This window comes from Paraburkholderia phosphatilytica (genome assembly GCF_003443895.1).
Lineage (GTDB): Bacteria > Pseudomonadota > Gammaproteobacteria > Burkholderiales > Burkholderiaceae > Paraburkholderia > Paraburkholderia phosphatilytica.
The window spans coordinates 1-115,343 of the sequence record NZ_QQOA01000008.1; the positions used below are offsets into that span (position 1 = coordinate 1).

Annotated in this window: 102 protein-coding genes and 1 pseudogene (1 of these 103 running past the window's edge); 60 read left to right on the forward strand and 43 right to left on the reverse strand. The window is 64.6% G+C overall.

Annotation, left to right across the window (positions count from 1 at the left end):
* Positions 1–89: 89 nt before the first annotated feature.
* A complete protein-coding gene (locus tag DVS29_RS10345; protein ID WP_118180371.1) occupies positions 90–1,217 on the reverse strand; it encodes a porin in 1,128 nt (375 codons plus the stop codon).
* Positions 1,218–1,471: 254 nt separating this feature from the next.
* Here DVS29_RS10345 and araD (DVS29_RS10350) point away from each other — a divergent pair, with 254 nt between their 5' ends.
* The 6 genes from araD (DVS29_RS10350) to DVS29_RS10375 all read left to right on the forward strand — a co-directional run bounded on the left by araD (DVS29_RS10350) (position 1,472) and on the right by DVS29_RS10375 (position 8,753).
* Complete coding sequence (gene araD, locus DVS29_RS10350; protein ID WP_118180372.1) at positions 1,472–3,280, forward strand: L-arabinonate dehydratase; 1,809 nt, start codon at positions 1,472–1,474, stop codon at positions 3,278–3,280.
* Between the two features lie 27 nt (positions 3,281–3,307).
* Positions 3,308–4,045 (forward strand): ribonuclease activity regulator RraA, encoded by a 738-nt coding sequence (locus DVS29_RS10355; RefSeq protein WP_118180373.1) that lies wholly within the window; start codon positions 3,308–3,310, stop codon positions 4,043–4,045.
* Positions 4,046–4,103: 58 nt separating this feature from the next.
* Positions 4,104–5,459 (forward strand): MFS transporter, encoded by a 1,356-nt coding sequence (locus tag DVS29_RS10360; protein WP_118180374.1) that lies wholly within the window; start codon positions 4,104–4,106, stop codon positions 5,457–5,459.
* Between the two features lie 45 nt (positions 5,460–5,504).
* On the forward strand, positions 5,505–6,581 hold the full coding sequence (locus tag DVS29_RS10365; protein ID WP_118180375.1) for a LacI family DNA-binding transcriptional regulator: 1,077 nt from the start codon (positions 5,505–5,507) through the stop codon (positions 6,579–6,581).
* A 142-nt stretch (positions 6,582–6,723) separates the two neighbouring features.
* Positions 6,724–8,316, forward strand: a complete 1,593-nt coding sequence (locus tag DVS29_RS10370; protein WP_118180376.1) for an MFS transporter — start codon at positions 6,724–6,726, stop codon at positions 8,314–8,316.
* A 5-nt stretch (positions 8,317–8,321) separates the two neighbouring features.
* The gene (locus tag DVS29_RS10375) at positions 8,322–8,753 is read left to right on the forward strand and encodes a hypothetical protein (RefSeq protein WP_118180569.1); all 432 of its coding nucleotides are present in this window, start codon (positions 8,322–8,324) and stop codon (positions 8,751–8,753) included.
* A gap of 84 nt (positions 8,754–8,837) precedes the next feature.
* Here DVS29_RS10375 and DVS29_RS10380 read toward each other — a convergent pair whose 3' ends face one another.
* The gene (locus DVS29_RS10380; protein WP_118180377.1) at positions 8,838–9,170 is read right to left on the reverse strand and encodes a DUF4148 domain-containing protein; all 333 of its coding nucleotides are present in this window, start codon (positions 9,168–9,170) and stop codon (positions 8,838–8,840) included.
* Between the two features lie 232 nt (positions 9,171–9,402).
* Between DVS29_RS10380 and DVS29_RS10385 the strand changes: the two genes are divergently transcribed.
* The 3 genes from DVS29_RS10385 to DVS29_RS10395 all read left to right on the forward strand — a co-directional run bounded on the left by DVS29_RS10385 (position 9,403) and on the right by DVS29_RS10395 (position 13,323).
* Positions 9,403–11,316, forward strand: coding sequence for an FAD-binding monooxygenase (locus tag DVS29_RS10385; protein WP_118180570.1), 1,914 nt, complete (start codon positions 9,403–9,405; stop codon positions 11,314–11,316).
* 3 nt (positions 11,317–11,319) lie between these two features.
* Positions 11,320–11,760: a MarR family winged helix-turn-helix transcriptional regulator gene (locus tag DVS29_RS10390; RefSeq protein ID WP_118180378.1), complete on the forward strand. Its 441-nt coding sequence runs from the start codon at positions 11,320–11,322 to the stop codon at positions 11,758–11,760.
* Between the two features lie 333 nt (positions 11,761–12,093).
* Positions 12,094–13,323, forward strand: a complete 1,230-nt coding sequence (locus DVS29_RS10395) for a YeeE/YedE family protein (protein WP_118180379.1) — start codon at positions 12,094–12,096, stop codon at positions 13,321–13,323.
* Between the two features lie 46 nt (positions 13,324–13,369).
* Here DVS29_RS10395 and DVS29_RS10400 read toward each other — a convergent pair whose 3' ends face one another.
* The 5 genes from DVS29_RS10400 to DVS29_RS10420 are packed head-to-tail and all read right to left on the reverse strand — an operon-like array spanning position 13,370 to position 19,086.
* A complete protein-coding gene (locus DVS29_RS10400) occupies positions 13,370–14,701 on the reverse strand; it encodes a 2-hydroxycarboxylate transporter family protein (protein ID WP_164707889.1) in 1,332 nt (443 codons plus the stop codon).
* Between the two features lie 29 nt (positions 14,702–14,730).
* On the reverse strand, positions 14,731–16,107 hold the full coding sequence (locus tag DVS29_RS10405; RefSeq protein ID WP_118180381.1) for a short-chain fatty acid transporter: 1,377 nt from the start codon (positions 16,105–16,107) through the stop codon (positions 14,731–14,733).
* Positions 16,108–16,137: 30 nt separating this feature from the next.
* Positions 16,138–16,947, reverse strand: a complete 810-nt coding sequence (locus DVS29_RS10410; protein ID WP_118180382.1) for an amidohydrolase family protein — start codon at positions 16,945–16,947, stop codon at positions 16,138–16,140.
* A gap of 39 nt (positions 16,948–16,986) precedes the next feature.
* Complete coding sequence (locus DVS29_RS10415; protein WP_118180383.1) at positions 16,987–18,177, reverse strand: CaiB/BaiF CoA transferase family protein; 1,191 nt, start codon at positions 18,175–18,177, stop codon at positions 16,987–16,989.
* A gap of 15 nt (positions 18,178–18,192) precedes the next feature.
* On the reverse strand, positions 18,193–19,086 hold the full coding sequence (locus tag DVS29_RS10420) for an HpcH/HpaI aldolase/citrate lyase family protein (RefSeq protein WP_118180384.1): 894 nt from the start codon (positions 19,084–19,086) through the stop codon (positions 18,193–18,195).
* 98 nt (positions 19,087–19,184) lie between these two features.
* On the opposite strand from DVS29_RS10420, the gene DVS29_RS10425 reads away from it, so the two are divergent.
* On the forward strand, positions 19,185–20,078 hold the full coding sequence (locus tag DVS29_RS10425) for a LysR family transcriptional regulator (protein WP_118180385.1): 894 nt from the start codon (positions 19,185–19,187) through the stop codon (positions 20,076–20,078).
* A 42-nt stretch (positions 20,079–20,120) separates the two neighbouring features.
* On the opposite strand, the gene DVS29_RS10430 is transcribed toward DVS29_RS10425, so the two are convergent.
* Complete coding sequence (locus DVS29_RS10430) at positions 20,121–20,528, reverse strand: GFA family protein (RefSeq protein WP_118180386.1); 408 nt, start codon at positions 20,526–20,528, stop codon at positions 20,121–20,123.
* A 165-nt stretch (positions 20,529–20,693) separates the two neighbouring features.
* Here DVS29_RS10430 and DVS29_RS10435 point away from each other — a divergent pair, with 165 nt between their 5' ends.
* The gene (locus DVS29_RS10435) at positions 20,694–21,134 is read left to right on the forward strand and encodes a cupin domain-containing protein (RefSeq protein WP_118180387.1); all 441 of its coding nucleotides are present in this window, start codon (positions 20,694–20,696) and stop codon (positions 21,132–21,134) included.
* Between the two features lie 4 nt (positions 21,135–21,138).
* On the opposite strand, the gene DVS29_RS10440 is transcribed toward DVS29_RS10435, so the two are convergent.
* Positions 21,139–22,449 carry an MFS transporter gene (locus DVS29_RS10440; RefSeq protein WP_118180388.1) on the reverse strand — a complete coding sequence of 437 codons (1,311 nt, stop codon included), beginning with the start codon at positions 22,447–22,449 and terminating at the stop codon, positions 21,139–21,141.
* Between the two features lie 154 nt (positions 22,450–22,603).
* Positions 22,604–23,698: a tartrate dehydrogenase gene (locus DVS29_RS10445; RefSeq protein WP_118180389.1), complete on the reverse strand. Its 1,095-nt coding sequence runs from the start codon at positions 23,696–23,698 to the stop codon at positions 22,604–22,606.
* 107 nt (positions 23,699–23,805) lie between these two features.
* Between DVS29_RS10445 and DVS29_RS10450 the strand changes: the two genes are divergently transcribed.
* From DVS29_RS10450 to DVS29_RS10465, 4 genes are all read left to right on the forward strand, one after another.
* Positions 23,806–24,714 carry a LysR substrate-binding domain-containing protein gene (locus tag DVS29_RS10450; RefSeq protein ID WP_118180571.1) on the forward strand — a complete coding sequence of 303 codons (909 nt, stop codon included), beginning with the start codon at positions 23,806–23,808 and terminating at the stop codon, positions 24,712–24,714.
* A 160-nt stretch (positions 24,715–24,874) separates the two neighbouring features.
* Entirely contained in the window at positions 24,875–25,231 is a 357-nt protein-coding gene (locus DVS29_RS10455; RefSeq protein WP_240655532.1) for a DUF805 domain-containing protein, read from the forward strand.
* Positions 25,232–25,239: 8 nt separating this feature from the next.
* Positions 25,240–27,480: an FAD-binding protein gene (locus DVS29_RS10460; RefSeq protein ID WP_118180391.1), complete on the forward strand. Its 2,241-nt coding sequence runs from the start codon at positions 25,240–25,242 to the stop codon at positions 27,478–27,480.
* Between the two features lie 128 nt (positions 27,481–27,608).
* Complete coding sequence (locus DVS29_RS10465; RefSeq protein ID WP_240655533.1) at positions 27,609–28,535, forward strand: hypothetical protein; 927 nt, start codon at positions 27,609–27,611, stop codon at positions 28,533–28,535.
* Here the strand turns inward: DVS29_RS10465 and DVS29_RS10470 are convergent.
* Positions 28,529–29,170: a TetR/AcrR family transcriptional regulator gene (locus DVS29_RS10470; RefSeq protein ID WP_118180393.1), complete on the reverse strand. Its 642-nt coding sequence runs from the start codon at positions 29,168–29,170 to the stop codon at positions 28,529–28,531. The genes DVS29_RS10465 and DVS29_RS10470 overlap by 7 nt on opposite strands.
* Positions 29,171–29,300: 130 nt before the next feature.
* On the opposite strand from DVS29_RS10470, the gene DVS29_RS10475 reads away from it, so the two are divergent.
* The gene (locus DVS29_RS10475; protein ID WP_118180394.1) at positions 29,301–30,224 is read left to right on the forward strand and encodes an NAD-dependent epimerase/dehydratase family protein; all 924 of its coding nucleotides are present in this window, start codon (positions 29,301–29,303) and stop codon (positions 30,222–30,224) included.
* 2 nt (positions 30,225–30,226) lie between these two features.
* Positions 30,227–30,571, forward strand: coding sequence for a DoxX family protein (locus DVS29_RS10480; protein ID WP_118180572.1), 345 nt, complete (start codon positions 30,227–30,229; stop codon positions 30,569–30,571).
* Between the two features lie 52 nt (positions 30,572–30,623).
* Here DVS29_RS10480 and DVS29_RS10485 read toward each other — a convergent pair whose 3' ends face one another.
* On the reverse strand, positions 30,624–31,361 hold the full coding sequence (locus DVS29_RS10485) for a GntR family transcriptional regulator (RefSeq protein ID WP_118180395.1): 738 nt from the start codon (positions 31,359–31,361) through the stop codon (positions 30,624–30,626).
* A gap of 42 nt (positions 31,362–31,403) precedes the next feature.
* On the opposite strand from DVS29_RS10485, the gene DVS29_RS10490 reads away from it, so the two are divergent.
* The 8 genes from DVS29_RS10490 to DVS29_RS10525 all read left to right on the forward strand — a co-directional run bounded on the left by DVS29_RS10490 (position 31,404) and on the right by DVS29_RS10525 (position 40,829).
* Positions 31,404–32,753: a mandelate racemase/muconate lactonizing enzyme family protein gene (locus DVS29_RS10490; RefSeq protein ID WP_240655534.1), complete on the forward strand. Its 1,350-nt coding sequence runs from the start codon at positions 31,404–31,406 to the stop codon at positions 32,751–32,753.
* Between the two features lie 63 nt (positions 32,754–32,816).
* Positions 32,817–34,031, forward strand: a complete 1,215-nt coding sequence (locus DVS29_RS10495; protein ID WP_205962434.1) for a porin — start codon at positions 32,817–32,819, stop codon at positions 34,029–34,031.
* Positions 34,032–34,132: 101 nt separating this feature from the next.
* Entirely contained in the window at positions 34,133–34,939 is an 807-nt protein-coding gene (locus DVS29_RS10500) for an HpcH/HpaI aldolase family protein (protein ID WP_118180397.1), read from the forward strand.
* 46 nt (positions 34,940–34,985) lie between these two features.
* A complete protein-coding gene (locus DVS29_RS10505) occupies positions 34,986–35,762 on the forward strand; it encodes an SDR family NAD(P)-dependent oxidoreductase (RefSeq protein ID WP_118180398.1) in 777 nt (258 codons plus the stop codon).
* 123 nt (positions 35,763–35,885) lie between these two features.
* A complete protein-coding gene (locus tag DVS29_RS10510; RefSeq protein ID WP_118180399.1) occupies positions 35,886–37,613 on the forward strand; it encodes a solute:sodium symporter family transporter in 1,728 nt (575 codons plus the stop codon).
* A 99-nt stretch (positions 37,614–37,712) separates the two neighbouring features.
* Positions 37,713–39,455: an L-arabinonate dehydratase gene (araD, locus tag DVS29_RS10515; protein WP_118180400.1), complete on the forward strand. Its 1,743-nt coding sequence runs from the start codon at positions 37,713–37,715 to the stop codon at positions 39,453–39,455.
* Between the two features lie 198 nt (positions 39,456–39,653).
* Complete coding sequence (locus DVS29_RS10520) at positions 39,654–39,854, forward strand: hypothetical protein (RefSeq protein WP_118180401.1); 201 nt, start codon at positions 39,654–39,656, stop codon at positions 39,852–39,854.
* 150 nt (positions 39,855–40,004) lie between these two features.
* Complete coding sequence (locus tag DVS29_RS10525) at positions 40,005–40,829, forward strand: FkbM family methyltransferase (protein WP_205962428.1); 825 nt, start codon at positions 40,005–40,007, stop codon at positions 40,827–40,829.
* A 352-nt stretch (positions 40,830–41,181) separates the two neighbouring features.
* On the opposite strand, the gene DVS29_RS36855 is transcribed toward DVS29_RS10525, so the two are convergent.
* Complete coding sequence (locus DVS29_RS36855; protein ID WP_124800623.1) at positions 41,182–41,658, reverse strand: hypothetical protein; 477 nt, start codon at positions 41,656–41,658, stop codon at positions 41,182–41,184.
* On the opposite strand from DVS29_RS36855, the gene DVS29_RS10530 reads away from it, so the two are divergent.
* The 4 genes from DVS29_RS10530 (at position 41,612) to DVS29_RS10545 (ending at position 48,509) form a co-directional block, all read left to right on the forward strand.
* Positions 41,612–44,170 (forward strand): autotransporter outer membrane beta-barrel domain-containing protein, encoded by a 2,559-nt coding sequence (locus DVS29_RS10530; protein ID WP_124800624.1) that lies wholly within the window; start codon positions 41,612–41,614, stop codon positions 44,168–44,170. The genes DVS29_RS36855 and DVS29_RS10530 overlap by 47 nt on opposite strands.
* A 201-nt stretch (positions 44,171–44,371) precedes the next feature.
* Positions 44,372–46,447, forward strand: a complete 2,076-nt coding sequence (locus DVS29_RS10535) for a tetratricopeptide repeat-containing sulfotransferase family protein (protein WP_240655535.1) — start codon at positions 44,372–44,374, stop codon at positions 46,445–46,447.
* Positions 46,447–47,610, forward strand: a complete 1,164-nt coding sequence (locus DVS29_RS10540; RefSeq protein WP_240655536.1) for a glycosyl transferase family 8 — start codon at positions 46,447–46,449, stop codon at positions 47,608–47,610. The genes DVS29_RS10535 and DVS29_RS10540 overlap by 1 nt, the downstream gene beginning before the upstream one ends.
* Positions 47,607–48,509 carry an alpha/beta hydrolase family protein gene (locus tag DVS29_RS10545; RefSeq protein ID WP_420816096.1) on the forward strand — a complete coding sequence of 301 codons (903 nt, stop codon included), beginning with the start codon at positions 47,607–47,609 and terminating at the stop codon, positions 48,507–48,509. The genes DVS29_RS10540 and DVS29_RS10545 overlap by 4 nt, the downstream gene beginning before the upstream one ends.
* A 70-nt stretch (positions 48,510–48,579) precedes the next feature.
* Here DVS29_RS10545 and DVS29_RS10550 read toward each other — a convergent pair whose 3' ends face one another.
* Complete coding sequence (locus tag DVS29_RS10550) at positions 48,580–51,249, reverse strand: autotransporter domain-containing protein (protein WP_118180406.1); 2,670 nt, start codon at positions 51,247–51,249, stop codon at positions 48,580–48,582.
* A gap of 501 nt (positions 51,250–51,750) precedes the next feature.
* Here DVS29_RS10550 and DVS29_RS10555 point away from each other — a divergent pair.
* From DVS29_RS10555 to DVS29_RS37620, 5 genes and pseudogenes are all read left to right on the forward strand, one after another.
* Entirely contained in the window at positions 51,751–52,830 is a 1,080-nt protein-coding gene (locus tag DVS29_RS10555) for a branched-chain amino acid ABC transporter substrate-binding protein (protein WP_276314299.1), read from the forward strand.
* A gap of 82 nt (positions 52,831–52,912) precedes the next feature.
* The gene (locus DVS29_RS10560; protein ID WP_118180408.1) at positions 52,913–53,830 is read left to right on the forward strand and encodes a branched-chain amino acid ABC transporter permease; all 918 of its coding nucleotides are present in this window, start codon (positions 52,913–52,915) and stop codon (positions 53,828–53,830) included.
* Positions 53,830–55,128 (forward strand): high-affinity branched-chain amino acid ABC transporter permease LivM, encoded by a 1,299-nt coding sequence (livM, locus tag DVS29_RS10565; protein WP_118180409.1) that lies wholly within the window; start codon positions 53,830–53,832, stop codon positions 55,126–55,128. Before DVS29_RS10560 ends, livM begins: the two co-directional genes overlap by 1 nt.
* Positions 55,129–55,205: 77 nt before the next feature.
* Positions 55,206–55,688 (forward strand): annotated as a pseudogene (locus DVS29_RS37615) (ATP-binding cassette domain-containing protein); the annotation flags it as partial.
* Between the two features lie 108 nt (positions 55,689–55,796).
* Positions 55,797–56,714, forward strand: coding sequence for an electron transfer flavoprotein subunit alpha/FixB family protein (locus DVS29_RS37620; RefSeq protein ID WP_420816097.1), 918 nt, complete (start codon positions 55,797–55,799; stop codon positions 56,712–56,714).
* A gap of 362 nt (positions 56,715–57,076) precedes the next feature.
* On the opposite strand, the gene catC is transcribed toward DVS29_RS37620, so the two are convergent.
* From catC to DVS29_RS10590, 3 genes are all read right to left on the reverse strand, one after another.
* A complete protein-coding gene (catC, locus tag DVS29_RS10580) occupies positions 57,077–57,355 on the reverse strand; it encodes a muconolactone Delta-isomerase (RefSeq protein WP_118180411.1) in 279 nt (92 codons plus the stop codon).
* Positions 57,356–57,385: 30 nt separating this feature from the next.
* Entirely contained in the window at positions 57,386–58,513 is a 1,128-nt protein-coding gene (locus DVS29_RS10585; protein ID WP_118180412.1) for a muconate/chloromuconate family cycloisomerase, read from the reverse strand.
* Positions 58,514–58,629: 116 nt separating this feature from the next.
* Positions 58,630–59,553 (reverse strand): LysR family transcriptional regulator, encoded by a 924-nt coding sequence (locus DVS29_RS10590; protein ID WP_118180413.1) that lies wholly within the window; start codon positions 59,551–59,553, stop codon positions 58,630–58,632.
* Positions 59,554–59,725: 172 nt separating this feature from the next.
* Here DVS29_RS10590 and catA point away from each other — a divergent pair, with 172 nt between their 5' ends.
* From catA to benD, 5 genes are all read left to right on the forward strand, one after another.
* A complete protein-coding gene (gene catA, locus DVS29_RS10595) occupies positions 59,726–60,661 on the forward strand; it encodes a catechol 1,2-dioxygenase (RefSeq protein WP_118180414.1) in 936 nt (311 codons plus the stop codon).
* Positions 60,662–60,778: 117 nt separating this feature from the next.
* On the forward strand, positions 60,779–62,137 hold the full coding sequence (locus tag DVS29_RS10600) for a Rieske 2Fe-2S domain-containing protein (protein ID WP_118180415.1): 1,359 nt from the start codon (positions 60,779–60,781) through the stop codon (positions 62,135–62,137).
* Complete coding sequence (benB, locus tag DVS29_RS10605) at positions 62,134–62,622, forward strand: benzoate 1,2-dioxygenase small subunit (protein ID WP_118180416.1); 489 nt, start codon at positions 62,134–62,136, stop codon at positions 62,620–62,622. Before DVS29_RS10600 ends, benB begins: the two co-directional genes overlap by 4 nt.
* 38 nt (positions 62,623–62,660) lie before the next feature.
* Complete coding sequence (gene benC, locus DVS29_RS10610) at positions 62,661–63,683, forward strand: benzoate 1,2-dioxygenase electron transfer component BenC (RefSeq protein ID WP_118180417.1); 1,023 nt, start codon at positions 62,661–62,663, stop codon at positions 63,681–63,683.
* The gene (gene benD, locus DVS29_RS10615) at positions 63,680–64,456 is read left to right on the forward strand and encodes a benzoate diol dehydrogenase BenD (protein WP_118180418.1); all 777 of its coding nucleotides are present in this window, start codon (positions 63,680–63,682) and stop codon (positions 64,454–64,456) included. The genes benC and benD overlap by 4 nt, the downstream gene beginning before the upstream one ends.
* 42 nt (positions 64,457–64,498) lie before the next feature.
* Here benD and DVS29_RS10620 read toward each other — a convergent pair whose 3' ends face one another.
* The 3 genes from DVS29_RS10620 to DVS29_RS10630 form a co-directional block, all read right to left on the reverse strand.
* Positions 64,499–65,140 (reverse strand): DJ-1/PfpI family protein, encoded by a 642-nt coding sequence (locus DVS29_RS10620; protein WP_118180575.1) that lies wholly within the window; start codon positions 65,138–65,140, stop codon positions 64,499–64,501.
* 116 nt (positions 65,141–65,256) lie between these two features.
* On the reverse strand, positions 65,257–65,928 hold the full coding sequence (locus tag DVS29_RS10625; protein WP_164707890.1) for a helix-turn-helix domain-containing protein: 672 nt from the start codon (positions 65,926–65,928) through the stop codon (positions 65,257–65,259).
* A gap of 131 nt (positions 65,929–66,059) precedes the next feature.
* Positions 66,060–66,500, reverse strand: a complete 441-nt coding sequence (locus DVS29_RS10630) for a cupin domain-containing protein (protein WP_118180420.1) — start codon at positions 66,498–66,500, stop codon at positions 66,060–66,062.
* Between the two features lie 215 nt (positions 66,501–66,715).
* Here DVS29_RS10630 and DVS29_RS10635 point away from each other — a divergent pair, with 215 nt between their 5' ends.
* Together DVS29_RS10635 and DVS29_RS10640 are read left to right on the forward strand one after the other, a co-directional pair.
* On the forward strand, positions 66,716–68,059 hold the full coding sequence (locus DVS29_RS10635; protein ID WP_205962429.1) for an MFS transporter: 1,344 nt from the start codon (positions 66,716–66,718) through the stop codon (positions 68,057–68,059).
* 75 nt (positions 68,060–68,134) lie between these two features.
* A complete protein-coding gene (locus DVS29_RS10640) occupies positions 68,135–68,443 on the forward strand; it encodes a ferredoxin family protein (RefSeq protein WP_240655538.1) in 309 nt (102 codons plus the stop codon).
* Positions 68,444–68,520: 77 nt separating this feature from the next.
* Here the strand turns inward: DVS29_RS10640 and DVS29_RS10645 are convergent, their stop codons facing one another.
* Both DVS29_RS10645 and DVS29_RS10650 read right to left on the reverse strand, forming a co-directional pair.
* On the reverse strand, positions 68,521–69,813 hold the full coding sequence (locus tag DVS29_RS10645; protein WP_118180423.1) for an MFS transporter: 1,293 nt from the start codon (positions 69,811–69,813) through the stop codon (positions 68,521–68,523).
* A 125-nt stretch (positions 69,814–69,938) separates the two neighbouring features.
* Entirely contained in the window at positions 69,939–70,946 is a 1,008-nt protein-coding gene (locus tag DVS29_RS10650) for a GntR family transcriptional regulator (protein WP_240655539.1), read from the reverse strand.
* A gap of 144 nt (positions 70,947–71,090) precedes the next feature.
* Between DVS29_RS10650 and acnA the strand changes: the two genes are divergently transcribed.
* Genes acnA through DVS29_RS10675 form a run of 5 tightly spaced genes read left to right on the forward strand, consistent with a single transcriptional unit; the run spans position 71,091 to position 78,091 of the window.
* Positions 71,091–73,688, forward strand: a complete 2,598-nt coding sequence (gene acnA, locus DVS29_RS10655; RefSeq protein WP_118180425.1) for an aconitate hydratase AcnA — start codon at positions 71,091–71,093, stop codon at positions 73,686–73,688.
* Positions 73,689–73,690: 2 nt separating this feature from the next.
* Positions 73,691–74,764: a lactonase family protein gene (locus tag DVS29_RS10660; protein ID WP_118180426.1), complete on the forward strand. Its 1,074-nt coding sequence runs from the start codon at positions 73,691–73,693 to the stop codon at positions 74,762–74,764.
* Positions 74,765–74,767: 3 nt separating this feature from the next.
* On the forward strand, positions 74,768–75,955 hold the full coding sequence (gene prpF / locus DVS29_RS10665; RefSeq protein WP_118180427.1) for a 2-methylaconitate cis-trans isomerase PrpF: 1,188 nt from the start codon (positions 74,768–74,770) through the stop codon (positions 75,953–75,955).
* Between the two features lie 14 nt (positions 75,956–75,969).
* Positions 75,970–77,319 carry a 2-hydroxycarboxylate transporter family protein gene (locus DVS29_RS10670; protein ID WP_118180428.1) on the forward strand — a complete coding sequence of 450 codons (1,350 nt, stop codon included), beginning with the start codon at positions 75,970–75,972 and terminating at the stop codon, positions 77,317–77,319.
* A 22-nt stretch (positions 77,320–77,341) separates the two neighbouring features.
* Complete coding sequence (locus tag DVS29_RS10675; RefSeq protein WP_118180429.1) at positions 77,342–78,091, forward strand: transporter substrate-binding domain-containing protein; 750 nt, start codon at positions 77,342–77,344, stop codon at positions 78,089–78,091.
* Here the strand turns inward: DVS29_RS10675 and DVS29_RS10680 are convergent.
* From DVS29_RS10680 to DVS29_RS10695, 4 genes are all read right to left on the reverse strand, one after another.
* Positions 78,088–79,194 carry a cupin domain-containing protein gene (locus DVS29_RS10680; protein ID WP_118180430.1) on the reverse strand — a complete coding sequence of 369 codons (1,107 nt, stop codon included), beginning with the start codon at positions 79,192–79,194 and terminating at the stop codon, positions 78,088–78,090. The two genes, DVS29_RS10675 and DVS29_RS10680, sit on opposite strands and share 4 nt — an antisense overlap.
* 142 nt (positions 79,195–79,336) lie before the next feature.
* Positions 79,337–80,482, reverse strand: coding sequence for an aminotransferase class V-fold PLP-dependent enzyme (locus DVS29_RS10685; RefSeq protein ID WP_118180431.1), 1,146 nt, complete (start codon positions 80,480–80,482; stop codon positions 79,337–79,339).
* A gap of 34 nt (positions 80,483–80,516) precedes the next feature.
* Entirely contained in the window at positions 80,517–81,803 is a 1,287-nt protein-coding gene (locus DVS29_RS10690; protein ID WP_118180432.1) for an MFS transporter, read from the reverse strand.
* A 50-nt stretch (positions 81,804–81,853) separates the two neighbouring features.
* On the reverse strand, positions 81,854–83,266 hold the full coding sequence (locus DVS29_RS10695) for a M20 family metallopeptidase (RefSeq protein ID WP_118180576.1): 1,413 nt from the start codon (positions 83,264–83,266) through the stop codon (positions 81,854–81,856).
* A gap of 113 nt (positions 83,267–83,379) precedes the next feature.
* Here DVS29_RS10695 and DVS29_RS10700 point away from each other — a divergent pair, with 113 nt between their 5' ends.
* The 11 genes from DVS29_RS10700 (at position 83,380) to DVS29_RS10750 (ending at position 97,233) form a co-directional block, all read left to right on the forward strand.
* A complete protein-coding gene (locus DVS29_RS10700) occupies positions 83,380–84,309 on the forward strand; it encodes a LysR family transcriptional regulator (protein WP_118180433.1) in 930 nt (309 codons plus the stop codon).
* A 163-nt stretch (positions 84,310–84,472) separates the two neighbouring features.
* A complete protein-coding gene (locus DVS29_RS10705; protein WP_118180434.1) occupies positions 84,473–85,630 on the forward strand; it encodes a porin in 1,158 nt (385 codons plus the stop codon).
* 126 nt (positions 85,631–85,756) lie between these two features.
* Positions 85,757–87,394 carry an ATP-dependent acyl-CoA ligase gene (locus DVS29_RS10710; protein WP_118180435.1) on the forward strand — a complete coding sequence of 546 codons (1,638 nt, stop codon included), beginning with the start codon at positions 85,757–85,759 and terminating at the stop codon, positions 87,392–87,394.
* Between the two features lie 75 nt (positions 87,395–87,469).
* Positions 87,470–88,795, forward strand: coding sequence for an MFS transporter (locus DVS29_RS10715; RefSeq protein WP_118180436.1), 1,326 nt, complete (start codon positions 87,470–87,472; stop codon positions 88,793–88,795).
* Positions 88,796–88,817: 22 nt separating this feature from the next.
* A complete protein-coding gene (locus tag DVS29_RS10720; RefSeq protein WP_118180577.1) occupies positions 88,818–89,990 on the forward strand; it encodes a thiolase family protein in 1,173 nt (390 codons plus the stop codon).
* Positions 89,987–90,307, forward strand: a complete 321-nt coding sequence (locus tag DVS29_RS10725) for a Zn-ribbon domain-containing OB-fold protein (RefSeq protein WP_118180437.1) — start codon at positions 89,987–89,989, stop codon at positions 90,305–90,307. Before DVS29_RS10720 ends, DVS29_RS10725 begins: the two co-directional genes overlap by 4 nt.
* Before the next feature lie 39 nt (positions 90,308–90,346).
* Positions 90,347–91,465 carry a porin gene (locus tag DVS29_RS10730; RefSeq protein ID WP_240655540.1) on the forward strand — a complete coding sequence of 373 codons (1,119 nt, stop codon included), beginning with the start codon at positions 90,347–90,349 and terminating at the stop codon, positions 91,463–91,465.
* A 67-nt stretch (positions 91,466–91,532) separates the two neighbouring features.
* Complete coding sequence (locus DVS29_RS10735; RefSeq protein WP_118180438.1) at positions 91,533–92,441, forward strand: LysR family transcriptional regulator; 909 nt, start codon at positions 91,533–91,535, stop codon at positions 92,439–92,441.
* Positions 92,442–92,602: 161 nt separating this feature from the next.
* Complete coding sequence (locus tag DVS29_RS10740; RefSeq protein WP_118180439.1) at positions 92,603–94,810, forward strand: thiamine pyrophosphate-dependent enzyme; 2,208 nt, start codon at positions 92,603–92,605, stop codon at positions 94,808–94,810.
* Between the two features lie 20 nt (positions 94,811–94,830).
* Positions 94,831–96,414 carry an indolepyruvate oxidoreductase subunit beta family protein gene (locus DVS29_RS10745; protein ID WP_118180440.1) on the forward strand — a complete coding sequence of 528 codons (1,584 nt, stop codon included), beginning with the start codon at positions 94,831–94,833 and terminating at the stop codon, positions 96,412–96,414.
* 39 nt (positions 96,415–96,453) lie between these two features.
* The gene (locus DVS29_RS10750) at positions 96,454–97,233 is read left to right on the forward strand and encodes a cyclase family protein (protein ID WP_118180441.1); all 780 of its coding nucleotides are present in this window, start codon (positions 96,454–96,456) and stop codon (positions 97,231–97,233) included.
* A gap of 30 nt (positions 97,234–97,263) precedes the next feature.
* Here the strand turns inward: DVS29_RS10750 and DVS29_RS10755 are convergent, their stop codons facing one another.
* From DVS29_RS10755 to DVS29_RS10825, 15 genes are all read right to left on the reverse strand, one after another.
* Positions 97,264–97,911 (reverse strand): GntR family transcriptional regulator, encoded by a 648-nt coding sequence (locus DVS29_RS10755; RefSeq protein ID WP_164707891.1) that lies wholly within the window; start codon positions 97,909–97,911, stop codon positions 97,264–97,266.
* A gap of 108 nt (positions 97,912–98,019) precedes the next feature.
* Positions 98,020–98,379: a BON domain-containing protein gene (locus tag DVS29_RS10760; RefSeq protein WP_118180443.1), complete on the reverse strand. Its 360-nt coding sequence runs from the start codon at positions 98,377–98,379 to the stop codon at positions 98,020–98,022.
* A gap of 27 nt (positions 98,380–98,406) precedes the next feature.
* Complete coding sequence (locus DVS29_RS10765) at positions 98,407–99,450, reverse strand: porin (RefSeq protein ID WP_124800626.1); 1,044 nt, start codon at positions 99,448–99,450, stop codon at positions 98,407–98,409.
* A 143-nt stretch (positions 99,451–99,593) separates the two neighbouring features.
* The gene (locus DVS29_RS10770) at positions 99,594–100,958 is read right to left on the reverse strand and encodes an MFS transporter (RefSeq protein WP_118180445.1); all 1,365 of its coding nucleotides are present in this window, start codon (positions 100,956–100,958) and stop codon (positions 99,594–99,596) included.
* A gap of 31 nt (positions 100,959–100,989) precedes the next feature.
* Entirely contained in the window at positions 100,990–102,696 is a 1,707-nt protein-coding gene (locus DVS29_RS10775; RefSeq protein ID WP_118180446.1) for a GMC family oxidoreductase, read from the reverse strand.
* Entirely contained in the window at positions 102,693–103,106 is a 414-nt protein-coding gene (locus tag DVS29_RS10780) for a metal-sulfur cluster assembly factor (protein WP_118180447.1), read from the reverse strand. The genes DVS29_RS10775 and DVS29_RS10780 overlap by 4 nt, the downstream gene beginning before the upstream one ends.
* A complete protein-coding gene (locus DVS29_RS10785) occupies positions 103,103–104,215 on the reverse strand; it encodes an amidohydrolase family protein (RefSeq protein WP_118180448.1) in 1,113 nt (370 codons plus the stop codon). The genes DVS29_RS10780 and DVS29_RS10785 overlap by 4 nt, the downstream gene beginning before the upstream one ends.
* Before the next feature lies 1 nt (position 104,216).
* Positions 104,217–105,275 (reverse strand): fumarylacetoacetate hydrolase family protein, encoded by a 1,059-nt coding sequence (locus DVS29_RS10790; RefSeq protein ID WP_118180449.1) that lies wholly within the window; start codon positions 105,273–105,275, stop codon positions 104,217–104,219.
* Complete coding sequence (locus DVS29_RS10795; RefSeq protein WP_240655541.1) at positions 105,272–105,652, reverse strand: NifU family protein; 381 nt, start codon at positions 105,650–105,652, stop codon at positions 105,272–105,274. Before DVS29_RS10795 ends, DVS29_RS10790 begins: the two co-directional genes overlap by 4 nt.
* Positions 105,652–106,701 carry an amidohydrolase family protein gene (locus tag DVS29_RS10800; RefSeq protein ID WP_118180451.1) on the reverse strand — a complete coding sequence of 350 codons (1,050 nt, stop codon included), beginning with the start codon at positions 106,699–106,701 and terminating at the stop codon, positions 105,652–105,654. Before DVS29_RS10800 ends, DVS29_RS10795 begins: the two co-directional genes overlap by 1 nt.
* Complete coding sequence (locus DVS29_RS10805; RefSeq protein ID WP_118180452.1) at positions 106,698–107,057, reverse strand: NIPSNAP family protein; 360 nt, start codon at positions 107,055–107,057, stop codon at positions 106,698–106,700. Before DVS29_RS10805 ends, DVS29_RS10800 begins: the two co-directional genes overlap by 4 nt.
* Positions 107,047–107,955, reverse strand: a complete 909-nt coding sequence (locus DVS29_RS10810; protein ID WP_118180453.1) for an NAD(P)-dependent oxidoreductase — start codon at positions 107,953–107,955, stop codon at positions 107,047–107,049. Before DVS29_RS10810 ends, DVS29_RS10805 begins: the two co-directional genes overlap by 11 nt.
* Positions 107,956–108,052: 97 nt before the next feature.
* The gene (locus DVS29_RS10815; RefSeq protein ID WP_164707892.1) at positions 108,053–108,814 is read right to left on the reverse strand and encodes an alpha/beta hydrolase family protein; all 762 of its coding nucleotides are present in this window, start codon (positions 108,812–108,814) and stop codon (positions 108,053–108,055) included.
* Positions 108,815–108,925: 111 nt separating this feature from the next.
* Entirely contained in the window at positions 108,926–109,705 is a 780-nt protein-coding gene (locus DVS29_RS10820; protein WP_118180455.1) for an SDR family oxidoreductase, read from the reverse strand.
* The gene (locus DVS29_RS10825) at positions 109,702–110,334 is read right to left on the reverse strand and encodes an SDR family oxidoreductase (RefSeq protein WP_118180456.1); all 633 of its coding nucleotides are present in this window, start codon (positions 110,332–110,334) and stop codon (positions 109,702–109,704) included. Before DVS29_RS10825 ends, DVS29_RS10820 begins: the two co-directional genes overlap by 4 nt.
* 257 nt (positions 110,335–110,591) lie before the next feature.
* Here DVS29_RS10825 and DVS29_RS10830 point away from each other — a divergent pair, with 257 nt between their 5' ends.
* A complete protein-coding gene (locus DVS29_RS10830; protein ID WP_118180457.1) occupies positions 110,592–111,329 on the forward strand; it encodes a class II aldolase/adducin family protein in 738 nt (245 codons plus the stop codon).
* A gap of 30 nt (positions 111,330–111,359) precedes the next feature.
* Here DVS29_RS10830 and DVS29_RS10835 read toward each other — a convergent pair whose 3' ends face one another.
* Together DVS29_RS10835 and DVS29_RS10840 are read right to left on the reverse strand one after the other, a co-directional pair.
* Positions 111,360–112,007: a GntR family transcriptional regulator gene (locus DVS29_RS10835; RefSeq protein WP_118180458.1), complete on the reverse strand. Its 648-nt coding sequence runs from the start codon at positions 112,005–112,007 to the stop codon at positions 111,360–111,362.
* Between the two features lie 90 nt (positions 112,008–112,097).
* Entirely contained in the window at positions 112,098–113,222 is a 1,125-nt protein-coding gene (locus DVS29_RS10840) for a mandelate racemase/muconate lactonizing enzyme family protein (protein ID WP_118180459.1), read from the reverse strand.
* Between the two features lie 124 nt (positions 113,223–113,346).
* Between DVS29_RS10840 and DVS29_RS10845 the strand changes: the two genes are divergently transcribed.
* Complete coding sequence (locus tag DVS29_RS10845) at positions 113,347–114,231, forward strand: LysR family transcriptional regulator (protein WP_118180460.1); 885 nt, start codon at positions 113,347–113,349, stop codon at positions 114,229–114,231.
* A gap of 138 nt (positions 114,232–114,369) precedes the next feature.
* On the forward strand, positions 114,370–115,343 hold the 5' portion of the coding sequence (locus DVS29_RS10850; RefSeq protein WP_118180461.1) for a dihydrodipicolinate synthase family protein. The gene runs 31 nt beyond the window's last position; the window shows 974 of its 1,005 coding nt (coding positions 1–974); the start codon lies at positions 114,370–114,372; its stop codon lies off the right edge, out of view.

The window sequence follows — 115,343 nt, forward strand, 5'->3', positions numbered from 1 at the left end:
TCCATCTTGGCCATGAACCGTTCCTCCGATCAAGGTACTGACCTTATAACGCGCGAACTGAAGGTCGGTTGTCATGGATTAAGTAAACCTCAATAGAACACGTGCCGGATGCCCGCGATGACGGAAAGCTGCGAGGCGCCAGGCGGAGGCGTGGGAACCGGCGAGATGGTGGTCGCCGCAAGCGCGAGATTGCCGTAGTTATGGATGTGCTCGGCCGTCACGTAAAGAAATGTCCGCTTGGACAGCAGATATTTTCCGCGCAATACGAACACCAGCGCCTTGCTGGACGAATGATCGTATTTCAGCTGCGCCACCATGCCGTCGATATAGACGAATGGCGTGACGGGAACCGTGCCCGTTACCCACAACAAGTTGCTCTTCGGCGTCTTGATCCCTTCGTCGTCGCGTCTGATCCAGCCTGCGCCGATCTTGGCCCGGCTGATCTTGACGTAGCCGCCTAGCGTGAACCGGCTGTCGGTGAGCTTGGGCGAGGTCAGGCCGCCATACGTTGCCGACGTGCCGCCGTATTGACGCTCGTAAGAACTGGCCAGGCCCCAGGTGGGTCCTTTGTACTTGACCATGGCCGAATATTCGCGGCATTCGTTCGAGGGTGTCGTCTCGCCGGGGCAATTCGTGGCGACATTGCTTTTGCCCGCGACGGCATCGCGCCCGAAACTATAGTTCACGCCACCTTCGAAATTGCCAAGAAAGTAGCGATAGCTGACCGAGTTGTCGGCCCGAGCGTTGGCAATGCCGTTGTCCAGCGTGGTGAGGCCTTGCGCGCCGGTGCCGAACGGATTCGCGAGCTGGGTCGCAAAGAACCGCATGGTGTATTGCCGGCCGAACGTCAGGCGTCCGTATTTGGAATCGTCGATACCGACGTACGACTGTCGCCCGAACAGCCGGCCCCCTTGCCGCGAGGTTCCGTTGCCCGGCATGAAGCCGCCTTGCAGATCGAAAATGGCCCGCGTGCCGCCGCCGAGGTTTTCGCTACCCTGAATGCCGAAATAGGACGTCGCGGTCCCGTCCCCCGTGCGATACGCGTTGCTCGTCGCGTTTTTCCCCGTCGCCACGTTGTTGACGAGTTCCACGCCCTGATCGATCAAGCCGTAGATCGTGACCGAACTGACGCCCGTGCCTCCATCAATGCCCTGTGCCCATGCCGGCGCGATGCTCATCATCGTCGCGCAGGCACATACCGCGGTCCTGTATTTCATTGTCAGCGCTGTCTCCGTACGTTGGCCGCGATCTCCGGTCGTGGCCACCTGTCGTCAGTCGCCATCGCCGTGCGGGCCTGGATTTATCGTATGTATGTAACGCACTGTAATTTTGCCGATGCGTAGCGGCAGGTACATTGAGAAAATCTGCCGCCGATTTGACCGATCGGTTAAGGCGATCGTGGAGGGGCGGTCGCGGACCGCCAGGTATTTGCCCCAGGTTCCTGCTCGAAATGATAACGCTATCATCGGTCATGATAACGCTACCATCGGAAGGAACGCCCGTGTCCCCAGTTCGCAAAAAGCCCGAAGATCTGCGCAGTTACCGCTGGTATGGCGTCAACGATCTCCGCTCGTTCGGCCACCGCTCGCGCACCGCGCAGATGGGCTACCACTCGTCCGAATACATGGGCAAGCCGGTCATCGCCGTGGTCAACACGTGGAGCGAGATCAACTCGTGCCACACGCACTTCAAGCAGCGCGTCGAGGAAGTGAAGCGCGGCATCTGGCAGGCGGGCGGCTTTCCCGTCGAAATGCCGGTGTCCACGCTCGCCGAGCCGTTCCAGAAGCCGACCACGATGCTCTACCGCAACCTGCTCGCCATGGAAACGGAGGAGGTGCTGAAGTCGTATCCGTTCGACGGCTGCGTGCTGATGGGCGGCTGCGACAAGACCACGCCAGGTCTTCTGATGGGCGCGATCAGCATGAATCTGCCGGCCATCTATCTGCCGGCCGGCCCGATGCTGCGCGGCAACTGGAACGGCCGCACGCTCGGCAGCGGCTCGGACACATGGAAATACTGGGCCGAACTGCGCGCGGGCAAGATCACCGAAGACGAGTGGAAGGGCATCGAGAGCGGCATCGCGCGTTCGCCGGGCCACTGCATGACGATGGGCACGGCTTCGACGATGACGAGCGCGACCGAAGCGCTTGGCCTCACGCTGCCCGGTTTCTCGTCAATTCCCGCCGCGGATTCGCGTCACGCGCAGTTCGCGGCGCTGACGGGCCAGCGGATCGTCGAGATGGTGTGGACCGACCAGAAGCCGTCGGACCTCCTCACCACGAAGGCGTTCGACAACGCGGTAACCACCGTGCTCGCGATGTCCGGTTCGACCAATGCGATCGTGCACCTCGTGGCCGTCGCGCGGCGCGCGGGCATCGATCTGACCACCGCGCGCTTCGACGAACTCGCGCGCATCACGCCGGTGCTCGGCAACATCCGCCCGGCGGGTCAGTACCTGATGGAGGACTTCTATTACGCGGGCGGTCTGCGCGCGCTGCTGGTCGAACTCGGCGAGCTGATCGACGGCACGCAGATGACGGTCAATGGCAAGACGCTCGGCGAGAACATCGCGGGCGCGGAGATCTACAACGACGACGTGATCCGCACGCGCAGCAATCCGCTCGTTGCGCGCGACGGTCTCGCCGTGCTGACCGGCAATCTCGCGCCGGATGGAGCCGTGATCAAACCCGCGGCGATGGAGCAGCATCTGCGCAAACATCGCGGCCCGGCAGTCGTGTTCAAGGACTACAACGACATGGCCGCGCGCATCGACCACGACGATCTCGACGTCACCGCCAGTTCGGTGATCGTGCTGCAGCACGCCGGTCCGGTGGGTGCGCCCGGCATGCCCGAGTGGGGCCAGCTGCCGATCCCGCAGAAGCTGTTGAAGGAAGGCGTGCGCGACATGCTGCGCATCTCGGATGCACGCATGAGCGGCACGAGCTATGGCGCGTGCGTGCTGCACGTCGCACCGGAGTCGTTCGTGGGCGGTCCGCTTGCACTGGTGAAGGACGGCGACATCGTGGAGCTGGACGTCGACGCGCGGCGTCTGCATCTGCACGTGAGCGACGACGAGCTCGCTGCGCGCAAGGCCGTATGGGTGCCGCCTAAGCGTCCGTTCGAACGCGGCTTCGGCGTCATGCACCAGATGCACGTGACCCAGGCAAACAAGGGCTGCGACTTCGACTTCCTCGAAACGCCTTCGACGTGCAGCTCGACACAGAGCGCGCAGGACGCAACGCCGAAGCAGGCCCCGAGCAGCGAACCGGAAATCCACTAACCGTCCTCAGCGAATTACCGAACCATCATGACCGCATCGAACCCGCAAGTCAGCGACGCAGCGCTCGAACAACTGCGTCACGTCAGCACCGCCACGCTCACCACGCAGCTCTTCAAGCGCGGCCTGCGCAACGTATTTCTGCAAGGCGTCGCGCCGCTCGTGAAGCCCGCGCCGGGCGCGCCGAATCTCGTCGGCCCGGCATTCACGCTGCGCAATATTCCCGCGCGCGAAGATCTCGATCACGTGGGCGTGTTTCAGGATCCCGATCATCCGCAGCGCAAAGCCGTGGAAACGGCGCCCGCGGGCAGCGTGCTCGTGCAGGACTGCCGTGGCGAGCGAAGCGTGGCGTCGGTGGGTTCGATCCTTGCGCTGCGGCTCGCGAAGCGCGGCGTCGCGGGCATGGTCTCCGACGGCCCGGTGCGCGACAGCGGCACGATTTCGGACCTCGGTCTGCCGCTCTGGTGCGCGGGCGCAAGCGCGCCGCTCAATCTCGCGAAGCATCACGCGGTGGATATGAACGTGCCGATCGCGTGCGGCGGCGTGCCCGTGTATCCTGGCGACATCGTCGTCGCCGATGTGGATGGCGTCGTGATCGTGCCGCGCGAAATGGCCGAGGACGTTGCGCGCGACGCCGAGGAGCAGGAGCAGATGGAAGCCTTCATCACCGAGCGCATTGCGGAAGGGCGGCCGTTGCGCGGCACCTATCCGCCGAACGAGGAAACGCTCGCCGCGTATCGCGAGTGGCGCGCAAAGCAGGCGAAGTAACAACGCGCGCTTGCGCGACGACGATTCCAATAAAGATTCCAATAAACGCAAGCCCGCAATGCATGCGGGCGCTGGAGACTCCGTGAACGAACATCTCGCAACGATCGACGAGCCGCGTCTGATCAACCGCATGGGCTGGCGGCTGATGCCGCTGCTCGGCGTGCTCTATCTGGTCGCGTATATCGACCGCTCCAACATCAGCTTCGCGAAGCTGCAGATGCTCGGCAGCCTCGGGCTGTCGGAAGTGGCGTACGGACTCGGCGCGTCGCTGTTCTTCATCGGCTATCTGCTGTTCGAGGTGCCGAGCAACGTCATGCTGCACAAGTACGGCGCGCCCCGCTGGATGGCGCGCATCATGTTCACGTGGGGCGTGGTGACGATCCTGCTTGCGTTCACGCGCAACGCGACGATGTTCTACATCCTGCGCTTTCTGCTCGGTGCATCGGAAGCCGGGTTATATCCCGGCGTGATCTATTACCTGACGCTGTGGTTCCCGCAGCGTCATCGTGTCCGCATGCTCGGCTACTTCACGGTGGGCAGCAGTCTCGGCAACATGATCGGCGCGCCGATCTGCGGCTGGCTGCTCGACAAGGGCGGCCTCTTCGGTCTGCAAGGCTGGCAGCTCGTGTTCGTGGTGACCGGCATTCCGTCGGTATTGCTGACCCTCGTCGTGCTGTTTCTGCTGCCGAAATCGCCGCAGGAGTCGCGGTTCCTTTCCAGCGACGAAAAGCGCTGGCTCGTCGACACGCTTTCGGTGGAAGGCGCGCATGCGCGCGCCGCGTCGCGTCACGGTTCGATCCTGAGCCTGCTGACCGAGCCGCGCGTGCTCGGCATGGCGTTCTACTACATGATGCTGTCGATTTCCGTGTACGGCATCAGCTACTGGCTGCCCACGCTCGTGAAGGGCTTCGGCGTGAGCAACACGACCAACGGTCTGCTCAACATCATCCCGTGGCTGCTCTCGACGATCGTGCTCGCCACGCTGCCTGCGCGGCTGCGCGCGAGCAATCACGCGGTCGTGGCGATGCTGGTATCGGCACTCCTCGGCGTGGTGTTCTTCCTTTCGTCCGTGTTCCTGCCGGGCCATGCGGCGCGTTTCGCGGCGCTGTGCCTCGGCGCACCCTGCCTGTATCTGCTGATTCCGTGCTTCTGGACGCTGCCGCCGAAATTCCTGCATGGCGCGCGCGCCGCGGCGGGCATCGCGGCGATCAACTCGCTCGGCAATATCGGCGGCTTCATCGCGCAGAATGTCGTGCCGTTCGTCAAGCAGACCACCGGCAGCACGCGCGCGCCGATGCTCGTGCCGGCCCTGTGCCTGTTGATCTTCGCGCTGATCACGACGCTGATCCTGCGCCGCGGCAACCGCGAGCCCCAGACCGCCGACGACACGGCGGTGCCGCATAGCGCGCGCTGAACGTCGCTACAATGCCGCATCGGGTCTTCTTCTGTTCACACACTCATGCCGACCGCCAAATCCGCCGCATCGACTGACGATCGCAAGGACGCCGCCGCGCGCCCGAAGCGCACGCGCGGCGGCCCGAAGGGATTGCGCATCACCGACGTGGCCGCACAGGCGGGCGTCTCGCCCATCACCGTCTCGCGTGTGTTCAACAGCCCGGAGTCGGTCGCGCCGGAAACGCTCGAACGCGTGCGCCAGGTCGTGCAGAAGCTCGGCTACGTGCCGAACCGGCTCGCCGGCGGTTTGTCTTCGTCGCGTTCGCGGCTCGTGGCGGCAATCGTGCCGACCATCTCGCACTCGCTGTTCTCCGAAACGATCCAGGTGTTCAGCGAGACGCTCTCGCGCGCCGGCTATGAAGTGCTGCTCGCGTTGAGCGGCTACAGCGCGTCGAGCGAGGAAAGCCTGCTCGACACCGTGCTGAGCCGTCGTCCCGAAGGCGTGCTGCTCACCGGTGTCGCGCATACTGATTCGCTGCGCGAACGGCTCGCGAACGTCGGCATTCCCGTGGTCGAAACATGGGACACCACGCACACGCCGATCGACATGCTGGTCGGCTTCTCGCACTACGAGATCGGCGCGGCTGTGGCGGAGCATTTTCTCGAACGCGGCATGCGCCGTCCCGCGCTGATTTCCGCGAACGATATGCGCGCGCTCGCGCGGCGCGCGGGCTTTCGCGATCGTCTTGCACAGGCGGGTATCGAAGACGTGGCGGAAGCGCTCGTCGCGCCGCCCAGCTCGGTGGCCGTCGGCAAACGCACGTTGCCTGAACTGCTCGCGCGTGCGCGCGACACCGACGCCGTGTTCTGCGGCTCCGACCTGCTGGCGATCGGTGCGCTCGGCGCCGCGCGTCAGCTCGGCCTGAGCGTGCCGACGCAACTCGCGATCTGCGGTTTCGGCGATCTCGAGTTCGCGACCGAAACCACGCCGCAACTGACCACGGTGCGCGTGGACGGCACGCGCATCGGCGTGAACGCGGCGCGCTTTCTGCTCGATCGTCTGAACGGTGGGAGCAACGCGAGCGACGAGCGCCGGGTGCTCGACGTCGGCTTCACTGTGCTGCCGCGCGAATCGACCTGACGCGTTTTCCTGCTGCGCAAGCTGGTAGCAGGCTCAAAGCGTAGTCGACGCTCCGCGGCTTGCGCGCTGCGCGGACCCTGCTGCTCGCCCTGAAGTATCATTTTGCATCGATACTGTCTCGTCGATCCGACGGATCTTTTCGATGCCAGCTCTTCCCGATAACCAGCAGGGCTCGCGGCACGTCGTCGCCGCACAGGCGAGCCCGTGCGACGAACTCGTCATCCGCACGCAGCCTGCCGATGTCGGTCAGCCGTGCCGGCGCAAGCGTCTCGCGCTGGCCGCGACGATCCTCGGTTCGAGCATGGCCTTCATCGACGGCTCCGTCGTCAATGTCGCGCTGCCGTCCATTCAGAGCGAACTCGGCGCAAGCGTCGCGGCGATGCAATGGGTCGTCAACGCGTATCTGCTGTTTCTTGGCTCGCTGGTGCTGGTGGGCGGGTCGATGGGCGACCGGCTCGGCCGTCGCACCGTGTTCATCACGGGCATCGGGCTCTTCACGCTGGCGTCGGCCGCATGCGGGTTCGCGCCGCATGTCGGCGCGCTCATCGCCGCGCGCGTGGTGCAGGGCATCGGTGCGGCGCTGCTCGTGCCGAGTGGCCTCGCGATCATCGGTGCCGTGTTCGAAGGCGAAGCGCGCGGACGGGCGATCGGCACCTGGGCCGGCGTGGGCGCGATCACGTCAGCGGTGGGTCCGGTAGCAGGCGGCTGGCTCGTCGACGCGTTTTCGTGGCGCGCGATCTTCTTCCTCAACGTGCCGCTTGCCGCGGTGACGATCGCGCTCGCGGTGTCGTCGGTACCGAACAGCCATAAGCTCGACGGGCAGCAACACCTGGACTGGTTCGGCGCGACGACGGCAGCGGCGGGTCTCGCCGCGCTCACCTACGGGCTGACGGAGGCATCGACGCGCGGGTTCGCCCATCCGGTCGTACTGTGGGCGATCGGCGCCGGCGTGCTGGTGCTGGCCCTGTTCCTGACGATCGAAGCGAACAGCCGCAGTCCGATGATGCCGCTCGACGTGTTCCGCTCGCGCGACTTCACCGGCGCGAATCTCGTCACGCTGCTGCTTTATTTCGGGCTGGGCGGCGCGCTGTTCTTTCTGCCGTTCACGCTGATCCGCGCGCATGGTTATACGGCGACCGAAGCGGGCGCGTCGCTGCTGCCGGTGCCGGTGATCATCGGCCTGCTGTCGCGCTTTACAGGCGGCCTGACGAGCCGCTATGGTTCGCGGGCATTGCTGATCGCGGGGCCGTGTGTCGCCGGAATCGGCTTCGCGATGCTGGCGTGGCCGCTCGTTCGCGGTGGCTATTGGGCGAGTTTCTTTCCAGCGCTCGCGGTGCTCGGGCTCGGCATGACGATCACCGTCGCGCCGCTGACGACTACCGTGATGGGATCGGTGCCGACCGAGCGTGCGGGCGTGGCTTCCGGCATCAACAATGCCGTTGCGCGCGTGGCGAATCTGCTTGCGATCGCCGTGCTCGGCATCGTGTTCGTCTGGTCGCACCATGCGGCGTTGACGGCGCGGCTCGATCAGCTGCATGTGCCGCTGGACGCACGCCCGAATGGATACTCGCTCGAACCGGCCGCGCAAACGGCGGCTGCATCGGCTGGAATACCGATGATGCGCGCGGAAGCCGATGCCATTGCCGATGCGCTGCGTGCCGTCGCGCTGGTGTCCGCGCTATGCGCGTTTGCCGGGGCGGGGCTGGCGGCAATGACGATACGACGTGGAAAATGACCGATATGAAACGACTTTTACTCGTGGCGCTGGCTGCCACCGCATTCGCGACTGGCGCTCACGCGCAGAGCAACGCCTCCGGGCCGTTCGTCACCTCGCAGGGTGAGTTGCAATTCATGCGCGTCGACGGGGCGTTCGTCGGGATGCTCAACAACGAAGTGCTGGATCGCTTCAGCACCAGCACGCTTACGCATTTCGACGAAATCGGCGAGCCTAGAGACAGCGTGACGCGCACGCTCGTAGAGACGGACGCTGGGCCGGTGCTGTATGACTTCCGTCATCGCCCGGCAGTCGTGCAACGCGTGGGCAGGCGGATGACTGTCAAGCGCGTCTTCTGGCAAGGCAACGAAGTGGTGATGCAAAGCTCGCAGGGCTGGTTCCGCTTCGAAGGCGGTGTGCTGACGAAGCTGCAGTCTACGACGACCACATATCACTGATCGATGGCGCGTCCCTGTATCTGTTACGTCATACTAACTTTATGAGCCCGATCGCTTCAACGAATCGGGCTCGATCACCGGCACTTACTGACCCGAATAGATCGGCCGCAAACCGGGCACTTCCGCCCGCGGAGCTTTAGGCGCGGCCGTGCCGGACGCCGTCGATCCATCCGCGGTACCGCCCACGTCGTTCGACGCCGCAGCCTGGAGCGCAACCCGCGCTTCGGCCTGCTGGATCTGCGCCGGATACGTATCTTCATCGCCGTCGCCGGGGTGGTAACCCGCCTTTTCGAGCTGCACGAGTTCATTGCGCACCTGAGCGCGCGTCAGCGGAGCGTTCGACTGCGCAAATGCGATGGCGGGAGCGGCGAGCGCCGCGGCAACTGCGATGGCCCGCACCAGAACGTTGACTTTCATGATTCACCTCACTGGGTTGTGATTCGCTGCAAACGGTTGTCTGCAGCGGGTGAAGCCATCGTAGCCAGCGGAGTGTTCGAGATGAACACCTGCTCTGGAACAACATTTGTGTCTGGCGGTTAAAAGGGCCGTTACCAGGGTAAACGGCAGATTCGCGAGAAGTGCTTGGAAAATAGTTGGCGTACGGAGTATATTCACTCCCAAGGTTGATCGAGACCACATGGAGGCAGACATGCAATTTCATCTCAACGGTTTTCGCACGGACGATCCGACCATCGAGCCCACCGCCGAAGGCGCGCCTCGCGTCGACATGCCCGATGCGGTCGACGTGCTTATCGTCGGAAGCGGGCCGGCAGGGCTCGTGCTGGCCGCGCAGCTGCCGCAGTTTCCGTCGGTGACGACGCGTATCGTCGAACGTCGCGCGGGGCCGTTGCTGATGGGACAGGCGGACGGCGTTGCCTGCCGCACGGTCGAGATGTTCAACGCGTTCGGGCTTGGCGAGCGTCTGCTGCGCGAAGCGTATTGGGTCAACGAAACGGTTTTCTGGAGACCGGATGCTGACAATCGTGGCGCGATCAGGCGTACTGGTCGTGTTCAGGACACCGAAACAGGTATGTCCGAGTTTCCGCACGTGATCGTGAATCAGGCGCGCATTCAGGAGTATCTGCTCGATCTGATGCGGCGGTCCGCGCAACGGCTCGAGCCGGACTACGGTCTCGAACTCGTCGATCTGCAGCGCGACGACACGAACGACTATCCGTTGCGGGTCACCTTGCGTCGAACGGATGGCGCGGGAGCGGGCGAAGACGTCACGGTGCGCGCGCGTTACGTGGTGGGTTGCGACGGCGCGCGAAGCCGCGTGCGCGCGACCATCGGGCAGACGCTCAACGGCGATGCCGCCAATCACGCATGGGGCGTGATGGATGCGCTGGCCGTCACCGACTTCCCGGATATCCGGCTCAAGGCCGCGATCCAGTCCGCGAGCAAGGGCAACCTGCTCATCATTCCGCGTGAGGGCGGCTATCTCGTGCGCTTCTATGTCGATCTCGGCGACGTCACGCCGGAGAATCGCGACAGCATCAAGCAGCTCAAAGTGGAGCGCATCATCGAGACTGCGCAAAAAATTCTGCATCCGTATTCGCTCGACGTGAAAGAGGTCGCGTGGTTCTCGGTGTACGAAGTGGGACAGCGCCTGACCGACCGTTTCGACGATGCCATCGCGGCTGATGGCGAAGTTCGCGAGCCGCGCGTGTTCATCGCCGGCGATGCGTGTCACACGCACAGCGCGAAGGCGGGTCAAGGCATGAACGTGTCGATGCAGGACGGCTTCAATCTCGGCTGGAAGCTTGGCGCGGTGCTGCAAGGGCGCAGCGATGCGAGCCTGTTGCGCACGTATTCGGATGAACGGCAGCCGGTCGCGCAGGAACTGATCGACTTCGACAAGGAATGGTCCGCGATGATGGCCGCGCCGCCGAAAGACCCCGAGCGTCCGGAGGCGGGCGGTGTCGATCCCGCTGAATTGCAGGCGTATTTCGTACGCGCGGGCCGATATACAGCGGGCGTGGCCACGCGTTACCGGTCGGGCGCGCTTACCGGCGAAGCGACGTATCAGTCGCTCGCAAGCGGCTTCACGATCGGCACGCGCTTTCATTCTTCGCCCGTCGTTCGGATCGCCGATGCGAAGCCGATGCACCTCGGTCACGCAGCGCGTGCCGATGGCCGCTGGCGCCTGTACGCATTTTCGGACGCGAGCGGCAATGCGCTCGAAGCGCTCTGCGAGCATCTCGCCACGTCGCCGGAATCGATCGTGCGCCTGGCCACCCCGGACGGCGCCGATGCGGATAGCGTCTTCGATCTGCGCGCCGTGCTGCAAAAGCCGCATCGCGAGGTGCGCCTCGAAGATCTGCCTGCGTCGCTGCTGCCGCGCAAGGGCCGCTACGGTCTGATCGACTATGAGAAGGCGTTTACGTGCGACGCATCGACTGATATCTTCGACGAGCGCGGCATCGACCGCGAACGGGGCGCGCTCGTCGTCGTCCGACCGGACCAGTACGTTGCGCACGTGCTCCCGCTCGACGCGCTCGCCGAACTGAACGCGTTCCTGCGGCCCATTTTCCGAACCGATCTTTCTTCGCGGAACCGCTAGCCAGTGCCGACCCGAACCGACGACCCCGACAAGCCTTCCCGATTCACCGGCAGCCTGGTGCGCCGCGCGCAGCAGCGGCATCTGGCGGTATGGCAAAGCGAGGTGTCCACCGAGATCACGAGCGTCCAGTACGCGGCGCTCGAAATCCTGCACCACACGCCGGGCGTCAACCAGCGGCAACTCGGTGACGAACTCGACGTGGACCGCTCGACCATCGCGGATCTCGTTGCGCGCATGGTCCGCAACGAGTTGATCGAACGCTCCGACGATCCGGTCGACAAGCGCAGCTATGTGCTGTTTCTCACGCCGGCCGGCAAGAAGCAGCTTGCGACGTTGCGACCGCGCGTCGAGCAGGTGGAACGCATTCTGACTGCGAAGCTGACGCCGGCCGAAGCCCGGGAATTACGGCGGCTGCTGTCCGCGCTGCTGCCGCCTGCCGACTAGCCCATTCGCGAATCGCGATGAACCGGCAGGGTTCTCCGATCAATCCATATTCGAAATATCGATATACGAGCGGGTTATTAAGCGACCGGCTTCAACCAGTGTCGCTTCTTTGCAAGTCTTATACGGTGGGCCTGACAGGCTGGCGTCACGTCGCACGCCGGGCCTTGTCGTCGAGCCGCGCGGCCCCCGGACGGCAACCGTCACAACGTGACATTTCGATATACTTGCGGTTCTTTCCAGAACGATTATTCGCGGCCTTTCGCCCGCGCAGCGACCGCCCGTTTTCACGGGCGTGACGCCCTTGTGCGACGAGCGGCCCCGCTCACGCTCATCATGTCCGATCTTTCCACGTCGTTCGGTGGCACGCCTCGCCGGGTCTTCAACATCAATCCGAAGCCGCTCGGCGTCGCGCTCGCGCTCGTCGTCCTCGGGGCGATCTATCTCGCGCAGACCGTCAGCGCGAAGCAGGCCGCGCTGTACGTGCTCGGCGCGCTGCTCGGCATCACGCTCTATCACGCCGCGTTCGGCTTCACGTCCGCATGGCGCGTGTTCATCGCCGACGGTCGCGGCGCGGGCCTGCGCGCGCAGATGCTGATGCTCGCGATCGGCGTGCTGCTGTTTTTCCCGGCGCTTTCGGCAGGTACGCTGTTCGGTCATCCGGTGGTCGGCGAAGTGGCGCCTGTCGGCACGTCGGTCGTGATCGGCGCGTTCATGTTCGGTGTCGGCATGCAGCTCGGCGGCGGCTGCGCATCCGGCACGCTGTACACGGTCGGCGGCGGCAGCACGCGGATGGTGGTCACGCTGCTCGCGTTCGTCGTCGGCTCGGTGGTGGGGACCGCGCACATGCCGTTCTGGTCTGCGCTGCCGCATTTCCAGCCGGTTTCGCTCGTGAAGACGCTGGGCGTCGCGCCCGCGATCGCGTTGAACCTGGTGGTGTTCGCGGCGATCGCCGCAGTGACCGTGCTGATCGAAAAGCGCCGTCACGGCCATCTCGTCAGCGAACGCACGCCTGGCACGACTGGCACGTCGGTATGGCTGCGTGGTCCGTGGCCGCTGCTCGTCGGCGGCGCCGTGCTCGCGGTCCTTAATTTCGTGACGCTCGCGCTGTCGGGCCATCCCTGGGGCATTACGTCGGCGTTCGCGCTGTGGGGTGCGAAGGCGTTCTCCGCGATGGGCGTGAACGTCGCGAGCTGGCATGTGTGGAGCACCGGCCCGAACGCGGCCGCGCTCGCCGCGCCGATCAGCCACGACGTGAAGTCGGTGATGGATATCGGCATCGTGATCGGCGCGATGGTTGCCGCTTCGCTCGCCGGCCGCTACGCGCCGGTGTGGCGCCTGCCGCTGCGCTCGCTGATCGCGGCAATCGTCGGCGGACTGCTGCTCGGCTACGGCGCGCGCCTCGCGTACGGCTGCAATATCGGCGCGTACTTCAGCGGCATCGTGTCGGGCAGCCTGCACGGCTGGCTGTGGCTCGTGTCCGCATTCTTCGGCAACGTGGTCGGCACGAAGCTGCGTCCCGCGTTCGGGCTCGCAGTCGAGCGCGTGAAGCAGACCGGTTGCTGATCTGACCGGTCGAATCCGTAGCGTTTAGCGGGCGATCAGCTCGCGTTCAACGCAGCCATGCGAACACCGCAAGCGCGGCCATCACCGTGATCGCGCCGCCGATGCGCGTCGCGATCTGCGCGAACGGCATCAGCTCCATGCGGTTGGCGGCGGTCAGGATCGCGACGTCGCCGGTGCCGCCGAGTCCGCTATGCGTCGCGTTGACGATGGCGGCTTCGACCGGATACATGCCCGTCCAGCGCGCGACGACGAAACCTGTTCCCACCAGCGTGAGCACCGTCGATACCGCGGTCACGATGTTGACCCAATGAAACGACGCGACGATCTCGCCCCACGGCGTCATCGCGACGCTGATCGCGAACATCAGCGGGTAGGTGACCGCCGTCGAAAAGAAGCCGTACATGAAGCGCGCGCCACCGCGCACGCGCGGCGACACGATCTGGAAGAACTGCGCGGCGACCACCAGCACGAGCATCACGACGGGCGCGGGCCAGTCGAAATACTGGTGGCTCAACATGCCCACCAGATAGAGCGCAATGGCCGTCGCGCCCGCGGCCGCGACGGAGTTCACGTCGAACTCGAACGATGCGTGTTCCGATCCGGTGACCTCGTCCCCGCCTTCGGCGATGGTCAGCCGGCCGTTGCCGGTGAGACGCGGGCGGCGCGTGCCGAGATAACTGAGCAGGCCCGCGCAGCAGATCGCCGCGATATTGCCGAGCATCACCGCGGACAGCACCTGCGCGAAAATCGGTCCTTGTTCGACGCCGAGAATCTGCGCGTAGCCTGCGGATAGCGGCAGTGCGCCTTCGCCGACGCCGCCCGCCATGATCGGCACGACGACCATGAAGAGCGCGTGCTTCAGGTCGAGGCCCAGCAGCGTCCCCACCGCGGTGCCGACCACCGCTGCCGCAATCGATCCGCTCGCCACCGGAATGAAGATGCGCACGAAGCCCTTCACGAGCGTCTGCCGGTCCATGCTCAGCACGCTGCCCACGATGATCGCCGCGATGAACAGGTAGAGGAAATTCGACTGTTTCGTGAAGGTCGTCACCGCTTTCGTGACGGGCTCGGGCATCAGCTTGTAGTAGATCAGCATCGACGGAATGAACGCCGCGAAGATCGACGTCGCGCCGACGTGACGGATCCACGGAATACGCTTCGCGAGTTCCGCGCAGGTGAAGCCGCCCACCGCGACGAGCGCGATGCCGGTCGGCAAGTCCGCGCTGAGCTTGCCGTGCGCGCTCATCAACGCGAGCACGACGATCAGCAGCAGATAGACGGGCAACGGCAGCGCGCCGATGCGCACGTCGAACACACGCCACCAGCGTTCCTTCAGGCCTTCGATGTTGCCTTGCGGCTCGTGGACCGTCGCTTTCATCGTTTTGTTTCCTTGTGTCATGGCATCGGTCAAACGAAGATCAGCAGCGCTGCGCCGTATACGACCAGGCCCACCGCGAAGGTGACGACGGTGAAGCCGAGCACGCGCTGCACGCCCACGCCCGCCATCGCGACGACCGGCGCGGCCCAGAACGGCTGCATCATGTTCGATACCTGCTCGCCCATTGCAACCGCCATCGTGGTTGCCGGCACCGACGCATGCAGCGCGACCGCGGCAGGCACGACGAACGGACCCTGGACGGCCCAGTGGCCGCCGCCGCTTGGAATGAAGAACGTCACGATCAGCGAGCACACGTAGCTCCAGAACGGCAGCGTGTGCGCATTCGAAATCGCGATGAAGAAGTGGGAGATGACGACGGGCAGGCCGGTCGCGTCCATCATGCCCATGATGCCGCCGTAGAGCGGATACTGAAGCATCATCGAACCGGTCTGCTTCGCGGCGTTCTTCACGGCGTCCGCATACGCGAGCGGATAGCCGTGCAGGATCACGCCGGCGATGAACATCACGAAGATCACCGCGTTGACGCCGGAAAACGCGATGTGCTGCGACTTTCCGCCTGCATACGCCAGCACGATCAACGCGATACCGACCACACCGATGAACGCGCTGCCGATCCACGAATACTCGATGCGGCGCGCGAAGCTCAGCTTGCCTTCGGGTCTTTTGCGCGGTGGTTCGTCGGGATGCTTCGCGGTGTCGAGCACGACGGCGTCTTCGTCGCGCGGCTTGAGCCACGCGAGCACGAAGGGCATCGCGACGAACATCACGATCGTCGGGACGAGATTGAAGCGCGTGAACACGATGTCGCCGAAGGGCAGCACGACGCCCGTCAGTTTCTGCACCACGTTCATCGCACTGCCGGGCGTCGATTGCGCGAGCGCGATGGAACTCGAAATACCGCTTGCCCAGACGACCCATCCCGAGAAGCCGGCCGCGACGATCCACGCAAAATCGACGCGTACGCGCTTGGCCACTTCGCGGGCCAGCAGCGCGGCGACGACGAGCCCCATGCCCCAGTTGAAGAACGACGTCAGCGCGACGAGCATGAACGTGAGCGCGGCCGCCTGCGAGGGCGTGCGCGCGATCGACACCAGCGCCTTCAGGGTGCGCTGCACGGGCGGCGCGTGCGCGAACGCGTGACCGGTGACCAGCACGAGCGTGATCTGGAACGCGAACGTCAGGATGTCGAAGAAGCCTTTGTACCAGCCGGCGATCATGTTCGGCAGCGTCGCATGCGGTGCAAACAGCAGCGACAGCACAGCGACGATCGCGGTGATCAGGATCGCGAGCACGAACGGATCGGGAATCGTGCGCTCGAACAGCCGGATGGTGGATTCGGTGAAGCGCGTCCTCTGCATGGGGGAACGCGCGGCGGTGGATTTCATGTCGTGTCTCCTGAGGCTCTTTTTGTTCTCTTAGATCGCGAAGCCGTACAGTACGGCGGGGTTCGTCACGAGGATGCGTTCGCGTGTCGCATCGTCGGCGGTCCATTCGGAGAGCAGGTCGAAGAGGAACGCGTCATCGGGCTTGTGCGTCTCGGTGGTGTGCGGCCAGTCGCTGCCCCATACGAGCCGTTCGGGTACGGCCTGAACCCACGCGCGCGCCATCGGTGCAACGTCCGCATAGCGACCTTCGAGTCCCACGGTCGAATCCAGATACGGCCCGGACAGCTTGATCCACGCGCGGCCCGCATCCGCGAGATTGCGCACGATGTCGAACGCCGCGTGTTGCACGTTGCCGGTCAACGGCAGACGCGCGCGATGATCGAACACCATCGTGGCCGGCAGGCGTTGCAGCATCGCCCGATGCTCGACGATCTGATCGGCGGTCCAATGCAACTGCACGTGCCAGCCGAGTTCCGCGACGCGCCGCGCGAGCGGTTCGACCATCTCGAAGCCGACGGCGGCGTTCTTTGCCGTATAGAGCGTGAAGCGGATGCCGCGAATGCCGCCGCTGTGCAACGCGGCGAGCGTGCTATCCGTGACGTCGGGATGGAGTACGGCGATGCCGCGCGCGCGGTCGATACCGAGCTGACGGATCGCGTCGACGGTGACGGCGTTGTCGGTGCCGTAGATGCGCGGCGTGACGATCACCACGCGCTCCGTGCCGATGCGCGCCTGCACCTTGCGATACGCGGCGACGTCGGCGTGATCGACGAAGCCTTGCGCGTCCGCGTGCTTCAGGAACGCGCGGTCATAGATATGAATGTGGGAATCGCATTGCATCGCGATGTGTCTCCGTTTTTCCTGTCTTGTCGCGCGGGTTCAGAGCACCGCGCGCTTCGCACGTAACGCTTCGATCTGCGCGTCGTTCAGGCCGGCTTCGCGCAGCAATGCATCGCTATGCTCGCCGAAGGCCGGCGCGGCGAACGGCTCGGGCAAAGGCGTCGCGCCGAAGCGCACCGGGTGCTTGAAGCCGCGATACGCGCCCACACCCGGATACTCGAAGCGCGCGACCATGTCTTCCGCGAGCACCTGGCTATCGTCGAACATGTCTTCGACACTACGCGCGGCGGCGCAGGGAACCGCATCGCCGAAGCGCGCTTCCCATTCGAGCGCGCTACGCTGAGCAAGCGCCGCATGCAGCTGCGGCACGATTTCATCGCGGTGCTGCGCGCGCTTTCTCACGGTGTCGTAGCGCTCGTCGTTCACGAGTGCGTCGAGACCCGTGAGCTCGCACAGCGACTTCCAGAAATGCGGCGTGTTCGCGGAGAGATAGAGATAGCCGTCGCGGGTCGGATGAATGCCCGTGATGCCGCCGGAGCGCATATCGCGGCCGACGTCTTTCGGCTCGTTGTCGGCCCAGATCATGCGCGCGGACTGCATCGTGAGCGCACTGCGCAACAGCGACACGCCCACATACTGTCCTGCGCCGCTTCTTTCGCGCGCGAACAGCGCCGACGACACGCTCGACGCGACGAGCGCCGCCGCGTAGTAATCGACGACCGAGCCGTACAGCACTTCCGGCGGGCCTTCCTGCGGCCCCTGCAGCGTGCACATGCCGGTCATGGTCTGCAGCACCTGGTCGTAGCCGGCCTTGTCCTTGTTCGGCCCCGTTTCGCCGTAACCCGTCACCGCGCAGTAGATCAAACGCGGATTGATTGCGCGCAGCTGCTCATACGCGATGCCGAGCCGCGCCGGCACGCTCGGACGAAAGTTGTGCACGAGCACGTCCGCTTCTTTCACGAGCGACATCAGCACGTCGAGCGCTTCAGGCTGCTTCAGGTCGAGCACGAGCCCGCGCTTGCCGCGATTCACGCCGAGAAACGCGCGGCTTTCCGCTTCGAGCGTCGACGGATACTTGCGCAGGTTGTCGCCGGTGGGCGGCTCGATCTTGATGACTTCGGCACCTTGATCCGCAAGCAGCGTGCAGCCATAGGGCCCCGCGATATACGCGCTCAGATCGAGCACGCGCACGCCGGAAAGCGGTCCGCCGCGTCCAACGTTCTGGTTCATCCGTGTTCTCCTTCTTCAGATTCCGGCGGATGCGCGCTGCGCTTCCGAGAGCAGGCCAAGGCGCGCCGCGTCCAGCACGAGCATGCGCGCGCGGCCGACGAACGGCGCATCGATCATTTTTCCGTCGACAACATACGCACCGATGCCTTGCCGGTCCGCGGCACGCGCGGCTTCCACGACACGCACCGCGTGTTCGATGTCCGCATCGGAAGGACGGAACACGTCATTGGCGATCGCGATCTGGCTCGGGTGAATGCAGCTCTTGCCCATGAAGCCGAACGCGCGCGCCATCTGTGCTTCCGCTCGAAAACCTTCGGCATCCTTGATGTCGGCAAACGCGGTGTCGTAAGCGAATATGCCTGCTTCGCCCGCCGCGATGCGCAGCGCGAACATCGCCTGCTGAATCGCTGCCGTCTCGCGGCGTGCGATGCCGAGCGGCTCGAACAGATCGCCGAGGCCCAGCTGCAAACCCGCAACCCGTGGATGCGCGAGCGCGAGGTCCGCCGCGCTGCGCAGCGCGCGCGGCGATTCGACGTTGAGCAACAGCCCGATCGGCGCAGTGACGCCGTTCGCACGTTCGGCGGCTTCGAGCGCGTTTGCGGCGGCTCGGACGTCGTCGGGATGCTCGGGCTTCGGCAGATTGACGAGCGACACGCCGTTACGCGCGACGGCCTCGATATCGGCCGCGAAATGCGGCGTGGACAACGCGTTCACCCGCACGATCAGCGTCTTGTCGCTAGCTAGCGTGCTGTCTGTGCTGAGCAGCGCGCGCAGATCGGCGCGCGCCTGCGGCTTGCGCTCGGGCGCGACGGCGTCTTCCAGGTCGAACGAGAGGGCGTCGGCGGCGCTTGCGAGCGCCTTGGCAAAGAGTTCCGGGCGCGATGCCGGCACGAAGAGCTTGCTTCTCATGCGTCTCCATCCATTCTTGATCTGCCGATCAGTCTACGGACTCGGATGTTTTAGATAAACTATCCACGTCTATCTTCAAACGAAAGCAAATCCATACGATGGAGACTGCCTTTCTTGCCAACCTGCTGCTCGTCGTCGATACCGGATCGATGGCGGAGGCGGCGCGCCGCGTGGGGGTCACGCCTGCCGCAATCGCGCAGCAGGTGTCGGCACTCGAGCGCGAACTGGGCGTCGCGCTGTTCGTGCGGTCCGGCCGCACCGTAACGCCGACCGAAGCGGGGCATCGCGTGATCGAGCGGGCGCGGGGTCTCGTCGCGGAGTTCGCGGAACTGAAAGCGCATGCGCTGGAAGGCGAAGCGGCAGGGGAATTGCGCATCGGCACGATCACGACTGCGCTGCTAAGCCTGTTGCCGGATGTGCTCGCGAACTTTTCAAGAGCCTTTCCGCGCGCCAAGCTGCTGATTCGCGCGGGCACTTCGCTGGAGCTATACGACACGCTGCAGCGCGGCGATCTCGATGCGGCCATCTGCCTGCATCCTCCGTTCGCGTTGCCGAAGGCATACGATTGGCATCTGCTGCGCGAAGAGCCGCTCGTCGTGCTGGCTCCCGCGCGTCTCGCCGCGGCGGATCCGCACGAACTGTTGCGGCGCGAGCCCTTCATCCGTTACGACCGCACATTAGGCGGCGGCAAGCAGGCGGACCAGTATCTGCGCGCCGCTCGCATCGTGCCGCGCGAACTCTTCGAGCTGAATGCGCTGATGGCGATCGCGATGATGGTCGATCGCGGGCTGGGCGTGTCGCTGGTGCCGGATATCGTTTCGCCGATGACGTCGGCGCTGTCCATCGCACGGCTTGCATTGCCGGTTCCGACGGAGCCGCGCCGCTTCGGCGTGGTGTGGCAGCGCGCGTCGCCGAGGGCGCGGCTGATCAAGGGCTTGTTGCAGTGCGCGGATGAAGTGGTGGCGGCGAATGCGGGGGACGCGCCGGGATAACTTCCTTCGCAACGGACCGTCGCGTGATCGGCGAAGCGCGAACTAGGGCGACTGAGGGTAATGAGGAATGGCCTGACTCAAGCAGACCCAGGGCTGTGCACTGGATGTCCAGATATCCAGCATCGGCTGAAACGCCGACGGATCGTCCAGCGTCGGGAAACGAACGGACATGACTTCTGGAGCCGCTTCGCCATACGTGAACAGCGGGGAGCCGCAATCGGGACAAAAGCTGCGAGTCGCGAGCCTGCCGCTGCCCGCACGAACCGAGTACGCCTTCGGCGTGCCGGTGATCGTCATGTCCGACACCCGGACGATGAAGCCGGAAGCGAAGGGAGCACCGCTCGAGCGCTGGCAGTCCAAGCAATGGCAGTTTAGCGTCGCAACCGGCGTGTGGGAGCATACATAGCGGATCGCTCCGCATGCGCACCCGCCCGAAAATGGAGCGATCATGTCGCTTCTTCCTCCTGCCGACTGATTCGTTGTCAATAGCTGGCACCTGACAGATGCCCCGCGGGAAGCGTGCTACCTGCCGCTCCCTCAACGCGCGCGCAGTGTAGCGCCGCCGGCATCACAACGCAAACGGCCGGTTTCACACTCACGTTCGGAGTATTCGCGATGACCACAGACGCACGCAATCTCGCGCCAATCACCATTGGCGGCGTGACAGTCCGGTATCTGATCGATGGATCCGCCACGAAGGGCATGGGCGTCTTCGAGTTGACGGTCGCGCCAGGAGCGAACGTTCCGCCGCCGCATAGTCACACCCACAATGAGGAGTGCGTGTACGCGCTGGAGGGGCTCATCCGCTATTCCGTCGATGGCGTTGCGAGAGACCTGGCGCCGGGCGAGTGGATGCATACCCCCAAGGGTTCCGTGCATTCGTTCAGCAACCCTCATCAAATTGCTGCCAAGGCGCTGGTCGTCCTGACTCCAGACGTGGGTGCGCAGTACTTTCTGGATGTACAGGCAGTGGTGAATGCTGGTGGACCGCCGGACCGCCAGAAGTTGCTGGCGGTCATGTCCAGCTATGGGCTCGTTCCGGCCGTCCAGGCCTGAACGCTCAGTGTCCTTGTCCCTCTCCGGCCGCGATCGGCGCCGGCTTCGATTGGCGGCTCAGCATCAGTGTGAGGATGGCGGACATCGCCAGCGTCGCACCGACCACATACAACCCCGCCGAATAGCTGCCTGTCGCGTTCTTGAGCCAGCCGATCGCGAACGGACCGACGAAGCCGCCCAGATTGCCGATCGAGTTGATCATCGCGATTCCCGCGGCCGCGCCGGCGCCTGACAGAAACTGGCTGGGCATCGCCCACAACGGTGCCTTGGCTGCGCTGACGCCGACGTTGACGATCACCAGCGCGAGAATGACCATCAACGCGGTCGCGGCGCTACCGGCAAAGACAAAGCCGAGAAACGCGACGACACACGGGATGACGACGTGCCATGTGCGTTCTTCCGCGCGATCCGAATGTCGTGCCCACAGCACCATCGCGATCACGGCGAGCACGCTGGGGATGCCGGCCAGCAGCCCGGTCTCGAACGACCCGAAGCCGTATTGCCGGATGATCAGCGGTGTCCACAGGCCGAGTGTGTAGAGCCCCGCCGACGTGCCGAAGTAGATCAATGCGAGCGCGATGACCCGAGGGTCCCGCAGCGCGCTGAGCGCGCCCGCGGTATGGCCGGCATGCGACGCTTTGGCGTTCGCTTCCACCTTCATCTTTGCGATCAGCCATTCGCGCTCCTTCGGGTCGAGCCATTGCGCTTTCGCGGGCGTGTCGGTGAGGTACTTGAGCACCAGAAAGCCGAGCACGATCGCGGGCGCCGCCTCGAGGATGTAGAGCATCTGCCAGTTCGCCAGTCCGGCGACCGGATGAAGCTTCATAATCGCGCCGGAGAGCGGCGAGCCGATCGCTGTTGAAATCGGTGCGGCGGCCATGAACCATGCGGCTGCTACGGCGCGCTGACGCGACGGAAACCATAGGCTGAGGTAAAGGATGATGCCCGGGAAGAAGCCTGCTTCCGCGATTCCGAGGATAAAGCGCATCGCGTAGAAACTGTTCGGACCGCTGACGAACGCGGAAGCGGCCGATACGATCCCCCACGACACCATCACGCGGGCTATCCACCGGCGCGCGCCGACCTTGTGAAGGATAAGGTTAGACGGCACCTCGAACAGAAAGTAGCCCACAAAAAACAGTCCGCCGCCCAGACCGAATGCCGTCGGAGAAAGACCGATGGCCTTGTTCATCGACAGCGCGGCGAAGCCCACGTTGACGCGGTCGAGAAAACTCACGAAATACAGCAGCATGACGAACGGAATGATCCGCAGCATCAGCTTGCGGGACACCCGGCTTTCGAGATCGGAATGCATTGTCTCCTCCTTGGAGGTTGAGCGGCGCGCACTGCGGCCATCGAATGTGGCGCTTGTGCTGAATGTGCTGAAGGCGCGCGCGGCGCGAGCAAGGCCGCGGCCGCCGGAAGCCGGGGCCGTGCGGATCAGGCGCGAATGGAGCCGCGCTGGACGCTCAGGCGGCGTTGGCTGCGGGCGTCGCCGCTTTTTCGATGAACGCGCAGGCGGCTGCCGTCACCTGTGCGGTCGTGGCCGTGCCGCCGAGGTCGCCGGTATGCAGCGAGCGGTCCGCGGTCACGGCTTCGACGGCCTGCATCACGCGTTGCGCGGCGTTGAATTCGCCAAGGTGCTCGAGCAGCATCACGACCGACCAGAAGGTGCCGACCGGATTGGCGAGACCCTTGCCCATGATGTCGAACGCGGAGCCGTGGATGGGCTCGAACATCGACGGATAGCGGTGTTCCGGATCGATGTTGCCGGTCGGCGCGATACCGAGGCTGCCGGCAAGGGCGGCGGCGAGGTCACTGAGGATGTCGGCGTGCAGATTGGTGGCGACGATCGTGTCGAGCGTGGCGGGACGATTGATCATGCGCGCGGTCGATGCGTCCACCAGCTCCTTGTCCCATGTGACGTCCGGGAATTCCTTCGAGACTTCCAGCGCGATCTGATCCCACATGACCATCGCGTGACGCTGCGCGTTGCTCTTGGTAATGACGGTCAGCAGTTTGCGCGGCCGGGATTGCGCGAGACGGAACGCGAAACGCATGATGCGTTCGACGCCGGCGCGAGTGAGGATCGATACGTCGGTGGCGGCTTCGATCGGATGGCCCTGGTGCACGCGGCCACCCACGCCGGAATATTCGCCTTCGGAGTTCTCGCGGACGATGACCCAGTTCAGGTCTTCCGGCTTGCAGCGCTTCAGCGGTCCATCGATCCCGGGCAGGATCCGGGTCGGGCGGACGTTCGCGTACTGGTCGAAACTCTGGCAGATCTTGAGGCGCAGCCCCCAGAGCGTGATGTGATCGGGAATGTCGGGGTCGCCTGCCGAGCCGAACAGGATCGCATCCTTGTTGCGGATGGCGTCCAGACCATCGGCCGGCATCATGACGCCGTGCTCGCGATAGTAGTCGCCACCCCAGTCGAAGTTCTCGAATTCGAATGCGAACGACTTCGTGGTTTTTGCGAGTGCTTCGAGAATCTGCACGCCAGCCGGCACGACCTCCTTGCCGATGCCGTCGCCAGGGATGGTCGCGATGCGATAGGTCTTCATGTCTCCGTCCTTCCGTGTAGTGAGTGTGATGAACTTTACCCATCTGAAGACATAAAAACCGGTGCTAAAATCAAGGCATCTTTAACCTGAATTCACAGGTGAAAGCGGTGCACGAGATCGTCCAGCCTTCGGATCTAAGCTTTTTCTCGACGCTTGCCGCGTCCGGCAGTTTGAGCGCGGCCGCGCGGGAGCTGGGTCTGACGCCCGCCGCGGTGAGCAAGCGCCTGACGCAGATGGAAAGTCGCGCGAGCATTGCGTTGATCACGCGCACGACGCGCCGCATGACGCTCACGCCGGAAGGCGAGCTCTATCTGGAACATGCGCGCCGGATTCTCGACGAGATCGACGAACTGGCCGAACTGCTTGGAACCGCAAAGAAAAATCCAAAAGGACGGCTGCGGGTCAATGCGACGCTTGGCTTCGGGCGCAGTCACGTCGCGCCCGCCATTTCGCGTTTTGTTTTGGCCTATCCGCAGGTGTCCGTGCAGCTTCAGCTGTCGGTCAATCCGCCGCCGCTGACCGACGACGCTTTCGACGTCTGCATCCGGTTCGGCGAGCCGCCGGATACGCGGGTGGTCGCGCGTCGTCTCGCGAGCAACCGGCGGCTGCTCTGTGCCGCGCCTTCGTATATCGCATCGCGAGGCATGCCGATCACCGCGCACGATCTGACGCGACATAACTGCATCGGCATACGGCAAGGCGACGAAGCGTACGGCGTGTGGCGGATGACTTCGGGCAGGGGTGCATCGCGCAAGACGGAGACCGTGCGGATCAATGGGACGCTGACGACGAACGATGGCGAGATCGCGGTCAAGTGGGCGCTTGAAGGTCACGGCATCCTGATGCGGGCCGAGTGGGACATCAAGCAGTATCTGGCCGATGGCTCGCTGGTCGTCGTGCTGCCGGGTTACGAAACACCGAATGCCGATATCTTTGCGGTGTATTCAGCGCGACATCAGATGTCGAACCGCATTCGGGCGTTCGTCGATTTCATTGCGCGGGAGTTGCGCAATTGAGCGGCGCGCGCTGCACGTATCACGCAGTGATACTCTTCGACTCACAATATGGGCCGCGTTTGAAAGGGCGTTTCAAGGTATCTGCAGTAGCGGCACACTCTCCGCCAGTTTTTCCCGGCAACCCACGACTAAAGCAGATATCACTATGCCTCCTGTCTCTGTGCTCGCAACCTTTTTCCTCCCGCATGGCCGTATTACCCGCAGCGTTTGGCTGACGCGTCTGGTCATCGCCGCGCTGGCGTGCGCTGCATTTGGCGGCCTGACCTCGGCCTGGTTTGGCTCGGTGGGCTCAGGGGTTTTCGCGTTGCTGTTCATCTGGGCGGCGTTCGCGCTTGCCGCGCAGCGGCTGCATGACGTCGGCCGCTCGGGCCGTGCGCTGATCGCCGTGCTGGTGCCCGTACTCGGTCCGCTGTGGATCCTGATCCAGTTGCTCAGACGCGGTGCCGATCATCCGAACCGTTTCGGCGCCGATCCCGCGAGCCGCGCGGATTATCTGCAAGTCGATATCGCAAAGTGAGCCACGTCATGCAGACCGTCAACGACGTCACCCAGCTCAACGCGATCCCCGTCTTTTCCATCGTCACGCCGGAGTCGATCCAGGACGTGGTGAATGTGTTCGCGCATACGGACCTGCCGGTATCGGTGGGTGGCGGCCATTTCAGCATGGGCGGCCACACGGCCAGCCCAGGCACGCTGCATCTGGACATGCGCCGGATGAACCGTGTGCTGCGCTTCGATCCGCTGGCCGGCGTGATCCGCGTGCAGGCGGGCATCCGCTGGTGCGATATCCAGCGTTTCATCGATCCGCACGGCTTCGCGGTGAAGATCATGCAGACGTACGCGAACTTCACGGTCGGCGGCGCGCTGTCGGTGAATGCGCACGGGCGCTACATGGGACTGGGTCCCGTTGTGCTCTCGGTCCGTGCGATCACGCTCGTGCTCGCAAGCGGTGAAGTGGTCGAAGCATCGCGAACGGTCAACATGCCGCTCTTTTATGCGGCGATCGGCGGGTATGGCGGCATCGGCGTGATCGTCGAGGCGGAGCTCGATCTCACCGAGAACACCCGGGTCGAACGCAGCGACCGGAAAATGGATACGACCCAGTACAAGGCGTGGTTCGATGCGAACGTTCGAGGACACAACGACATCGTGTTCCATAACTTCGATCTCTACCCGCCGCACTACACGCACGGCCGCGCGGTGAGCTGGACGGTGACCGACGCGCCGGCCACTGCGCCGCGTCTGCAGCCGCTCGCGCGTGGTTTCTGGATTGCCCGGTATCTGCTGTGGGCGATCACGGAGACGCCGCTCGGCAAGTTCCGTCGCGAGTACCTCTACGATCCGCTGCTGCATCTCGGCAAAAAAGTGCATTGGCGCAATTACGAGGCCGGCTACGACGTGGCGGAACTGGAGCCGGTCGGTCGCTCGCGGCGTACCTATGTGCTGCAGGAGTATTTTGTGCCGGCCGATGCGGTTGGCGACTTCGCGAAAAGCATGTGCGAGATTCTCGCGAAGCATCGGGTGAACGTCGTCAACATCTCGGTGCGCCATGCGCTCGGGGACAACCACACGGTCATGGCGTGGGCACGAGGCGAAACCTTCGCGTTCGTTCTCTACTACAAGCAGCGCACGCGTGAGAGCGCGAAGGCGCGCGTGGCCGTGTGGACGCGCGAACTGATCGACGCGGTGCTCGCCGCCGGCGGTACGTACTATCTGCCGTACCAGCTCCATGCCACCGACGAGCAGTTTCATCGCGCGTATCCGCGCGCCCGCGAGATGTTCGCGCTCAAGTCGGAACTCGATCCGCGCTACCGGCTGCGCGGCGCGCTATGGGATCGCTACTACGCGCCGCTTTCCGCAACGGCGTCGGCGATCGCGCATGGCGCCACAGCGCGCGCCGCGGGCACGCCCGCGGCATCGCTCTTCGCGTCGGTCTACCGCGACGAACGCGAGGCCGACCGCTTCTACACGTTCCTGCAGAACATTTTCCACGTGTTGCCTGAGGACCGTTTGCACACGCTGATCGGCACGGAGACCGCCCGCCACCCGGATAACGACGAGGCGATCTACCGCGGCATCCAGGCGGGTTTGAAATCGATCACACCGCCCCTTGCGATGGTCACGCATGCGCTGCCTTCGCTGGCCACGCAGAAGGCCGAGATGGGCAGACAGGCGGCCGTGCTGATCGGCGATCGGGCGCTGCGGGACTATGTCGAGATCGGCACGACCGGTCGCTACGTGCGGGCAATGAAGAAGTCTCTGCGTCTCACCGGCAATGTGACGCTGGTGCACGACGTGCCGCCCGGCATGAGTCCGGTCGATATCGTCGAACGCGGACAGTTAGGGCGGGTCGCCGATTTCGTTCCGCTCAATGACTATGCACCCATCGCGCTGCCGGCGAATAGCGCCGATCTGGTCAGCTGCTTCGTCGGGCTGCATCACATGGCGCCGGCGCGGCTCGCACCGTTTCTGGAGTCGATCGCGCGGATCACGCGGCCAGGCGGATATTTCGTCGTGCGCGATCACGATGTGACGACGCCTGCGATGGATACGTTCGTGTCCCTCGCGCATACGGTATTTAACGCGGGGCTCGGCGAATCGTGGCAGACCAACCAGAAGGAGCTTCGCCATTTCGCGAGCATCGATGACTGGATCGCCAGAATCGAAGCAGCGGGCTTCCGGCATACCGGCGTTCGGCTCGCACAGGAAGGCGATCCGTCCGACAACCTGCTGCTCGCGTTCGTGCGCGACGGAGCACCCGCATGAGGCGCGCTCTGGCAAGCGTGGTCGCGACGCTCATTTCGGCAGCACTAGCAATTTCGTGCGCCTGCGCCGGCGCGGCGGACTCCGGAAGCGCCATCCCTGCTGACGCACGGCGAGGCGCCGAGCAGACCTTGCTCACCTTCCCGGAGTGGTATCTGGTCCATAGTCCGGCGGAATATGCGCGCATCGTCCAGCACGCGCCGGCGCACGCGTTTCCGTTCGTCGAGCAGACGGGTCAGTTGTGGTCCAGCTATCGCGCGGTGACCGCAGAGCAGATCCACGATCACTATCCGCTGAACCCGGGATATCACGTCATGATCCTTGTGATCTCGACCAGCACGACAGTCGAATACGCGTTGCGGGCCGTGTATGAAAACACGGTCGGACGCGCAAGCTGGCTGCTGGACGGCGGCCGGTTGACCGACGAGGACCGTTACGGCGCGCAGGCCGCGCAGGACTATGTGGATTTCATCCGGCAGGAACCGTGGTACCTGTTCGATTTCTGGTCGCGGCTCAAGCATTTGTGGACCGACGTGCCGTTTTGGGGACCCGGCATCGTGCGCAAATGGGAGCGCCGCTATGCGCTGACGACGGAATACGCGATCAAGGCGGTGTACGGGAAGCTGATCGAAAAAGCGACACGCGCGGCCTACACGCCGGCACTGATGACCACCGATGTCATCGTCGATCGCCTGCCCGATGGCTGGACGCCACCTGTGCGGGTCAGTGTGCTGCGGCGCCTGCCGGACGGACGCGCGCTGCTGTCGCTGCCGCGGTACTTCGATTTCCGCATTGCGGCTACGGCGCTGGCGCAGCAGGGCGTGACGATCGATGACATCGCGGGCAATGGCGCCACGGCGCCGATTCTCGTGACGGTATGGGCTCCTGACAATACGAAGCTGCCGCCCGGCGCCGGACGCGTGCTGTTCGAGCAGCCGCTCACGCTGCCCGCGGAAACACGGCGCGTCGCGTTGTTGATGCCCGTTGGCAGCCTGTCGGGATTTCTTGCTCAGGCGTCGGCGATGCGGCTAACGGTTGAGCATGTGTACGACTATTGATTGCCAGGGAGAGTTGGGGGCGGTGCTTCTGCGCGGAGTGCAGCCGCCACCGCCTCGTCGATCTGTAGCGCAAAGCGCGCTTCGACATTCGGCACCGTGTAGCCAACCGACAGTTCCAGATACGCGTCGCCTAACACCAACTGCACGAATGTCGCTGCCCGCAATGCAGCGGTCGATTCGTCAAACCGCTTTCGCAGAATGCTTGCGGCGAATGCACGCACAACCTTCGCACCGTTTTCGTAAAACACCCGGCCGAGTTCCGGAAGACGCTCGGCCTCGGCCACGATGGCCCGGTAAAGCCGCAGATAGTCCTGCTCGATAAGAATTCGCGCCATCGCCCATCCCAATTCGCGCAACGCGACTTCGGGTGCGCCATCGGACTGCTCGCTCTGAGCGCCGGCAAGAATTCCACCCACCTCAGCGCACATCGAACTCACCAGACCCACGAAGAGTGCCTCCTTCGATTTGAAGTGGCGGTAGACCGTCTGTTTGCCGACGCCAGCGGCCGTGGCGACGTCGTCCATCGTGGCCAGGCCGAAACCCTGGCTTAAAAAAACGGTTCTTGCACCGTCGAGGATGGCGGACCGCTTGCGGCGTTGCAGCGGGCTCAGGTCGGGGAGAGCGGACGTGTTCATGCCCGATAAATAGCAGATCGTCGGCCGGTTGACAAGACTGATCGGTCTCGTTTACATTGGCCGAAACGAGACTGATGAGTCTCGTGTGAAAGACCTGCGAGCTTCGCAGGCACTCATCGAGGACAACACAATGGAACTGTTCATTACCGGCGGCACGGGCTACATCGGGCAAGCGGTCGCGCGCAAGGCAATCAGTCTCGGCCATCGGGTGACGGCGCTGGTGCGCGACGACAGGTCGGCGGGCGCGAGCGCGCTGGCACGTCTCGGCGTGAAACTGCACGGCGGCGATTTGCGTGAGCCGCAGTCTTTTGCTGCGACAGCCGGCGCCGCCGATGGCGTAGTGCACATGGCGTCGACCAACGATGCTTCCGCCGCGGCTGCTGACGAGGCTGCGGTCGAAGCGATGCTTGCGCATCTGCGTCCGGGCGCGGCGTTCGTCTATACGTCGGGCACATGGGTCTACGGCAGTACGGAGGGCAAGCCCGTGACTGAAGCATCGGCGCTCAACCCGACTCCGCTCGTCGCCTGGCGGCCCGCGGTGGAGCAACGCGTGCAGGCGCTGGCGGCGCGTCGCTCGATTGCCGCGGCCATTCTCAGACCGGCGATGGTGCACGGCCACGGCGGCGGCGTCTTTGGCATGCTTGCCGGCATGGTCCGTCAGACCGGCAGCGTGAGAATGGTCGGCGATGGTTGCAATCACTGGCCCGCCGTGCACGTCGATGACCTTGCCGCGGCGTATCTGAGTGTGGTGGAGCGGCTGGCAAGCGGGGACGATCGGGTCGCCGGACAGATCTTCAATGTGGTCGCGGAAGAGGCCGTTGCGGTTGCTGAGATGGGCGAAGCGATCCGGGCGTCGGTCGACGCCGACCGCGTCGAATTCTGGCCGTTCGATGACGCTCGCCAATCGCTTGGGCCGTTCGCCGACGCACTAGCGCTCGACCAGATGGTTAGCGGCCAGCGCGCACGGCAGGTTCTTGCGTGGCAACCCCAAGGCCCCGGCCTGATTGCGGATCTCTCTGAACAGAAGGACTTTCAGCAACGCAACGGAGCATGACGATGGCACTCATCACGGCATCTTTCGACTCGATCCTCGCGACGGTCGTAGCGGTTCTGTTCGCGGTTGCTGGAGTGATCAATCTCGCGAGACCCAGCGCGGTGAAGCGCGACTTCGCACGGTGGGGTTATCCGGCGTGGTTTCAGTTGCTCTGTGGCGCACTCGAGTTGCTCAGTGCGGCGCTTCTTGCTGGACAACATACCCGAGTCTTTGGCCTGACGCTGGCCGGTGCGATCATGACCGGCGCGCTCTTCACGTTGCTAAGAAATCGGGAGCCGTTCCAGCATCTCGCGCCGGCGCTGATTTTCTCGGCGCTCGTTGTGGTTACTGCGGTGGCCCGCGGTTGAAGCTTCCACGCCGTCAGGCGAATGAGCTCGGGACGCCAGGCCCTGTCAATCACTAGCGCCTGACAGGCAGACTCCCGAGATCCATCTCCACCTTGACCGCATCGCCTCGATAGATCACGTCCGCGTAGTAAATTACAACGTTGTCCGAATTACTGAACACGCGCTGTACCCGGGCGACGGGCGAGTCCGCCGGAATCCGCAGGAGGCGGGCCGTTTCGGCGTCGGCGCTGCCAATGGTCAACGTCTGCTTGGCCTTGGCGATCGAAGCCGGTGCAAGCTCCACGAGCGTCGGGATCACGAGCTCTTCGCGAAACCGGTCCGGCGCCATCGAAAAGATCTGCTCTTCGAGGTACAGCGAAATGACGCAGTAAGGGAGCCCGTCCGACGCGTGCACCCGTTTCATGTGCACGTAGTGTTCGGCCAGCCCGCCATCCGCGGGAGCGATCGGCGGCCGTCTGCGGTTCTCCTCGATCGTGCGCAGCTGCTGGGTTGTCGCGCGGTACATCTCGACCAGTGCCGTGAGCGTGCTGACCACCTGCACCGGCTTCAGCGTGGGCGCCGTCGCCGACACGAACGTGCCCCTGCCGCGCTGAGGCGCGAGCGCACCCTCGCTCATCAACAACTGCACGGCCTGCCGGGCCGTGACCCTGGCGACGCCGAATTCGTCGGCAATCTGTTCGAGCGTCGGGATGATCTCGCCCTGTCGCCACACGCCGCGGGCAATCCGGTCGCGAAGCGAGTCGGCAATCTGCAGGTACAGCGGAACGAGGCTCGACGAAGCGCGTGACATTACGGTGCCTGGTATTTTGGGTTCTGAACTATAGCGCGAGCGGTGGCCCGTGCATTGTCGCATCCGGCCGCCGCTGCGCCCCGAGCTTCCGCCTTTCGCCGGCCAGATGCGCGTAAACCCCGGGCTGCGGGAGGCGCAGTCGCACGCCATAATGTCTTAAAGTTCGGTAAACCATACTTTATCACTATGCCGTCGACCTCGATGCTGGAAACTGAAAATGGCGGGCCGCAAGGCGGGCCGGCCACGCTGGAGCGCGTCGACGTTCACGTGCTTCGCTGTCCGATCGCGACGCCCGTGCAGACATCGTTTGGCGTCATGCGCGAACGACCCGCCGTGCTCGTTTCGATCACCGATTCGGACGGCTGCACCGGATGGGGCGAGGTCTGGTCGAACTTCCCGGAGTGCGGTGCCGAGCACCGCGCGGCGCTCGTCTCCACGGTCTTTGCGCCGATGCTCGCCGGCCTCCGCGTGGCGGACCCCGCTCACGTGTTCCGCGATCTGACCGAACGCACGGCGGTGCTCGCGCTGCAGTGTGGCGAACCGGGTCCGTTCGCGCAGGCGATCGCCGGACTGGACCTCGCGCTGTGGGATCTGTTCGCTCGCCGGGCGGGGCTTCCGCTGTGGAAGCTGCTTGGTGGCGACACCGACAGGATTGCGGTGTACGCGAGCGGTCTGAATCCGGTCGGCTCCGAACAGCTCGTCGAGGAAAAACTCGATGAGGGGTACGAAGCGTTCAAGCTGAAGGTCGGGTTCGGCGTCGAGCAAGACGTGAGCAGCCTGAACATGCTGCGCGAAATCATTGGCCCCACGCGCCGGCTGATGGCCGACGCCAACCAGGCGTGGACGTTCGCGCAGGCGCTCGAGATCGCGCCGCGGCTGGCGGCCTTCGATCTGGACTGGCTCGAAGAGCCTTTGCGCTGCGATCGTCCGTTGGGCGAATGGCAGGCGCTCGCGGCAGACTGCCCGATCCCGCTCGCAGGCGGCGAAAACCTCACCGGCGACGACGCGTTCAATGCCGCGATCGGTTCGCGCGCACTGACCGTCATCCAGCCGGACGCGGCCAAGTGGGGCGGCATTTCCGGCTGCCTGAAAGTGATTCGCGCGGTCCAGGCGGCCGGGCTGACCTATTGCCCGCACTACCTTGGCGGCGGCATCGGGCTGCTTGCTTCCGCGCATCTGCTGGCGGCGACGGGTGCAGGCGGCATGCTCGAAATCGATGCGAATCCGAATCCGCTGCGCACGCTCCTGCACGGTCCGCTCGGCACGCTGACCCAGGGTTACGCGGATCTGGGTCATGCCCCCGGGATCGGCGTGGTGCGGGATCTGGCCGAACTGCGCGAACGCGTTCGGGAAGAGGCGGCCGCTGTTGGCGCGTTGGGGAAGGCGGCTTGAATCTAGGTTGGATGTTTGCATAACTAAATAAAGGACAATAATTTCATGGATCTTCACACCCGAATCAAGGTAAGGAGTCAGGTTCTCTGTTTTGCCGTTCTGCCGGCCGCGTTGCTGTCGACGCACGCGATGGCGCAAAGCAGCGTCACGCTGTCGGGCATCGTCGACAACGGACTTTTCTGGACTAACAACGAGACGTCGCTCGGTTCGCGTGCTGCTGGACACAGCGCGCTGCAGGCGCAGCCAGGCGTCTGGACCGGAAGCCAGTTCCGGCTCGAAGGCAAGGAAGATCTTGGCGATGGAACGAAGGCGATCTTCAGCCTGAATTCCCGCTTCAATTCGGACAACGGCGCGGCCCAGTTCTCGGGCGCGATGTTCGGTCAATGGGCGTACGTCGGGCTCGCGAACGATCGCTTCGGTACGGCCACCGCCGGCCGTCAGTTGACGTCGTACAGTTCCCTTCTGACGCCGTACAGCCCGACCAACTGGCTGACGGGCTTTGCCGGCGCTCACCCGGGCGACCTCGATAACTTCGATACCGACTACAAGACCAACGATGCGGTCGTCTACCAGTCGCCGGAGTATCGCGGTTTCGTACTCGGCGGCGGCTATGCGTTCGGCGGCGTTGCGGGCAGTCTGCACACCGGTTCGAGCTGGAGCGTCGCGGCGCGCTACAAGGCCGGCGCTGCCGGCATCGCGGTGGGCTTCGAACGCTTCAACAACGGCAATCCCGATGGCGGGACCTGGAGCGCGTCGTCTACCGCGATTGTCGGCAGTTCGCAGCAGGGTGTTTCTTCCGTCACGGGCGGATATCAGACGGCCGCGGCGCAGCAGCGGCTTGCGGTGGTGGGCGGCTACGAATTCACCGACCGGCTCGGCATTGCGTTGAACTACACGAACGTTCAATACATCGCGGGGACAGCGTCGCTGTTCAATTCGAAGGCGGTCTGGAACACGTTTGGCGGTGTCGTTCACTACACGGTGACGCCGGCATTCTTCGTCGCCGCGGGCTATAGCTACACGCGAACGTCGAGCGCGAACGGCATCAGCGATGGCGCTCAGTACAACCAGGTCACGCTGTCGCAGTATTACGCGCTCTCCAAACGGACCGGCATCTATTTCCTCGAAGCATGGCAAAGGGCCGGTGGCCAGACGCTGTCGACTGACGGCAAGACGATCGTCGACGCGACCCCATCGATCGGCGACGGCTTCAACTCGTCGCCTTCGTCGGGCCGCAACCAGATCACGGCAGGGCTCGGCCTGATCACGCGATTCTGAACGCGCCACGTGGACTCATGAAGTAAAGCTGGGCTTCCGCAATGAGCAGTGGCGGTGGCCCGACCGTGCTGAACCAGTGACTGAAACGGAGCAGAGAAGAGATGAATACCCAACAGGATCGACCCGTCAGCTTCAAGCGCGAGCTCGCGCAAAAGTCCCTCTGTCTCGGGACCTGGGCGATGGCGGGCGCGCCGAGTACCGCCGAGGCGCTCGGCCACGCGGGTTTCGACTGGGTGTTGATCGACATGGAGCACAGCCCGATCGAAATGGGCGACGTCTGGCAGATGCTGCAGGCGGTCGACGGTTCGCCCGCGCACCCGATCGTGCGGGTTGCGCGCAACGACGATCTGGCGGCGGTCAAGCGCGCGCTCGATCTCGGCGCGCGCACGATCATGTTTCCGTATGTGCAGACCGTCGAAGAAGCCGAGCGTCTGGTTGCGTCCGCCAAGTACCCGCCGCTGGGTCATCGCGGTTTCGCGGCGATGCACCGCGCCAGTCGATACGGCACGTGGACGGACTACAGCAAGGTCGCCAACGACATCACGACCTGCATCGTGCAGTTGGAGACGCCGGAAGCGATTGACCGCCTCGAAGCGATCGCGGCGGTGCCGGGCGTCGACGCACTGTTCATCGGCCCGGGCGACCTGTCGGCGGCGGTGGGCAGCATCGGCAACGTCCAGAGCGAAGAGGTGAAGAAACTGATGCATGACGCTGTTCGTCGCGCACGCGCGGTCGGTATTCCGGTCGGCACGTTGATGCCCACCCCGGCACTGGCCAGGACCTGGCTCGAAGCCGGCTACGACTACATCGCGATCGCTTCGGATCTCGGCATGCTGATGCAGCGTGCCAATGAGGTGCTGGCCGCGATGAAGGGCGTGCAGAAGCCGACGGTATCGTCGGGATACTAAACGCGTGGACTTTGACAATCGCAGGTTGCTTCAGACCGGAGACAGTATGGATCTTGCTCGCTATCCGAGCCTCAAGGAAAAGCCGGTGTTCATCTCGGGCGGCGCGTCCGGCATCGGCGCGGGGATCGTCGATGCATTCGTTGCTCAGGATGCGCGAGTCGCGTTCTGCGATCTCGATGCGCAGGCGGGCGTCGAGCTGTGCGAGCGCTATCCGGCGGAACGCCGCCCGTGGTTTGACCAGTGCGATGTTCGGGATATCGAAGCATATCGACGCACGCTCGAAGCAGCGGCGGAAGCCGTCGGCACGATCAAGGTGCTGGTGAACAACGCCGGCCGTGACGATCGGCACGCGCTGGCCGACCTGACGACGGAGAAGTGGGACGACGTGCTCGCCGTGAACCTGCGCCACCATGTGTTCGCGATCCAGCAGGTGGCACCGGGCATGCGCGATGCGGGCGGTGGTTCGATCATCAACATGGGTTCGATTTCATGGCTGAGAGCGCGCCCGAACCTGATCGGATACACGGCGTCGAAAGCGGCAATTACCGGCATCTCACGAACCCTGGCGCGCGAGCTGGGCGATGGTCATATCCGCGTCAACGCGGTATTGCCGGGACTCGTGCTGACCGAACGTCAAAAGGCGCTGTGGTTCAGCGAGGACGATGTCAAACGCCTGCTCGAACTGCAATGCCTGAAGTACATGGTCACCGTGGACGATATCTCGGACATGATCGTCTTTCTCGCCTCCGACCAGTCCGCGGCCGTGACCGGTCAAAGCATCATCGTCGACGCGGGGCTCGCGCAGGTGTCCGTGGTGGGATGACGTTTTGCGCGGCAAACACGACATCAATGCAATGACGGGCGAATGAATTCCAATTGCACCAGCTGATCCGGGCGTCGCATCACCACGATCCGATCGGTATGGGGCTGATAACAAGGAGACGCTGTGATTACGTTTTTGACTTTCATCGTTCTGACGTCGCTGGTCGCATTCATTTCGTTCAGGATGACCAAGGATGCCGGAGATCGAGGCGCCAAAGGCTACTTCATGGCGGGCAATGGTCTCGGCGGATGGTTCATCGCCGGTTCCATGATGCTGACCAACCTCTCGCTCGAACAACTGGTGGGGCTCAACGGCGATTCGTACACGCACAATCTTTCGGGCATGGCGTGGGAAGTGACGGCGGTTATCGCGATCGTCGCGATGGCGACGTTCTTCCTGCCGCGATTCCTGCGTGGCGGCTTCTCGACGCTGCCGCAGTTTCTCGAAGCGCGCTATGACGAGCAGACGCGCAAGATGGTCAGCCTCATCTTCATCGTCTACTACACGTTCATCCTCAATCCGTCCGGCCTGTATCTCGCGGCGATCACCTTCGATCACATCTTCCACGTGCAGCAGGTGCTTGGCCTGTCGTATCCGGTGACGCTCGCAATTCTCGTCTGGGCGGCGGGCATCTGCGGCGGCCTGTATGCGGTGTTCGGCGGTCTGCGCGCGGTGGCCGTCTCGGACACGATCAATGGCGTGATTCTGCTGGCTGCGGGTCTGCTGGTTCCGGTGCTTGGACTCTTCGCGCTGGGACACGGTCATCTGTCAACCGGCATTCATGTGATCGCGACGCAGGCACCGCAGAAACTGAACGCGATTGGCAGCAGCCACGACAGCACACCGTTCAGCACCGTGTTTACCGGCATGGTGCTCGCGAACCTGTTCTACTTCTGCACGAACCAGGCGATCATCCAGCGGGCGTTTGCCGCAAAGAATCTCGCCGAAGGGCAGAAGGGCGTGCTGATCGCGGGTGGGTTCAAGCTGCTCGGTCCGCTCACGCTGTTGTTGCCTGGTGTGATCGCTTACCACATGTTCGCGCAACATCCGCTGGCACGCGGCGATTTCGCCTATCCGATGCTGGTGGAGCAGGTCATGCCGTGGTGGGCGAAAGGGTTCTTCGTCGCGGCGCTGTTCGGCGCGGTGCTGAGCCACTTCAATTCGATCGTCAACAGCACGGCAACCTTGCTCGCGTACGACTTCGTGAAGGCACGGCGACCGAACATCGACGATGCATCGCTGGTCAGGATCGGCAAGGGGGTAAGTATCGTCATCGCGGTGATCTCGCTCATCATCGCGCCGATGCTGATGTACGCACCGGATGGCATCTATATCCTGATCCGCCGCTTCAGCGGATTCATGAATATCCCGATCATCGCCATCGTGCTCTACGGATTCTTCGACCGCCGCGGTGGCGCGCTGCCCGCGAAGCTGGTGCTGATCGGTCACATCATCGCGTACGGCGTGCTGGTTTTCGTGATCAACATCGAGAAGCTGCTGGGGATCAACTTCATTCACATCATGGCGATCCTGTTTGCGGCCGAAATCCTGCTGATGTTCTCGCTGCGCGGCGTGTTCTCCCGCGAGACGCCTTATGAGCCCGCGCGTCGCGAAGGTTACGACATGACGCCATGGCGCCACGCACCGACGATGAGCATCATTCTGCTGGCCATTCTCGTGACCATGTACCTGGTGTTTTCGCCGCTCGGTCTGGCGGCCTCGGGCCCGGCATCAGGAAACCTGATCTATATGATCGCGGCGGTGTGGATTGTGGCCGCAGTGCTGATCCGGGCGTTCAGGCGGAGAGAAAAGTCCATGCTCGTCCGGTCTGGCGGCGTTCAGCAGGGGTGATTTCCGGCGGTGATTTCCGGGGCGGTTACCCGTTCAGGCAGCGCTGCCATTTCGCCGCGCTGCGCTTTCAACAAGCATTGTCTTTCACGCTGATTCATCATGGAAACCAAACGCAGACAACTCGCCGAACTGCGCAGCCAGCGCTGGCTCGCGCCCGACAATATGCGCTCGTTCGCGCATCGGCAACGTCTTCAGCAAATGGGCCTGCGCCGCGAGGAATTCATGTCGCGGCCGGTCGTTGCGATCATCAATACGTGGAGCGATCTGTCTCCGTGCCACGCGCATCTGCGCGAGCGTGCGCAGGACGTGAAGCGCGGCATCCTGCTCGCCGGCGGCATGCCGTTCGAGCTTCCGGCGATGTCGCTGGGCGAGGTCATGGTGAAGCCGACCACGATGCTCTACCGCAATTTCCTCGCGATGGAAACGGAGGAACTGCTGCGCTCGCTGCCGATCGACGGCGCCGTGCTGATGGGCGGCTGCGACAAGACCACGCCCGGCCTGCTGATGGGCGCGCTCTCTGCCGATTTGCCCTGCATCTACGTGCCCGCCGGCCCGATGCTCAACGACCGTCATCGCGGTCAGGCGGTCGGCGCGGGGACACACACGCGCAAGTTCTGGGACGAATACGCGTCGGGCGGTCTCGAACAGCAGGAATGGATCGAACTCGAAGCGCGCATGACGCGCGCGCCCGGCACCTGCAACACGATGGGCACCGCGAGCACGATGACCGCCATCGCGGAGGCGATGGGCTTCACGCTGCCTGGCGCGACCAGCATTCCCGCGATGGACGCGAGCCATCCGCGCATGTGCTCGGCGAGCGGCGAGCGCATCGTCGGCATGGTGTGGGAAGACCTGAAGCCGAGCCGCTTTTTCACGCGCGACAGCGTGAAGAACGGCGTCGTCGCGTACATGGCGCTCGGCGGTTCGACCAACGCAGCGGTTCACCTGATCGCGATCGCGGGCCGCGGCAACGTGCCGCTTACGCTGGACGACCTCACGCGCATGGGCGAGGGCGTACCCGTGCTGGCCGACATTTATCCGTCCGGCCAGCGGCTGATGGAGGACTTCTATTACGCGGGCGGCCTGCCGGTGCTGCTCGGGCGATTGCGCGACCGCCTGAATCTCGGCACCGTGACCGTGACCGGCAAGACGCTCGGCGAGAATCTGGATACCGTCGGCGCGCAACGCATGCGCGAAGGCGAAGACGCAATTCGCGCGGTCGACAATCCGGTGAGCGCGCGCGCTGCGCTCACGGTGCTGCGCGGCAATCTCGCACCGGACGGCGCGGTCATCAAGCCGAGCGCGGCGACACCGCGCCTGTTGCAGCATCGCGGGCGCGCGCTGGTGTTCGATTCGATCCAGCAGATGAACGAGCAGATCAATCGCGACGATCTCGATGTGGATGCCGACACCGTGCTCGTGTTGCGCGGCGGTGGCCCGATCGGCGCACCGGGCATGCCGGAGTGGGGCAACCTGCCGATCCCGAAGAAACTGCTCGAAGCGGGCGTGCGCGATATGCTGCGCATTTCCGATGCACGCATGAGCGGCACGCACTATGGCAGCTGCGTGCTGCACGTGGCGCCGGAGTCCGCGCTCGGCGGTCCGCTCGCACTGCTCCGTACGGGCGACATCGTCGAACTGGATACCGCGAACGGCCGCCTCGACATGTTCGTGACCGACGAGGAACTCGCGAAGCGCCGCGAAGCGTGGCGCGCGCCGCCCGCGCCGCGCAAGCGCGGCTATATCCGTCTCTTCGTCGAGCACGTATCGCAGGCCGACAAAGGTTGCGACTTTGACTTCCTCGATGGTTTCGAAGCGCCGCCGGAGCCTTCGATTTTTTGAAAAGTGTCGGCGATCTCCCAACATCGCTCAAGCAAAGGATGGTCACGCGCAGACTCGCATGATCGCGATTCACGTTCGGATGCGCTGCGCGCGGGTTGCGCACCGATCGCGTCCTGGTGGCATGACATTCGCATAGTGAGCTGCAGGCAGTCGACCCCGCGACTGCTTCCACAACCGTCCTGTTCAAGGAGACACACCATGAAGACGCTGACCATCCACGATCTCGAGAAATCCGTGGAGCTCGATCGCCAGGAGATGACCGACATTCAAGGCGGCCGGATAAAAGTCATCGGCCAGCATAACGGCACGCTGCTCACGTCCGCCGATGGCGACCCTGTCGGCGTGTATGTCGACGGCGTGCTGCAAAACAACGTTGGCGATGGCTACTACCACGGCTGACGGAATAGCGGCGCGCAGTCTTGCGCGCCGCCGGCCGTACACCGATCCGGTCTGACTCACCCCTGTAGCCATTTGACGGGCCACGTCCAGATAGAATACGTGCCACCGCGTTCTTCGCCGACGCTTGTGCCCATCAAGGTAAGCAGTCCGATGCCTCATGCCGCAGATCCCTACGTTCTGGTCGACACGCGACACGGAACGATGCTCGCCAACCGCCACGACGAATATGTCGGTCAAGCTTTGATCCAGTATGGCGAGTACGCCGAGCTCGAAACGCAATTGCTCCTGCAATGCGCGAACCGGCCCGGAACGGTCGTCGAAGTCGGCGCGAATATCGGCAGCCAGACGGTGCCGCTGGCAAAGGCAGCCAAGGCAGCCGGTGCCGACGTCGTCGCCTTCGAACCGCAGCCGTTCCTGTTCCAGAACCTGTGTGCGAATCTCGCGCTCAACGCCGTGGACAACGTGACCGCATGGCCTTTTGCGTGCGCAGCGCAGGAAGGAACGGTCTGGTTCCAGCACCCCAACTACCAGCGCACAGGCAACTTCGGCGCCGTATCGGTTCACGAACAAGCGCTGGAGAACGGCGTGCAGGTGCCATGCGTGCGACTCGACGACAGGGTGCGCGAGCGGACCGTACAGCTGCTTAAAGTGGACGTCGAAGGGTTCGAACTGCAGGTACTGCAAGGCGCCCGCGAGGTGCTCGCGAACCACCGTCCTCTGCTGTATGTCGAGAACGACCGGGTCGCGAACTCTGCAGCACTCATCCAGCATTTGTGGGGGCAGGGGTACCGGCTGTGGTGGCACATCACCCCGCTATTCAATCCGCAAAATTTCCGGGGCAATGCGGAGAACCGCTATTCGAACCTTTGCTCCGTCAACATGCTGGGTGTCCCCAAGGAGTCGAGCCTCGTGCTAAAGGGCTTCGAGGAAATCGTCGATGCGAACGTGCATCCGTTTACGGCGCGTCAGCCTTGACTGGTCGACGGACAACTGGCGCATTGAACGATGTCATGTTTCTTGCCGCTATTCGCACGCAATTCAACTCGCTGCTTAAAAAATGATGTTGTCAATTGGTGTTTGTGGTCTGCGCTAAAGGCCGCAATTGCTTGACTACGCGCGTCAAAGCAACACTTATGCGAGATGCCTTAATCCCCTCGAAATAAGAACGATCATTCGGCATAAACGAGATGGCTAGCGGTATGGAAAGCACATATGACATCCCGCGCAAACCCGGATGGTACCTGGCATTCAGCGGACAAACGACGTCTGCGTAATTAAATTGAAAGAACGTCAAATCTCGCGTAAATCGTCATGCTATTTATAAAAATTAGTGCGCTGGCGAACGGAAAAAATGCGTAATCACGTTGTCGGAATTTTGCGACTCCGCTGAATAATCGTTGCAAGTTGTTACACCCTCCAGATAATTGCTTCCGAAATCTTTCATCGGGGCAATCACGAGTCGCAAGAACGTACCACCAAAACAACGCGCAATCGCCGCAGCCCTGGCCGGCGTACTGACCGGAGTCGTGCCGCTAGTCGCCAAAGCCGACTGCGGAGTCAACGGTACGATCAGCGCCAACACCACCGAAATCGGCTGGTCCTCCGGGAACTGCACGATTGCCAACAACGTTGTCATCTCCAACTTCAATACCGCGACCGCCTTGCTGGCGACCGGCTCTTCGCTCGGCACGCTGACCAACAACGGCACCATCGCCGGCATCACGTACGGGTTGGTCAACTCGGGAACCATCGGCCTGTTGAACAACAACAGCGGCGGCCAGATGGTCGGCGGCAGCTCGGGCATTCACAACACCGGCTCCGTTACCGTGTTCAACAACAACGGGCTCATCTCTACGACCAGCATCGCCGGCACCATCGCATCGGGCATCCAGAACTCCGGCACGATCGGGACGCTGACCAACACCGCAACCGGCACGATCACCGGGGCCGGGCGAGGCATCTACAACACCGGCACCATTGGCATCGTGAACAACCAGGGTCTGCTCGCCGGCAGCGGCACGGTCAGCGGCAGCATCTTCGGCATCGACAGCAGCGGCGGCAGCATCGGCACGATCCTCAACAGCGGCACGATCAAGGGTTCCACTTACACCGGAACGATCGTCGGCTATGAGGTGCTGGGCGAAAATTCAGGCACCATCGGCACGCTGAACAATTCCGGCACCATCACCAACGAGATCGGTGTGCTGATCCGCAGCGGCGCAACCCTCGGCACGCTGACCAACAGCGGATCGATCGCCTCCACGTTTTCAGGTGTCGTCGCGCAGAGCGGCACCATCGGCACCATCGACAACACCGGCCTCATCGCCGGCGCGACCACCCAGACCGTCACCGGCTTTCCGAGCGGCCCTTACACGGGGATTTTCGCGCTCGCCGGCGCTTCGATTGGCTCGATCACCAATAGCGGCACCATTACGGGTCTGCTGAACGCGATCAATATTGACAGCACCAGCACCATCGGTCAGATCACCAACAGCGGCCTGATCGCGGGCAACATCCATAACACCGGTTCCGTCGATCTCAGCATCGGCGGCGGCAGCGGCTCGACGTTCGGCACGCTGACGGGCCTTGGCGGCGGGATCGGCAGCGCGAACATGGGCACCATCACGAATACGTCGTCCAACGTCGTGTTCGGGTTGGGCAACCAGTTGCTCAACGACAGCGTCAACGTCGGAAGCCATACCGTCAACAACAGCGGCGCGACGCTGCAGGTCAACAATCCGGTCGCGATCACGGGCAATTACACGCAAGGGGCCGGTGCGACGCTGCTGGTCGGCGTCGCGGACGGCGCCGTCGCCGGCGGCTCGCTCGGCAGCGACAGCGGCTACGGCCGGCTGGTCGTCTCGGGCACTGCCAACATCGCATCGGGCTCAGCCGTGACGCTGCAGAAGCAGAATGCGTACGGATTCGCGGCTGGCCAGCGCTACGTCGTCGTCGACGCGACCGGGACCGGCACGAACTACAACGTCGGCACGCTGCGCTATTCGATTGCCGGCGTGACCGGACTGGTTGTTACCGGTGCGGCCGTGGCCAACGGTTCGAACAGCGATCTCGTGCTGACTGTCGCCGATGCGACGTCGCCAACGCCGACACCCACGCCGTCACCGTCACCGACACCCACGCCAACTCCGACACCCACACCGACGCCTACGCCTACGCCGACCGGTGCGAATGCACCGAATGCGGTGTCGGCGCTGGGTGGGCTGGGACACTACACCGGCATCAGTCCGGCGCTGCTCAACCTGTATAACGCGTCGCTCGCGCTCGACGCGAATGGCACAAGCCACGCGGCCAACGTCGCCGGCAAGCAGCTCGGGCCGACGTCGCAGACCTCGGTCAGTCAGGCGGCCGCGGCCCCGACCTTCGACGTGCTCAATATCATCTCGAGCCATGCCAACGGCTTGCGCCTGGCGCAAAACGACGGCAGCGGCATTTCGACCGGCGAGGCCCCGCCGTCCTGGGGTGCCTGGGGACAGGCATTCGGCGGACACGCGAGTCAGGACGAACGCGATCAGGTGGACGGCTACAGCGCCAATTACGGCGGTCTGCTGTTCGGCGTCGACCGCGCGATCACCGATACATGGCGTGTCGGCGGCGCATTCAGCTACAGCAACACGGCCGTCAACAACACGGGCGACACCGCCGGCGACAACACCCGTATCAACTCGTACGGTCTGCTCGGCTACGCGAGCTACGTGACGAGCCGGTGGTACGCGAATCTGTCCGCGGGTGCCGTCGATCAGCGCTACGACACGAATCGCGTGGTCGACTTCTCCGGGTTTTCCGGCCAGGCCAACGGCAGCTTCAGCGGGCAGCAGTATGTTGCGCGCGGCGAATTCGGCTATCCGCTTGCGCTCGGCGTCGCGACCGTCACGCCGCTTGCGAGCCTCACCTACAGCTATCTGCATCAGAGTGCCTACACCGAAACGGGCGGCAACGGCGCGGCACTGTCGGTCGGCTCTTCGCATCTGACGTCGGTTACCACCGACCTCGGCGCGAAGATCGAGCGCGAATTCCCGACTTCGGTCGGGACGCTGGTACCGGATCTAACCGTTGCGTGGCGTCACGAGTACGACAACACGCGCGCGCTGACCACGGCCACCTTTGCCGCGGACCCCAGCGGACAGACCAGTTTCTCGGTACTGGGTACGAGCCCCGTGACCAACGCGGCCGTTTTGAGCGCTGGCATTACGCTGCTGAACCAGCGGAACCTGAGCCTTTCCGCGCGCTACGACGTGCAGCTCGGGTCGGGCTTCGTCTCGCAGGCGGGCAGTCTGCGGCTGCGCAAGCTGTTCTGATCGCGCACCGCGCGACGGGTTCGGTCGAAGGCGCCTGCACGGGCCGCATTTCAGGCGCCTCGCCTGAGATGCGGCCCTTGTCTTCCGGTGGATCCTGACGGTCGCGATGCCGTACACGCATGCTACGATCGCGTAGCATCGATATTTTCTTTTCAAAGCCTCAATTTCTTGAGCATGTCTAGCGCTCCCCCTTCAGGCAACATGAGTATCCAGGAAGCGCTCGAGCGGGCCTACGCGCACTGGAACGCCGGTCAGGCCGAGCAGGCCGAAATACTCGCGCAGCGGGTGCTGGCCGAATGGCCGGGGCAGCCCGACGCGCTGCATCTGCTCGGGCTGATGGCGCACGCGTACGGCAACCTGGATCTGGCGATCTCGCACCTCAGGCAGGCGTGTCAGTCGCCGCGCGCGCCTGCCGTGTATTCGAGCAATCTCGCGGAAATGTATCGCCAGAAGGGCATGCTGCCCGAAGGCGAGGAAGCCGCGCAGCGCGCGGTCGCGATGGAACCGGGGCTCGTGTCCGGCTGGAACAACCTGGGCATCCTGCTGCAGGAAGCGGGCAAGGTCGAGCAGAGCCGCGCGTGCCTGGAACGGGTCGTCGCGCTGAGCCCCGACTGGGCCGAAGCGCATAACAACCTGGGCAACACGTGGCGTCTGCTCGGGCGCATGGATCACGCGCAGACCTGTTACGCGAAGGCGCTTGCGCTCAATCCGTCGTACGCGGAAGCGCACAGCAATCTCGCGTTCCTGCTGTCGACGCAAGGCAGCTATGACGAAGCCGCGCGGCATGCGCGGCAGGCCATCGATCTCAATCCTCGCCTCGTCGACGCGTACCTGAATCTCGCGGACGTCGAAATTTCCCGGCAACGCCACGATGCGGCGCTGCGCGTGCTCGGGATGCTCGATGCGTTCGCGCCGGAGCATCCGGCCGCGCTCGCGGCGCGCGCGAAAGCGCTCAAACAGATCGCGCACACCGAGGAAGCGCTGGCCATCGCGCGGCGCGCCGTGGCGCTCGCGCCGCGCAGCGCCGACGCTCACCACACGCTGGCGATGACGCTGCAGGATCTCGGCCTGACCGACGAAGCGCGCGACGCCTACGAGCAGGCCGCGACCTTGCCCGGCACGGTGGCCGAAACCGCGCTGGTGGGGTGCGCATCGCTGTTGATGGAAGCGGGGCGCCGGGACGAAGCGCTCGCGGCCTTCGAACAGGTGCTCGCGCGTTTCCCGGATTCCGCGCAGGCGCGCGCGGCGCGCTCGGACCTGCGCACGTTCGTTGCGGGCGACCCCGACATCGCCGCGCTGGAGGCGTGTCTCGCCGAAGGCGAACGACGCTCGCTCGTCGATCGCGTCGCGGCGCACTTTGCGCTCGGCAAGGCTTACCTCGACATCAAGGATCCCGATCGCGCGTTTCGCCATCTCGCGGACGGCAACCGCCAGAAGCGCGCTTCGTTCGACTACGACAGCGCAGAGACCGGACGCTGGATGGAGCGCTCCGCCGCGGTGTTTACGCCGGAACGGTATGCGCGGCTCGCGGGCCTCGGCGCACCGTCGACGCTGCCCATCTTCGTGATCGGCATGCCGCGCTCCGGCACCACGCTGATCGAACAGATCCTCTCGTCGCATCCGCAGGTGACGGGCGCGGGCGAACTGTCGGCGCTGCGTCTCGCGATCGACGAACTAGGCAGCTTTCCCGACCGTATCGCGACGCTGGACAACGAGGCTGACGCCGCGGCGCGCCTGCGCGCATGCGGGGAAGCGTATCTGGCGCGCGTGGCGCCGCTGGCCGGTGGACGGCCGCACGTCGTCGACAAGATGCCCGGCAACTTCCTGTACGCAGGCGCGATTCCGCTGATCCTGCCGGGCGCCCGGATCATTCACGTGCGGCGCGATCCGGTGGATACCTGCTTGTCGTGCTACACGAAGCTGTTCAGCGGACAGCAGCCGTTCGCGTACGACCAGACCGAACTCGGCGTCTTCTACCGCCAGTACGAACGCCTGATGGCGCATTGGCGCGAACTGCTGCCCAGCAACGCGTTCATCGAAGTCGACTACGAAGCCGTGATCGACGACCTGGAAAGCGAAGCGCGCCGTCTGACCGGCTTCCTCGGGCTGCCGTGGGACGACGCGTGCCTCAGCTTCCATCAGAACCGCCGGGTGGTCCGCACGGCGAGCGTGAACCAGGTGCGTCAGCCGATCTACAGGACTTCGAAGGATCGCTGGCGTGCGTATGCGCGCTATCTCGGTCCGCTGCTCGAGGCGCTCGGCGTCGAGGCGCCTTGATGACCGGCGCCGCCCCCGATATCCGCGCGATCGATCAGCAGGTTCGTTCGCTGCTGGCATCGGGACGCTACGAGGAAGCCGAGGCGATCGTGCGTCCCTTCCTGGCTTCGGGCAGCGGACCGCTCGTGCTCTGGAAGCTGCTCACGGCAACGCTGCGTCCGCAGGGACGCATCGCTGAAACGCGGAGGATCCAGGAAATGCTGGTCGAGCACGCGCCCGGCGATTTCCCCACGCGTTTCGATCTGTCCGAAACGCTGCTGCTGCTGGGCGAGTTCGAACGCGGCTGGCGCGAATACCACTACCGTTACAGCCTCGCGCACACGGTGAGCATCGAGCGCAAGGTGCAACGTCCGCGCTGGGACGGTCGCGCGATGCCCGGCAAAACGCTGCTGATTCACGACGAGCAGGGTTATGGCGATACCTTCCAGTTCATGCGCATGGTGCAGTGGGCCAAGGCGAAGAGCGGTGCGCGGGTCGTCTTCGAGATCAATGCGGAAACGCTGTCGATCGCGCAGCGCATCGCGGGCTACGACGACCTGATCGTGCGCGGCAGTCTGCCCCCCGCATTCGATATGCACTGCGAACTGATGAGCTTGCCGATGGCGTTGGGACTGCGTCTCGACGATCTGCCCGGACCCATTCCATATTTGACCCCGGACCCGCAGCGCCTCGAACGCTGGCGGCAACGTCTCGCCGCGCTGCCGCGCCCGCTGGTGGCGCTTGTCTGGGCGGGACGGCCCACGCATCACAACGATGCCAATCGCTCGCTGAGCCTCGCGCAGCTCGCGCCGCTCGCGCAGCAGGGCGTCAGCTTCGTTGCGATCCAGAAAGGACCCGCGGCGGCGCAGGCCGACTCGCCGCCCGATGGCATGGCGATGCTTTCGCTGTCGAACGAGATCGCCGATTTCGAGGACACCGCGGCAATCCTCTCGTCTGTGGATCTGCTGATCTCGGTGGACTCGTCTCCGGTCCACCTCGCGGGCGCGCTGGGTCGCCCAGCGTGGGTCATGTTGCCGAAGGTGCCGGACTGGCGCTGGATGCTCGAACGCGAGGATACGCCGTGGTATCCGCAGATGCGTCTGTTTCGACAGGAGCAGCGCGCGGACTGGAGCGGCGTCGTTGCCCGGATGGCTGACGAACTCGCTCGCTTCAAGGCTCAGTGAAGCCCGCTTTCAACGTAGGCCGATGCGGCCGTCGATCCATTGAAGCCTCGTACCGTGGCGCCGCGATCCTGACCGCGCTGCTGTTCGCCGGAGCGCTGTCGGGTTGCGCGACGCTCGATCGTGACGCGCATGCCGACGCGCTGGCCGAACCTGCGCAACTGCACCGGCAGCTCGTCGATACCGGCGGCTTCGTGCTGACGGCTTTCGCGCGTATCTCGCAGCCTGGCAAGCCGCTGCGCGTCTACATCGAAGGCGACGGCGTCGCATGGCTGTCGCGCACCGAGCCTTCGCTCGATCCCACCCCGCGCGAGGCCGAGGGTCTCGCGCTCGCCGCGCAGGACCCTTCGCCGAACGTCGTCTACCTTGCACGCCCGTGCCAGTTCACGCCGATGGCGATGAACCCGCGCTGCGGCATTCCCTACTGGACCGGCAAGCGTTTCGCAGCGGACGTGATCGAGTCGATGAACGATGCCGTCAGCCGCTTTGCCGGGCAAACACCCGGACAGCCTGTCGAGCTGGTCGGCTATTCGGGAGGCGGCGCAGTCGCGGTGTTGATTGCCGCGCGCCGCACCGACGTCGCGTCGATCCGCACCGTGGCCGGCAATCTCGACGACGAATTCGTCAACCGGCTGCACGATGTGTCGCCGATGCCCGAGTCGGAAAACCCGATCGACTTCGCGCGCCGTGTCGCCACGATTCCGCAGGTGCATTTCAGCGGCGCCGATGACGACGTCGTTCCTCCGTCGGTGGCGCAGCGCTTCGTCAACGCGACCGGCACGCGATGCGCGCAGGCGATGACCATTCCCGACCTGTCGCACGACAGCGACTGGAGCAGTCGCTGGCCGGCGTTGCTGGAAATCGCGCCGGCGTGCGCTCCGGGGCCTCGACCGTCGAACTGACGGCGCGACCCCGGGCAACGTGGGTGGTCAGCCAGTCCCGCCACGCGTGTGCGAAGGCTGACGACGCACGTTAGAACCGCTGCTGCAGCCGCACGATCCCGGTTTGCGAAACGAAGCGCGGCGCGGCCTGCAGTTCGTAGCGCACCGACAGACTCAGGTTGTTCGCCCTCAGCAGCGTCGCGCCCAGCGTGATGTCCGCGAGATCCGCGACGGGCGCTGCGCCGACCGTCGTGAACGCGGTCTCGCCGGTCGGGTCCGCCGCGTACTGCGCGCCGGTCACCTGCCGCGTGTGCACGTACTCGTGCACCCACTGCGCCTGCAGCTCCGGCACGATCTCCCCGTAGTGCGTCGTGAAGCCCTGCGACAGCTTTACGCCGAAGCTGCTTTTCACCGAGTTCGCGTGGCTGGCGTCGACCGCCAGTGCCGCACCGTTGCCGCCGCTCTCCGTATAGCCGCCCTGATGCAGGTAGCTGTACGTCAGGCTGGTCAGCGGCGTGACCGTCAATCCGCCGACCGCGAGCGGGTAGCCGGCCTCGGCACGCGCCACGTACTGCTGGCCGTTGAATTCGCCGCTGGCCTTGCCATCGAAACCCTGGATGCTGTCGATGACGCGCGTCTCGTCGTAGTGCTGCTGCACGACCCCGCCCGACAGATTCACGTACCACGGCTTACCCGTGTAGCCCGCATAGCCGATCAGGCCGTAGGCGTTCACGCGGGTGGAGTCGTCAGCCGTATCGCCGGTGTTGTTGATGGCGGTGTTGCTGTACGTGAACACGCCGCCCACCCGCCAGTTCTCGCCGACGGTGCGGTCCGCGCCGACCAGCAGGCCGCCGTAGTTCTCGCTGTAGCCATCCACCTGGTCGCTCTCGCCGCGGCTTGCGTGGCCGCCGAACGCCTGTCCCCACGCGGTCCATTGTTCCGGTCGCTCGCCGGTCGCCACGCCGCTTTCGCCCGACGCGAGGCGCAACGCGTTCACGTGCGCGTCGACCACGCCCAACGACTCGAAGGTCGGCGCGGCCGGCGCCCAGCCGCTGTTGCTCGCCGCCAGCTGCTTGCCGATATGGTTGGTGGTCTGTGCGTTCGACGTGGTGCTGAGCGAGCCCAGCGTGGCGTCATACAGGTTCAGCAGCGTCGCGCTGCTGACGCCGCTGTAGCTCAGCAGACCGTCGAGCGAGTGAGCCGCATTGGGTGCGGTCGCGGCCGACGCATTCGGAGTAGGGGTGGGCGTCGGCGCGGGTGTTGGCGTTGGTGTTGGAGTAGGCGTTGGAGTCGGAGTCGGAGTCGGAGTCGGAGTCGGAGTCGGAGTCGGAGTCGGAGTCGGAGTCGGCGTCGGCGTCGGCGTAGGCGTCCCGGCCAGCGTCACCACCAGATCCGTGTGGCCGCCAGTGATCGTCGTGCTGCCCGTCGCGGTCAGCGTGCCTGCCGAATAGGTCAGCCCCGAACCGTAGGTCGCGGTACCTGCCGTATCCACCACCACGTAACGCTGGCCGCCAGCCAGCGCGTAGCCCGCCGAAACGATGTTCACCGAGCCGCCCGTCATCGACGTGTTGCCCGTCACCACCAGCTTGCCCGACTGGGTCGAACTCGCCGCGCCAATCTGCAGCGTGCCTCCCAGCTGGGTGAAGTTACTGGTGATCGTGACCGGCTGATTGATCTGCAGCACGGAGTTGAGGTTATAGACCGCGAGGTTCGCGTTCGACACGACGATGTCGTCGTTCAGCAGCACGTTGCCATACACGAAGCTCACGCTCGAGCTACTGTTGATCGTGCCGACCGCGCCGTTAGCGCCCGTCAGCGTGCCGAAGATCGTACCCGTTCCGCCGCTGATGTTGAGCGCTGCGGTCGTCTGGTTCACGATGTTGCCTTCGATCAGACCGGAGTTGTTGATCCAGGTCAGCTGGCCGCTGGTCTCGTTATAGATGGCGTCAGTGCTGCCCGAAATCGTGCCGCTGTTGGTCAGCGTGCCGATCGTGCCGAAGTTGTGGATACCGTAGCTGCCGACGATCTGTCCGCTGTTGGTCAGCGTGCCGATCGTGCCGCGGTTGAAGACGCCCGCCGAGGTGCCGGACAGCTTGCCGTCGTTGATCAGTGTGCCGATCGTGCCAGTGGTGTAGTTGTAGACAGCCGAATAAGCGGTTGCCGAGATCGTGCCGGAGTTGGTCAGTGTGCCGATGCTGCCGGCGTTGTAGATACCTGAGGAGCCGCTGCTGATCAGTCCCGTGTTGGTCAGCGTGCCGATCGTGCCGGCGGCCAGGTTGTGGATAGCCGTAGCAAAGGGCGACGTGATCGTGCCGCTGTTGCTCAGCGTGCTGATTGTGCCGCTGTTCATGACATCGACGCCGGAGGTCATCGATGCGTTGTTGCTCAGCGTGCCGATCGTGCCGGTGTTGTAGACTTCTCCGAGCAGGCCGGCGTTGCTGATCGTACCGATCGAGCCGGCGACGTCCACTGCGTACCCGCCACTCCCGGTGACGGTCCCGGTCACCGAGAGGTTGCCGGAGCCATCGAAGGTGTAATCGCTGCCCACGGTGCCGCCATTCACCGTCACCTGCGCCATGGCCATCTGCGTGCTCGCAGCCATGAAAATGGCCGCACCCGCCACGGCCTTCAGCGAGCCTGGCGCCATCCCACGACGGCGCTCTGCGCGCGCCGACGGTCCCCCGTGTGCATGCGCCAGTTCAGACGCCACCTGGAACATGCCCAGGCTCGAATTCCACACGATCCGGTATCCACGATTCATCCCTAACCTCAATTCCCTGACTTTGTTTTATATGTGTCGGGCAGCCCGCCAGGGACGCACCGACTCGGCCTGACGATGTGCCGGTCGGCGTTCTTGTGTAGAACCCCCCGTCATGCCTTACCCAATATTTGCTGCGCGAACATAGCAAGGGCCTTTTGGGGTCATTGACATTGCGTCTCAATTTGCATCCGCGCCACAGGTTCCCGGACGCGCAAACGTTGTCGCCGCATCCGCGTTTACCTTGAGGCGCAGCAACGAGCGTTCGGAGTTGTGCCGTTCTCCGCAGTGCTGTCCCGCGTTTTCGCATGCTTAACCGACACCTAAATCCTGCTTCCAGACAATCGAATTCCGCGCCGTTTTTGGCCCGGGCAACCTTCGATCGACCTCGTAACGAACTACGGGGGACTCTGGGGTAGCCGACGAGACCCGGCCGCCCCAGCCTCGAAGCCTGCTTGGGAGATGGTTATGGATCGCCGGAAAAGTTGGAGCAGTTGGGGTGTGATGCTTGGCGTGGGCGGGCTGGCGTTAGCGTGTTCCGGGTATGCCAGCGCGAATATCGTGGTCGGGGTGGCGGGTCCGATGACAGGGGAATATGCGTCCGGCGGCGAGCAGTTCCGCAAAGGCGCGGAACAGGCGGTCAAGGACATCAACGCGAGCGGCGGCGTACTCGGGCAGCAGCTCGATCTGACCGTCGGCGACGACGTGTGCGATCCGAAGCAGGCCGTGTCGGTCGCGAACAGCTTCGTGAACAAGAAGGTGGCGTTCGTCGACGGCCACTGGTGCTCCAGCTCGACGCTGCCGGCGTCCGACGTCTACAACGACGCGCAGATCCCGGAAATCACGGTGTCGACGAACCCGAAAATCACCGAGCGCGGCATCAAGGGCGTGTTCCGTATCACCGGTCGCGACGATCAGCAGGGCCTCGTCGCCGCGGACTATATCGCCACGCATTTCAAGGGCAGGAAGGTCGCGGTGATCGATGATCGCACCGCGTATGGCGGTGGACTCGCGGATGCGATCGCTGGCGGTTTCGCGGCGAAGCAGGTGCCGGTCGCGCTGCGCGAGTCGATTACGGCGGGCGAAAAGGACTATTCGGGTCTTGTCAGCAAGCTCAAGGCGAACGGCATCCAGGTGCTCGCCTATGGAGGCTACTACCAGGAGGTCGCGCTGATTCTGCGGCAGGCGGCGCAGGCCGGCCTGAATCTCACGGTGATGGGCGGCGATACGCTGACGAACACCGAACTCGTCAATGCGGCCGGCCCCGAAATCAGCAAGGTGCTCTTCACGTTCCCGCCCGATCCGCGCAAGAACGCGTCGGCGGCTAAGGTCGTTGCCGCGTTCCGCGCGCAGAAGGTCGAGCCGGAAGGCTACATGCTGTACTCCTACGCGGCGATGCAGGTGTTCGCCGCGGCCGCGAAAAAGGCGAACTCGGTCGACTACGGCGCGATCGTCAGGCAGCTGCGCGACACGTCGTTCGACACGGTAGTCGGCAAGGTCGACTTCGATTCGAAGGGCGATCTCAAGAGCCCGGGTTACGTCGTGTACAAGTGGAACGGCAACAGCTACGACTACGTGAAATAAGCCCTCCGGTGGGCTGAATTCGACGAAGCGGCGATGCGCCCAGCGGGGCGCATCGCCTGCGCCAGGAATCACCGGAGGAGCTATGAATCAGGCAGTTCAACAGATGATCAACGGGCTCACGCTGGGAGCCGTCTACGGGTTGATCGCGATCGGCTACACGATGGTGTACGGCATCATCGGCATGATCAATTTTGCACACGGCGACATCTACATGGTCAGCGCCTTCATCGCCGTGACCTGCTTTACGCTGCTTGCCGGCGGCGGTGTGACGTCGGTTCTGGCCAGCATGATCGTCACGCTCGTCGTGACCATCGCGCTGACTTCGGCATTCGGCTGGACCGTGGAGCGGGTCGGCTATCGGCCGCTCAGAGGATCGAGCCGTCTCGCGCCGCTCATCTCGTCGATCGGCATCTCGATCTTTCTGCAGAACATGGTTCAGCTCACCCAGGGTGCGCGAGTCAAGTCGATCCAGCCGCTCATCAACGGCGGCGTCGAGCTGTTCTCGCATGAGGGCATGCGCGGGCCTTATATGTCGTACACCCAGGTGCTGATCATCGCGGTCACGGTCGTGCTGATGGGCGCATTCACGCTGTTCATCAATCGCACGTCGTTTGGACGCCAGCAACGCGCTTGCGAACAGGACCGGCGCATGATGCAGTTCCTCGGCTACGACGTCGACCGCATCATCTCGCTCACGTTCATGATCGGCGCCGCGCTTGCCGCCGTGGCGGGCGTGCTGGTCACGCTCTACTACGGCGTGATCGATTTCTCGATCGGCTTCGAGGCGGGCATCAAGGCGTTTACCGCCGCGGTGCTGGGCGGCATCGGTTCGCTGCCGGGCGCGATGCTGGGCGGCATCGTCATCGGGATGATCGAGTCGTTCTGGTCCGCTTACCTGTCTCCGGAATACAAGGACGTTGCGACGTTCGTCATCCTGATCATCGTGCTGATGTTCCGTCCTTCCGGACTGCTCGGCCGGCCGGAAGTGGAGAAGGTCTGATGAGCGCAACGACCATGAAAACAATCGATCTGCCGGTGCGCGTCAAGGATGCGTTCGGCGCCGCGGTCGTGGCCGCCATCGTCGGGCTGCCGATGCTGGGGCTGACCACGCGCGATGGCATGGGGGGACTGCAGGTGCAAACGCGCTGGCCGCTGCTCGCCGCATTCGTTGCGTGTGTGTTCGCCGGGCGCCTGATCGCGCAGTGGGGATGGGAGCGTTTCAGCGTTCTGTCGGTCCGGCGCTCGCGCTCGCGGCCTGCTCCGGAACTGGCGGGCGACCGCGGGCTGGTGTGGGCCGGTACGGCGTGCGTGGCATTCGCGATCGCGTTGCCGCTGGTGTTCTCGGGGAACCGCTATGCGATCGACACCGCAACGACCGTGCTCATCTACGTGATGCTCGGATGGGGGCTGAATGTGGTGGTCGGTCTCGCGGGGCTGCTCGACCTGGGTTATGTCGCGTTCTATGCGGTGGGCGCGTACACGTACGGCCTGCTGTCGACCCACTTCGGCCTCGGCTTCTGGGAGGTGTTGCCGGTTGCAGGCGCGCTGGCCGCGCTGTTCGGCATGCTGCTCGGCTATCCGACGCTCAGATTGCGGGGTGACTATCTCGCCATCGTAACGCTCGGCTTCGGCGAAATCATCCGGCTGATCCTCGTCAACTGGAGCGACTTGACCGGCGGACCGAACGGCGTCTCGTCGATTCCACGGCCCACGTTTTTCGGTCTGCCGTTGCAGGCATCGGCGGATGGTCCGACCTTCGCGAGCTTCTTCCACATCGACTATTCGCCAGGCCAGCGGATCGTGTTCCTCTACTACCTGATTCTCGTGCTGGCGTTGCTGACGAACCTGCTGGTCGCGAGGCTCCGGCGGTTGCCGGTTGGAAGGGCATGGGAGGCGGTCAGGGAAGACGAGATTGCGTGCAGGGCGATGGGCATGAACGTGACCAACGTGAAGCTGTCCGCGTTCGCCACCGGCGCGATGCTGGCGGGCTTCGCCGGCGTGTTCTTCGCAGCCCGGCAAGGTTTCATTTCGCCGGAGAGCTTCACGTTTCCGGAGTCGGCCACGATACTCGCCATCGTCGTGCTGGGTGGCATGGGCAGTCAGCTCGGCGTCGTGTTCGCGGCGACGGTGCTCGTCGTGCTGCCTGAACTGGGGCGGGATTTCTCGGAATACCGGATGCTGCTGTTCGGTATCGCGATGGTGCTGATCATGATCGTGCGCCCGGGCGGTTTGATCCGGCATCGACGCGCAACCGTCAATGCACCCGTCAGCGCACCCGATGTGGAGGTGAAGCCATGAACGCGGTATCGCCTCTGCTTGCGGTGGACAGCCTGACGATGCAGTTTGGTGGCCTGAAGGCGATCGAGGATCTGTCGATGACGGCTCCCGCGGGTCAGGTCACGTCGGTGATCGGTCCGAATGGCGCGGGCAAGACGACGTTCTTCAACTGTCTGACAGGCTTCTATCGGCCGACCCACGGCGCGATCACGCTGCAGCATCCGCAGCGCGGCACGATGCAGCTCGATACGATGCGCAGCGTGAACGTGGCGCGGCGGGCGCAGGTGGTGCGGACCTTCCAGAACATCCGGCTGTTTCCGCGCATGACGGTGCTCGAGAACCTGATAGTCGCGCAGCACAACGCGCTGCAGGATGCCTCGCGTTTCTCGATTGCGGGTGCGTTGAACCTGGGTTCGTATCGCCGCGCGCATGAACGCGCTACCGCAAACGCGTTGCAATGGCTTGAGCGCCTGGGCGTTCGGGACATCGCGAACAAGCCCGCGGGCGACATGCCATACGGCGTACAGCGCCGGGTCGAGATCGCGCGCGCGATGTGCGTGGGGCCGATACTGCTGTGCCTCGACGAACCGGCGGCGGGCCTGAATCCTCGCGAGTCCGCCGAGCTGACCGAGCTGCTCACGTCGCTGAGCCGCGAGGAGGGCATCGGCATCCTGCTGATCGAACACGACATGAGCGTCGTGATGAAGGTCTCGGACCATATCGTCGTGCTCAATCACGGCAAGAAAATCGCGGAAGGACCGCCGGCCTCCATACGGAGCAATCCGGAGGTGATCGGTGCCTATCTCGGGGAAGACGACGAACCCGCTTCGCCCGATCCGGTGCTGCTGGCCGATGCGCCGCAGCTCGAAGCGGGCCTCGCGGAAAACGTCGAAGCGACGGTGCTGAATATCGCGAAGGACTACTCGCACATCCTCGCGCCGGCCACCGCGTATGGCAAGAACATCGCACCGCGTATCGCGGCGAAGCTCGACGTCGCGCAGATCAGCGACATCACCGCAGTGGATAGCGCCGATACGTTCGAACGCCCGATCTATGCTGGTAATGCAATCGCGATCGTGCAATCTCAAGACCCAGTCAAGGTCATCACGGTTCGCGCAACGGGCTTCGATCCGGTCGCAGCCGAAGGCGGCAGCGCGATAGTGGAAACGGTCGAAGCGGCGGCCGATGCCGGCATCTCGCAGTTCGTGAGCCGTGAAGTGACGAAGCTGGACCGTCCGGAACTGACTTCGGCGCACATCATCGTGTCGGGCGGCCGCGGTCTGGGTAGCGGCGAGAACTACACGCAGGTGCTCGAGCCGCTCGCGGACAAGCTCGGTGCGGCGCTGGGTGCATCGCGTGCGGCGGTGGATGCGGGCTATGTGCCGAACGACTATCAGGTCGGCCAGACCGGCAAGATCGTCGCGCCGCAGCTGTACGTGGCGGTCGGCATCTCGGGTGCGATCCAGCATCTGGCCGGCATGAAGGACTCGAAGGTGATCGTCGCGATCAACAAGGACGAAGAAGCGCCAATTTTCAGCGTGGCGGACTACGGCCTCGTCGGCGATCTGTTCGCCGTCGTGCCGGACCTTGTCAAAGCGATCGTCTGAGAGAGGGAAATGCGGTGGCTCGGATGTTCGGGAATGGCTCGGAGGGCTCGCACGAGTTGCGACGACAAGCTGCGCATGCGGCGAATGCCGATGACGCCGACCTATGGCGATGGTTCGCGATCCTCGTGGACGAGCGTCGCATCAGGTGGTGCTGTGCGGACGGCAGCTGGCTGGTCAGCGTCGACCATCGACACGTTGCGACCGAATCGACTTTCGACAACGCCATCCGAGCCGCGAGACGAATCTCCCACGATCAGGACAGGCAGGCAGCACGCGTAGTGCTGCCCCGGCGGCGCATGACGTAAGCCGCAGCTTGCGGATACTCGCTGGGCTGATCCACTATCGCGGCGGTAAGGACGGCGTCAGCGAATGGATGACGGATGACGTGCGAGTGGCGTGACCTGCATCGTCATGTACGGAAACAGCGGCAGCGCTGACAGGATGGTATGGAGTTCGTCATGCGTCTCGACATCGAAGACGCTGTAGTTCGCGTACTCGCCGACGATGCGATGCAGCTGCTGCCACTTCCCTTGTCGCTGCAGGTCCTGCGAATAGGCCTTTTCGCGTGCCTTGATTTCTTCGGCTTGAGCCGCAGGCATGTCGTGCGGCAGATGCACGTCCATTCGTACCAGATATAGCATGGTGTTCCTCGAGACAACGTGAAGTAGCGTTCAATGCCGCCGGTCGCGGCGATAGAAGGCGAGCTTTTCTTCGTCGATCTGCAGGCCGAGGCCCGGTCCTTCAGGGAGATGAAGATCGAAGTCGCGATACTGCGGGCGCGCGATCACGATGTCGTCCTTCAGCAAAAGCGGCCCGAAGAGTTCAGTGCCCCACGACAGTTGCGGCAGCGCGCTGAACCCGTGCGCGGACGCAATCGAGCCAATGCTGCCTTCCAGCATCGTGCCGCCGTACAGGGAGATGCCAGCGGCATCGGCGATCGCGGCGGTGCGCATCATTCCGTAGATGCCGCCGGACTTCGCGATCTTCAGCGCAAAGACATCGGCACCGGCTTCCCGCGCCAGTTCGAGCGCGTCTACCGGACCGGTGACGCCTTCGTCCGCCATGATCGGGATAACGAAACGTGCCGCAAGCCGGGCGAGCGCGCCACGATGCTCGCGCGGCGTGGGCTGTTCGACGAGGTCGATGCCGGAGGATTCGAGCGCTTCGATTCCGAAGGCCGCGTCCACCTCGTTCCATGCCTGATTCACGTCGACGGTGACTTTCGCGCGATCGCCCAGCGCGGCTTTGATTTTTGCCACGTGCGCCACGTCGTCGCGAACGCTGCGACGTCCGATCTTCAGCTTGAAGGTGTTGTGGCGGCGTTCCGCGAGCAGCATTTCGGCTTCCTCGATATCGCGGTGGGTATCGCCGCTTGCGAGCGTCCACAAAACAGGAAGCGTGTTGCGCACTGCGCCGCCGAGCAGGGTAGACACCGGCACGCCGAGGCGTTTGCCCTGTGCGTCCAGCAAGGCCGTTTCTATTCCAGACTTCGCGAACCGGTTGCCGCGCGCGACCTTGTCGAGCTTGAGCATCGCGGCATTGATACTGGTCGCGTCCTGTCCTAGCAGCGCGGGCGCGAGGTAGGTGTCGATGGTCAGCTTGATGCCTTCGGGACTTTCCTCACCGTAGGAAAGACCGCCGATGGTCGTCGCTTCGCCGAGACCTTCGATGCCATCGCTTGCGCGCAGGCGGAGGATCACCATGGTTTGCTGCTGCATCGTGGCCATGGAAAGCTGATGCGCGCGAATGGTCGGCAGATCGACCAGAATCGCTTCGATCGACGTAATGTGGGCGTTCATACCTGAAATGGCGGAGTGGACGGGTTGGCGAAGTATTGCGTGCGCAATATCCGCCTGTCCAAGACCATCGACGTCTAGTGTCATACCCTCGAGGTATGGGTGCGTGTTGCCCTGGATTAGCGCGCCTTGTCCGTAAGCGCCACGTGCGGGATCGTCTCTTCCTCGTACAACCGGTAAATCAGCTTCAGCATCTCGCTGATATCCCGGGACTCGTCCATCGCGCGCATGCTCATGATGATCGGCGACACCAGCGTCGGATCGTCCAGTTCCTTGTAGCTCACGTCATCCCGCTTAAGACCATGGACACTGCTCGGAACGATGGAGATGCCTTCGCCGGCGGCCACCAGTCCCAGCGCGATCTGGATTTCTCTGACCTCGTAGATCTTGCGCGGCTCCAGTCCGCGGTCCTTGAACGCGGCGAGCACCTGGTCCGCGTAACTCGGACGAGGCGTTTTCGGATAGACGATCAGCGTCTCGTTGACGAGGTCCTTCAATGCCATCACGGGTTTTGAAAGCGCGAGCGGATGCCCGACGGGAAACGCCACGATCATGGGTTCTTCCCTTAGCACCACGCGACGGATGTTGGCGTCTTCCAGCCGGATGCGCCCAAAGCCCACATCGATCCGCCCGTCCTTGAGCGCCCGGATCTGGTCGGTCGTCGACATTTCGTGAAGGCTGAGTTCGACGGTCGGATTGTCGTCGCGAAAGCGGCGGATGATTTTCGGCAGCAAGCCGTAAAGGGTCGACGCGACGAAACCGACCGACATGCTGCGCGCGATGTTGCCCACACGCCGTGTCATCGATTCGAGCTCGGCCGTTTGCGCCAGCAGTTGCACCGCGTGCGCGTAAAAGAACTTGCCCGTCTCCGTGAGCTTCAGCGGGCGCGAGTTTCTTTCGAAGAGTTGAACGCCCAGGATTTCTTCGAGCTGCTGGATTTGCCGGCTGAGTGGCGGTTGAGCGATGTGGAGCCGCTCGGCCGCGCGCGTGAAGTTCCTCTCTTCGGCGACGGCCACGAAGTAGCGGAGATGTCGAAGTTCCATTCAATACCTCCTGGATATAGCCCAATACTAATTCAGTGTTGGACTAGGACTTTGGGCGTCCACTATTCTGGCTTCACACCTTGTTTCTACGGCGGATTATACCTTTCAGGCATATCCGGTTCTGTCGGAAACGAGGGTTAACCCCGCCAAAATCAAAGAGTCAGGAGCAGACATGAGCGTCAAAGTGTTCGAATCGAAGGAGGTGCAGGACCTGCTTAAGGCCGCTGCCAACCTTGAAAGCCGCGACGGCGATGCCCGCGCAAAGCAGATCACCCACCGGCTGCTGGGCGATCTCTTCAAGGCGATCGACGACCTCGACATGACGCCTGACGAGATCTGGGCAGGGGTGAACTACGTCAACAAACTCGGACAGGATGGCGAAGCCGCGCTGCTGGCCGCGGGCCTTGGACTCGAAAAATTTCTCGACATCCGCATGGATGCGGAGGATCGCGAAGCGGACATTCATGGCGGCACGCCGCGCACCATCGAAGGGCCGCTCTACGTTGCAGGCGCCGCGGTACGCGATGGCACGTCCCGCATCGACCTCGACGCCGACGACGATGCGGGTCCGCTCGTGATTCGCGGCACGGTGACGGGCTCCGACGGCAAGCCGGTGACGGATGCGGTCGTCGAATGCTGGCATGCGAATTCGAAAGGCTTCTACTCGCACTTCGACCCGACGGGCGCACAGAGCGACTTCAACCTTCGCGGCGCGGTGAAGACCGGTGCCGATGGCCAGTACGAATTCCGCACCCTCATGCCCGTCGGCTACGGTTGTCCCCCGCAAGGCGCAACGCAGCGGTTGCTCGACGCGCTTGGACGCCACGGTAACCGCCCGGCGCACGTGCACTTCTTCGTCACGAGCGACAAGACCCGCAAGCTGACGACGCAGATCAACATCGAAGGCGACCCGCTGATCTGGGATGACTTCGCCTATGCAACGCGCGAAGAGCTCGTGCCGCACGTGGTCGAGAAAACCGGCGGCGCCGCGTTGGGGCTCAAGGCCGACGCGTACCGGCAGATCGAGTTCAACATCGTGTTGACGCCGCTCGTGCAAGGCAAGGACAACCAGCTCGTCAATCGCCTCCGCGCAGCGATCACTGCGTAGTCGCACAGGACGGCAGTCTTCCGATCGACTGGCTGCCTGCTCCTCTTTCTTCTTTCCGAAAACTCTCCGAACCGATGCAAAGGGCTTCATCACGAAGCCCGCATAGGGAGACGACGCATGTCTGCAATCATCGACAAAACCCGGCAACTGGACGACCTGCTGAGCAACGCCGTTCAGGACGACAAGAAAAACGGCGTGTTCCGCTGCCGCCGGGACATCTTTACGAACGCCGACCTGTACGAACTCGAGATGAAACACATCTTCGAGAGCAACTGGGTGTATCTGGCGCACGAAAGCCAGCTGCCGGACAACAACGATTACTACACCACGTGGATTGGACGTCAGCCGGTCGTCATCACGCGTGACAAGACCGGCGAGCTGCACGCTGCGATCAACGCGTGCGCTCATAAAGGCGCGATGCTGTGCCGTCGCAAGCACGGCAATAAAGGCAGCTTTACCTGTCCGTTTCATGGCTGGACGTTCTCGAACACCGGCAAGCTTCTGAAGGTGAAGGACGAGAAGACCACCGAGTATCCGGTCCAGTTCAACAAGCAGGGTTCGCACGACCTGAAGAAGGTTGCGCGCTTCCAGAACTATCGCGGATTCCTGTTCGGCAGCCTGAACGCCGACGTGATGCCGCTCGAGGACTATCTCGGCGAGACACGCGTGATCATCGACCAGATCGTGTCGCAGGCACCGGATGGTCTCGAGGTGCTGCGCGGCAACTCTTCGTACATCTACGAAGGCAACTGGAAAATGCAGATGGAAAACGGCTGCGACGGTTATCACGTCAGCACCGTGCACTGGAACTATGCCGCAACGATGGGTCGCCGCAAGGTGGAGGGCACGAAGGCGGTGGACGCAAACGGCTGGAGCAGATCGGTGGCGGGCGTGTACGGCTTCGAGCACGGTCACATTCTGCTTTGGACCAACACGATGAATCCGGAAGTGCGGCCGGTGTATCAACACCGCGATGAAATTGCCGCCCGCGTCGGCGAAGACAAGGCGAAATACATCGTCAATCAGACCCGCAACCTGTGCCTGTATCCGAATGTTTTCCTGATGGACCAGTTCAGCACGCAGATTCGCGTGATTCGTCCCATCAGCGTCGACCGGACGGAAGTGAGCATCTTCTGCTTCGCGCCAAAGGGCGAAAGCGCGGAAAGCCGCGCGATTCGCATTCGCCAGTACGAAGACTTTTTCAATGTCTCGGGCATGGGCACCAGCGACGACCTCGAAGAATTCCGCGCATGCCAGGTGGGTTACGCCAGCACCACGTCGATGTGGAACGACATGTCGCGCGGCGCTCCGCTGTGGGTTCACGGACCTGACGAGAACGCGAAGGGCATGGGCCTGAACCCGCTGATCTCGGGCGAGCGCAGCGAGGATGAAGGCCTTTTCGTGGTTCAGCACGAATACTGGGCGCAGGTGATGCGCGAAGCGCTGCGCACGGAACAGGCGGAGGCTACGGCATGAGCTACGACTATCTGACGATCTGCGCGACGCTGTACCAGGAGGCGCGCTTTCTGGACGACCGTCAGTGGGACGAATGGCTCGCGTGCTACGCCGACGATGTCGTCTACTGGATGCCGGCCTGGGATGACGACGACGAGCTCACGGCGGACCCGCACAGCCAGATCTCGTTGATGTACTACCCGGATCGCGGCGGGCTCGAGGACCGCGTCTTCCGCATCAAGACCGAACGTAGCGGCGCGTCGATGCCGGAACCCCGCACCAGTCACAACGTGACCAATGTGGAAGTGCTGGGCGAACGCGAGCACGAGATAGACGTTCGATACAACTTCAACACGCTGAACCATCGCTACCGGTTCACGGACCAGTTCTTCGGCACCATCTACGTCACGTTTCGCAAGGTGGACGATCGCCTGCTGATTGCGAAGAAAAAGATCGTGCTGAAGAACGACTATATCCGCCAGGTGCTCGACGTGTACCACGTCTGACGGCATTGGACGGAACGAGACACCCAGCAGGAGACAACATGTCCAGCTACAACATCGCACTGAATTTCGAGGATGGCGTCACCCGCTTTGTCGAATGCAAGGCCGGCGAAAAAATTCTCGATGCCGCCTTTCGCGCCAGGATCAACCTGCCGATGGACTGTTCCGACGGCGTGTGCGGCACCTGCAAGTGCCGCGCCGAAAGCGGCAGCTACGATCTCGGCGACGACTACATCGAAGACGCGCTGAGCGACGACGAGAAAGAAAGCGGTCTCGTGCTCACGTGCCAGATGGTGCCGCAGAGCGATTGCGTGATCGCAGTCCCGGCATCGTCTTCGGCGTGCAAGACCGGGCAGAGCCGGTTCGCCGCGACGGTCACGAAGGTCGAGCAGCACAACGACGCGGCCGTGGTGCTCGAGCTGGATGTGGATGGCGCTCCGCCGGTTTTCCTGGCCGGGCAGTACGTGAATATCGACGTTCCCGGCAGCGGCCAGCATCGGTCGTACTCGTTCTCGTCGGTGCCGGGTTCGTCGGCCATCCGCTTCCTGATCAAGAAGATTCCGGGCGGCGTGATGAGCACCTGGCTCGAATCGGCGCAGGCGGGCCACAAGGTGGAACTGACCGGACCGCTGGGAAGCTTCTATCTCCGCGCGGTAGAACGTCCGTTGCTGTTCCTGGCCGGCGGCACCGGGTTGGCGCCGTTCCTGTCGATGCTGGAAGTGCTGGTTCGCGAGAACGCGCAACAGCGGGTGCATCTCATCTACGGCGTGACGCGCGACCTCGATCTGGTTCAGGTCGACGCCGTCGAGGCGTACGCGGCCAGGCTGCCGAACTTCACGTTCAGCACCGTCGTCGCGGAAGCCGCATCGACCCATCCGCGCAAGGGCTGGGTGACCGAGCACATGCCGGCCGAATGCCTGAACGACGGCGACGTCGACGTGTACCTGTGCGGTCCCCCGCCGATGGTGGATGCGGTACGCAAGCATTTCGACGAGAACGGCGTGAAGCCGAACAGCTTCCACTACGAGAAATTCACGCCCAACGCAGCGCCGGTGGCCGCATGAACGCGCAACGCTTCGAAGGCAAGGTGATGGTCGTCACGGGCGCGGCCCAGGGCATTGGACGCGGCGTTGCGCTTCGCGCGGCCGCGGAAGGTGCGAAGGTGCTGTTCGTGGACCGGGCCGATTTCGTCGCCGAGGTCGCGGCCGAAGCGACGGGTGCGGATACCGCGGGTTTCGTGGCCGATCTCGAAACGTACGCGGGCGCGGCATCGACGATGGCGTATGCCGTGCAGCGATTTGGGCGCATCGACATTCTCGTCAACGGCGTAGGCGGCGCAATCCGGATGCGGCCGTTCGCCGAGTTCGAACCGGCGCAGATCGACGCGGAAATTCGCCGTTCGCTGATGCCTTCGCTGTACGCGTGTCACGCGGTCCTTCCGCAGATGCTGACGCAAGGCCGCGGAACCATCGTCAACGTTTCCTCGAATGCCACGCGGGGGATTCGCCGCGTACCGTATTCGGCCGCCAAGGGTGGCGTCAATGCATTGACCCAGTCGCTCGCGATGGAGTACGGCGAGCACAACATCCGCGTGGTCGCGGCGGCGCCCGGCGGAACCGGGGCGCCGCCGCGGCGCGTGCCCCGCAACGCCGCCGGAGACAGCGAGCAGGAGAGGGTGTGGATGACCGAGGCAGTCAGGCAGGTCACCGAGTCCACATACTTCAAACGCTACGGCACGCTCGACGAACAGGTGGCGCCGATCCTGTTCCTCGCGTCCGACGAGGCGGGTTACATCACCGGTGCTGTGTTGCCGGTGGCGGGTGGGGATAACGGGTGAGCCCTGAGTGGAGTCGCGGGATCGGATCGTGGCCCCAGTGGGTTATGACGTGCTGGAATGGTCAACTGCGACGAGGGTCGAAAGTCGTTGCTGATTTGCTTCCAGCGCCGCCCTGTATTCCATGATGCGCGCGGTTTCCCGCGCCACGTTTTTACCGAGCACGCGCTCCAGAAGATAGAGCGTCGTGTCGATACCCAGGGTCACGCCGCCGCCCGTGACGATGTCTCCCTCATCAACCACGAGCGCAGCGGTGGACTCGACCCCGAACCGGTCGCTCAACTCCTCAAGTGGGCTCTGCTCCGGGGCGACCACTTCGAATTTCGTCGTGGCCTGTTTGCCGTCGAGCAGGCCGGATGCCGCGAGAATCATGGATCCGGTGCAGACGCTCGCCATGATTTCGGTGTGAGCCTTGCGTCTGCGGAGGAAGTCCGCCATGGCCGGGTTAACTGCCTGCTGCTTCCAGCCCGGACCGCCGGTCACGATGATCACGTCCGCAGCGGGCGCGGTGTCGAACGAGTGATCGGCCAGCACCTTCAGTCCGTTCTGCAGAACCACTGCGCCACCGTTTTCCGACACGGTGAAGTATTCAAGCTGATCCGTGACCCGCGTGGCCATGGATAGAACGCCAACCACCGCAAGATCGATGGGTTCCACTGCGTCATAGAGGACAACTGCGATTTTCATTTTTACCTCGTCCTTCGCATAAACGTCGTAGTGCGAATTAAATGGCATATTCGGCAGGAGCCAGGCTGACAGTCAAGCGACCGGCCACGCCGGTCCGCTGGCGGACGGAAGACCAGCTAGTGCGCGGAATCCTCGTCCTCGGCTTCGCCTTGCATGACGACCATCGCCTGCGCTTCGCCGTCGAGGCTGTGGCCCCGATGGGGCAGACTCGAGTCGAAGTAAATGCTGTCACCCGCTTCGAGCGTGTAGCGCCGTGTGGCATGGTTGAGCACCACCTCGAACGCTACGCGGCCGGACAGCACGTAGATGAATTCTTCCCCGGAATGCTGAAAGAACTGGTCGACGTCGATCGATGCCGGAAACGTGAAGACGAATGGGTCCATCAGCTTGTGCGCCCGCTTGTGGGCAAGGCTCACATAGTCATATCCGAACGCCGAGCCTCCGCGCATGACCGGTTTGCGTTCCCACTTGTGCACGACCGACACCCGTGACTCGTCCAGGCGCGCCGACGTGCTTGCTACATCGTCGAGAAAGAAGTAACTCAGTTCCTGTCCAAGCGCACGGGCAATGCGGGCGAGCGATGCGATCGGGGGCGCCTTGCCGCCGTTCTCGATCCGGGACAGATACCCTTTAGTAAACCCCGAAAGCGCGGCGAGCGCCTCCAGTGTCAGTCCCTTCTCGGTCCGCAGCGCGCGCAGCTTGCGGCATACGGCTTCTTCATCTTCGTTTGCCTGGACGTCGGTGTTGGCAACCGGAGGCACACGCACTGCAGCTGGTTTCTTGGCCATTTTCCAGATGGTTGCCCGATTCCCAGGTGGTGCGCAGCGGCTGCACGCTGACAATCGGGTCGTGATGTTCATGACCCGATTGTAACTCTTTTGGGAAACTGGCAGCGCTGGCCTCGTACCTGTGTTTCCTGTCAGTATTTCCTGTCTTCGAAACCGGCTACCGCGTTGAAAAACGTGTTCGGCTTCCTGTACACCGCGAGCAGCAGGCAGCCTTCGTCGGAATGCGTTTCGTGCAGGGAACCCGGCACGCGGTAGACGAATTCCCCCGCACGGCAGATGCCGTCATGGTCGTAAAACGAGCCTTCGAGGACATAGCTCTGCTCGATTTCCGGATGGCGGTGGAACGGCAGCGTCGCACCGGGTTCCCATTTGAGCAACACCGTCATCTCGCCGGCGTCGTCGTTGCGATACAGGACTTTCATCCAGATCTTGTCGAACTGCGACTTCGTCCATTCGATCTGCCGCGGATCCACATAGATCGAGCCGCCTTTGGTCGGCTCCAGCTTGCCTTGCAACCGCTGGCTGAAATGCTTCGCGGCGGTGGTTGCCGTCGTGGTTTCTGCTGCTTGCATTGCGCTCTCCTTGACCAGGTTGAGTACCGTCGTCCGACATGACGGCGGGATGTCGCCACTCTACGGCTGCCGATCCTGCGATCCCATCCGTGTTTACGATAATGCAACTTTTCTTCCGCGTGTTTACTTTACGGACTAATCTGTTTCTCATAAGGAAACATGAGCTGACGAAGAGTCAACACGCGGAGACGCAGGTTCATTCATAGGAGAGGGGCATGGCACTTTCAGGTGTAGAGCAACTGGACGCACTTCAGGCAGGTGGCGTCCACGAGGTGGCGCACGAGCGTTCGCGGATGCGCATGATCATGCTGTCCAGCGTGATAGGCACGACGGTCGAGTGGTACGACTTCCTGTTATACGGAACGGCGGCCGCGTTGCTGTTCAACAAGCTCTTCTTCCCGGCATTCGATCCGCTCGTCGGAACGATCGCCGCACTGGCCTCGTTCGCCGCGGGTTTCATCGCCCGTCCGCTGGGCGGCGCGATCTTCGGTCACTTCGGCGACCGACTTGGGCGCAAGACGATGCTGATCGTCACCATGTTCATGATGGGGGGCGCCACGTTTCTGATCGGAGTGCTCCCGACCTATCGGCAGATCGGCGTGTGGGCGCCCGTTGCGCTCGTCGTGTTGCGTGTGATCCAGGGCATCGGGCTTGGTGGGGAATGGGGCGGGGCCGCGCTGATGGTGATCGAGCATTTGCCGCGCGGGAGACGAGGGTGGTATGGCGGGATTGTCCAGGTCGGTTTCCCGCTCGGCATCGTGATTTCCACGGCAGCCTTCGCCATCGTCAGTCGCCTGCCCGATGCACAGTTCATTTCGTGGGGCTGGCGCATTCCGTTCATGGTCAGCATTCTGCTGGTCCTGATTGGACTGGTGATCCGTCTGCGAGTCACGGAATCTCCCGAGTTTCTGCGAGCAATGAAAGACGAGCCCAAAGTGGGCATTCCGTTCATCGAGGTGCTGCGCTCATACAAGCGCAGCCTGTTCATCTCCATCGGGCTGAAGATTTCGGAAGTGGCGTGGGTGTATCTGCTGTCCGTATTCGTGGTCATGTACGGCGCGCAGGTGGTGGGCATCTCGCGTTCGGTGATGCTGAACGGCGTGCTGGTCGCGGCAATCCTCGAGTTTCTGACCGTACCGCTGGCGGGCTGGTTGTCGGACCGGATCGGCCGGCGCCCACTGTATTTCTTTGGCGCGTCCTGCACGATCGTCGCGTCGTTTCCGCTGTTCTGGCTCGTGCATACGGGCAACCATGCGCTGGTTATCGCAACGATGGTGGTTTGCATGAGTCTCGGCCACGCGACGTTGTTCGGACCGCAGGCCGCATTCGTTCCCGAACTCTTCGGCACGCGTGTGCGCTACAGCGGCGCTTCGCTTGGCGTGCAGATCGCCGCGGCGCTAGGTGGCGGCTTGACACCGATGGCGGCCACCTGGCTTCTCGCAAAGACCGGTCACATCGAATCCGTCGCAGCGTTGGTGAGCGTACTCGGTGTGATGACCTTGATCGCCACCTGGGCCGCACGGGAAACGTTCAGAGAGGATCTTTCGGCGACGTCCTGATCAGGCTGCGTGTGTGCATCGCCCCCAGCGCGCATCGCGCGCTTCTCGCATTTGAGGTGAAACATGAGTTGCGTCGTGACTGAGAACTGTATCAAGTGCCGTTACGGAGACTGCACGTCGGTGTGCCCCGTGCATGCGTTTCACGTTGGGCCGGAATTCGTGGTGATCAACCCGGCAGTCTGCGTGAACTGCACGACCTGCGTGATCGTGTGTCCGGTGGGGGCGATCGTGCCCGAGTACGATCTGACGCCCGACCAGAAATATTTTGCTGCGATGAACGCGAAGCTCGCGCGTGTCTATCCGCAAGCATCGGGTTCGGTCGAGCCGTTGCCTGACGCAGATGAGTGGGCGCTGGTGGCCAACAAGGCCGGGATGCTGACGTAGCAGTGCCGCCGACGATTCGCGTTCACAGCAGAACTCGAATCGGCTGCACTTGCAACGCTCCCCTAGCAACGCGTCCCCTACGCGGCAGCCCGCGCGTCGCAGGCTTCGCGATCGACGGCCATCGGCGATCGGGTCATCGTGAGCACGACGGTCGCACCCGCGAGCAACAGTAGCCCCGCAATGCCGAATGCCCAGTCGTAGCTTCCGGTCGACGCGACGACATAGCCCGTCGCGATCGGCGCGATCATGCCGAACCCGTTGCCGCCCACGACCACGAACGCCATCGCCTTGGCCACGTCGCGCGCATTCGGCAGCAAATCGTTGAGCAGCGCGAAATTGAGCGAAGTGGTCGACGCGATGCCTGCCAGCGCGATGGAAAACACCACGAGCAGTCCGGCAAGACTGGAAATGAACGGCACAGCGAGGATCGTCGCGCCGGTCAGCATCGCCAGCGCGACGGCATTGCGACGCCGGCCGGTCGCGACACCGCTTTTCTTCAGGTACTGGTCACTCATTTTGCCGACGAGGATGCACAGCAGCACCGATGCCGCGTACGGCACGGCCACGAAGAGGCCGGTATGCGCAATGTCCAGATGCCGCGTCGCCTGAAGATAGCTCGGCAGCCACGTCAGAAACAGATACTGCGTGTAGACGTTGCAGCCCTGCGTGATGGCCAGCCCCCACAGCGTACGCGAACGCATCAGCGCGAGCAGGCCGGTGGGACTGTCTGTCGCGGTTGCATGCGCGGCCGGCGTCGAGTCCCGCTCGCGCAGGATCTTTTCGCGTTCTTCCTGCCTGAGCCAACGGACCTTCTCGGGATCGCCGAAAAATGCGAGCCATGCAGCGAGCCAGACGAAGCCGATGCCGCCCGCGATCACGAACGAGATCCGCCAGCCGAATACCGCAACGAGTCCGCCCAGCAGGACCGAGCAGATCGCGGGGCCGGCGTACGAGCCGCTATTGAACATCGAGGTCACCATGCCGCGCTCGCTCGCCGGAATCCACTGCCGGATGATCTTCGCGCCGACCGGGTTGCTGGTCGACTCGCCGGCACCCATGACGAGGCGCGCCGCGATCAGGCCGGTGAAGCTTGCCGCCGCGCCCGTCAACGCCGTCGCCGCCGACCACACGAAAATCCCGACCCCCGCCATGCGCCGTGTGCCGAACCGGTCGATCAGAAAGCCCATCGGCAGCAGGAACAGCGTGTAACTCCAGACGAACGACGAAAACAGGTAGCCCATGCCGATCGACGACAGTCCGAATTCCCTGGCGATGGGGTGCGCCGCGATCGACAGCGCAACCCGGTCCATGTAGTTGATCATCGCGAGCGAAAAGAGAAAGAGGGCTATCCAGCCGCGTCGGTACGACATGGTTGTCTCCGTGTGTCGGTATGAGTCACGGGCCTGTGGTCAGGTCCGCATTAAGCGTTTTGTGATGAAAAAACGCAATCGTGTTCAAAAAAAGCGGCCGGATGCGGCCGTCCTGATACAGCGCTTCACGCGCCTGCGTGCGTGGTGAAGACCTGTCGTGCGTGAACCTTGGCGCGTCGCGCTCCTTCGATGTGATCGCGCAGCAGCGTCGCTGCGCGCAGCAGATCCTGCCGGGCGATCGCGTCCAGGATCTCCAGATGTTCGAGCGCCTGCTCCTGGCGCGGCTTGCGCGACCGGGCCTGGCGGTACTCCACGAGCCGGCGCAGCCGGTCCATCCGGCGCACCGATTGCGCGATGAACCGGTTGCCCGACCATTTCGCAATCGTCTCGTGAAACTCGCTGTTGGCCTCGAAGAGTTCGACCGAGTTCATGGTCAGGTAGCCGTCTTCCGCGATGAAACGCTGGCGCCGACGCAGTTCGTCCAGTTCGGTCCGGTTCACGCTGAACGTGGGCGAGAGCACGCCGGTCGGCTCGATGGCCGCGCGAAACAGATAGCTCTCCTCGTAAGCCTCGACGGAATCGATCATGGGCATGAACTGCCAGCCGTGGCCGACCTGCCGCTCGAGCCAGCCTTCCTCCTGCATGCGGGAGAGCACGCGCCGCAGCTCGCTGCGCGACACCTCGTACTGGCGCATCAGGTCGGCTTCGGTCACGACATCGGGCAGGCGGCGGGCGAGCCGGTCGTCGGCGATCTTGAGGTAAAGCGGATCGTCGGGCTCCCGGAAGAACTGCTCGGCCACGTCCGTGACGTCCCGGGCCGGCTTCGCCATGAAGAACCCGCGGTTCGCGTCGTAATAGACGACGCCGAGCGAGACGAGGTGATGCAGCGCCACGTTTACCGGCGTGCGCGACGTCCCGATCTTCTCGGCAAGGACCGACTCGGCGAGCCGGTCGTCCATTCCCAGATCCTCGCGGCGGGCGAACGCCAGGATTTCACGCGTGACGCGCGTTTGCAACGGGGTCAGCGCTGCGCCTTCGGCAGATGAATCCATTTCGGCTATGAGCAAGGCACGGCCAGTCACGATCGCCGGATGCGGCGATGCACCTGAAAGACCGGGTTCCAATTTTGCCATCGTCCGCCTCGCGGGTTCATTCCGGGGCGCCACCCGGCCAGGGTATTCACCTGGATCGGCGGCGTTTGCATATTGCGTTTTATGATCATAGAATGCACATAATTGAAACGCAACCGATCTGCGGTTCCCCTGGAGAAAACCCCGATGTCAGCCCCGCTTCCCAACCAGTCGGTCGAATTCGCGAGCGTCGCCGATGCGCTGAAGTCCGTCGAAGCCGGCGCTTTCGCGCGCATGCCCTACAGCGTGCGCGTGTTCGCCGAGAACATCGTTCGCCGGCAAGCCCCGGCCGATGCGGCGCGCTATCTGCAGGCGCTCATCCAGCGACGCCACGACGTGGACTTCCCGTATTACCCGGCCCGTGTCGTCCTGCAGGATCTGCTGGGCACGCCCGCGCTCGTCGACCTCGCCGGCATGCGCGACGCCGTAGCGGAAAGCGGCGGCGACCCGCGCGCGATCAATCCGGTCGTGCCGACCCAGCTCGTGGTCGATCATTCGCTCAACGTCGAAATCGACGGGAGCGACCCCGAAGCGATGTCGAAGAACATGGCGATCGAGCAGCAGAAGAATGCCGAGCGCTTCGAGTTCCTCGCGTGGTGCAAGCAGGCGTTCTCGAATCTCGACGTGCTGATGCCGGGCAACGGCATCCTGCACCAGGTGAACATCGAGCATCTGTCGCCCGTGATTCAGGTCAAGGACGGTGTCGCGTTCCCGGACACGCTCGTGGGGACCGACAGCCACACCACGATGATCAATGCGATCGGCGTGCTGGGCTGGGGTGTCGGCGGCATCGAGGCCGAGTCGGTGATGCTGGGCCGCGCTGTCTGGTTGCGCCTGCCGACCATCGTGGGCGTGGAGCTCTCGGGCCGGCGTCAACCCGGCGTGACCGCGACCGATCTCGTCCTGGCGATCACGGAGTTCCTGCGTCAACAGAAAGTGGTGGGCACGATCATCGAGTTTCACGGTGAAGGCGCGCGTGCGCTGACGCTGAGCGATCGCGCGACGATCTCGAACATGGCGCCGGAGTTCGGCGCGACCGCGGCGCTCTTCGCGATCGACGAGAAAACGCTCGATTTCATGCGCCTGACCGGGCGCACGGAAGCGCAGATCGCCTTGACGGAAGACTACGCAAAAGCGCAGGGCCTGTGGGCAGACGACTTCGCGCATGCCGAATACGATCGCGTGCTGTCGTTCGATCTGTCGGGCGTCGGACGCGCGCTCGCGGGACCGGCGAATCCGCATGACCGGGTGCCGCTCGCGAGCCTGGTATCGAAGGGCATCGCGAAGCCCCAGCGGCAAGCCACGAATCACGACACGACGGCGGCGGCCCAGCTCGCCGACGGCGCGATCGTGATCGCGGCCATCACCAGTTGCACCAACACGTCGAATCCGCGCAACATGATCGCCGCCGGGCTGCTCGCGAAAAAAGCCACTGAACGCGGGTTGCAGCGCAAGCCGTGGGTCAAGACCTCGCTGGCCCCCGGATCGAAGCCGGTGGAAAGTTACCTGCGTGCCGCGAACCTGATGGCGCCGCTCGAAGCATTGGGTTTCGGCATCATCGGGTTCGGCTGCACGTCGTGCAACGGCATGTCGGGACCGCTGCCGGAAGCGATCGAGCGCGAGATCGTGAGCCGGGATCTGCATGCGGTGGCTGTCCTGTCAGGCAATCGCAACTTCAATGGGCGCATTCATCCGCGCGTCAAGGAAGCGTTCCTGGCTTCTCCGCCCCTCGTCGTTGCGTATGCGATTGCCGGCACGATCGATATCGACATCGAACACGCGGCGCTTGGCGTCGATGCACAGGGCGTCGCGGTCCACCTGAGCGATATCTGGCCAACGGACGAAGAGATCGATGGTCTGCTTCGGGAAAGCATTCACGGCGAACAGTACGTCCGCATCTATGCGGAGATGTTCCGCAAGAGCGAGCGGCTCGATGCGATCGACGCCGTGCCCGCGCGCTTTCCGTGGCGTGACAGCAGCGACTACGTTCGTCGCCCGCCGTACTGGCAGGCAAGCCTCACGCAACCGGCCGCTTTCGGTGCGATGCGCGCGATCGGCGTGTTCGGCGACAACGTGACGACCGACGACCTGTCGCCGTCAGGCGCGATTCTTCCGGAGAGTGCTGCCGGCGAATATCTGGTCTCGCATGGCGTGCATCCGTCCGAGTTCAATTCGTACGGTACGCGTCGCGGTGACCATAAGGTTGCGATCCGCGCGACCTTTGCGAACAACCGGCTGCACAACGAAATGGCGGACGGCCGCGAGGGCTCGCTGACGCGTTTCGAGCCGGACGGGCAGGTGATGCGCCTCTTCGATGCGGCCGAGCAATACATGGCGCAAGGGCAGGAGCTGATCGTCGTGGCCGGCAAGAACTACGGTTCGGGCTCATCGCGCGACTGGGCTGCCAAGGGTGTGCGTCTGATCGGCGTGCGCGCGGTGGTCTGCGAAAACTTCGAGCGCATTCACCGTTCGAATCTCGTCGGCATGGGCGTGCTGCCGCTCGAGTTCGCGGAGGGTGTGAATCGCAGGACGCTGCAGATCGACGGTTCCGAACTGTTCGCGATCGAAGGTCTCGGCGAGCGCATCGCGCCGATGATGACGCTGACCCTGCGGATCACGCGCAAGACGGGCGACGTCGTCAGCGCGCCGGTGCGATGCCGCATCGATACGGATGAGGAAGCCGAAATCTTCGCGGCAGGCGGACTGCTGCCGCGGATTGCGGACGAACTGCGTCGGGCGGCATAAGCATGGCGCGCACTTTTGCTTACGTCGGATGCCGCACGACGCGCGAGCGCCATGCAGAGGGTACCGGTATCGGTGTGTACGACGTGGACGCGTGCGGCGCGTGGCGGCATCTGCAGACGTTCGAACCGCTCACCAACCCGAGCTTTCTTGCGCTCGACGATCGGCGCGGCACGCTGTACACGGTGCATGGCGACGGCGACTCGGTCAGTGCGTTCGGCATCGAGCCGCGCACAGGCCTGCTGAGCGCGCTCGGCGGCCAGCCGTGCGCGGGCCGCAACCCGGTGCATCTCGACTTCACGCGCGACGGCGATGCACTTGCGGTTGCCGGCTACGCGAGCGGTACCGCCACGCTGATTCCGCTCGCACCGGACGGTTCGCTCGATGCAGCGCAAGCGCCGCTGATTTTCGACGGCGAGCGTGGGCCCCATCGCATCGAACAGACGTCCGCGCACCCGCATCAGATTGCGCGCTATGTCACGCGTCGCTACGACACGGACTGGCACATCGTGCCCGACAAAGGGCTGGATACGGTGTTCGCCATCCGTTGGCCGAAGGACGAAGCTCCTGTCGTCCACGCCGCGCGCGCGCGTGAAGGCGCCGGACCGCGTCATGCGGCTTTTCACCCGGAACTGCCGCTGGTCTACGTCGCGAACGAACTAGATTCGACGGTAACGACGTGGTCGTTCGACCCGCTGACAGGGCAACTCGACGCGTTGCACACGGTATCGACGATTCCGCCGAATCATCACGATCCGACGCGCGCAGCCGGCATCGTCGTGTCGCCCGACGGACGCGCGCTCTATGTGAGCAACCGCGGCCACGACACCATCGCGACCTTTCAGCTCGACCGATCGACGGGGCGGCCGCGCGACGTGCACTGGACGCCGACAGGCGGACAGTGCCCGCGCTTTCTGTGCATCGGCCCCGACGGCCGGACGCTTTACGCCGCCAACGAACACTCGCATACCATCGTGCAGTTCCAGATCGACACGGACGGCAATCAACCCGTCGCAACCGGGCGAGTCATCAGGACCGGCAGCCCGGTCGGCATCATATTCAGGACAACCGAGGATTGAGACATGGCACAACACAACATCCGCGCCACCTACATGCGCGGTGGCACCAGCAAAGGCGTATTCTTTCGCGCCGACGATCTGCCGGCCGATCCGCACCAGCGCGACGCGATCCTGCTGCGCGTGATCGGCAGCCCCGATCCGTATGAAAAGCAGATCGACGGCATGGGCGGCGCGACGTCGAGCACGAGCAAGGTGGTCATCGTCGGTCCATCGTCGCGATCGGACTGTGACGTCGACTATCTGTTTGGCGCGGTGTCCATTCGCGACGCCGTCATCGACTGGTCGGGCAACTGCGGCAATCTCACGTCGGCGGTCGGGCCGTTCGCGATCGCAGAGGGATTCGTCGCGGCGCCGGAAAACGGCGTCGCGAGCGTGCGGATCTGGCAGGCGAACATCGGCGCGAAGATCGTCGCGCATGTACCGGTGAAAGACGGCCAGGTTCAGGAAGAAGGCGATTTCGAGCTGGACGGCGTCGCATTCCCCGCTGCCGAAATCAGGATCGAGTTCCTCGACCCCGGTGGCAGCGAAGACGGCGAGGAGGCCGCGGGCGGTATGTTTCCGACCGGCCACGCGATAGACGAGCTACCGGTGCCGGGTTACGGCACCTTCCAGGTCACGTTGATCAATGCGGGCAACCCCGCGATCTTCATCGATGCCGAAACGCTCGGTCTGAAGGGCAACGAGATGCAGGCCGACGTCAACGACAACGCCGCGCTGCTTGCAACGTGCGAGGCAATCCGCGCGCACGCGGCGGTGCGAATGGGGCTCGGCGCGACAGCGGAGGAGATCACGGCGAAACGCCCTCACACGCCGAAGCTCGCATTCGTGTCGCTGCCTGAAGCGTATATCGCATCGAGCGGCAAACGCGTCGACCCGCAGAGCGTCGACATCAATGCGCGAATCCTGTCGATGGGCAAGCTCCATCACGCGATGACGGGCACCGGAGCCGTCGCGCTTGCGGTGGCTGCCGCGATTCCCGGCACGATCGTCAACCGTCTGCTGGGCGACAAGCCGATCACCTCGCTTCGCTTTGGCCATCCGTCCGGCACGATGACCGTAGGTGCCGACGCTGTGCAACGAGATGGAGACTGGGTCGTCACCAGGGCCATCATGAGCCGCAGCGCCAGGCGGCTGATGGAAGGCGTGGTGTATGTGCCTCATCAGGTCGCGGAACCCGCGCAACCTCTTTGAGCTGGAGACGAAGAATGGAACCAGCAGGCAATCTCTCTCCCACTGCCGAAAACACCGCGCGCGTTCCCTTCTGGCCAACCGGCTGGTGGGCGATCGTCGAACTGCGTATCGGGATCATCCCGCTGCCGGTTTATCTGTTGCTGCTGGGCCTCGTCGCCGCGTTCGTCGTTACGGGCAAGGTCCCCGGCGAAATCTCGATGGCGATCGCCGTGCTCGTGCTGTGTGGCTTCACCTGCGCGGAACTGGGCAAGCGGCTGCCCGTGCTGAGAAAGATCGGCGCCGCTGCGATCATGGCGACCTTTCTGCCATCGTTCCTTGCCTTCTACCATCTGTTGCCGCTCAAGCTGCTCGACATGGTGACGACTTTCACCCATGTCAGCAATTTCATGTACCTGTTCATCGCGTCGATCATCGTCGGCAGCATCTTCAGTATGGACAGACACGTGCTGCTGCGGGGCTTCGCGAAGATATTCATACCGCTCGCCGCCGGCTCGTTCGTCGCAGCGCTTGTCGGCACGGCGGTAGGTACGCTGCTGGGCCTCGGTGCGCGCCACACGCTGTTTTATATCGTCATCCCGATCATGGCGGGTGGCGTCGGAGAAGGCGCGATTCCGCTTTCCGTAGGCTATGGAGAAATCCTGAATGCCCCGCAAGGGCCGATCTTCGCGCAGGTACTGCCCGCCGTGATGATCGGCAGCCTGTGTGCGATTCTTTTCTCCGGCGCACTCAGCTGGCTGGGCGAAAAGCGTCCTCATCTCACGGGTAACGGCGTGCTGCAACGGGTCGCCGATAAGGAAGCGCAGCGGTTACCGGACGACGAGATTCCATCGGCGCCCGACGTCAATACCGTCGCCGCGGCCGCCATTACGGCGATTTCGCTCTATCTCGTCGGGCTGCTGTGCCATCGTCTGATGGGCTTGCCTGCGCCGGTCGCCATGCTGTTCGTCGCGGTCTTCATCAAGGTCGGGCGTTTCGTATCGCCAAACCTGCAGGGCGGGGCGCGGATCGTCTATCAGTTCTTCTCGACTGCCGTCACCTACCCGTTGCTGTTTGCGATCGGTACCGCGATGACGCCGTGGGACAAGCTCATTGCCGCGATCAACCTGCCGAACGTGATCACGATAGCGAGCACGGTCGCCACGCTGATGGCCACCGGCTTCGTCGTGGGACGCTGGCTCAAGATGTATCCGATCGACGCCGCGATCGTCAACGCGTGCCACAGCGGGCAGGGCGGTACCGGCGACGTCGCGATTCTCACCGCGTGCAACCGGATGAGCCTGATGCCCTTCGCACAGATCGCGACCCGCATCGGCGGCGCATTGACGGTGACGGGTACGCTGCTAGTTTTCGCGCATCTGCATTGAACGGATTTCGAGGAACGACGACATGCCGGCATTCCACTTCACGCCTGACGCACGCGCTCAACTCATACCGACCGGCGTGCTTCGGGCCGCGATCAACTTCGGCAACCCGATTCTTGCGAAGCGCGATCCGCTCACGGGTGAGCCGGCGGGTGTATCCGTCGACCTTGCCCGGAAACTGGCCGCCTTGCTCGATGCGCCGATACAGTTCGTCCTGTATGACGCCGCCGGAGAAGTCGTTGCGGGATGCGAGCGCGGCGAGTGGGACGTGGCGTTCGTCGCACGCGATCCGGTACGGGGTAAGGGCATCGAGCAGACGCTGCCCTACATCCTGATCGAGGGCGCGTATCTCGTCCCTGAAGATTCCGCCATCCGCGCGAACGAAGACGTCGACGTATCTGGCAATCGCATCGTGGTCGGTAAGGGGAGTGCGTACGATCTGTTCCTGACGCGCACGCTGCGGCACGCCACGCTTGTTCGAACGTTGACTTCGCCGGAGGTCGCCCCGACGATGCGCGCGGAAAAATTCGAAGTTGCCGCGGGCGTGCGTCAGCAACTGGAAAGCGATGCGCTCCGACTTGGGGGCCTGAGAATGTTGCCCGAGCGTTTCATGGTGATCGAACAGGCGATGGGGACGCCGAAGGGAAGATCTGCCGCCGCGCGACTTCTCGAGGACTTCGTCGCGAGCATGCTCGAGAGCGATTGTGTCGCGGCGGCGCTCGCGGCGCACGACGTTGCCGGGGCGATCGTCGCGACGCACGCGAGGGTCGGTTAGTTTGCCAGCTCGGCCGGAAGCGTGACTTCGAGCAGCTCCAGATCGGCGCTGCATTCGGCAAAGCCGTACTGGGTGTCGCCCGGAATCGCAATACTGTCGTCCGTCGCGAGCGGATACGCATGCTCGCCCTGCGTCACCGTCATCCGCCCAGACAGCACGAAAAAGAAGCAGAAATCCGAGGCGTGCTTTTGCGTCTGAACCGGCGACGACCGTTCCAGCCGCACCACGCGCACGCCCGCCAGACCGCCGGTCGCCGCGCCGATACCGGTATCGGACGAGACGAAGCCGTTCATCCGCCACGGCGTCCACACCGCGCGCTGTTTTTCGTAGCGCACGAACCGTTGCCCGTCGAAATCGCGGTCCGGTTCGAGCGTCGGGGTGGGCAGCGGCATGGTGTGATCGGCCATCGTGATGTGTTCGGCGGGGCTGCCGATCTCGACCACTTCAGCGCCCGCCGAGCTCTCGAGCACGCGGTGCCGGATGCACGGCGGCTGCAGCACGCAGTCGCCGGCATTCAGCACGAACGGCTCGCCTTGACCTTCATAGACGACGCGCACCCAACCTTTGCGGCAGAAGATCATCTGGAAGCGGATCTTGTGGAAGTGCACATAATCGGGCACCGGGCCGCCTTCGAGAATGCGGATGTGCGACGCGATGAACGCACCGCCGTGCCGGTTCGGCAGCAGATCGCGATAGCGTAGGCCAGCGCGGCCGACGCTCCATTCCACACCGTCCTGTGCGCGGGACAGCACGAGTTCCTGCCGGTTGACCGGCTCTTTCATGCGCGGCTCGGCCGCGACGAGTCGGATCTCGACGCCGTTCGGCGCGATCAGCGTGCGGTGCGCCTCGCCGAGTTGCAGCTCGTCGTCGCACAGCACGTCGAGCTTCGTCACGCCTTCTGTGGCGCCGACGTCGAGACGCAGCGTCAGGTTGCAGCCGGACAGGATGGCCGTGCGCGGACGGTCGGCGGGGAAAATTGCGTCGATGCGAAAGCCGAGCCGTTCGATGAAGAACTGCGTCGTCGCCGCGAGATCGGTGCACGACATCGGCACGAGAAAGCCGCGAACGCCGGCAAGCGGCTGGAATGGAAGCGGGGTGTTCATGGAGAAGGTATCCGTGGGTTGCGATCGCTTTGGAGCTGGCAGGATGCGTTGGTGTTTCACCATGCCTGCCACGGCGGCCCGGTCAACACGCACGATACGCCTTCCCGGCGCGGCGCCTTCGAACGCACGGCGCACGGCGTCTTCATCGCGGCAGATACGCGGCAACGCGCTCGATGCCCGCCACGGTGGTGGCGACGCCGGGCGACAGCCGCAGCATGCGGCCGCGCGCATCGATCAGGATGTGCTGCGCGGCCAGTGCGCCGACCACCTGTTGCGGATCGAGATGCGCGGGCGTCTCCACCATGATGCTGCCGCCGCGCGCTGCGTCGTCGCGCGGGGATAGCAGCGCGTAGCCGAGACTATCGGCGACTTCTATCAGTTGATGACACAGTGCGAGGTTGTGTGCGCGCAGCTTGCCAGGCGGCTGCGCGAGCAGCCAGTGGAAGCCGGGCCTGGACGCGACGAACGGCAGCAGCGACGGCGTGCCGGTATCGAAGCGGCGCGCGTCCGGCGCGTATGCGAAGGTGTCGAGGTCCCAGTTGAACGGATTCGCCTGGCTGAACCAGCCGCGCACCGGCGGCTGCATGCCCGCGGCCAGCAGAGGTGGCGCGATGTAGCCGAGGCCCGTGCCTGGCGCGCCGCACAGCCACTTGAGCGTGGAGCCGCAGATGAAATCGACCGGCGTCTCACGCAGATCGAACGGCAGGATACCGGCGCCTTGCGTGATGTCGACGGCCACGAGGCTGCCGATGGCGCGCGCATGTGCTGTAAGCGCGGCAAGGTCCACACGCTTCGACGTCAGCGACGAGACCCAGGTGATCAGCGCGAGCCCGACGTCCGGGCCCCAGGCGGCGATGAAGTCTTCGTCGCGCACGTAGGCTTCGGCTGCTCGCACGGGCACTGTCTTCAGCGTAAAGCCGCGCCGTGCAGCCAGGCCGCTGAGCAGGAAATGCAGGCTCGGAAAGCAGTCCGCGGCGACCAGCACGGTGCGGCCGGCGAGCGCGGCATCGTCGAGACCGTCGAGAAAACGCGCGAACACGTCGGTCACGTTCTGCGCGCCGAACACGTGCGCGGTATCGGCGCCGATCAGCGTGGCCCAGTTCGACAGCAACGCGTCGCGCGCGGCGAGTCCGATGCCCCAGCGGCGGTCGTCGGGCGCGTACCAGTCGGCGGTGAAGCGCGCGAGCGCGTCCGTCACGGCGGCCTGCTGGCCCGGATAGACGCCTACCGAGTGATACATCAACCAGCCGCTGAAATCGTCGCCGGCTGCGAGAGAAGAGAAAGTCATGGCTGCGGTGTGGTGAGAGCGTGACGTCCGGACATCAGAGATGTTTGTCGACGAACCGGTGATAGATGCCGATGCAGCCGAGACTGAGCACGGCGCAGCCCATCAGGTAGAACGCGGGCGAGACCGGGTCGTGGGTCCAGCCGATCATGGCGGTCACGAGCCACGGCGTGAAGCCGCCGAACGCCATCACACCGATGTTGTAGCTGAAGCCGAGGCCGGTGCTGCGCACAGTAGTCGGAAACAGCGACGACAGCACGGCGGCGAGCGGGCCGAAGTAAATTGCCTTCAACGCGCCCGCCAGCACCATGATCGTCATCAGTACCCCGAACGATGGCGCGTCGATCAGCCAGCGGAAGCACGGATAGATCGTCAGCAACGTGACGAGCGCGGAGAGCGTCATCATCCGGCTGCGGCCATAGCGGTCCGCGAGATGGCCCATCAGCGGCGTGAACACCATCAGGATCGCGCCGGTCAGCACGGTCGCGGCGAATCCGGTCGACGCGGGCAGATGCAACTGCTTTACCGCGTACGTCGGCATGTAGAGAATCATCAGATAGCTCGCCGCCGTCGACACGGCCATGATGCCCGCCGCGAGCGCAACGCGTCCGAGGTGGCGCGCGAGCAGATCGCGCACCGGCGCGGCGTGCTTTGCTTCGGATGGCTGCAGCGTGTCGTCGATATGCCGGCGGATATAGAGGCCGACCGGCGCGACCAGCAGGCCGAACACGAACGGCATGCGCCAGCCCCATGTCTCGATCCGCGCGGACGTGAGCTGGGTGCTCAACGCGAGTCCGGCGAACGACGCGAGCACCGTCGCCATCCCCTGGCTGGAAAACTGCCAGCTGCCGAGGAACGACTTGCGCGCGGACGACTGCTCGATCATCAGCGCCGTGCCGCTGCCGAATTCGCCGCCGGTCGAGAACGCGATGAGCACGCGCGCGAGCATCAGGCCGACGGGCGCTGCGAGGCCGATCGTCGCGTAGGTCGGAATCAGCGCGCAGATCAGCGTGCCGATCGTGGTGAGCCACAGCGCGGTGAGCAGCGCAGACTTGCGGCCGCGCCGGTCGGCGTAGCGGCCGAGCACCAGCGCGCCGAGCGGACGGAACACGTACGAAATGCCGAACGTGCCGAACGTCAGCAGCAGCGACACCGTGTCGTCGTGCGTCGGGAAAAACAGCTTCGACAGCGTGACCGCGAAGAAACCATACGCGGCGAAGTCGAACCATTCGAGCGCGTTGCCGATGCTGCTGGCGACGATCAGGCGCTTCAGTGGCCGGTTGTCGCGGCGGACGGCCGGCCGCTCGGTGACGATGGATTGCATGGGCGTGAGGTCGTGAAAGCGTGAGGTCATGACATCGAGAAGTCGGGAAATCAGCGCGCGGCAGCGGTGCGAAGCGCGTCATGCACCGCGCGCCCCGATTCGCCGAGATCCCAGAAGAGGCCGGCCATCATCCGCAGCGCTTCGTGCGCGACGCTGCCGAGCAGATGCTCGTCGGGTGCGTGCTGACGGCAGTTCGGATACGAGTGCGGCACCCAGATGGTCGAGAGGCCGAGCGTCGTCGCGAAGCATTCGTTGGGGATCGTGCCGCCGAGGTTCGGCAGGATCGTGACCGGTTTGCCGGTGGTCGCCGCGATCGAGTGCTCGGCCCAGCGCGCCCAAGGATGATCGGGGTCGAGCCGGGTCGCGCTGCCCGACGCTTCGATCGTCACGTCGACGTTGTCGAAGCCTTCACGGCGCAGATGCGCGAGCAGCAGTTCGCGCGCGTTCAGCCAGTCGGTGCCGACTACGAAGCGCAGCTGGCAGACGGCCTCGGCGCTGCCGGGAATGGCGCTCATCGGCCGCTCGACATTGCCCGCCTGCATCGCGAGCACTTCGAGCGTGTTCCATGCGAACACGCGTTCCGCGTCGCTGAGACCCGGCTCACCCCAGCCCTTCGACAGCGGCGGGTCGCCTTCGTCGGCGCCCACTTCGAGCTTCGCAACCAGCTCGCGCACGCGCGGCGGAATCGGCGGCGGCAGCAGGCCGTTGATGCGGATCCGGCCGTGACCGTCGACGAGGCTCGCGAGCGCATTCGCCAGCACGGTCGCGGGATTGGCCAGCACGCCGCCCCAGTTGCCGGAGTGACGCGCGCCGAACGCGTTCTCGACGCGCAGCCGGAAATGCAGCGCGCCGCGCGAACCGAGGAACATCGTCGGCGCGGCGGCCCGCTGGCGAGGACCGTCCGACGCGATCAGCAGATCGGCGCGCAGACGCTCCGCATAGCGGGCGCACACGGCGTCGAGTCCTGGCGAGCCGACTTCCTCGCCCATTTCGACGATCACTTTCGCATTGAAGCCGAGCGCGCCGCGCGTCGCGAGCACCGACGCGAGGGCCGCGAGGTTGATCGAATGTTGCCCCTTGTTGTCGGCGGTGCCGCGACCGTACCAGCGGTCGCCTTCGACGCGCAGTTCCCACGGCGAGCGTCCGTCGGTCCAGTTGCGCTCGTCGCCGTTCACCACGTCGCCGTGGCCGTAAATCAGCGCCGTCGGCAGGCCCGCGGCTTCGATGCGCTCGCCGAGCAGCATCGGCGGACCGTCCGCCACCGGGTTGTCGACGAGGTCGGTCGTGAAGCCGAGCGCGTGCAGCGCCGGCGCGATTTCGCCGGACAGATAGCGGCTGAGCGCCGCTTTCGCCTGCGGGTTCTGGCTCTCCGTGCGCAGGCCGACGCGGCGGCTCAGCGCAGTGTGAAAGGCGCCGCTTTCGAAGTGGCGGGAGACGTGCGAGAGGGCTTCGGAGCGGGTCATGTCGAGAGTGCGGAGCATCGGTGACGTCCAGACTACTGGCATCGAATGTTTTTTGTATTCGCAATCAAACAACGTATATTTGCGAAAATCGCAAACCCCGGATGAGGCACGCCATGCGCAATCTGCTCGATTCGTCGCTGTACTACTTCTCGGTAGTGGCGCAGAGCGGGTCGCTGACCGCGGCCACCGACAAGCTGGGCGCGACCGTGTCGGCGCTGAGCCGCCACATCGCGAAGCTGGAGGGCGATGTCGGCGCGCCGCTGTTCGAGCGGCACGCGCGCGGCATGGTGCTCTCCGACGCGGGCCGCATGCTGTTGCGCTATGCGCAAAGCAGCCTCGCCGACGGGCAGGCCGTGATGAGCGCGATTCAGGGCGACCTGACCCGACGCGAGCGCAACCTGCGGATCGCATGTACCGAGGGCTTCGCGCTCGACTTCCTGCCGAATTCGCTCGCCGCGTTCTACGCGCAGCATCCGGACGCGGTGATCGCGATCGAAGTGACCTCGTCCGACGGCGCAAGCCGCATGCTGGTGGATGGCGACGCCGCGATCGCACTGTCGTTCAGCCTCAAGCCGGAACCCGACGTGGTGGCGCGCCTCACGCTGCCCGCGCCAGTGATGGCGCTGATGTCCCGCGATCACCCGCTCGCGGCACGGCCGTCGATCGCGCTGGCCGATCTGCATCCGCATCCGGTGCTGCTGCAGGACACCGGCACGACGATCCGTCAGCTGTTCGACATTGCCTGCAACGTCGAAGGTATCGACGTGGTGACGCCGATCACGAGCCGCTATGTCGCTTCGCTGTACCGCTTCACGCAGGTCATTCCCGGCGCGATCATGCTGTCGGGCTTCATGTCGGTCGCGAACCGGCTCGAGGCCGACGGACTCGTCGCGGTGCCGTTCGCGAGTTCGCTGCTGCAGCAGCGCCGCCTGCAGGTCAAGACGTCCGCGACGCGGCCGCTCACCGGGCTCGCCACCCTTTGCCTCGATCATCTGATCGCCGATCTGCAGCGCACCCAGGCGCGGCACCCGCAGCCGGCATGACGGGTTAGCGCGCCGACCGAGCTTTGCGCCACGCGCAAAGCCCGCTTGTTTGATTTCGAACGCACCAGGGATGATGCGGCGCTAGAGTGCATCCACGCCGATTTCGCGGACTACACGCGAAGCGTTGCGAAGCACCCGATGCCTTTCAACCCTGGAGATCAATGTGAAAAGAAGTCTGCTCGCCGTCGCGGCATCGATGTCGTTCATTAGTATTCCTTCTCATGCACAAAGCAGCGTGACGCTGTATGGCATCGTCGATGCCGGCATCGCCTTCAACAGCAATTCCGGCGGCAGCAGGCTCTACGAACTGTCGAGCGGAAACATGCAGGGCAGCCGGTGGGGGCTGCGCGGCGTCGAAGATCTCGGCGGCGGGCTCAAGACGGTATTCGCGATCGAGAACGGCTACAACGTGACGAACGGCAAGCTGCTGCAGGGCGGCGACGGATTCGGCCGGCAGGCGTATGTCGGGCTGGCGTCGGACCGCTTCGGGTCGGTCACGCTCGGGCGCCAGTACGATGCCGTGGTGGATTTCGCAGCGCGCTTCGAATCCGCCGCGCAATGGGCGACAGGCTATGGCGCGCACCCGGGCGATCTCGACAATCTGCAGAACACGAATCGCGTGAACAACGCGATCAAGTTCCGGAGCGTCGATTACGCGGGCCTGAAGTTCGGCGGCTTGTACAGCCCGGGCGGCACCGCCGGCCATCCCGGCACGAACCAGATCTGGTCGCTCGGCGCAGGGTACGACAACGGTCCGCTTTCGCTGGGCGTCGGCTACCTGAATGCACGCGACCCGAACTTCTCGTTCTTCGGCAACAACAGCACGTCGAGCACGACCGCGTCGAACATGACGGCCAGCACCGTCTATTCGGGCTATGCATCGGCGCAGACCCAGCAGATCATCGCGGCAGGCGCCGCGTACCAGATCGGCAATGCGACGATCGGCGCCATGTACACCAATACGCAGTTCCGCGGCCTGGGTGCGTTAGCGTCGCTCAACTCGCTGCACTATCACGGTACGGCGGCATTCCACGATGCCGAAGCGAATTTCAAATACCTCGTCACGCCGGCGCTGACGCTCGGCATCTCGTACGATTATCTGAAGGGCTATGGCGCCAACAGCGCGACCTATCAGCAGATCAACCTCGGCAGCGACTATTTCCTGTCCAAACGCACCGACGTCTATCTGTGCGGGATCTTCCAGCACGCGACCGGTACCGACTCGACCGGCAAGACGGCCGTGGCGGACATCACCGGATTTTCCGAGTCGTCCACCGGCAATCAGATCGTGGCGATCACGGGTATCCGGCACAAGTTCTGACGCACGAGGCTGGCTCATGTGCCGCGGATCATCCGCCGCACTGATGAACTGGATAAAATTGATCAATTTGACAGATATTCGACGCGAAACCTAGACTGGCCCGAACACTCCTCAAGTGGGGACACGATGGGCTCGGTCAGTACGCGGGATGCACTCGAAGCATTGGCGCCGCCGCAGAGCGGGGCAGCAGCCCGGACGCTGCCGGCGCTCCTCGCCGCACGCGTCGCCCGCAATCCCGATGCACCGCTGTTCTCCGATCGCGTCGAGCACTGGAACGCCGCGCAGGCGAGCACGATCGCCGCGCGTCGAGCCGGCGCCCTGGCCGCCCACGGCGTGCAGCGCGGCGACCGCGTCGCGCTGCTGTGCACGAACCGCTGCGAATTCATCGAAACGGTGCTGGGCTGCGCATGGCTCGGTGCCGTCGTCGTACCGATCAATACCGCATCGCGCGGACTGCAACTCGAACACATCCTGCGTAATTCCGGCGCGCGGCTCGCGGTGGCCGAAGCGCATCTTGCCGACGCGCTGTTTCGCGTCGAAGACCCCACACTGCCGCTGCAGACCGTCTGGCTGATCGGCGATGCAGATGCATCATCTGCACCCTCGGCACCCTCGCACCTGAACTGCGTGCCGATGCCTGAGCGCGGCGAACCCGTAGCCGCCGCCGCGCTGGCGGACAGCGATCCGCTCGCGATTCTCTATACGTCGGGCACTTCCGGACTCTCGAAGGGTGTGGTGTGCCCGCATGCGCAGTTCTACTGGTGGGGCGTGCACACGGCGCGCAACCTCGACGTGCGAGCGGGAGACGTGCTCTATACCTGTCTGCCGCTCTTTCACACGAACGCGCTGAACAGCTTCTTCCAGGCGTTGATTCACGATGCGCTGCTCGTTGCCGACCGACGCTTTTCCGCGAGCGGCTTTTTCGGCGCGATCGTCGAAACGCAGGCCACCGTGACGTTCGTGCTCGGGGCGATGGTGCCGATTCTGCTGGGACGCGCGGTTTCCTCGCAGGAGCGTACGCACAAGGTGCGCATCGCACTGGCACCCGGCGTGCCTGCACAGGCGCAACGCGACTTCACCGCGCGCTGTGGCATCGCACTGCTCGATGGCTATGGATCGACGGAAACGAACTTCGTGATCGGCGGCGGCATCGATGCGCAGCGTCCCGGCTACATGGGCAAGCTCGCGGGCGGTTTCGATGCGCAGGTGGTCGACGAGCACGATCAGCCGGTGCCCGACGGCACGGCAGGCGAACTGATCCTGCGCGCGGACCAGCCGGATGCGTTCGCGAGCGGCTACTTCGGCATGCCGGAGAAGACCGTCGAAGCGTGGCGCAATCTGTGGTTCCACACCGGCGATCGCGTGATACGCGAAAGCGATGGCTACTACCGCTTCGTCGACCGGCTGAAGGATGCGATCCGCCGTCGCGGCGAAAACGTCTCTTCGTACGAAGTGGAGCAGGTGCTGCTGAGCCATCCGTCGATCGAGAACGCGGCGGTGTTCGCGGTCAGTTCCGAACTCGCCGAAGACGAAGTGATGGCCGCGATCGTGCTGCGCGAGGGGGAGTCGATCGAGCCGCTCGATCTCGTCCGGTACTGCGAACCGCGGCTGCCGTATTTCGCGGTGCCGCGCTATCTCGACTTCGTTGCGGATCTGCCGCGCACCGAGAATGGCAAGGTCCAGAAATACAAGCTGCGGGAAGCGGGCGTGACCTCCAGCACCTGGGACCTGGAAACCTCCGGCTATCGTCTTGCGCGAGCCTGATCGCAGCGGCGGCGCACGCCTGCTTTTTCGACAACACGTGGTTCACCTGCCGCGGGGCGGCACACAGGAGTCAGCATGACAAGCTCGCATTCCTTGCCGGTTGCCGACGCGGCCGCGGCTGCGCCTTCCGTCGATCACAAGGCGTTGCGCCGTGTGGTCGTCGCATCGGTGGCGGGCAACGCGCTCGAATGGTACGACTTCTTTCTGTACAGCACCGCGGCGGCGCTCGTATTCGGCGAGCTGTTCTTCCCGAAAGGCACGAATCCACTGCTGGGAACGCTCGCCGCTTTCGCGGGGTTCGCCGTCGGTTTCGCCGCACGGCCGATTGGCGGCATCGTGTTCGGACACCTTGGCGATCGCTATGGACGCAAGCGCGCGCTCGTGTGGACACTGTCGATCATGGGCGCTGCGACCTTCCTGATCGGGCTGCTGCCCACGTACGCACAGGCCGGGCTGTGGTCGCCGTTGCTGCTGCTCGTGCTGCGCGTATTGCAGGGCGTGGCGTCCGGCGGCGAATGGGGCGGCGGCGTGCTGATGATCAGCGAATCCGCGCCCGCGGAAAAACGCGGCTTCTACGCGTCGTGGAGCCAGATCGGCGTGGGTGGCGGCTTCGTGCTGTCCGCGGCGGTGTTCTTCGTCGTGCAGTCGCTGCCGCATGCGCAATTCATGTCGTGGGGATGGCGCGTGCCGTTCCTGTTGTCCATCCTGATCTTCGGTGTGGGCATCTATATCCGCTCCACGCTGCCCGAGAGCCGGGACTTCTCGAAGGCCGAGGCCGCCGGCAGAACGGCGCATATGCCGGTGCTCGAAGCGATCCGGCGTCATCCGAAGGCGATCCTCATCGCGATGGGCCTGCGTGTCGCGGAGAACGGCGGCTCCTATATTTTCCTCGCGTTTTCACTGGTGTACGGCAAATTCATCGGCATTCCCGGCGCGGTGATGCTGGCCGGCGTGATGGTGTCGATGACCGTCGAACTTGCGATGATGCTGTTCTGGGGGTACCTGTCGGACCGTCTTGGCCGCAAGCCGGTGTACATGATTGGCGCGGTCGGGCTGATTGTGGTCGCGTTTCCGTTCTTCATGCTGCTCGACACGAAAGTGCCGGGTCTGATCTGGCTCGCGCTGCTGCTCGGCAATCCGGTCTGTCACGGCGCGATGATCGGCACGCAACCGAGCCTGATGGGCGAGTTGTTCAGCACGGAAGTGCGTTACTCGGGCATGGCGCTCGGTCACGAGATCGCGTCGGTATTTGCCGGTGGCCTGTCGCCGCTCGTTGCCACCGCGCTGCTCGCGAAATATCACGCCGCGTGGCCGGTCGCGCTGATGTTGATGGCGATGGGCGCGATCACCGTGATCGCGTTGCTCTGCTCGCGCGAAACGTTGCCGCGCACAACGCGCTGACGCACGGAGACGGAGCATGACGATGCAGCCCAACGGTTTCGACGGCGTACTGATCTGCGATGGCGTCGAGGTGCCGTACCAACGTCTGGCGCCCGACGGCACCACCGACGATCTGCTCGCGCAGGCCTTTATGCTGGCCCTTGCCGGATCGGGTTTCGCGCCGGATGAGATCGACGGGCTCGGCGTGGCGTCGTTCACGCTCGCGCCGGATCATGCGATCGACCTCGCGTGGCGCCTCGGCATCGCGCCGCCCTGGTGCATGGACGACTGCCACGGCGGCGCCAGTGCGCTGAACCTGTTGCAGCATGCGGCCCGCGCGATTCAATGCGGCGATGCGAACGTGATCGTGCTGGTGTCCGGCGACCGCTTCGAGCCCGCGGACTTCAAGCAGCTCGTCGATCACTACAACCTGACGACGCGCACCTGGCTGCGTCCGCTGGAAAGCGGCGGCCCGAACGCGTTGTTCGCGATGCTGACGCAACAGCATGCGCAGCGTTACGGGCTTTCGCGCGCCGACTACGGCGCGCTGTGCATCGCGCAGCGCGAATGGGCGGCACGCAATCCGCAGGCTGTCTATCGTGCTCCGCTGACGCTCGAAGCGTATCTCGAGGCGCCGCTGGTTGCCGATCCGCTCGGCCGCTTCGACTGCGTTCCCGTCGTGAGCGGCGCGAACGCAGTCGTGCTGGCGCGCGCGGATCTCGCACGCGCGCGACCGGTCCGCCATGCGGTCGCGATCCGCGCGTTGCGCTGCGGCTACAACTTCGATCATCAACGCGGCGACGGCCTGCAGACCGCGCTCGCGCAACTCGCGCCGGCATTGTGGCGCGACGCCGGCACGACGCCCGGCGAGATGGATCTGGTGTCCGTCTACGACGACTATCCGGTGATGGCGCTGGTGCAGCTCGCCGATCTGGGCTTTGCTCCCGATCACGATCTGCGCGCGTTGATCGCGCGGATCGCGTCCGGCGCGCTGCCGGTCAACACGTCGGGCGGCCAGCTGTCGGCGGGGCAGGCGGGCGCGGCGGGCGGCATGCATGGCCTCGTCGAGGCGATCGCGCAGCTGCGCGGAGCAGCCGGCGAACGGCAGGTGCCGAATGCGCGCCGCGCGCTCGTCAGCGGCTATGGGATGGTCGAGTACCGCTACGGGATGTGTGCGAATGCGACGGTGCTCGAAGCGTGCGAGGTGCAACCGTGACGGATCTCGTCGTGTTCGAATGCGCGCGCTGCGCGACCACGCTGTTCCCTGCGCGCTATCTGTGTCCGTCTTGCGGCGGCGCGCGGTGGCATGAGCGGATTGCTGCGCACGGTACGGTGATCGCCGCGACGGTCGTCCGGCATCGCGTGGCCGCAGAGCATTCCGGCCCGGTGCATGTGGCCAGCATCGCGACGGATGCGGGCCCGATCGTGATCGCGCGCATCGATGCCGACGTGCAGGTCGGCGATGCGGTCAGCGTGGACATCGACGCGCGGCAACGGATCGCCGCGCACCGCCGCGAACAGCAAGGCGACTGACCACCCCACTGCCGTAACCACCGCACGAGAGGAGAGGACGTGAAAACGCTGCTGGCTATTTCGTTAGGTATCTTAAGCACATCGTATGCGCATGCGCAGAGCAACGTGACGATGTACGGCATCATCGACGATGGTCTCACCTGGTCGAGCAACCAGGGCGGGCACAGCGCGTGGCAGATGCAGGGCAGCATCTCGCAGGGCGATCGCTGGGGAATGCGCGGTGTGGAGGACCTGGGCGGCGGTACGCAGGCGATCTTCAGGCTCGAAAACGGCTTCAATGTCAACACCGGCGCATTGAGTCAGGGCGGGCGGCTGTTCGGCCGGCTCGCATACGTCGGACTGGCGGACGACCGCTTCGGCACGCTGACGCTCGGCCGCCAGGGCGAGGGCATCGGCGACTATATCGGCGTGCTGTCGGCGAATGGCACGCTGCCCGGCGGCATCCTGTTTCCACATCCGGGCGATCTGGACAACAACGGTATCGACTTCCATCTGAACAACGCGGTGCGCTATGTATCGCCGACCTTCGCCGGCCTGAGCGGCATGGCGATGTACAGCTTCGGCGGCGTGGCGGGCGACGTTGCACGCGACAGCGCGAAGTCGTTCGCGCTGCAGTATCAGGCCGGCAACCTGCAACTGGTGGGCGCCTACACGCAGATCGATCATCCGGCGAGCGCCGTGACGGAAGGCGTATGGACCGCGTCGAACACGGTCGACGGCAACTATGGGCTCGCGGCCGGGAGCTATCGCGTGTTCGGACTCGGTGCCGCGTATATGTTCGGCAAGCTGAAGCTCAGCGCGGACTGGACCCACACGCAGTTCGGCGACCTCGACCCGACCGTGGGCGCGAAGATCGGTGGAGCGGTCACCTTCAACATCGGTGAAATCGTCGCGAGCTACATGGTGACGCCGGCGCTGCAGCTTGGCGTGGCGTACAGCTACACGAAGGGCAACGTCGACGAGACCGGTCAGTCGCCGCACTATCAGGAGGCGGATGCGAGCGTGGACTACTTCCTGTCAAAGTCCACCGACGTCTATGCGAGCGCAACGTACATGCGCGCGGGCGGCGGCGCCGTCGCGGACCTCGCGCCGGTGCTCGCGGCGTCGAGCACCGCGAACCAGGTCGCGCTGCGCGTCGGGATTCGCAAGAAGTTCTGACATGGCCGCTGTCAGCCTCGCCGAAGCCCGCGCCTATAATGGCCCGACTCTTCGAGCGGAGCGGGCCGTGCTGGACTTTAACGACGTCGATCTCAATCTGTTGCGTGTATTCCAGGCGATCCTCGAGGAGCGCAGCCTGACGCGTGCCGGTCAGCGCCTGGGGCTGTCGCAGCCGGCGGTCAGCTATTCGCTGGGCCGGTTGCGCGCGCTGTTCGACGACCCGCTGTTCGTGCGCACGACGGGTGGCATGCTGCCCACGCCCACCGCGTCGCAATTGTCGGCACCGGTCAACCGTGCGCTCGCGTCGATCCGCGAGGTGCTGCGGCATGGCAACGAGTTCGACCCGACCTCGAGCGCGCGCGAGTTTCACGTGTCGATGTCGGACCTGGGCGAACTGGTGTTCCTGCCGCTGCTGTGCGAGCGGCTGCAGAAAGCGGCGCCCGGCGTGAAGGTGACGGCCGGGCAGGTGCCGCTTGCCGATGTCGAAGAGAAACTGCGGCTCGGGCAGCTCGATTTCGCGGTCGGCAACATGCCGGCCTTGAAGTCGTCCACGAACTACACGGTGCTCTTTCACGAACCGTATGTGTGCATCACGAGAAAACGCAGGGGGTTGCCTAAAGGCACGCTCGGGCGCGACGCGTTTCTCGCGATGCCGCACGTGCTCGTCGCATCGAGCGAAAGCAGCCACCGCAACATCGAATACTCGATGCAGGCGGCCGGACTGCACCGGAATATCGCGTTGCAGGTGCCGCATTTCACGGTCGTGCCGCAGATCATCCGTCGCACCGACTGGATGGTGACCGTGCCCGAACGCGTTGCGCGTCTCTTCAACGAGTACGGCGAATTCGTGATCTACCCGCTGCCGGTTGCCATTCCCGAGGTCGAAGTCACCGTGCACTGGCATGAGGCGTTCGCGACCGACGAAGGCAATCGCTGGTTCCGCAAGCTCATCATCGACACGCTGCGCGAGGACTGAACGCGGGCCCATCCGGCCTTCCGCGCGCAGGCGGAAGCGCGCCCGGGTTCATAAATCAATTTATGGACGTTGGCCAATTTGATTGATTCGGCAAATACAGACGCTTTCCCTATACTGGCCGCAACAGAATGCGCGGCGTGCATCGGAACATCGAGGGAGACATGGCTGAGCGGTCGTTTGTCGAGGAAGTCGGGAAGCTGAAACTGGGAGCGGGCGACGTATTCAGCGGCGAGGGCATTCTGGCCGTGACGAAGGCGCTGCTCGAATCGGGCATCGCTTACGTGGCGGGATACCAGGGCGCGCCGATCTCGCATCTGATGGATGTGCTGGCCGACGCGCAGGACATCCTGAGCGAGCACGGTATCCGCTTCGAGAACAGCGCGAGCGAGGCGAGCGCGGCGGCCGCGCTGTCCGCGTCGGTCAACTATCCGTTGCGTGGTGCGGTCGTGTTCAAGGCGACCGTCGGCACCAACGTCGCGTCCGACGCGCTCGCGAATCTCGCATCCGGTGGCGTGACAGGCGGCGCGCTCGTGATCGTCGGCGAAGATTACGGCGAAGGCTCGTCGATCATGCAGGAACGCAGCCATGCGTTCGCGATGAAGTCGCAGATCTGGCTGCTCGATCCGCGGCCGAACCTGCCGTGCATCGTGCAGGCGGTGAAGGACGGCTTCGAGCTGTCCGAAGCGAGCCATACGCCCGTGATGCTGCAACTGCGCATCCGCGCCTGCCATCTGCACGGCCAGTTCGTCGCCTCGGACAACCGCCGCCCGGTGTTCACGATCCGCGACGCGCAGGACGCGCCGCGACGTGACGTCAGCCGCATCGTGCTGCCGCCGGCGAGCTTCGTGCACGAGCGCGAGAAGATCGACGAGCGCTGGCCTGCCGCCATCCGCTTCATCGAAGCGCGTCGTCTCAACGAGTTCTTTTCCGCCGACGCTCGCGACATCGGCATCGCCGTGCAGGGCGGTTCGTACAACACCGTGCTGCGTGCGCTGGAGCGCCTCGGACTCGCGGACGTGTACGGCGAATCGGCAATACCGCTCTACGTGATGAACGTCGCGTATCCGCTGATCGACAGCGAATGGGAACGCTTCTGCGCGGGCAAGCGCGCGGTGCTGGTGATCGAGGAAGGGCAGCCGAACTTCATCGAGCAGAACGCGTCGTCGATCCTGCATCGGAGTGGCGCACGCACGACGCTGCACGGCAAGGACATGCTGCCGCTCGCGGGCGAATACAACGCGGCGACCGTCACGAAGGGGCTGCGCGCGTTTCTCGAGCGCTATGGCGCGCTCGACCCGCAACCGGTGCGCAACAAGGTGATTCCAGTCGTGCCGGTGAGCACGGCAGCACCCGATCCGGTGGCGTCGGAAAGCACCGCTGAAGCCGCTGCCGATGCTGACGCGTTTCCGCCGCTCGATGCGAACGTTCACGCGCGTCCGCCCGGTTTCTGCACAGGTTGCCCGGAGCGCCCGATTTTCACCGCGATGAAGCTGGTTGAGCGCGAACTCGGTCCGCGTCATGTGAGCGCGGACATCGGTTGCCATCTGTTTTCGATCCTGCCGCCATTCAATATCGGTGCGACCACGATGGGCTACGGTCTCGGCAGCGCGAGCGCCGCGGCGCTGAACGCGCCCGACGGCAAGCGCGCGATCGCGGTGATGGGCGATGGCGGCTTCTGGCACAATGGGCTCACGAGCGGGATCGCGAATGCGGTGTTCAACCGCAACGACAACCTGACGATCGTGGTCGACAACAGCTACACGTCGGCGACGGGCGGGCAGGACATCCTGTCGTCGGCGGCGCGCAATCCGTCGCGCAGCACCGGACATGCGATCGAACAGGCGGTGCGCGGCGTCGGCGTCGACTGGGTGCGGACCGTGCGCCGCACCTACGACCTGAAAGCGATGACCGCCACGCTCAAGGAGGCGCTCACGACGACGACGCGAGGCCCGAAGGTGCTGGTCGCGCAGAGCGAGTGCATGCTCAACCGGCAGCGCCGCGAACGTCCGAGGCAGCGCGCCGCGGTCGCAGCCGGCCGGCGTGTGGTGCGCGAACGCTTCGGCGTGGATGCCGATACTTGCACGGGCGATCACTCGTGCATCCGGCTGTCGGGTTGTCCGTCGCTGTCGATCCGCGAGAATCCCGATCCGCTGCGCACCGATCCCGTCGCGCGGGTGCTCGATAGCTGCGTAGGTTGCGGTCTGTGCGGAGAGGTATCGCACGCGGCCGTGCTGTGTCCGTCGTTCTATCGCGCACAGATCGTCAGTAATCCGACGCGTTTCGACCGGCTACGGGAACGCGTGCGTCATGCGGTGATCGGCTGGCTGCAGCGCCGCGACACGCGCCGCCGCGCGCGCTTCGCTTTCTGAACGAACGGCATCTGAACGTAATGAATCACGCACAACCGATCAAGATCGCGGTCCTCGCGATGGGCGGCGAAGGTGGCGGCGTGCTGGCCGACTGGATCGTGGATCTCGGCGAGCACAACGGCTATCACGCGCAGACCACGTCCGTACCCGGCGTCGCGCAGCGCACCGGCGCCACGATCTACTATGTCGAACTGTTCCCGCGCGAGCGCGATCACGCGCCCGGCCGCACGCCGGTGCTCGCGTTGATGCCGACACCGGGCGACGTCGACATCGTGCTCGCGTCGGAACTGATGGAGGCGGGGCGCGCGGTGCAGCGCGGGCTCGTCACGCAGCAGCGGACCACGCTGATCGCGTCGACGCACCGCGTGTTCTCGATCGGCGAGAAGTCGGCGATGGGCGATGGCCGGGTCGACGACGCGGCGTTGATCGCGCATGCGGCGCGCGCTGCGCAGCGGTTTGTGCGTTTCGACATGGCGGAGATGGCCGAACAGACTGGCAGCGTGATCAGCGCGGTGCTGTTCGGTGCGCTCGCGGGCGTCGGCGTGCTGCCGTTCAGCCGCAGACAGTTCGAACAGACGATCGAGCGCGGCGGCGTAGGGGTGAAAGCGAGTTTGCACGCGTTCGATCGAGCGTATGCGGGCGTGGGCGCGGATTCAGCCCAGGATCTGCGTGCGCCGGATGCTGCCGTATCGGACGCTGGCACCGGATCGCCGCGTGCCGATGGGCCGTCAACACCGGAATCATCCGGCACGTTGCCCACGCCACGCGATCCACGCGTCGCGCGCCTGCTCGAACGCGTGCGGACGGAATTGCCGCCAGAGGCGCAAACGCTCGCGCGCGAAGGCGTGCGCCGCCTGATCGACTATCAAGACCCTGCGTACGCGGAGCTCTATCTGGACCGACTGCTACGTGTTCGTACCGCGCTGGACGCGGGCAGCCCCGCAACCGCAACCGAAACCGCGACGCTCCTCGCGGACACGGCGCGTCATCTTGCACTGTGGATGTCGTTCGAAGATACGATTCGCGTTGCCGACCTCAAGACCCGCGACACACGCTTTGCGCGTGTGCGCGACGAGGTTCGCGCGAACCAGGACCAGGTGCTCGCGATCAACGAGTTTCTGCATCCGCGTATCGAAGAAATCTGCGACACGCTGCCTGCGCCGCTTGGCCGCTGGCTCGCGCAGCCGCGCTGGGCGCATCGCGTGGTGGCGCGACTGGCGAGTCACGGCCGGGTGGTGTCCACGACATCGCTGCGAGGCTATCTGCTGCTCTACGCGGTGGCGCGTCTGCGCGCGATTCGGCGCTGCACGCTGCGCTACGTCGTCGAGCAGGCGCGCATCGACAACTGGCTCGAGCAGATCGTCGCGCTGGTCGCCGACCGCCCGGCGCTCGCGATCGAAGTGGCGCGCTGCCAGCGGCTGGTGAAGGGCTACGGCGATACTTATGCGCGCGGCGTCGGCAACTACCTGACCGTGATGGCCGCGCTCGCGCGCTCGGGCGGCCAGCTTGCGCCCGCGACGCTGCACGAGCTTCGCGACGCGGCGCTCGCCGATGAACATGGTCATGCGCTGAAGGCCGCGTTGAGCCGGCATGCGTTGGCGTGAACCCGGCGTCGATCGAAACTTGAACAAGGAGAGCTGGCGATGAATGCAGTGCTCGGTGAACTGGTCAGCAGTCTGGCGCACGGCGATCTGCGCGTGATCGATCTCACGCAGACGCTATCGCCCGAATTCCCGGCGCTGCAATTGCCGCCGCAGTTCGGCCAGGTGTGGGCGTTCAGGATGGAAACCATCAGCCACTATGACGAGAATGGTCCCGGCTGGTACTGGAACAACTTTTCGTGCGGCGAGCATACCGGCACGCATTTCGACGCGCCGGTTCACTGGATCACGGGCAAGGATCATCCGCGCAATTCGGTCGATACGATCGACGCGCGCAATTTCATCGCGCCGGCGGTCGTGGTCGATGCGAGCACGGAGGTTGCGGACAACCCGGACTGGTTGCTGACGCCCGAGTATCTCGCCGCGTGGGAGGCACAGCACGGCAGGATTCCGGCGGGCGCGTGGGTACTCTTTCGCACCGACTGGTCGAAGCGCACCGACCCGGCCGCGTTCCTGAACCTGCGCGACGACGGCGCGCATACGCCTGGACCCACGCAGGCCGCGGTCGAATGGATGATTCACGAGCGCGACGTGCACGGCTTCGGCGTGGAAACGATCAATACCGACGCCGGGCAGGCGTACGCATGGCCGGTACCGTATCCGTGTCACACGCTGATGCATGGATCGAACCGCTATGGTCTGCAATGCCTGACGAATCTCGATCAGTTGCCGGCTACCGGCGCGGTGATCGTTTCGGCGCCGCTCAAGATCCAGAATGGTTCGGGCAGCCCGCTGCGCGTGCTGGCGCTGGTTGGCGGTTAGCGCTCGCGGGATACGCGAGGCATTGCAGCGTTATCTCGGCCTGAAATACCGGACCACGGTCTCCGACACACGTTGAAGATGCTTTTCGACCGCGAGTTGTGCGGCGGCTTCGTCGCGCGCAAGCACGGCGCGCACGATCGCGCCGTTTTCTTCGATCACGTCGGGTAGCTGCCGGTGCTGCTTGAGACCGACGATACGCGCGCGCTTCACGTGTCGCGACAGCAGCGTGTAGCTGTCGCGCAAGGTGGGATTGTTCGCGAGCTCGATGATCTTGCGATGCAGCGCCTGATGCAGCTCGAAGTAATGCTCCGGTTTCGCCGGATCGTATTCGGCCGCGAAACGCGCGTGCAGCGACGCGAGGGTGGCGAGTTCTTCATCGGAAGCATGCCGGCAGGCCTGACGCGCCGCATAGCCTTCGAGCGCGCCGATGACGGCGAGCTTGTCTTCGATCGTTTCGACGGAGATCGGCGCCACGATTGCGCCGCGGTTGCGGAAGAGCTGGATCAGGCCTTCCGATTCGAGCACCTTGAGCGCTTCGCGCAGCGGCGTGCGCGAGACTTCGAATTCTTCGCAGAGCTCGCGTTCGGAAATCGGCGTGCCGGGACTGAGCACGCCGTCGACGATGCGATCCCGCAGAATCTCCGTCAATTGATGATGCAGGTGAGTGGTCTCGGACATCATACGGGCGATGAGAATACCCGCGCCCACGCGCGGCAGTCGCCATTATATTGCATGCAGATCGAATGCAATGTGCGGTTCGCGCGGGCGTCCGTCGTGCGATATGCGCTACATGGGCGCGCGGATCGTCAGCTTGCTGATGACCGACGTGACGTTCGGTACCTGCGCCGCCGCGGCCGCCGCCGCTTCCGCGTCCTTCTCGTCCGGCACGGTGCCGCTCAGCACGACCACACCGCCGTGCGCGAGCACGGAAACGTTCGACGGATTCAGGCCGCTCGTGCGCGCCAGGCGCCGGCGCACGCTTTTGATCAGCTGCTTGTCGTCAGCGGTGGGATGCTTCAGGTCATGGACCGACGGCAGGCTGGCGTCCTGAGGCGCCTGCGGTTGTGCCGATGCGGACGGCACGGCGCCGAGTGATAGCAGACAGGCGATCGTGGCCAGCATCGCACCGATAGTTGGCATGTTCATAAGAGCCTCGAAGGTGTGCAGGTGGCGTCAGAAGTAATGCATGATGCCGCTGAAGAAGCCGAGCTGGTTGTGCCCGACGGCCGGGTTCCACGTCGAGCCTACCGGCTGCTCGACCGGGCTGAAGTTCGTGTGCCTGCCGTTGAGCACGTAGCCGGCGGTTGCGTAGAAATAGGTTCGCTTCGACAGGTTGTACGACGGGCTGAGCGCGATCAGCGTGGCGCTGCCCTGGCCGTTGCGCTGGTGAATATGCGCGATACCGGTGGCGATTTTCAGCGGGCCGGGCGCGTTGTACGTGATGCCGGCCCAGCCGTAGTCCGCGTAACGCGGCGCGGAGGCGGGCGCCTGCGGCGCCGCCATAAACGTGTAGGCGGCCTGCACCTTGAAGAGACTGCCCGTCCACGCCGCACCGATGAACAGCTGCTTCTGGTCGTTGAACAGATCGCTGAACTGGCCGTTCGCGTCGCGCACTTCCTGGTAGATGGCGCGGGTGGAAAACGCGCCGAAACGGTAGGTGAGTTGCACGCCATCCGTTCTGCCGCTGTTGTACTGTCCCGCCACGCCGCTCAGCGAATACTGGAAGCCCACGTCGAAGCCCGCGAACGATGGCGAGTAGTAGCTGAACGTGTTGCTGAAATTCGGCCAGTTGGCGCCGCGCACGATCGATTCCATGCCGATGTGCTGCTGGTAGAGCGGGTCGTAGTCGAAGCTGCCGTCCTTCAGGATCGCGTCGTCGCGGCCCATGCGGAACGAGCCGAATGGGCCGCTCATGCCGACGTACGCGTTCTGCCAGAACGGATTGGAGCTCACACCATTGGTCACGAGGATGTAGTCGAGCAGCTTGAAATTGACCGTGTAGCCGCCGCCGATATCCTCCTTGCCGGTCATGCCCCAGGCGCTCGCGCCGGCGTCGCCGCTGTCCGCGCTCCAGAGCGCGGAGCGTGCGCCGTTGGGACCTGCCACACCGGACAGATACTGGATGCCGGCATCCACCCGGCCCCACAGCGTCACGCTGCTTTGCGCGCACGCGGAGCCTGACGCCAGCATCAGGGCAATGCACATTCGACGTTTCACTTCGATCTCCTAACCGTATCTTGTAGTGTCGGTCGTTCAAGGACAGATTCGCCCGGGAACGCCTGCTGTCTGAAACGAATTTAAATTGAATTCAATTTAAATTCACTCGGCACTTCTACTAGGAACTGAACGCTACGAGGGACTCAACGTTGCGGCGGCGCGGCCTGTAGCGATGCCGGTTCCGCGGCCGCGCCGCGCGCGGTGGAACGCGCGAGCGCCAGCAACGCAATCGCCGCGACGACCGGCGGAATCGCGCAGAACAGGAACATCTGCGACGGTTGTGCCGTGACCGCCAGCACCGCGCCGCCGGCGAGCGGACCGAGCAGCGAGCCGGTTCGTCCGACCGCCTGCGACCAGCCCACTCCCGTGCCGCGCACCGAGGTCGGATAGAACCCGGTGATGTACGCGGTCACCGCGAGTTGCGCGCCGATCACGAAGAAGCCGGCGAGGAAGATGCAGGTCATGACCGGCAGCCAGCGGTCTCCCGCCAGGCCGATGCCGGCCACCGCGATGGCGCCGAGGCCGTACGAGTACGCGAGCCGGCTTAGCGTGTGGCGCTTCGCGATCCGCACGACGCAGATGCTGCCGACGATCCCCGCGAAGTTGATCATCACGGTGCCGAGCACGGCCTGCCGGATCGGCATGCCGATCTGGCGCAGCAGCGACGGAATCCAGTTGATCAGGCAGTACGTCATCACCAGCGACGAGAAAAGCGCGATCCACAGCATCACGGTCGGCACGCCGAAGCCGTCGCTGAACAGCGCGCTCACACTGCCGCGCGTCACTTTCGGCTCGGCGACGTAGTACGTGTCGTCAGCGCGCCAGCTGCGCGTATGGTCGATCCGCGCGAGCGCGGCGGCGATCTTCCCGCGATGCCGGCCCGACAGCGTCGCGTAACGGATCGACTCGGGCATCAGCAGGATCAGCACGGGTACGCACAGCAGCGGCAGCACGGCGCCGAGGTGAAACACCGACGTCCAGCCGTAGCGCTCGATCATCGGCGCCGCGAACGCGCCGCCCACCACCGCGCCGAGCGGAAAGCCCCACATGCTGATCGTGACGGCCGTGTTGCGCAGTCTGGCCGGCGCATATTCCGACGCGAGCGCGAGGAAGTTGACGAGCGCGCCGCCCAGCCCGACGCCCGCGACGAGCCGCAGCACCAGCAGCTCGTGATAGTTCTGCGCGATGCTGCAGCTCCAGGTCAGCGCGCCGAACAGCGCGACTGAGCAGATCACTGGCCAGCGCCGTCCGAGCCGGTCCGCGACCATGCCGAACAGGATCGCGCCCACCGCGGTGCCGAGCAGCCCCGCGGAAAAGATCGGCCCGAACGCAGCGGGTGCGAGCTTCCACTGCGCGCTGATCGCCGGCGCGACGAACGCGATCGCCTGGGTGTCGTAGCCGTCGAGCACGATGACGACGAACAGCAGTATGAAAATGCGCCACTGGTACGGGCCGAATGGCGCGGTGTCGATTACGCCTGCCACGTCGATGCGTTGTCCTGTCTCCATGATGTCCTCTTGTCGGTCTGCGCGCGGGCCGTCAGTGCACGGCGCCCGCACAGAGATTGGTTTTCTCGATGGCGTCGGCGAGCTTCTCGGCAACCATGATGGTTGGAATGTGCGTATTGCCGGACGGCACACGCGGCATCACGGACGCGTCCGCGACGCGCAGCCCGTCCACGCCGTGCACGGCGCCCGCGGTGTCGGTCACGGCGAGCGGATCGTCGGCGCGGCCCATCACGCAGGTGCCGCACACGTGCCCCGTGCCCGTCACCGATGCGCGGATATAGGCACGCAGTGCGTCGGGATCGCGGCGGAGTTCGTCGAGCGGGGTGAGCTTCGCGAAGCGCCGCAACACGCCCATGCCGCCGCGCGGGTCGACGTCCATCCACGTCGCGGCCATCGCCGCGCGCAGGCCGTTGAAGCGCGAGATCTGGTTGAAGCGCATCAGCCTCGCGGCGTCTTCGAGCACGAACGGCTCGTGACACAGCTTTGCGACCGCGGGCGCGTCGAACATCCGGCACGCGAATTCGAAGCCCTGCACGAGGCGCTCGATGTCCGCTTCATCCGACGCGAAGCCGAATTCGATGCGGGTGGCTTCGTTGGGCCGTTCGGGATCGAGACTGACGGTGCCGCGCGCAAGCGGCCGCATCAGCACCGGCGACAGCGACGCAAGCCTGCGGCCCAGCGCATGCCACGACACATAGCTGCGGATATAGAGGCCGAGATCGCCATCCGGGCAGCCATCACGTTTCGACGACCAGCGGATGAACGTCGATCCCGCCGGCCGCCAGCCCGGCGTGTCGCGCCCATCGGGACGCAGCAGCGCGGTGGTGTAAAGAATCGGGTGGTTCTGCAGATTGCGGCCGACGCCGGGCAGATTCGCGCGAACCAGGATGCGCAGCCTGTGCAGCGCGTCGCCGGGGCCGATGCCCGAGCGCAGCAGCAGCGCCGGCGTGCGCAGCGCGCCGGCCGTCACGATGGTTTCGCGAGCATGCAGTTCCACGGTCGATCCATCGTCGCGCCGCGCGATCGCGCCGGTCACGCGGTTGCCATCGAACAGCAGACGTTGCGCTTGCGCGCATTGCAGGATGGTCAGGTTGTCGCGCTGGCGCGTGGCTGCGTCGAGATAGCAGAGCCCCGCCGATGCGCGCGACGATTCGTAGCGGCTGATCGGCAGCGAGCAGTGGCCGTCGCCGAACTGCGCGTTCATGTCGTCGATCTGCGGAAAGCCTGCATCGTAGGCGGCGGTTGCGACCGCCCGTGCGAGCGGCTGCCACTCTGCCTGCGTCTCGCGGCGGATCGGCACCGGACCGCTGCGGCCATGCATCGGTCCGCTGAAATCGACGTCCGTTTCGAGCCTGCGAAACCACGGCAGCACGTCGTCCCAGCCCCAGCCCGCCGCGCCCGCGTCGCGCCATTCGTCGTAGTCGCCGGGCATCCCGCGCAGCGCCCACATACCCATGATCGACGAGCTGCCGCCGACATTGCGTCCTTGCGGCAGCGGCACCGCCGGCGAATCCTGCGCGGTGCGCCAGTGGACCTTCGTGTCGGGCCACATGTAGCGCGTGTTGAACGCCGACAGCGGAAACACGTTGTCGATATCCGCTGGCACGCCGCGCGCCGCGACGTCCGGTCCAGCTTCGAGCAACGTTACCGTTACGTCGCGCCGGGCGGAGAGCCGGTTCGCGAGCACGGAGCCTGCCGCGCCGGCACCGACGATCAGATAGTCATATGTCGTGCTCATCGCGTCACCCCGTTCGCGGGCTGGCGTTGCGCCGGCTGCGCGGAATCGAGCACGCGGATCGGGATCACGCCGTAACGGCCCGACCGATGACGGTGCAGGCGTGCGCGATACGCGTCGCTCATGTCCTCGGGTTCCCAGTCGAAGCGCTCGTCGAGCCGGACGTCGACGTGCGCGATGCCCGGCGTCGCGGTCAGGACCTTGTACGCTTCGGTCGCGAACGGCGCGCCCATCAGGCAGCCATACTCGGTCACCGCGATCACCACTTCGACGTGCGCGCCGTCGGGCTCGTCGTGCAATGCGACGTGACGCACGAGTCCCATGTCGTCGAGGCCCGCCGCGCAGCCCGCGGCCACGCTGCACGGATCGATCACGGCATTGAGGGCCGCGCGAATCTCGCGTTCGGTCGTCATGCCGCGCGCTCCAGATCGGGACGTCCGCTCCACGGTTCGGCGAGCGTGGTGCGCTGGCCGAATTCGTCGCTGGCGAGCCGCGCGCGCAGCGCGTCGACGTCCCAGCCGAGAAAGCGCGCGTGATTCAGGCCGAGGATGCAGCGTTTCATGTCCTCCGTCAGTTGCGGGTAGCCATAGTCGCGGCACATGTCGTCCGGAATCTGGAAGTCCCAGAACAGTTCGATGAACGGCCGCGGATGATGTGCAACACAGCCGGTCGACCAGAAGATGCGGTCCTCGCCGCCCCATACGAGCAGCGAGCCGAGCAACTCCGCGAAACGCCGCGGCGAACGCTGCAGCAGATACGCGCTGCTGCCTTCGAGATTCACGGTGACGTTCGGGAAGCGCTGCATCTGCCACGCCGTTTCCTCGAGGAACGCGATGCCGCCGTGCACGACCTCGAACGTCAGGTCCGGAAACGCGACGGCGGCGCCGGCCACGTCGAACGGCGCGAACGGTTCGCTCGGCACCTGGCCTTGCGGAATCGCCTTGTGCGTCGCGATCATCTTCACGCCGAGCTTTTGCGCGCGCTCCAGCAGCGGGAACGCGATCTCGGGATCGTCGAGGCGATAGCTCTTCACTTCGCCGTCCACCAGATCCATCGGATAGAACTTGAGACCGACCACACGATCTTCTTCGACGAGCCGGTCGATCACATCGAGCGCATCGGGCTGCCACGGGCTCACAGGGCCGTACAGCGCGACGCGCTCGGGCCAGCGTTCGCGCATCGCGCGGCCCACCCACAGCGGCGAACCGCCGTCGCGATAGATGCCGTAAAGCGGGGTGCCGTGATAGATGCACACGTCGGTCTGACTCTCGGCGAAGAGCGCATGGCCGAGGAGCTGCGGATCGGCCGCGTGGATGAAGCGTTCGCGCGACAGTGCCCATTTCGGATCGCCGTCGGGAATCAGGCGGCTGTGGCCCGCATACAGCGTGTCGGAAAGCTGGATCGCGACACGCTCCTTGAAGCGGCCCTCGACGTGATTGTCCGGCATCGTGTTGTAACCATGCACCGTCGAGTCGATCACGAAGACGTCGTCGAGATGCCAGCGGCTGGGCGTGGAAGTCATGTCAGAGCTCCTGTGCGTGAGTCGTCGCGGGCGATGGATGCGCGCCGGCCGCGAGCGTCGTTTCGTCGACGACGCGATTGCGCAGCGTGCCGATCGACTGGATCTGCGCTTCGATCACGTCGCCGTGCCTGAGCAGCCGTTCCGGGAAGCGCCGGTTGAAGCCGGCGACGCCGCTCGTCGTGCCGGTCGTGACGACATCGCCGGGTTCGAGCGTGAGCCGCGACGACCAGTACTCGATGATCCGGCCGCAGCTGTGGATCATGTGCCGGGTGTTGTCCTGCTGACGCGTTTCGCCGTTCACGCTCAGGCGGATGTCGAGCGCGCCGGGATCCGCGATGTCGTCCTCCGTCACGATGCAGGGGCCGAGCGGGCACGTCGTGTCGAGGTTCTTGCCCTGGAACACGACGCCCGTCGGCTTTTCCTGCACGATGAGGTCGCGCATGCTGATGTCGTTGACGATCGTGAAGCCCATCACGACGTCGCGCCAGCACCCGGCGGGCACGTTGCGGCAACGCGTGCCGATCACCATCGACAGCTCGATCTCGTAGTCGAGCTCTTCCGTGTACGTGGAGCGCACGATGTCGTCGTCGGGGCCGATTACCGCGGAGGGCATCTTCAGGAACGCCACCGGATAATCCGGCAGATCGCGCAGCACGCCCGCGCTGCGACCTTCCTGAATGTGGCCGGAATAGTTCGCGCCCACCGCGATGATCTTGCCGGGGCGCGCGAGCGGCGCGTGCAGCCGCACCTGCGCGAGCGGCCGGATCAGCGGGCCGGCTGCATGGCGCGCGGGGTCCTGTTCGAGCAGTTGCTGAGCATGCCGGAGCGCGTCGCGTGCTGCATCGAGCGACAGCGCGCCGCCTTGCAGCAGGCGCAGCATGTCGTGCGGAATGCGCACGGCGGCGATCGCGGCCGCAAAAGGATCGCCCGAGCTGTCGCGCAGATACCGCGCGTACGCATGCTGAAGATCCACCACCCGCGCGTTGTCGGGATCGCGGTCGAGCAGTGCGCCGATGCGGATCGCGCTGTCGGAGTCGGCGCTCCAGGACACGAGCTTCATCGCTGCACCTCGCGCGCGTGCTGCATCAGTCGAACGGCGCGGCGTTCGAGCGCATAAGGCGCGAAGTCGCGCGCCATGCGCGCCTGCGCCTCGTCGGAGATGCGCAGCCCCGCCACGCGGACCTCCTTGACGCCCGCAATGGCCAGCAGTGCAGGCCGCACCGAACCTTCGGCGGTGACCGCGCGCAGTTCGCAACCGACGCACATGCCGGTGAAGCGCACGGTCACGATGCCCGCGCCGTCATCCAGCGCGACGAGTTCCAGACCGCCCGCGTGCGCGCGGATCAGGCGCGACAGCGAAGCGATGGTTTCGGCGAGCAACGTGGGATCGATGCGCTTTCCTGGTGAATGGCAACGGGCCTGGCGAGCATCCATCATCAGACCACCTCCATCGTGATGCCGCGCAGCTTGCCGCCTTGCTCGAGCTCCGCTTTCTTCGCGTCGAGATCGATGCCCATCAGCCGCGCGAAGTTTTCGCCGAGGATCTTCTTTTTGTCATCGCGCGTGATCTGCGGATAGCCATAGTCGCGGCGCAGGTCGTCGGGAATCGACAGGCCCATGAACGCCTGCAGCGTCGGCGCGGGGCCGCCGGCAAGCGCCGCCTCGGAGGCCCACAGCAGCTTGTCGGGACCCACCATCTGCAGCAGACGGCCGAGATGCTCCTGCACGCGGCGCGGCGCGATCCGGTAAAAGCTGATATACCCCGCGAGCGACAGATACACGTTCGGAAAGCGCGCCGCGATCGACACCATCTGCTCGAAGTAGGGCAGCGCGAGGTGATGCACGATGAAGTTGATGTCGGGGAAATCGCGCGCCGGCGCCTGGAGGTCGTAGGGCAGCAGGTACTCCATGTTCTGGAGTCCCCACGGATTACCCTTGTGGAACTGCAGCACCTTCACGCCGGCTTCGCGCGCGCGTTCGTACATCGGATACGCGATGCGCTCGTCGTCGCACCGCCAGCAGTCCGCGACGCGGTCGTGGCCGTTGTAGAACTTGAACGAGCGCGCGCCCAGCTCGTGCACCTGGAAATCGATCTGCTCGAGCGCGTCGTCGAGGCCGCGATACATCGGGTCGACCCCGCCGCAGAACAGCACCTGGTCCGGGTACGCGGCGGACATCGCATACTGCGTCGCCACCGGCGATTCGCCATCCTTGAAGAGGTCGAACATCGGCACGACCTGGGCCATCGCCATGTCGGTCGCGGACTGCTGGAACACGAGGTCGTACATGTCCTCGGCTTCCCAGCGGCGTGCCCAGTTGAACGCGGGGTCGTCGAGCTTCGGATTGCCCGGCCAGCGCAGCGCCCTCACGTACCGGAGGATGCTGTCGCGCGTCACGGCTGCGTCGGGACGGTCCTCGCGCAGGTTCGCGGGGGACATGTCGTACAGATGGATCGCGTTGTCGAACACGAAGATGTCGTCGATCATCGGGGGCTCCCGGAGGCCGGTTCGAGAGAGAGGGGAGAGAACGGCATGGGCCGCAGGATCGCGTTGCGCATCGACAGCATCGGCGCCAGCTCGTCGACCTGCCGGCGGTATTGCGCCCAGCGCGGATCGCTTTCCACCGCGCCGCGGGCGGCCATCCGCGCAGCCACGTCGGCGTGCTGCCACAGGTGCGTGACTTCGTCGATCTGGCCCATCTCGGTCAGGTACATGCCAAGAAAACGCCCGCCGAACGCGGACACGTGTTCGCGCTGCACAGGCAGCGCGACGCGCTCCCACAGATCGAGCCAGGCCTTCAGCCGGTCCACCTTCACGCGGTAAAAACGCTGCTCAATGATCATGACGTGCGGCCCCCGTTGCGAGGCCGAGCGATGCGAACACCTCGTACAGCGCGGCGGCGTCCTGATCGGCGCGGCCCTGTTCCTGCGCGACGCGATAGATATCGAGCGCGGCGTCGAACAGCGGCGTCGTCGCGCCGTGCTGCTCGATGAAACCGGCGATGATGCGTGTGTCCTTGAACGGAATCGCGAGGTCGGCTGCCTTCGTGGCCGGATCGTCATAGACGCCGCTCAGCATCAGCGGCACGCGTGCGAGCCAGATGCCCGATGCGGCGGGGCTGTTGCGGATGATGTCGTCGATCAGCGCGAGATCGAGTCCCGCGCGTTCGGCGAAGCGCATGGTCTCCGCGACGAGCACCGTCGTCGTGCTGACGAAGTGGTTGACGACGAACTTCACGCGCGACGCGGTGCCGAATGGTCCAACGTAGCGATACTGGCGCGCGGTGGCCGCGAAGATGGGCGCTGCCGCGTGGCATGCGCTTTCGTCTCCGCTCGCGAGGACCGTGAGCGCGGCTGCCTTCGCCTGCACCGCACCGCCGATGATCGGGCAGTCGAGCAGCGTCGCGCCGCCGTGCGCGAGCAGATGTCCGGCGGCGCGCGCCTTGTCTTCGACGGCGAGCGTGCTGGTTTCCGCGATCACGTGCCGCCGGTCCGTGAGCGTCGCGAGCTGCGCGATCACGTCATCGAGCGCCTGCGGCGACGGCAGCGACAGCACGATCAGTCCGGCGAAATCCGCCAGGTCCGCGAGGCTGTCCGCCACCCTCACGCCCGCATCGGCGAGCAGCGTGCGCCGCTCCGGCGCCACGTCGAACGCCATCACGTCGAAGCCGGCCTTGAGCCAGTTCACACTCATCGGCAAGCCCATCAGACCGGCGCCGACGATACCCACACGCATCACCATGAAACCCTCCTTACCACCATCAGGACTGCATTGAATTCAATCCGAATGCACGACAGCGCGTGCGTGTGCCGTGCTGCATCCGGCTTGCGGTACGCCGTCAGCCGGCGAACACGCGCTCGAGAAACGCGACAGCCGGATCGATCACGAGATCGAAGCCGAACTGATAGGTTGGCGTGACGTCGGCGTAGTGATTCATGAACGGAATCAGATGCACGTCGGCGCGCGTGTTGCCGTGACGACGCAACGCCTCGTTCATCCACAGGGTCTGCTCGGGCGGCACGTGCATGTCGAACTGCCCGTGAATGCCGAGTACCGGCTGGTGGATCCGCGCGGCGTGGCTGATCGGCTGCACGTCTTCATAGAACGCGCGATGCTCGTCGGGCGCGCCGCCAAGCCACTGGCACAGCAACGCATAGCGTCCCGGCGCGTAGGGCGCGACGCCACGCACGTGCTGCAGCAGATCGGTTGGCGATCCGAACGAAATCGCCGCGCTCAACTCCGGAATCAGCGCGGCCGAGCGCAGCGCGCTCATGCCGCCGCGCGACATGCCGAACACTGCGACTTTGCCGGGTTCGACGTCGCTGCGCATCGCGAGCCAGTCGAACGCGAGACGCACGTCGGCCGGATCGTGCTCGGGCGAGCCGCCGCGATAGGTGATCGACAGCGCGTGATAGCCGGCGCGTGCGAAGCGCGTCGCGGCCCAGTCGATGCTGTCGAGAAGGCCCGTCGAAATGCCGCCGGGCATCAGGATCACCGCGGGTGCGCGCGCGGCACGCTCCGGGGCGATGTGTCGAACGGCGAGCGTAACGGCGCCGTCGTTCAGCGTGTGGTCGGTCGTGCGAAAGCGGTCACTGCACACAGGTTTCTCCGTGAACGGAAGTAGCAAAAGCGGGTGGACGTATCGAGCGGCCATCGCGTGAACCGACGGCGCAGGGCAGCGCGAACGCACGCATCGCGGCGGGCCTCATCGCTACAGCAATCCGCCGTTGACGTGCACCACTTCGCCGTTGATGCCGGCCGCAGCCGGCGTCGCGAGGAAGTGCACGACGTCCGCGATGTCCGCGGGTTCGGCGATCCGTCCGAGCGGCGTCGCGCCCTTGACGGTGGCGCGGCGAGCCTCGGTGGTTTGCGCGAGCATCGTCGCGGTTGCCGTCATGCCCGGCGACACGACGTTCGCCGTGATGCCTCGCGCGGCGACGTGGGGCGCCACGGCCCGGACGTACGCTTCGCTGGCAATCTTCGCGCCGGCATACGACGCCGTGCCCGGATAAGGCTGCGTCGCGGTGCTCGACGAGACGAACACGATGCGGCCGCCGTCGCGCAGCAAGGTCGCGGCGGCCTGCAGCGCGACGAACTGGCCTCGTGCGTTGAAACGCATCACGCGATCGAACTCCGCTTCGGTGGTTTCGGCAATCGGCTTCACGACCGCATCGCCGCCGGCGTTGAGCACCGCGATGTCGATGCCGCCGTGGCGTGTCACGACGCTGTCGAAGAGCGCACGAATCTGCTGCGGATCGCCGGCGTCGGCCTGCAGGGTTTCGGCATGGCCGCCTGCCGCATCGATCGTCCCGGCGACGTGCTGCGCATCGTCACGGGCGTGGGCATCGGGATAGTTGACGATGACGAGCGCGCCGCTTTGCGCGAGACGTCGCGCGATCTGCGCGCCGATGCCGAGACTCGCACCGGTGACGAGCGCGACGCGTCCGCTGAGAGGACGATCGTCCCTGGATGGCGTGACGACAGAGGTCATGCGTTGTCTCCTGCCGATGCCGATGCGCGCAGGACGCTGGTGCGCACGGTCTGGGCGTTGATCCAGCGTCCGTCCGGGCCCGCCATGAATGCGACCGCGCGGATCAGATCGGTGAAACCTTGCTCGTGCGCCTCCGCGGGTGCGCTGACGAGATTCACCGTGATGCCGCGCGCGCCGATTTCGCGCGTCAGCACACGGGCGAAGACCTGCACGGCCGCCGCGGCGCCCGCATGCGCGGCGTCGTTTCGTGTGCCGGCCAGCGCGACGAGCACCTTGCCGCCGTCGCGGACTCGCCGCGCCGCCTGTTGCAGCAGGAAGAACGGCGCCTTCACGAGCGCGTCCGCGATCGCGTCGTACTGGTCAAGCGAGAGTTCGGTCAGCGGCGTGGGCTCGTCGAGCGGGGCCAGCACATGGATCGCGATGTCGACGCCGCCGTGCGCGCGCTCTGCCGCGTCGAACGGCGCGGCGCAGGCCCACGCGCTCGCCGGCGCAGTCACGCTTCCGGCAACGAACGGCACGGCGCCTTCGGTCTTGAGGGCATCGGCGAGCGCGCGGCAAAGGCCGGCGTCCGCACCGGTCAGCAACGCGACCTTGCCCGCCAGACGGCTGGGGGAACGACCTGTCTCCATGACGATTCCTCGCGGACGACGGCCTGCTCACGAGGCCGTCATGCCGATTGAATTCAAATTGAATGCAAATTTAGGACTGCGCCGCCGGCTTGTCAACCGAGGGTATCTCCGGAGATGGCCAGATACGTGTTCAGCCGCGAAAATCCCGCTTCATATGATTAGAATTCAAAGTGAATTCAATTGGCGTGCGAGTCGAGGGCGAGTCCGGAAACCGCCCGGCGACGCGCGCAGGAACGGACGAACACGAGAACACGACTATGAGCGATATCCGCGTCAGCGACGCTGAACGGCAGGCCCGCATCGAACTGGCAGCGATCTACCGGCTGATCGACCTGCACGGCTGGGGCGAGAGCATCTACAACCATGTGTCGCTGCGGGTGCCCGATTCGCCGGGGCATTTCCTGATCAAGCGGCATGATCTGCTGTACAGCGAAGTTACGGCATCGAGTCTGGTCCGCGTGCCGGTGGCAGGCGATCTCGACGAGCGCGCGGGCGTGAACCGGCCGGGCTTCGTGCTGCACGGCGGCGTGCTCGCGAGCCGTCCGGATGTGCAGTGCGCGCTGCATCTGCACACGGCCGAGGGCATCGCGATGTCGGCGTGCGCGGAGCCGCTGCGCATGCTGTCGCAGTACGCGGTGCGTTTCTATGGCAGCGTCGGGTATCACACGTACGAGGGCATCACCGATGGCCTCGACGAACGCAGCCGCATCGAGCGCGCGCTCGGCAACAACAGCGCGCTGTTCATGCGCAACCACGGGGTGCTGGTGGTGGCGCAGGGCGCGCCGGGGGCGTTCATCCGCGTCAAGGATCTGCTGGAAGCGTGCCGGATCCAGCTGATGCTGAAAGCGGCGGGCGGCGAGCTGATCGAGATCGATCCGCAGGTGTGCGAACGCACCGTGCGGCAGTTCGCGTCCCACGACAACGGACGCGGCGGGGCGGACTGGCCGGCGTATCTGCGCACGCTCGACCGGCTCGATCCGTCGTACCGGGACTGACGGGAAGCGAGGCGAACGACGCGCCTCGCGTCAACGCGTGCGGAAATGACGGACGACGGTCTGCGCAACGCGCGCGAGGTGTTCCTCGGCGGCGTGCTGTGCAGCTGCGCCGTTGCGCGCGAGAATCGCTTCGAGAATCGCGTTGTGCTCGTCCAGCACGCCGCGCGGCGGAATGTGCTGCCGCACGCCTTCGATGCGCGGACGGCGCACGTGCCGCGACAGCAGCGTATGCAGGTCCACGAGCGCCGAGTTGCCGGTCATCGAGACCAGCGTGCGGTGAAACGACTGGTTCAGATCGAAGTAGCGGTCCGCGTCTTCCGAATCGAACTCCGCGGCGAAGCGGCGATGGATCTCGACGAGCTGCGCCAGCTCGGCGTCGCTCGCGTTCTCGCTGACGAATCGCGCGGCAAAGCCCTCCAGCGCGCCGAGCACACCGAGCTTGTCTTCGATCGTATCGACCGAGATCGGGCTGACGATCGCGCCACGGTGACGGAACAGCTGCACGAGGCCTTCGGTCGCGAGGATCTTCAGCGCATCGCGCAGCGGCGTGCGGGACACGCCCAGTTCTTCGCAGAGTTCGCGTTCGGAGATCGGCGTGCCCGGACGCAGCACGCCGTCGACGATCTTGTCGCGAAGAATGTCGGTTACCTGGTGATGAAGCTGTGATGTCCCGACCATGTGGCAAGCGGTGCGTAGTTATCGATGTGTGAGCTGCATCGTAGCATATTGAATTCAGATCGAATTCAGAATCGGGGCGAATACTGACCGCTAGCGCAAAACCGTCCACCGACCGTAGCGTGCGACGGCTTCCTCGTCGAACTCGAAGCCCAGCCCCGGTGTCTGGTGAAGCACGATACGCCCATTACGATGCGTGAGCTGGCGGTTGATGAGCCGACGGAAATTCAGCACCTGGTCGTCCCAGAAGTACTCGACATAGCGAGCATTCGTCGTCGCCGCCACGAGCGGCGCGTGCACGTCATGGAACCAGTGCGGACACATCACGACACCGTGGCTCGAGGCGGTGGCTGCGATGCGTCGCCATTCGCTGATGCCGCCACACACCGCGGCGTCCGTTTGCAGGATCGCCGCGCCGCCCTGTTCGAGCAGCTCGCGGTGATACCAGCGGCCATAGCCGATTTCGCCCGTCGCAACGGGCACGCGCGTGAGCTTCGCGAGCCGCGCGTGATTGGCGATATCGTCGGGGGAGAACGGCTCCTCGATGAAGTACGGATCGTACTGCTCGATGCGCTTCACGTGCTGAAGCGCCTGCGTTGCATCGGTCCAGCCGTTGTTGATGTCGATCATGAGTTCGACGTCGGGCCCGATCGCTTCGCGCGCGGCCCGCACGCGCGCCTCTTCCTCGCGTGGCGAGAGGCGTCCGCCTTTCATTTTCACCGCCTTGAACCCCATCTCGACGTAGCTTGCCATTTCCTCGCCGAGCATCGCCGGAGTCTTGCCTTCCAGGTAATACCCGCCGCTCGCGTAGGCGGGAACGCTCTCCAGTTCCACCGCGCCCAGATATTTGTGGAGCGGAACCTGATGCGTGCGCGCGTTCAGATCCCACAGCGCCGTGTCGAGAATGCTGATCGCGCGCATGACGGTGCCGGCACGTCCCTGCAATAACGCTTCCTGATACATCGACTGCCACAGTCCCTCCACCGCGTACGAATCCTGGCCGATCAGCACCGGTGCGAGCAACTGTTCGACCGCCACGCGCAGCAGGTCGCCGCCGCTACTGCCCACGTAGCAGAATCCGATGCCTTCCACGCCGTCGCTCGATCGCACCTTGACGATCCCATAGTGGCGAGTGGAAACCGTGCGTGTGGCAAACGACGTGACTTTGTCGAGCGGTACGCCGGCAGCGCAGACGGAAACCGATTCGATCCTTGGCATGACTGACTCCTCCTGGTTGAATGCCGCTCGCGTGTCGTTGGCGAGCTGACCGGGTCAAGTCTGATAGTCGCAGGACCGTAAAAACAGTATCCTTCGGCTTCTTCAAACCATAAAATTTCTATCGATGGACTCGCGCTATCTGCAGAGTTTCGTCTATGTGGTTGAGCTGGGCTCCATTGCCGAGGCCGCGCGCCGGCTGGACCTGACGCCCGCGGCCGTGGCGCAGCGCGTGAAGATGCTGGAGGAGGAACTCGGCGCGAAGCTGGTGCGACGCAACGGACGCACCGTGGGCACGACCGAGGCGGGCGAGCGCATCCTCGACCGGGCGCGTGCGGTCTTGCACGACATCCGCGACCTCAAATCCGATCTCGTCGACACCGCCGTGCTGGCCGGGCAACTCCGGCTGGGCGGCACGCCCTCGATGATGACTGGCCTGATACCGGATGCGCTGGCGCAGATGCTCGCGCGGCATCCGCAGATCGATATCTGGCTCGAGCCCGCGAATTCAGTCGAACTCTATCGCAAGGTGATACACGGGGAACTCGATGCCGCGGTACTCGTGCATCCACTGACGGACCTGCCGAAGAGCTGCGACTGGCACACCTTCCGCGAGGAGCCGCTCGTGCTGCTCACGCCCGCCACGATGCAGGTGGACGACGTGCACCGCGCCATCGAGACCGAACCGTTCGTGCGCTACGACCGCAATGCGGTGGGCGGACAACTTGCGGACGCCTATCTGCGTCAGCACAGTCTGCAGCCGCGCCAGCGCTGCGAACTGGACGGCCTCGACGCGATCGCCGTGCTGGTCGATCGAGGGCTCGGCGTGTCGCTCGTGCCCGACTGGCTCGGTTCGCGCTTTGCAGGTCTCTCGCTCACGCGATGGCCCATCCCCCATGCGTTCCCGAAACGCGCCGTGGGCTTGCTGTGGAACCGCTCGTCGGTGCGGATCAGGCTCGTGCGCGCCTTCCTCGAGGCCGCCGAGGCGTTCGTTGAACACAAAAATTCCTGAGGTGTGAAGCAAGCGGACCGTACTTTCACGTGCATTCCGGCAGCGTGATACTGCGCCGGCAGCGTCAGAACGCGGGCTCGACAGATGAACCGGCGGCACTGCACCGACTGCCCCGTACATCACCTGAAGGAGACCCGCATGAGCGCACATCCGGCCAGCGCCGACCCCAGCCAATCGATCGGCGAGCGCCTGCGCGGCGTGCTTTCGCCAGTCCTCACGCCGTTCGACGCAGAAGGGCTGCCTTCAATCCCGCGCCTGACGAAGCATTGCCGCTGGCTGATACGGCAAGGGGTAAGCCTGGCCTTGTTCGGTACCAACTCGGAGGCCAACTCGCTCTCGGTAGCCGAGCGGCGCGGCTTGCTGGACACCTTGCTGGAAGCGGGCTTGCCGGCCGCGAAGATGATGCCCGGCACCGGCGCCTGCGCACTGCCCGAAGCGGCCGAACTCACGCGTCACGCGGTGCAGGCGGGTTGCGCCGGCGTGCTGATGCTGCCGCCGTTTTTCTACAAGGGCGTGAGCGAGGAGGGGCTGTACCGTGCATTCGCGACAGTGATCGATACCGTGGCCGACGCACGATTGCGTCTGTACCTCTATCACATTCCGTCGGTTTCGCAGGTGAGCATCGGCTTCGGTCTGATCGAGCGGTTGCTGCACCGGTACTCCGGCGTGATTGCCGGCATCAAGGACAGCTCCGGCGACTGGACCCATACGCGGGCGTTGCTGGACGCTTTCCAGTCTCAGGACTTCGACGTATTCGCCGGCACCGAGACGCTGTTGCTGCCCACGCTGCTGCACGGCGGCGCCGGCTGCATTACGGCGACGGGCAACGTCAACCCCACGGCGATCGTGGCGCTGGCGCAAAGCTGGCAGGACGCCGGCGCCGCAGCGCAGCAGCTCGAGCTCAACGCTACGCGCGCAATCTTCCAGCGCTATCCGGTCATTGCCGCGATGAAAGCGGCGATCGCGTGGCAGTCGGGTGACGCGCAATGGGCGGCCGTGCGCGCGCCGCTGATCGAACTGGATCGCTTCCAGCAGGGCGAACTGCAGCACGCGCTGACCGCAATCGGCTTCCGCATCGACGATGCCGCCTCGCTCTCCGCCGCGGACGATAC

What these genes read in the sequence shown, in the direction of transcription:
- DVS29_RS10750 (WP_118180441.1), top strand. Translation starts at nt 96,454, where the DNA reads ATGAATGCAGTGCTCGGTGAACTGGTCAGCAGTCTGGCGCACGGCGAT.
- DVS29_RS10800 (WP_118180451.1), bottom strand. Translation starts at nt 106,701, where the DNA reads ATGATCGACGACATCTTCGTGTTCGACAACGCGATCCATCTGTACGAC.
- DVS29_RS10630 (WP_118180420.1), bottom strand. Translation starts at nt 66,500, where the DNA reads ATGCAAGCAGCAGAAACCACGACGGCAACCACCGCCGCGAAGCATTTC.
- DVS29_RS10675 (WP_118180429.1), top strand. Translation starts at nt 77,342, where the DNA reads ATGCCGGCATTCCACTTCACGCCTGACGCACGCGCTCAACTCATACCG.
- DVS29_RS10690 (WP_118180432.1), bottom strand. Translation starts at nt 81,803, where the DNA reads ATGCAATCCATCGTCACCGAGCGGCCGGCCGTCCGCCGCGACAACCGG.
- araD (WP_118180372.1), top strand. Translation starts at nt 1,472, where the DNA reads ATGATAACGCTACCATCGGAAGGAACGCCCGTGTCCCCAGTTCGCAAA.
- catA (WP_118180414.1), top strand. Translation starts at nt 59,726, where the DNA reads ATGAGCGTCAAAGTGTTCGAATCGAAGGAGGTGCAGGACCTGCTTAAG.
- catC (WP_118180411.1), bottom strand. Translation starts at nt 57,355, where the DNA reads ATGCTATATCTGGTACGAATGGACGTGCATCTGCCGCACGACATGCCT.
- DVS29_RS10645 (WP_118180423.1), bottom strand. Translation starts at nt 69,813, where the DNA reads ATGTCGTACCGACGCGGCTGGATAGCCCTCTTTCTCTTTTCGCTCGCG.
- DVS29_RS10360 (WP_118180374.1), top strand. Translation starts at nt 4,104, where the DNA reads ATGCATGCGGGCGCTGGAGACTCCGTGAACGAACATCTCGCAACGATC.
- DVS29_RS10480 (WP_118180572.1), top strand. Translation starts at nt 30,227, where the DNA reads ATGGCACTCATCACGGCATCTTTCGACTCGATCCTCGCGACGGTCGTA.
- DVS29_RS10405 (WP_118180381.1), bottom strand. Translation starts at nt 16,107, where the DNA reads ATGAAATCCACCGCCGCGCGTTCCCCCATGCAGAGGACGCGCTTCACC.
- DVS29_RS10635 (WP_205962429.1), top strand. Translation starts at nt 66,716, where the DNA reads ATGGCACTTTCAGGTGTAGAGCAACTGGACGCACTTCAGGCAGGTGGC.
- DVS29_RS10445 (WP_118180389.1), bottom strand. Translation starts at nt 23,698, where the DNA reads ATGAAGACCTATCGCATCGCGACCATCCCTGGCGACGGCATCGGCAAG.
- DVS29_RS10700 (WP_118180433.1), top strand. Translation starts at nt 83,380, where the DNA reads ATGCGCAATCTGCTCGATTCGTCGCTGTACTACTTCTCGGTAGTGGCG.
- DVS29_RS10425 (WP_118180385.1), top strand. Translation starts at nt 19,185, where the DNA reads ATGGAGACTGCCTTTCTTGCCAACCTGCTGCTCGTCGTCGATACCGGA.
- DVS29_RS10745 (WP_118180440.1), top strand. Translation starts at nt 94,831, where the DNA reads ATGAATCACGCACAACCGATCAAGATCGCGGTCCTCGCGATGGGCGGC.
- DVS29_RS10415 (WP_118180383.1), bottom strand. Translation starts at nt 18,177, where the DNA reads ATGAACCAGAACGTTGGACGCGGCGGACCGCTTTCCGGCGTGCGCGTG.
- DVS29_RS10810 (WP_118180453.1), bottom strand. Translation starts at nt 107,955, where the DNA reads ATGGTGATGCGTGTGGGTATCGTCGGCGCCGGTCTGATGGGCTTGCCG.
- DVS29_RS10440 (WP_118180388.1), bottom strand. Translation starts at nt 22,449, where the DNA reads ATGCATTCCGATCTCGAAAGCCGGGTGTCCCGCAAGCTGATGCTGCGG.
- DVS29_RS10395 (WP_118180379.1), top strand. Translation starts at nt 12,094, where the DNA reads ATGTCCGATCTTTCCACGTCGTTCGGTGGCACGCCTCGCCGGGTCTTC.
- DVS29_RS10825 (WP_118180456.1), bottom strand. Translation starts at nt 110,334, where the DNA reads ATGGAGACAGGTCGTTCCCCCAGCCGTCTGGCGGGCAAGGTCGCGTTG.
- DVS29_RS10760 (WP_118180443.1), bottom strand. Translation starts at nt 98,379, where the DNA reads ATGAACATGCCAACTATCGGTGCGATGCTGGCCACGATCGCCTGTCTG.
- araD (WP_118180400.1), top strand. Translation starts at nt 37,713, where the DNA reads ATGGAAACCAAACGCAGACAACTCGCCGAACTGCGCAGCCAGCGCTGG.
- prpF (WP_118180427.1), top strand. Translation starts at nt 74,768, where the DNA reads ATGGCACAACACAACATCCGCGCCACCTACATGCGCGGTGGCACCAGC.
- DVS29_RS10775 (WP_118180446.1), bottom strand. Translation starts at nt 102,696, where the DNA reads ATGAGCACGACATATGACTATCTGATCGTCGGTGCCGGCGCGGCAGGC.
- DVS29_RS10840 (WP_118180459.1), bottom strand. Translation starts at nt 113,222, where the DNA reads ATGCCAAGGATCGAATCGGTTTCCGTCTGCGCTGCCGGCGTACCGCTC.
- DVS29_RS10600 (WP_118180415.1), top strand. Translation starts at nt 60,779, where the DNA reads ATGTCTGCAATCATCGACAAAACCCGGCAACTGGACGACCTGCTGAGC.
- DVS29_RS10485 (WP_118180395.1), bottom strand. Translation starts at nt 31,361, where the DNA reads ATGTCACGCGCTTCGTCGAGCCTCGTTCCGCTGTACCTGCAGATTGCC.
- DVS29_RS10400 (WP_164707889.1), bottom strand. Translation starts at nt 14,701, where the DNA reads ATGAAAGCGACGGTCCACGAGCCGCAAGGCAACATCGAAGGCCTGAAG.
- DVS29_RS10475 (WP_118180394.1), top strand. Translation starts at nt 29,301, where the DNA reads ATGGAACTGTTCATTACCGGCGGCACGGGCTACATCGGGCAAGCGGTC.
- DVS29_RS10590 (WP_118180413.1), bottom strand. Translation starts at nt 59,553, where the DNA reads ATGGAACTTCGACATCTCCGCTACTTCGTGGCCGTCGCCGAAGAGAGG.
- DVS29_RS10660 (WP_118180426.1), top strand. Translation starts at nt 73,691, where the DNA reads ATGGCGCGCACTTTTGCTTACGTCGGATGCCGCACGACGCGCGAGCGC.
- DVS29_RS10770 (WP_118180445.1), bottom strand. Translation starts at nt 100,958, where the DNA reads ATGGAGACAGGACAACGCATCGACGTGGCAGGCGTAATCGACACCGCG.
- DVS29_RS10780 (WP_118180447.1), bottom strand. Translation starts at nt 103,106, where the DNA reads ATGACGACCGAACGCGAGATTCGCGCGGCCCTCAATGCCGTGATCGAT.
- DVS29_RS10830 (WP_118180457.1), top strand. Translation starts at nt 110,592, where the DNA reads ATGAGCGATATCCGCGTCAGCGACGCTGAACGGCAGGCCCGCATCGAA.
- DVS29_RS10790 (WP_118180449.1), bottom strand. Translation starts at nt 105,275, where the DNA reads ATGAAGCTCGTGTCCTGGAGCGCCGACTCCGACAGCGCGATCCGCATC.
- DVS29_RS10520 (WP_118180401.1), top strand. Translation starts at nt 39,654, where the DNA reads ATGAAGACGCTGACCATCCACGATCTCGAGAAATCCGTGGAGCTCGAT.
- DVS29_RS10555 (WP_276314299.1), top strand. Translation starts at nt 51,751, where the DNA reads ATGCTTGGCGTGGGCGGGCTGGCGTTAGCGTGTTCCGGGTATGCCAGC.
- DVS29_RS36855 (WP_124800623.1), bottom strand. Translation starts at nt 41,658, where the DNA reads ATGCCCGAGCTGCCGCCGACCATCTGGCCGCCGCTGTTGTTGTTCAAC.
- DVS29_RS10430 (WP_118180386.1), bottom strand. Translation starts at nt 20,528, where the DNA reads ATGATCGCTCCATTTTCGGGCGGGTGCGCATGCGGAGCGATCCGCTAT.
- DVS29_RS10345 (WP_118180371.1), bottom strand. Translation starts at nt 1,217, where the DNA reads ATGAAATACAGGACCGCGGTATGTGCCTGCGCGACGATGATGAGCATC.
- DVS29_RS10795 (WP_240655541.1), bottom strand. Translation starts at nt 105,652, where the DNA reads ATGATGGATGCTCGCCAGGCCCGTTGCCATTCACCAGGAAAGCGCATC.
- DVS29_RS10505 (WP_118180398.1), top strand. Translation starts at nt 34,986, where the DNA reads ATGGATCTTGCTCGCTATCCGAGCCTCAAGGAAAAGCCGGTGTTCATC.
- DVS29_RS10460 (WP_118180391.1), top strand. Translation starts at nt 25,240, where the DNA reads ATGCAGACCGTCAACGACGTCACCCAGCTCAACGCGATCCCCGTCTTT.
- DVS29_RS10625 (WP_164707890.1), bottom strand. Translation starts at nt 65,928, where the DNA reads ATGGCCAAGAAACCAGCTGCAGTGCGTGTGCCTCCGGTTGCCAACACC.
- DVS29_RS10470 (WP_118180393.1), bottom strand. Translation starts at nt 29,170, where the DNA reads ATGAACACGTCCGCTCTCCCCGACCTGAGCCCGCTGCAACGCCGCAAG.
- DVS29_RS10370 (WP_118180376.1), top strand. Translation starts at nt 6,724, where the DNA reads ATGCCAGCTCTTCCCGATAACCAGCAGGGCTCGCGGCACGTCGTCGCC.
- acnA (WP_118180425.1), top strand. Translation starts at nt 71,091, where the DNA reads ATGTCAGCCCCGCTTCCCAACCAGTCGGTCGAATTCGCGAGCGTCGCC.
- DVS29_RS10500 (WP_118180397.1), top strand. Translation starts at nt 34,133, where the DNA reads ATGAATACCCAACAGGATCGACCCGTCAGCTTCAAGCGCGAGCTCGCG.
- DVS29_RS10410 (WP_118180382.1), bottom strand. Translation starts at nt 16,947, where the DNA reads ATGCAATGCGATTCCCACATTCATATCTATGACCGCGCGTTCCTGAAG.
- DVS29_RS10380 (WP_118180377.1), bottom strand. Translation starts at nt 9,170, where the DNA reads ATGAAAGTCAACGTTCTGGTGCGGGCCATCGCAGTTGCCGCGGCGCTC.
- DVS29_RS10695 (WP_118180576.1), bottom strand. Translation starts at nt 83,266, where the DNA reads ATGACCCGCTCCGAAGCCCTCTCGCACGTCTCCCGCCACTTCGAAAGC.
- DVS29_RS10420 (WP_118180384.1), bottom strand. Translation starts at nt 19,086, where the DNA reads ATGAGAAGCAAGCTCTTCGTGCCGGCATCGCGCCCGGAACTCTTTGCC.
- DVS29_RS10680 (WP_118180430.1), bottom strand. Translation starts at nt 79,194, where the DNA reads ATGAACACCCCGCTTCCATTCCAGCCGCTTGCCGGCGTTCGCGGCTTT.
- DVS29_RS10365 (WP_118180375.1), top strand. Translation starts at nt 5,505, where the DNA reads ATGCCGACCGCCAAATCCGCCGCATCGACTGACGATCGCAAGGACGCC.
- DVS29_RS10820 (WP_118180455.1), bottom strand. Translation starts at nt 109,705, where the DNA reads ATGACCTCTGTCGTCACGCCATCCAGGGACGATCGTCCTCTCAGCGGA.
- DVS29_RS10585 (WP_118180412.1), bottom strand. Translation starts at nt 58,513, where the DNA reads ATGAACGCCCACATTACGTCGATCGAAGCGATTCTGGTCGATCTGCCG.
- DVS29_RS10755 (WP_164707891.1), bottom strand. Translation starts at nt 97,911, where the DNA reads ATGTCCGAGACCACTCACCTGCATCATCAATTGACGGAGATTCTGCGG.
- DVS29_RS10710 (WP_118180435.1), top strand. Translation starts at nt 85,757, where the DNA reads ATGGGCTCGGTCAGTACGCGGGATGCACTCGAAGCATTGGCGCCGCCG.
- DVS29_RS10385 (WP_118180570.1), top strand. Translation starts at nt 9,403, where the DNA reads ATGCAATTTCATCTCAACGGTTTTCGCACGGACGATCCGACCATCGAG.
- livM (WP_118180409.1), top strand. Translation starts at nt 53,830, where the DNA reads ATGAGCGCAACGACCATGAAAACAATCGATCTGCCGGTGCGCGTCAAG.
- DVS29_RS10805 (WP_118180452.1), bottom strand. Translation starts at nt 107,057, where the DNA reads ATGATCATTGAGCAGCGTTTTTACCGCGTGAAGGTGGACCGGCTGAAG.
- DVS29_RS10720 (WP_118180577.1), top strand. Translation starts at nt 88,818, where the DNA reads ATGCAGCCCAACGGTTTCGACGGCGTACTGATCTGCGATGGCGTCGAG.
- DVS29_RS37620 (WP_420816097.1), top strand. Translation starts at nt 55,797, where the DNA reads ATGAGCGTCGTGATGAAGGTCTCGGACCATATCGTCGTGCTCAATCAC.
- benB (WP_118180416.1), top strand. Translation starts at nt 62,134, where the DNA reads ATGAGCTACGACTATCTGACGATCTGCGCGACGCTGTACCAGGAGGCG.
- benD (WP_118180418.1), top strand. Translation starts at nt 63,680, where the DNA reads ATGAACGCGCAACGCTTCGAAGGCAAGGTGATGGTCGTCACGGGCGCG.
- DVS29_RS10785 (WP_118180448.1), bottom strand. Translation starts at nt 104,215, where the DNA reads ATGACTTCCACGCCCAGCCGCTGGCATCTCGACGACGTCTTCGTGATC.
- DVS29_RS10740 (WP_118180439.1), top strand. Translation starts at nt 92,603, where the DNA reads ATGGCTGAGCGGTCGTTTGTCGAGGAAGTCGGGAAGCTGAAACTGGGA.
- DVS29_RS10525 (WP_205962428.1), top strand. Translation starts at nt 40,005, where the DNA reads ATGCCTCATGCCGCAGATCCCTACGTTCTGGTCGACACGCGACACGGA.
- DVS29_RS10650 (WP_240655539.1), bottom strand. Translation starts at nt 70,946, where the DNA reads ATGGCAAAATTGGAACCCGGTCTTTCAGGTGCATCGCCGCATCCGGCG.
- DVS29_RS10550 (WP_118180406.1), bottom strand. Translation starts at nt 51,249, where the DNA reads ATGAATCGTGGATACCGGATCGTGTGGAATTCGAGCCTGGGCATGTTC.
- DVS29_RS10435 (WP_118180387.1), top strand. Translation starts at nt 20,694, where the DNA reads ATGACCACAGACGCACGCAATCTCGCGCCAATCACCATTGGCGGCGTG.
- DVS29_RS10560 (WP_118180408.1), top strand. Translation starts at nt 52,913, where the DNA reads ATGAATCAGGCAGTTCAACAGATGATCAACGGGCTCACGCTGGGAGCC.
- DVS29_RS10835 (WP_118180458.1), bottom strand. Translation starts at nt 112,007, where the DNA reads ATGGTCGGGACATCACAGCTTCATCACCAGGTAACCGACATTCTTCGC.
- DVS29_RS10685 (WP_118180431.1), bottom strand. Translation starts at nt 80,482, where the DNA reads ATGACTTTCTCTTCTCTCGCAGCCGGCGACGATTTCAGCGGCTGGTTG.
- DVS29_RS10845 (WP_118180460.1), top strand. Translation starts at nt 113,347, where the DNA reads ATGGACTCGCGCTATCTGCAGAGTTTCGTCTATGTGGTTGAGCTGGGC.
- DVS29_RS10715 (WP_118180436.1), top strand. Translation starts at nt 87,470, where the DNA reads ATGACAAGCTCGCATTCCTTGCCGGTTGCCGACGCGGCCGCGGCTGCG.
- DVS29_RS10535 (WP_240655535.1), top strand. Translation starts at nt 44,372, where the DNA reads ATGAGTATCCAGGAAGCGCTCGAGCGGGCCTACGCGCACTGGAACGCC.
- DVS29_RS10355 (WP_118180373.1), top strand. Translation starts at nt 3,308, where the DNA reads ATGACCGCATCGAACCCGCAAGTCAGCGACGCAGCGCTCGAACAACTG.
- DVS29_RS10540 (WP_240655536.1), top strand. Translation starts at nt 46,447, where the DNA reads ATGACCGGCGCCGCCCCCGATATCCGCGCGATCGATCAGCAGGTTCGT.
- DVS29_RS10375 (WP_118180569.1), top strand. Translation starts at nt 8,322, where the DNA reads ATGAAACGACTTTTACTCGTGGCGCTGGCTGCCACCGCATTCGCGACT.
- DVS29_RS10670 (WP_118180428.1), top strand. Translation starts at nt 75,970, where the DNA reads ATGGAACCAGCAGGCAATCTCTCTCCCACTGCCGAAAACACCGCGCGC.
- benC (WP_118180417.1), top strand. Translation starts at nt 62,661, where the DNA reads ATGTCCAGCTACAACATCGCACTGAATTTCGAGGATGGCGTCACCCGC.
- DVS29_RS10620 (WP_118180575.1), bottom strand. Translation starts at nt 65,140, where the DNA reads ATGAAAATCGCAGTTGTCCTCTATGACGCAGTGGAACCCATCGATCTT.